We start from the raw sequence: 113401 nt of genomic DNA on the forward strand, positions 1-113401 counted from the left end.
GTTCGTGCGCAAGCTCGGCGAGATCACCCCGCCGCACCAGCTCTTCGACGCCGCGTTCTCGAACAAGGGCTGATCCGGTGATCGACGTCCTGATCCTCTCGGGGCACATGACCATCGAGCACGACAACGCCCACCGCAGCTTCCGCCAGCACAACCAGTGGATCACGACGCTGTTGGAGGACACCGGGCGCTTCAGGGTCCGCGTCGTCGAGGATCCGCGGGGACTGCCGGCATCCGTCATCGACAGGTACGACGTGCTCATCGTCATCTTCGAGGGCCGCGACGGCTACCACGACATGGCGACCGGGTTCGGGGCCGAGACGGATGCCGCGATCCTGCGCTTCGTGCACGACGAGGGCAAGGGCATCGTGTGGTTCCACGGCTCCGCGGCGCAAGAGGACCGCTGGGGCTACCCCGAGGAGTACAACGTCATGCGCGGAGCCAAGCTCAGCGCGTGGGAGACGGGCCTGCGCCCCCGCCCGTGGGGCGAGGCGCAGCTGCACACGGCCGAGCCGCGGCATCCGATCACCGAGGGCATCAACGCCACCTGGACCGTCACCGGCGACGACATCCTCGTCGGGGTGCAGATGTACGACGGCGCCCAGGTGCTGCTCACGACGTTCGACGACCTCGAGGCCTACGAGAAGGCGCCGGTCTGGCCGATGTCGCACTACCCGGTCGACATCCCGCCCGAGGGGATCGCGGCCCTGCCGGGGATCAACACCGAGCAGCCGCTCGCGTGGATCAACGAGTACGGCGCGGGACGGTCGTTCACGATCACGATCGGCCACGACATCGACACGTTCCGCCGCATCGAGTTCATCCGCATGTTCCCGCGCGGGGTGGAGTGGGCGGCGACGGGCGAGGTGACGCTCACTGGCCCCGACCGCCGCGGCGACCGCCGCATCAACCCGTGGCCGTATTACAACGGCGAGGGGTGACGCGCGCCGGCGGTCGGGCGGCGTAGCCGGGCGGCTCAGCCGGGCGAGCGGGCCGACCGTGCGCCGGGGAGGGCGAGTGGCGTGCCCGGGTGCGCGCCAGTGCGTAACCCCGCGATAAACGCTTTCCGGTGCGAGAAACGCGGTGCCGCGGCGTTCATGCGCACGAACAGCGTTTATCAGTGAGGGTGGGGCGGGCATGATCGGGATCGGGATACTCGGGGCGGGCGGGATCGCGGAGCGCGCGATGGTGGAGCCCGCGCGCGACGTCGACGGCGTCGAGGTCGTGGCGATCGGGGCGCGCGACCCCGAGCGGGCGCGGGCGTTCGCCGACCGCCTCGACCTGCCGGCGTGGGGCGACTACGACGCAGTGCTCTCCGACCCGCGGGTCGACCTCGTCTACCTCGCGCTCCCGCCGATCGTGCACGCCGAGTGGGCGCAGCGCGCGCTCGCCGCCGGCAAGCACGTGCTGTGTGAGAAGCCCCTGTCAGCGAACGGCACGACCGCGCAGAAGATCGCGGATGCCGCGGATGCCGCCGGGCGGCGCGCGTTCGTCGGATTCCACTTCCTCCTGCACGGCTTCATCCGCGACCTGCTCGACACGATCGGCTCCGGCGTGCTCGGCGAGGTGAAGCTGGTCGAGATCGACTTCAGCATCCCGCACTTCGTCGTGCAGCCGGGCAACATCCGTCTCGACGGTGACCTCGCGGGTGGGGCCGTGATGGACGTCGGATGCTACGCCGTCGATCTCCTCCGCGCGGCGTTCGGCGAAGTCGAGGTGATTACGGCCACGGCGCAGACGTACGACGCGGATCCCCGGATCGACCTGCAGACCGATGCCGAGCTGCGTCTGCCCGGCGGCATCCCGGCTCTCCTGCGGGCCTCGTTCCTCGGCGACGATCAGGGCGCGATGTGGGTGCGCGTCGACGGGAGTGACGCGTCGTTGCTCGCGACGAGCGTGATCGTTCCGCAGTGGGGAGCGACGCTCACCGTGACGTCGTCCGACGGCGAGGTGCTCCGCTCCGTCGCGGCGGAGCCGGGGGAGAACAGCTATGCGCGACAGCTCGAGCACCTGCGCGATGTGCTCGCCGACGGCTCGCCGAGCGTCCTCGACGCCCGTCGGGGCGCGGGGACGATGCGGGTGGTCGATGCGATCTACCGCGTGGCGGGACTTCAGCCGCGCTGAGTCGCGGCATCCGGTCTCCCCAGAACAGGGAATCGTGCGAGAACAGGACGGCGCGCCAGCGGCTCGTCCTGTCGCCGAACGATCGCCTGTCGTCGCGTGCGCCCGCAGGCGACGAAGGGGCGGCAGCCGCGCGGCCACCGCCCCTCGTCGCGTGCGTCAGGCCGAGACCCGCGCCCCCTCGATGATCGGGCGCAGCACCTTCTGCACGTACCAACCGGCGACCATCGTGCTCTCGGCGGGGTGCGGGCTCTGGTCGGACTCCACGACGATCCAGCCGCGGTAGCCGTGCTCGGCCAGGGCCTCGACGAAGCCCTCGAAGTCGACGAGCGCGCGCTCGTCGCTCGGCTCGAAGAACCAGCGCAGGATCTTGCGCGCCCCGCCCTCGGTGCGGATGAACTGCTCGGCGTGGGGCGTCGACGCCTCGGCGTCGTCGACCGTCTCGCGCGCGTCCTTCAACTGCACGTGCACGACGCGGTCGGCGTACCGTCGATACAGCTCGACGGGGTCGATCTCGGCGATCGCGAGCTCGGCAGTGTCGATCGCGAGTCCCACGGTGTCGGCATCCGTCGCCGCCAACAGACGATGGATGCCGTCGCCAAGACGCAGCGCGGAGAGGAAGTCGACGTGCAGGCCCAGGGCGATGCCTTCCTCGGCGATGGCGGAGCCGACGGCGTTCCACAGCGTCGCCAGCACCCCGATCTGCTCGTCGGAGAGCGCGCCGGTCTGCCACGCCGACGGCGCCGCGCGCACGACCAGCACGCTCCCGCCGAGGCGGCGCAGGGCATCGGCGAACCACCGCGCGGTGCGCACGATCTGCTCGACCGACGCGGGGTCGAGGGGATCCGGCCCGCGCCCCATCTCGACCTCGAAGCCGACGGAGGGGTCGTAGACGTAGCTGCTCACGGCGTCGATCGCGCACGAGGAGAGGAACTCCCCGAACGCCTCGACCGAGCCGTACAGGTCGGCGAGCTGCTGCGGAGTGCCGAGCGGCTCCCACGCGCCGAAGCTCTCGGCGGTCAGTTCGACCCCCGAGAAGCCGCTGATGGATGCCGTCTTGAACGCCCGCTCGTGCTCGCGCTTCCGCACGAACGAGTCGATGTTGGTGTCCCACTGGTTGATGGCGTAGGCCCAGCGCACGTCGCTCATCGCGCGACCTCCTCGTTGTAGATGCCGTCCAGCACGTTCTTGGCGTACCACCGCGAGATCGCGGTGCTCTCGGCGTAGTCGCCGCCGAGCTTGTCGGCCTTGTCGTGCTCGACGCTGATCCAGCCGGTGTAGCGGTGGTCGCGCACCGAGCGCATCATCGCCTCGAAGTCGACGAGGCCCTCGTCGGTGCCCATCTCGTAGAACCACTTCTCTGTCGTCTTCGCCGAGACCTCGGCATCCGGGAACATCCGGTAGTCGTCGTTGACGTCTTTGTGGCGGGTGTCCTTGAAGTGGAAGCCCGTCACGCGCTCGTGGTGCTTCTCGTAGACATCGACGGGGTCGACGTCGGCGATGCAGTGCTGCGCGGTGTCGACGAAGAACTTCACGTAGCGCGGGTCGGCGTACGAGTAGAAGCGGTCGATCTGGTCGCGCGTGCGGATGCCGGCGTAGAACTCGTGATGGCAGGTGAGGTTGACGCCGTACTGCTGCGTGAGTTCGCCGACCTTGCCCCAGATGTCGGCGGCGTGCTTGAGGCCGTCGTCGGGCACGCCGGCCTCGTCGAAGTAGCGCGATCCGGGCATGACGATGATGTTGTCGAGCTGGATGCCCGACCACATGTCGAGCGTGCGCTGGAAGTCCTCGAGGATCGTGCCGTGGGTCGCGGGGACCTCGGGCGCGTAGCGGTCGGGGGAGTAGTAGACGCCGTGGAACGTGTTGACGATGCGCTCGAGGCCCTGCTCCTGCACGAACTCCTGGTAGTTCGCGACCGAGCCGTACTGCTCGAAGATCTGCCAGATGCGGAAGTCGAAGGTGTCGATCGCGTCGAAGCCGACGGCGGCGACCTGCTGCAGGAAGCGCTTCATGGCCAGCTTGGACTGCCACTGGTCGTAGGGGCCGGCGGGGCCGTTGGCCCGCCAGTGGTCCATGTAGCTCCATTTGATGGGTCGGTCGGTCATCACGTGCTCCTTCTTTCGATGTGCGAGCGCGTGAGGTGCCAGTTCTTGTCGCTTCGAGCGTGCGCGAAGCGACACATTCTGGCGACTCACGCGGGAGGGGTCGAGCGGTCGGAGAGGGCGACGGCGGCCAACGACAGATGACGCGAGGTCATCTCCCACGGGTCGTCGTCGAGCCACTCCTGGCCGCCCCACTCGCTGCAGAGCGTGCCGGTGAAGCCCGTCGCGGCGAGGGCGGCGCCCACGTCGCGAAGGGGGTCGGAAAGTCGGTTGTCGGCGTCGTCGAGGTCCCAGAACTTCAGGTGCACCGCACCGAGGAGGGGGAGGACGGATGCCAGGTCGGCGACCTGCGCGCGCCCGAAGCGCACGAGCAGGTTCATGTACAGGGTGTGCACGGGTCCGGGGACGCCTCCGCTGTGCAGGAGATCGAGCACCGCGCCGTGGGTCGCCGGGTCGCGCCACTCGTCGCGCAGACGGCGCACGAGATCGGTCGGGATGCCGCCCCGCTCGAGCCGCTCGAGGTAGGTGACCGGGAGCGCCGGCATGAGCATGCTGATGTCGAGCAGCAGGCGCACGTGCGGGGTGTCGAGGGCCGCGATGCGCCCGTACGCGTCGGGGCGGAGGGCGGGCGTCTCGTGTCCCTGGGCCTCCTCGAACAGCACGAGGTCGAGCTCCTCGAGCAGGGGGACGAGATCGTCGAGCAGGCCCCCGGCCTGGCCGATGGGCAGGCGCACGCCCGCGGCGCCGACGGCGGCGGCCGCGCGCAGTTGCGGTTCGAGGAAGGCCCGGCGCTCGGCATCCGTCCGGCATCGGGCGCGATCGAACTCGTCGATGCTGACGCCGACGATGCTCACACGTCCCCCGGCCGCGGCGAGCCGATCGCGGAAGGCCTCGGCGTCGGCGCGGTCGGGGGCGGGGAAGCCGCGCCACATCTGCCCCAGCTCGATCTCGATCGCCCGCGCGATGCCGCTCTCGACGAGCGTGAGGGCGAGGTCGGGGGCGGTGCGCTCGGCGCGGATGACCTCGGGGGTGAGGTTGAAGGCGCTGGCTGAGAGGGTCCAGGTGGCGGGGAGGGTCATGCGGCGCTCCCCACGTCGATCGAGACGCTCGCGACGGCGGCATCCGCGACCAGGTCACGGGTGAACGAGAACGGCAGGCGCAGCGGTTCCGCGGGTCCGCCGGGCAGATAGGGGATCTCGAGGCGGAACGACACCGACACCTCGTGGATGCCGGGGGTGACGGCATCCGGGATCTCCAGCACCACGCGATCCTGGAGGTACCACCACGCGTCCTCGGCGGACAGCTGGGCCGGGGAGATCCGGCGGGCGCCCAGCGCGACCGCGGGGTCGCACTTCGCGCCGTCGATGCGGAGGGCGACGTCGAGCAGGCTCGCCAGCGGCAGCGAGCGGATCCACGGCAGCGACACCCGCACCTCGGTGCGCTCGGCGCGCACCCGGAGGGCGTCGTCGCGCAGGGCGGAAAGGGTCATGGCGGGCACGTCCTCGTGTCACGCACGCCGACGGCGTGCTTCCGCGCATAATCTAACGACTAAAGTCGAAAAAAGCCAGAAGTCAGCCGTGGGCTCCGTGCACGGCCGCCACCGTGGGGCGACCCTCCGCGAACCACCGGGGCAGGCTCAGCTCGAACAGCTGCTCCTTCGCGAGGTCCACGCCCCCGCGGAGCGGCTCGCGGGAGTCGTTCTCGCTCGTCTTGATCGCGAGGTCGCGCGTCGCGAGCGGGAGCGACAGCTCGTAGACGCGCTGCCGTACCTCGGCGAGGAAGAGTTCACCCGTCGACGCGACGGCCCCGCCCACCACGATCACCCCGGGGTTGAACATGTTCACCAGAGCGGCCACGGCCTCGCCGACCTGACGGGCCGAGGCCTGCACGAGAGAAATGGCCAGGGCGTCGCCGCGACCCGCCGCGAGCGTGATCTTCTCCAGCGTGAGGGTCTCGCCGGATGCCACGGCCTCGGCGAGCGGACCCGTGGCGCCGTCCGCGATCGCGGCGCCGGCGTCGCGCACGAGGGCCCACCCGCCGGCGACGGCTTCGAGGCACCCGACCTTGCCGCAGCGGCACACCTGCTCGGCGCCCGGGACGCGGACGTGGCCCATGTCGCCCGCCGCGCCGTTCGCGCCGCGGTGCAGGCGCCCGTGCGAGACCAAGCCCGCGCCGATGCCGGTCCCGACCTTGCAGTAGATGAGGTCGACGGCCTCGTCGCGGCGGCGCGAGCGCTCGGCGGCGGCGAGGAGATTGACGTCGTTGTCGACCCAGACGGGGGCGTCGTAGCGCTGCTCGAAGACCGTGCGCACGTCGTAATCGTTCCAGCCGGGCATGATCGGCGGTGCGACGGGCCGGCCGGTCTCGAAGTCGACGGGGCCGGGCAGGCCGACCACCAGGCCCCACACCGGGGTGCCGTCGCCCCGCGCGAGCAGATCGTCGACCATCGACGTCGCCGTGCGGAGGGTCTCGTCGGGTCCGCGGGAGATGTCCCACGCCTGGTGCGCCTCGTCGAGGATCGCGCCGTCGAGGTCGGTCACGCCGACGTGGATGTGCAGGCCCCCGAGGGCGCACACGACGATGCGGCCGCGCTCGGCGCGGAAGCGCAGCGTGCGCGGCGCCCGCCCTCCCGAGGAGGGGGCGTACTCGGCATCCTCGAGGAAGCCCATCTCGACGGCGCGGTCGACGCGCTGGGCGACGACGCCGCGTCCGAGGCCGGTGATGCGGCCGATCTCGGGGCGCGTGACGGCGTCGCCGACGCGGACCATGTTGACGATGCGCAGCAGGCTCGTGACCTCGTCGGTCTGCGCGCCGAAGCGGAGGGTGGACACGTTCGCCATGCGTTGATCCTCACACAGGACGGGCCCGACCCTGCCGGATTTCGCGCATCTATGGTTCATTAGTCTCCGACTTCAGTATTTTTCAGGCTGAAGTGGCGAAGGGGCCGGCATGACGTGGGGTGTGGGGATCATCGGGTCGGGTCCGGGCGTCGCGGCGCTGCACGCGCCGACTCTCGCCCGTGTGAGCGAGGACTTCCGGCTCGTGCACGTCAGCGACGCGGGGAGCGGCCGCGCGGCCGTCATCGCCGATCGGTTCGGGGTGCGCGCGTCGACGGGGGTGGACGTGCTGCTCGCCGACCCCGAGGTCGACGTCGTGGCGATCTGCAGCCCGCCCGCGCGGCACGCGGAGCACGTGCGCGCCGCCCTGGCCGCGGACCGCCGCGCGATCTTCGTCGAGAAGCCCCTGGCCGACACCGCCGACGACGCCGACCGTCTGGTCGAGGAGTGCGCCGCGGTGGGGGCGCTGCTCGTCGTCGGGACGAACCACCTCTTCGATCCGGCCTGGGCCAAGGCGACCCACCACCTGCACGCCATCGACGGGCGCATCTCGTCGGTGACGGTGACGCTCTGCCTCTCGCCGAACGACCGCTATCACGCCCTCACGATGGGAGAGCCCCTGCCGGCCGGGCCCGCGGCGCCGCGCCCGCCGCTCGACCTCGACGATCCCGAGCGCAGCGCCGCGATCGTGCGTCAGCTCATCGCGGGCTTGGGCGTGCACGACCTGCCCCTCGTCCGCGATCTCGTGCCCGCGACGCCCGAGCTGGTGTGGGCGCGGCCCGTGGCGCCGATCGGCTTCGACCTCGCCCTCCGCGCCGACGGGGCCCTCGTGCGGTTCACGGCCGTGATGCTGCCGGAGGGCGCCGACTCGCTGTGGACGGTGAGCGTGGCCACCGCGGGAGCCCGCGTCGACGTGGAGTTCCCCCCGCCGTTCGTTCACGTCGGGGGAGCGCGCACCACCGTGCGCGACGCGCAGGGCGTGCAGACGGTGTACCCGGTGGACCGGCGGGACGGATACGAGGTGGAGTGGCGCGCGCTCGCCGCTCTGCTGCGGGGGGAGGCGGCCATGGAGTACGACGAGCTGCGCGCCGACGCGGCGTTCGTGATGGCGATCGCCGACCAGGCGGCCGTGGCGGTGCGGGCGGGAGGCACGCGGTGAGCGCCGTGCGCACCGACCTCGCCGCCTATCGCGCGGCGGTGGCCGAGCTCGCCCCGCGCGTGCGGCCGGGTGGCGGGGCTGCAGCGATCCGGGTGGTCGAGGGGCGGGGCGCCTGGTGGGAGCGGCTCGAGGGGGCGGCGGCGTTCATCGTCGACGAGCCCGATCCCGCTCCCGCGGAGGTGCATGAGCGTCTCGCCGCGCTCCGGGTTCCGGTCGTGGTCGTGCGCCGGCGCCTGCGCCCCGACGTCGTCGCCGACGCGATCGGCGCCGTCGAGACGACGCGGCACGTGGTCGTGGACGCGTGGAGCGGACGGACGGACGCCGCGACGGTGCTGCGTGACGCGGTCGGCTGGGCGCGCGTGCTCGCCGGCGGCCCCGTGCGCGCCCTCTCGAGAGCCGACACCGAACGCGCGACGACCCTCGCCGTGCGGAGCGAGGCCGGGGTGGGGGCGAGCATCACCCGCGCGATCGGGGGCGGCGTGGGTGGGGCCCTCACCGCGACCGCGCTCGGACCGCGGCGCGTCGAGGTGCGCGTCGACAGCGCCTCTCCGCCGCACGAGGTCGCGTTCGACGACGCGGAGGGCCGCCGCACGGCCCGCGTCCGTCGCGAGTCCCCCGAGCGTCTCGCCCTGCGCCGCATCCTGGACGCCGGGGAGGGGGCGGTACTCAGCGACCTGTTCGATCTCGCCGCGGATGACGCCGCCGCCGCTCTCTCCTGACGTCGCCCGGGCTATGCAATGTCCCACTTTTGGTGGGTTGGATGCCGCCCAGGTGACCACTTCTGGGACATGCACCGCCAGAAAGGGGACGAGGTCCCTCGCCGAGCCGGGCACAGCGCCGCGGTATCGATCACGCCGATGCGCGGCATCCACGGGATCGGCTTCCCTGATACGTACTTCGGTCGGATAGTGGAAGAAGAGCCGGAACGACCCGTCTCACCCGAAAGGATCGAAGATGATCAAGCTTCTCTCTCATCTGTCGTTCGTCGCGATCACGACTCCGGATGTCGAGGCGTCGGTGGACTTCTACGTCAACCAGGTCGGTCTGACCGAGGTCGCCCGCGAGGACGGCCGCGTCTACCTCCGCTGCTGGGGCGACTACTACGCCTACTCCGTCGTCGTCGCGCACGGCGACGAGCCCTCGCTCGAGACCATGGCCTGGCGCACCTCGTCGGCCGAGGCGCTGGAGGAAGCCGCGAAGCGCGTGCAGGCCGCCGGCATCGAGGGCGAGTGGTTCGAGGGCCGCGGCATCGGCCGGGCGTTCCGCTTCACCGGCCCGTTCGGCCACAACATGACCCTGCACTGGGACGTCGAGCGCCACCGCGCCGAGCCGCACACCGCGTCGATCTTCCCCGACCGTCCCGAGAAGCGCAGCCCCGTCGCGGGCGCCCCGCGCCAGCTCGACCACGTCACGGTCGCCACGCAGGACGTCGACGCGTTCGTGCAGTGGTACGTCGACACGCTCGGCTTCCGCTTCATGGCGCGCACCGTGCTCGACGAGGCGCCGATCTCGGTGTTCTCCGTGCTCACCACGAACGAGAAGTCGCACGACCTCGGCGTCGTGCTCGACGGCTCGAGCCGCGCCGGCCGCATCAACCACTACGCCTTCTGGGTCGACACCCGCGAAGAGCTCCTCATCGCCGCCGACACCCTCATGGAGAACGGCGTCCCGATCGAGTACGGCCCCAACATCCACGGCATCGGCGAGCAGACGTTCCTCTACTACCGCGAGCCCTCGACGCTGCGCATCGAGCTCAACACCGGCGGGTACCGCAACTACGTGCCCGACTGGGAGGCCAACACCTGGAAGCCCTCGCAGGGATCGAACAACTTCTACCGCAACGGCCGCATGCCGATGTCGATGACCGAGTCGTTCCCGCCCGCCGACGGCCCCAGCGCCACCGAAGAGGGCGTGCCCGACGAGATCAAGGACGCCCTGCTGAACCCCTACGCCGTCGAGGGCCGGGGCTGAGCGAAGATCCCGGTCGGGGAAAGTGAGCACCACCATGACGACTGCACCCTTCGCGCTCGCGCGCTTCCGTGAGGCGGATGCCGTGCGCATCGGTCTCGTCACCGGAGACCGCATCCGCGCGCTCACCGCCGACGAACTGGGTGGGGGTCTGAACGCCTTCCTCGCCGACCCCGACTGGGATCGCCTCGAAGCCCTCGCCTCCGGGCGAGAAGAGGCGTCGGGGGAGTGGCATCCGCTCTCGGATGTCACCCTCACGGCGCCCGTCGAGCCCCGCCAGGTGCTGCAGACCGGCGCCAACTACCGCGAGCACGTCATCCAGCTCGTGGCGGCGGGACTGACGCAGAACACCGATCGCACGCCCGAGGAGGCGCACGCCTTCGCCGCCGAGATGATGGACGAGCGCGCGCGCAGCGGTGAGCCGTACTTCTTCATCGGGCTCGCCGCGTGCGTCGTCGGCGACGACGTGCCGCTCGTGCTCCCCGCCTCCAGCGAAGTGCACGACTGGGAGCTCGAGCTCGCCGTCGTGATCGGCAAGGAGGCCTTCCGGGTCTCGCGCGAAGACGCCCTCGACCACGTCGCCGGATACACGATCGTCAACGACATCACGACGCGCGACCTCGTCTTCCGCAAGGACATGAAGGAGATCGGCACCGACTGGTACCGGGCGAAGAACGCCCCCGGGTTCCTGCCGACCGGACCCCTCCTCGTCCCCGCGCGCTTCGTCGACCCCGCCGACACCGCGGTGCGTCTCGAGCTGAACGGGCAGGTGATGCAGGATGCCAACACCTCCGACCTCCTCTTCGACGTTCCCGCCCTCGTCTCGGCGGCGTCGCAGACCCACCCCCTGCTGCCCGGCGACCTGCTGCTGACCGGCAGCCCCGCCGGCAACGGGCAGCACTGGAAGAGGTTCCTGCGCGACGGCGACGTCATGACCGGGACCATCGGGGCGCTCGGCACGCAGGTCGTGCGGTGCGTGGGGGAGGCGGGGTCGTGACCCTTCGACAGGCTCAGGGGCCCGACGCTGCGGCTCAGGGGCTCGACGCTCCGGCGCAGCTCCCGTCGGAGAACCCGGCCGACCTCGACCGGCAGAACCCCGAGGCCGAGATCGCGCTGCGCGCCGAGGCCTACCGCAATTGGGGGCGGTGGGGCGACGACGACGTGCTCGGCACGCTCAACTTCATCGACGACGACATCCGCCGGGCGGCCGCGGCCCTCGTGCGCGAGGGGCGCTCGATCTCGCTGTCGCAGCCGTTCGACACCGACGGCCCGCAGAAGGGCTGGCGCCGCCGCACCAACCCCGTGCACACGATGACCGACACGGGCACCGACGCCGAGCGCGGCAACCAGGGCTTCCCGCACGGCATCGGCGGGGCCGACGACGTCATCGCGATGCCCCTGCAGTGCTCGACGCAGTGGGACGGTCTCGGCCACATCTTCGACCACGGCTTCGCGTGGAACGGCCGCCGGGCGGGCGACGTCGTCACCAGCGACGGCGATCTGGTCACGGGCATCGAGCACGCGGCATCCGTCATCGTCTCGCGCGGGGTGCTCCTCGACGTGGGACGGCACCTGTCGCCCGAGACGGGGGAGCTCGCCGACGGCCACGCGATCACCGTCGCCGACCTCGAGGCGTGCGCCACCGCCGAGGGCGTCGAGGTGCGCCGCGGCGACATCGTGCTCGTGCGCACCGGCCACTACACCCGAGCCCGCCGCGAGGGGTGGGGCGACTACGCCGGAGGCCCCGCGCCCGGCCTCTCGCTCACCACCGCCGGGTGGCTGCACCGCACCGAGATCGCGGCGATCGCCACCGACACGTGGGGGTTCGAGGTGCGGCCGAACGAGTTCGACGTGCCGGCGTTCCAGCCCCTGCACCAGGTCGTCATCCCGAACCTGGGACTGACGATCGGCGAGATGTGGAACCTCGACGAGCTCGCGTCGGCGTGCACCGAGGCGTCACGCTGGGAATTCCTGCTGGCGGCTCCCCCGCTGCCGATCACCGGGGCCGTCGGGTCGCCGGTGAACCCGCTGGCCCTCCTCTAACACCCCCGTCCCAGAACAGAGAGGTTCTGACATGACCGCCGTTCAGAAAGTCGCGATCGCCGGAGCCGGCGTCGCGGGCCTGGCCACCGCCATCTTCCTCGCGAAGGCCGGTGTCGAGGTCGACCTCTACGACGCCCAGCCCGCGCTGTCCACGCGCGGATCGGGCATCACCCTGCAGGGCAACGCCCTGCGCGTCTTCGACGAGCTCGGCGTCTGGGACGAGGTCTCGGCCGCGGGCAACGCCTTCGAGGGACTCAACCTGCGCGCCCCCGGACCCGGCGCACCCGTGGTCGCGGCCCTTCCCGACCTGAAGACCGGCGGCCCCGACTACCCCTCCACGATGGGGATGTCGCGCCCCGACCTGGCCCGCATCCTCCTCGCCGCCGCCGAGCGCCACGGGGCGCGCGTGCACTTCGGCACGCGCGTCACCGGCGTCTCGCAGACCGACGACGCGGTCGCCGTGGAGGTCGACGGCGAACCCGCGGGTGCGTTCGACCTGCTGGTCGGCGCCGACGGCCTGCACTCCGCGGTGCGCGAGCTGATCGGCATCCACGTCTCCCCCGAGCAGACGGGCATGGGCATCTGGCGCACCTTCGTGTCGCTGCCGCCCGACGTCGACCGCAGCGAGCTCTACTACGGCGGCCCGATGTACATCGCCGGCTACACGCCCACCGGAGACGACACGATGTACGCCTTCCTCGTCGAGGCCGCGCAGGACCGCTCGCAGGCCACGCCCGAGGAGGCGCGGCGCATCATGGTGGAGCAGTCCCGCGCGTACGACGGGCCGTGGAACCACGTCCGCGCCGACATCGAGGCCGGGGCTGACGCCAACTACACGTGGTTCACCCGCCACCTCGTCGACGCGCCGTGGAACCGCGGGCGCGTCGTGATCATCGGCGACGCCGCCCACAGCTGCCCGCCGACGATCGCGCAGGGCGCGGCCCAGGGGCTGGAGGACGCCGCCGTGCTCAGCGAGCTCCTCGTGCAGCGGGATGCCGTCGACCAGGCGCTCTGGGACGCCTTCCACGAGCGCCGCGTGGCGCGGGCGAAGGCGATCGTCGAGGCCTCGGTGCAGCTCGGCCAATGGCAGCTCGACGGCGTCCGCGACGCCGACATGGGCGGTCTGCTGTTCGGTGTCGCGCAGCTGACGGCGGCCCGCGCATGAGCGCGGTCGAGGGGCGGGGCGTCACCGACGTCCACGCGCACCTGCTCATGCCGGGGCTGCACGCCGAGGTCGAACGCCGCGTGCCCGACGAGGTGCAGGCCGCGGCCGACCTCGAACTGCGCCGCAACGGCCTGTCGAGCATCCAGGCCTCGGGGCGCATGATCGGCGAGCGCTTCCCGCGCCTGACCTCGGTCGACGCGCGCCTGGCCGCGATGGACGCGCAGGGGGTCGAGCGGCAGTGGGTGAGCCCCTCGCCGAACCACTTCTACCCGTGGGCGAACGAGGGGCTGGCGACCTGGACGACCGGCGAGGCCAACCGCCTCATCGCCGAGCACGTCGCGCAGGCGCCCGACCGGCTCGTGGGCCTGGGCACCGTGCCGCTGCAGCACCCGCACCTCGTCGTCGACGCCCTCGACGACGCCGTGCTCGGTCGCGGGCTCGCGGGCGTGGAGATCTCGTCGTTCGCGGGAGACGTCGAGCTCAGCGACGACCGCCTCGAGGCGTTCTGGGCGCGCGCCGCCGAGCTGCGCGCGGTCGTCTTCCTCCACCCCTTCGGATGCTCGCTCGACGAGCGCCTCGACCGCTTCTACCTCTCGAACACGGTCGGCCAGCCCACCGAGAACGCCGTGGCGCTGTCGCACCTCATCTTCGCGGGCGTGCTGGATCGGCATCCGGGACTCCGTCTCGTCGCCGCGCACGGCGGGGGATACCTCCCCACCGCGATCGGTCGCTCCGACCGCGCGTGGAAGGTGCGCCCCGAGGCGCACGGCTGCGCGCACGCCCCCTCGACGTACCTGTCGAAGCTGTGGTTCGACACCGTCGTGCACGACGAGCGGGCGCTGCGCTGGCTCGTCGAGGCGGCCGGGGCCGACCGGGTGCTGCTGGGCAGCGACTTCCCGTTCGACATGGGGCTCGACGATCCCGTCGGCTTCGTGCGGGGCGCGGGATTGGCCGCGGCGGAGGTCGACGGCATCCTGGGCCGCAACGCCGACGAGCTGCTGCGCACGCGGGTGCACGCATGAGGATAGCGCGGTGGGCCGATGGCGCCGACGTCGGTGAGGGCTTCGTCGACGGTGACGCGGTCGTGCCGTTCCCCGACGGGCTGCGGGTGGCCGAGGTGCTCGCGCAGGGTCTCGAGGCGGCGCTCGCGCTGTTCGCGCGTCGTGACAGCGCGCTCGCGCGGCCCCTCACCGAGGTGCGTCTGCTCGCGCCGCTCGTGCCCGCGTCGATCCGCGACTTCGTCGCCTTCGAGGAGCACGTCGAGGGCGTGAGCGCCTCGGTCGACGGCAAGAGCGAGGTCGTGCCCGAGTGGTACGAGGCGCCGACGTTCTACTTCACCAACCCGCACACCGTGCGGGCGACGGGCGAGGTCGTCGCGATCCCCGAGACGCAGCGCCTCGACGTCGAGCTCGAGCTCGCGGCGGTCATCGGCGCCGCGCCCGGCTCGGACGGGGAGAACGTGGATGCCGCGACCGCGGCGCGGCACATCTTCGGCTACACCGTGATGAACGACTGGTCGGCCCGCGACCTGCAGTCGCGCGAGATGAAGGTGCGGCTGGGTCCGGCCAAGGGCAAGGACTTCGCGATGACCCTCGGCCCGTGGATCGTCACGGCCGACGAGCTCGAGCCGTTTCTCGACGCGGAGGGATTCCTCGCGGTGCGGGCCGAGCTGTTCGTCAACGGCGAGCTGATCGGCCACGACCTCGTGTCGAACATGGGCTGGCCGTTCGCCGAGCTGGTGATGTACGCCGCGCGGAACTCCGTCGTCGTGCCCGGCGACGTGCTCGGCTCGGGCACGGTCGGAAACGGCGGCTGCCTCGGCGAGCTGTGGGGCCGCCGGGGCGGTCTCGACCCGCGCCCGCTCGAACCCGGCGACGAGGTGCGCCTGGTCATCGAGGGCGTCGGCGAGATCGTCAACGTGGTCGGCGAGCGGGTGCCGGCGCCGCCCGTGCCGCGCGCGCGGTCGCGGTCGCGGGCGCGCGAGCGGGCCGAAGCGACGGGCGTCACGGCCGGGCGATGAGCGCGCCGGGCCTGCCGGGCCTCGCGAGGCAGCTGTTCGTCGTGACCGGCGCCGCCGGGGGACAGGGCGCCGAGGAGGCGCTCACCCTCGCCCGCGCGGGCGCGGAGGTGATCGCGGTCGACGTGGCCGACGAGGCCCCCGAACTCGCCGCCGCCGGCGTCACGTACCACCGCGTCGACGTATCGAGCGAGGACGACTGGGCCGCGCTCGCCGCATCCCTCGGCGGTCGGCGGGTGCGGGGCCTGGTCAACAACGCCGGCATCACCGACCGCGCGCGCATCGGCGACCTCGCGCGAGAGGACTGGGATCGCGTGTTCGCCGTCAACGTCACGGGGGCGATGCTCGGCATCCAGGCTCTGCTGCCGCTGATGGATGCCGGGTCGTCGATCGTCAACATCGGTTCGGTCGCGGGGCTCACGGGGCACTACACGGCGGCGTACACCGCGAGCAAGTGGGCGCTGCGCGGGCTCACGCACGCGAGCGTCACCGAGCTCGGGCCCCGCGGCATCCGGGTCAACCTCGTGCACCCGGGGTTCATCCGCACGCCGATGACGGCGTCGGCGCCGGACGCGTTCGCGCGGGCGAACACCGGGATCATCCCGCTGCACCGCGTGGGCGAGGTCGACGAGGTCGCGGGCATCGTGGCTTTTCTGCTGTCGGATGCCGCGGCCTTCATCACCGGCGCCGAGATCGCTGTCGACGGCGGACAGGCGCTGTCGGGCGCGGCGACCGTCCTCGCGGATGCGCTCCGCTAATGTTGAAAATCGACATAAGTCGGGTATGCTGGACGTGACGTCGGGGCCCCAGGGGTCCGTTCGCCCGGTGAGGGAGCCGGAGCGGCACACACGGTCGCGTCGATCGCCCGGTCGTACGGGCGCCCCACGCATGACTCTCTCCCCCGCGCGCCTGCGCGTGCTCGTCGCCGCCCTGCTGGCGGTCTCGTTCCTCGGCGCCCTCGACCACACGATCGTCTCGACCTCGCTCGCCACGATCGCCGGCGACCTCGGTGCCCTCGCCCACATGAGCTGGATCATGGTCGGCTACACCCTCGCCGCCACCGTGATGCTGCCCGTCCTCGGCAAGCTCGGCGACGTCGTCGGTCCCCGCCGGGTGTTCCTCGTCTCGCTCGTGCTTTTCCTCGCCGCCTCGCTCGCGTGCGGATTCGCGCCCGACCTCGGATGGCTCATCGCCGCCCGCGTCGTGCAGGGGCTCGGCTCGGCCGGACTCCAGCTGATGTCGCAGACGATCATCGCCCGCGTGACCAGCCCGCGTCAGCGCCCGCGCTACATGGCGGTCATCGGCGCGGCCTTCCCCGTCGCGATCGTCGTCGGGCCGGTCGTCGGCGGCGTCATCACCGACTACGCGAGCTGGCCCTGGGTGTTCTGGATCAACCTGCCGGTGGGCCTCGTCGCCCTCGTGCTCGTCGTCGCGGCGGTGCCGAAGCTCCCCGGCGGAGCGCACCCGCGGTTCGACGTGCCGGGCTCGCTCGTCTTCACCGGCTCGCTGCTGGCGCTCATCCTCGCGGTCACGTGGGCGGGCGACGACGCGCTGCGCCCCGCGGCGATCGCGTGCGCCGCGACGGCGGTCGTCGGCATCCTGGCCCTCGTCGCGATCGAACGTCGCGCGGCCGCCCCGATCCTTCCCCCGCGGATCCTACGTGACCGCACGATCCTCGTCTGCCTCGGGCTCTCGCTCGTCGTGGGAGCGGGACTGTTCTCGGTGGTCGCCTACGTTCCGACCTACGTGCAGATGGCGTACCGCACCACCGCGACGGTCTCGGGCCTCGTGCCGATCGCGACCGTGCTCGGCATGCTCGTCAGCAGCCTGCTGACCGGGTGGCTCGTCAGCCGCTCGGGTCGCTACCGCCTGTACCCCGTGGCGGGCACCGCGCTCGCCGCCCTGGGGCTGACCGCGATGGGCCTGCTGCCGGCGGGGATGCCGCTGTGGGTGCCGATGATCGTGATGGCCGCGGTCGGCATCGGCACGGGGGCCTTCACGAACCTCATCTTCGCGGTCGTGCAGAGCGCCGCCTCGCGCGACGACCTCGGGGCGGTTACCGCGACGACCAACCTCGTCCGGCAGATCGGGGCCGCCGTCGGCACCGCGGTGGTCGGCGGGATCATCGGCGTCGCGGTGGCCGCGGGTCTTCCCGCGGGAGTGGATGCCGCGACCCTCACGCCCGGCGCGGCCCGAGCGGCGGCGCCGGCCGTGCAGGAGCAGATCGGCACGGTCTACCACGACGCCTTCGCGCCCGTCTTCCTCGGCCTCGCCGTCGTGTACGCCTGTGGCGTCGCGATCGCGCTGCTGCTGCCCGCCGCGCGTCTCTCCGACGAGACGCCCGCGCCCGCGGCATCCGTCCCCGCTCGCCAGAGCGCCTGAACGCCCCTCGAAGGAGAGACCATGACCGTCGCCCCCACCATCGCCGTCGTCGGCAGCGGACCCATCGGCTCGACCTACGCTCGGCTGCTGCTCGAGGCGCTGCCCGAGGCCCGCGTGATCATGTTCGAGGCCGGCCCCCAGGTGACCCCGCGTCCGGGCGAGAGCGTGCGCAATCTCACCGACCCCGACGAGAAGGCGCGCGCCCGCGAGATGTCGCAGGGGCCCCAGGCCGGGCAGTACCGCGACTCCCTCGGCATCCTGGCCGGGGCGGTCGTCGAGGGCATGTTCACCGCGCGCGGGGGCACGCACCTGCTCGACTTCGGCGGCGAGGGCTCCGCGCACGCGGCGGACTTCCCCGCCGCCGCGGCCGCGACGAACGTCGGCGGGCAGGGAGCGCACTGGACCTGCGCGATCCCCCGACCGGCGTTCAGCGAGAAGCTCGACTTCATCGGCGACGACGAGTGGGAAGACCTCGTCTCGACCGCCGAGGGCCTGCTGCACAAGCAGAGCGCGGCGTTCTCGGACTCGCCCGTCGGGGCGGCCATCCGCACCCTGCTCGACCGGGAGTTCGCCGATGAACTGCCTGAGGGCTACGGCGTGAGCACGCTGCCGGTGGCGGGTGACCCGCAGCCCGACGGCACCATGCGCTGGGCCGGGGCCGACACCGTGCTCGGACCCCTCATCGAGCCGGGCACGGACACCGCCGCGCGCTTCGAGCTGCGCGATCTCACCCTCGTCCGCCGCATCGAGCACGACGGCGCGCGCGTGCGGGGCGTGGTCGTCGAAGACCTGCGCACCCGCGAGGAGGCGTTCGTCGAGGCGGATGCCGTCGTGGTCGCCGCCGACGCCTTCCGTTCTCCGCAGCTGCTCTGGGCCTCCGGCATCCGTCCCGCTCCCCTCGGTCGGTACCTGACCGAGCATCACGTCGTCATCAGCACGGTCGCGCTGGATGCCGATCGCATGAGCGCGCTCGTCTCGGAGGACGAGCTCGAGGCCGAGCTCGCCCGCCGCGCCACGAACCCGGCCGACCCGGTCGCCGCGGTCAACCGCATCCCGTTCTCCGAGCCCGACCACCCGTACTCGGCGCAGATCATGTACGCCGAGACGCCGCCGTTCCCCCTCCCGGTCGATCACCCCGCTTCCGACAACCGGTGGGGGTACGTGAACATGGGCTTCGGAACGCGCAAGTTCCCCCGCGTCGAGGACGGCGCCGTCTTCAGCGACGACGAGCTCGACTACCGCGGCATGCCGAACTTCACGATCGAGTACGCCCTCACCGAGCGCGAGAACGCCGAGATCGCCGAGGCCACCGCGCGTCTGCGCCGCGCCGGCCAGGCCCTCGGCACCTTCATCGCCGAGCCCCGGCTTCTGCCCAACGGCTCGAGCCTGCACTTCATGGGGACGATGCGCGCGGGCACCGACCCCGCGACGTCGGTCGCCGATCCCTTCTCGCGCGTGTGGGGGTTTGACAACCTCGTGGTGGGCGGGAACGCGCTCATCCCCACTGCCAACACGATGAACCCGACGCTCACGAGCGTCGCGATCGCGGTGCGCGGCGCGCGGCGGCTGGCCGACGATCTCCGCACCGGCGTCGCCGACGCGTGACTCGCCGGTTCTCGTCGCCTTCCGGCCCGCCGGAGCGACAAGAACCGGCGAGTCACGCACAGTGCCGGAGTCGCACGCGCTGGCGATAATGGACCGATGGAGCCGTGGGAGATGCGGGAGTGGTTCGCCGACTTCCTCGAGGCGCTCAACCGTCACGACGTCGAGAGGGTGCGCGGCTTCCTGCACCCGGCCGTGCGGCGGGCGCACCTGCCCGCGGGCGCGGAGGCCTGGATCGCCGACTACGCCGAGCTGCTGCACGGCTTCCCCGACTGGCAGGTCAAGCGCATCCAGATCCTCGTCGAAGACGACCGTCTCGCCGTCCACCTGCGTGCCGGCGGGGCGCACACCGGCCCCTTCGCCCACGTCGCGCCCACCCGGCGACGCGTCAACATCGCGTCGTTCGCGATGTACCGCGTCGAGCGCGGCCTCATCACGGAGGCGGTCGGAACCGACGACGCCGCGCAGATCCGCGCCGCGATCGCCTGATCTCCCGCTCGCGCCGACGGGATGCGGGATGCCGGGAGAAAGCCCCGGCAGGCCTCCGAATCGGGCAGATCGCTGCGTACACATGGGTCTGCGTGCGCGATCTGTCAAGGGCGGCCCGGTGTCGGACCCCGCGGGTACGGTCACTCGTGCCCGTGTTCCATCCGGGTGAAAGGAACGGTGAGCATGATGTCTCCCGACCGGCCCGGCGCCGGAGTCGTATGGGCCCGCGTCGAAGAGGGCTTCCACGTCGGCAGCCGCAAGGGCGTCTTCCTCGGCTACATCGACCGGCAGCCCGACGGCGGCTACGTCGCATTCGACGGGACCTCGCGCGTCGTGGGGAGTTTCCGCACCCTCACCGCGGCCATGGCGGCCGTGACCAACGGTCAGCCCCCGCACGACGAGGTCATCACGCTCGAGCAGGTGCGGGTGCCGGCGCCGCGCCGCATCGATGGAGGTGCCGCATGAGCGAGCCGCTCACCGCCGTCTCGTACGTCAGCCGCGCGGTCGAACCCTTCGACGACGAACGCCTCGCCGCGCTCCTCGCGCAGAGCCGCCGCGCGAACCACGAGCACGATCTGTCGGGAATGCTGCTGTACCGTCGCGGCCGCTTCTTCCAGGTGCTCGAGGGGCCGGCCGATGCCGTGGACGCGCTCATGGCGAAGATCCGCCGCGACCCGCGGCACGACGAGGTGCGCGTGCTGCTGCGCGAGCAGATCGATGAGCGCCGCTTCGAGGAGTGGACGATGGGCTACGAACCCATCGGCGTGCCCGCGACACCGGCGCCCGAGGGGTTCCGCGACACGTTCGACGACCTCGAGTCCGACGACGACGACGCGAGCATCCGCGCCGTACGCGAGCTGACCGTGTGGTTCCGCGCGCGCACGGCGACCCCCGCCTGACCTTCGGTGGGAGCCGCCCCGGGACGCTGATTCGGGGCGTCTTCCGGCCTGCGGCGCGGGTGACCCTGGCCGTGGCGCCTTCTTGCCCCCGGTGCGGGTGCGCGGGGCCGACGACGTCGGATCGAGGCGCATCCCGGCGCGCGGGGCGTGGCTCTCGCGCCCCGACCTCCGCGGCTCAGAGCGGCGGGTCGAGGGCGCGGAGCGCGGCATCCATCCGCTCCGCCATGTACGCGTAGCCGGTGTCGTTCGGGTGCAGCCCGTCGGCCGCCATCCAGCTGTCGGGGGAGTCAGCGTAATGCCCGTCGAGCCAGTGGCTCGCGCCCTCGATGTGGTCGGCGCCGATGCGCTCCGCGGCGTCCTCGACCCATCCGGCGATGACGTCGACCGAGGCGGGACGCTCGTCGGTGTACCAGAACGGTTCGACGACCACGATCCGCGCCTCCGGCAGGCCCGCGCGCAGGCGGTCGAGGTCGCTGTCGATCGTGCGGTGGATCGCATCGGCGCGGTCGTCGTAGCTGAAGTTGTCGTTCAAGCCCATCGTGACGAACACGATGTCTGGATCGTCGGCGATCACGAGGGCGGGGATGTCGTCGAGGCCGTCGCGCATGCTCGCGCGCCGATTGACGAAGCCGAGGCCGTCGGCGCTGCGGTTGAACTCGTTCCACCCGCGCTCGACCGAGATGATCGTCGACCACCGTGCGTCGATCGAACTCGCACCCGTGCCGCGCGTGTACGAGTCGCCGTAGAACGACACGACCGGGCGGTCGTCGGTCGCACCCGCACCGGCGCTCCCGGGGGAGGGGGATGCCGGGGCGGCGGGCGCGCAGCCGGCGAGGGCGGTGACGGATGCCGCGACGACGGCGGCCAGGATCGTCCGGGGGCGCATCCGCCCATTGTCGCCCGGCGCGGAGGGCCCCGGGGTCGTCGTCATCGGGGCGGGCCGCTGCTGTCTTCTCCTGCCAGTCGCGCGACGTGGCGGGCGATCCGCGCCGCCCGCGCGGCGGGGGTGCTCGCCGTGACCACCGGGTGCAGCACGGAGTAGCGGTCGGTCTTCGACAGCGCGGCGAACGCGCGGGCCGCCGCCGGAGCGGCATCCAACGCCTCCTGCAGGTCGGGCGGGACGTCGATCGTGGCCGACCCCGCGTAGGCCCGGTCCCACCGGCCGTCGGCCTGCGCCCGAGCGATCTCGTCCGCGCCGCGAGGACGCATGCGGCCCTCCGCCGTCAGGCGCGCGACGATGTCGACGTTGCGGGCCGACCACATCGACCTCGCCCGACGCGGGGTGAAGTGCTGGCGGAAGGTCGCGGCATCCCTCGACTGCTTCCTGCCGTCGATCCATCCGCTGCAGAGCGCCTCGTCGAGGGCTTCGGCGTATGTGAGCGTGGTGGGAGCCGTCGTGCCCTTCTTCGCCAGCACCAGCCAGACCCCGTCGCTGCCGTCTTCGTGGGCGTCGAGCCAGGCGCGCCACGCGGCGACGTCGGCGACGGTCAGTTCGGGTGCCTCGGCCATGCGTCGACGCTAGCGCCGACCGCCGACATCGCACAGGCGACGCCCTATCCGATCGGGAGGCCTCGGGGCAAGCGGGCCCTCCGCGACCGCGCCTCCCTCCACGATGAGGGAATGCGATGTGTGACGTACGCCGGCGAGACCGTGACCACGACCGATGACGTGGCGGAGGCGCTCGTCCAGCTCACCGCGTCGATCGCCGCCGACGGCCAGGCCGAGGCGGTCAGCATCCCCATCGTCACCGCGTCCGGGAGCACCGACGAGGCCGAACTGGTGATCGGCGTCGGCAACGACGTGCTCAGCGCACCCGCGCACGACTGGACCGGCGATGAGCCCGACTTCTCGTGGGCGGCCGAGGAGCTGCGGCAGCACAAGCGCTTCCCGCAGGCCCCCGCGATCGCGCACGAGCAGACGATCGACACCGACAACCCCGACGCGTTCTGGGACCCCGACCTCGACGGTTTCACCCGCGCCTGAGCATCGGCATCCTTCCGCGTGCGGACCCCCCCGCACTCGCGGGGGGAGCTCGTCAAGCCCACCTCGGCCCACCCGCGCGGTCGTAGCGTGGGCCCTCCACACCGGATGCGACCGGTCATCGTCCCGGTGTGCGAGCCCCGGACAGTCCGGGCGACACCGCCGTTTCGCGCGTGGCGCCCGGACGCTCGGCATCCTCCAGGATGGAAGGCATGCTGCACTCCCTCGTGACCGGAGCCTCCCGCGGAATCGGCCGGGCCATCGCCGTGGCCCTCAGCGAGCGGGGCGACCGCGTCGCCGTGCACTACGGATCCGATCAGGATGCCGCCGCGCACACCCTCTCCCTCCTGCACGGTGAGGGGCACGTCCTCGTCGGCGGCGACCTGTCCGACCCGGCGGTCGCGGAGCGCGTCGTCGGCGACGTGCTGGAGGAGTTCGGGCGGATCGACGTGCTCGTGAACAACGCCGCGATCGCCCCGAACCCCGAGACCTCGCATCCCGTCGCCACCGTGGACTACGACACCTGGCAGCGCATCTGGGAGCGCATGGTCGACGTCGACCTGCGCGCTCCCGCGAACATGACCTTCCTCGTCGCGCGTTCGCTGATCGATCGCGGTCTGCCCGGGGCGATCGTGAACGTGGGCTCGCGCGGCGCGTTCCGCGGCGAGCCGGAGTTCCCCGCCTACGGCGCGGCGAAGGCGGGACTGCACGCGATGGGGCAATCCCTCGCGGTCGCCCTCGCCCCGCACGGGATCGCCGTCGCGAGTGTCGCGCCGGGCTTCGTGGGCACCGACCGGCAGCAGCAGAAGCTGTCGGGAGCGGAGGGCGATGGCATCCGCGACCAGAGTCCGTTCGGTCGCGTCGCGACCGTCGAAGAGGTGGCGGATGCCGTGGTGTACCTCAGCTCGCCGCGCTCGCAGTGGGCGTCGGGCGCCATCCTCGATCTGAACGGGGCGTCGCACCTGCGCAGCTGAGCGTCCCCGCGATCCGCGTCACGCGATCGGAGCAACCCCTCGCCGCCCCCGCCGCCGCGGGGCGATACTCGGGTCATGCCTCCCGTGCTCGTGATCATCGACATCCAACGCGACTACTTCCCCGGCGGCCGCCATCCGCTGGTGGGCCCGGATGCCGCGGCCGACGCCGCCGCGCGCGTGCTGGCGCGCCAGCGGGAGCAGGGGGCTCCCGTCATCCACGTGCGGCACGAGAGCCCGGCCGGCGGCGGCTTCCTCGAGGTCGACACGGACGGCGCCGAGATCGACGCGCGCGTCGCCCCCGAGGCGGGGGAGAGCGTGATCGTGAAGCACGCTCCTAACGCGTTCGTCGGCACCGACCTGCACGAGCGTCTCCGCGCCCTCGGCGCCGAGAACCTGCTGGTGGTCGGCATGATGACGAGCATGTGCGTGGATGCCACCGTCCGCGCCGCCCTCGATCTCGGCTATGCCGTGACGGTGGTCGACGACGCCTGCGCCGCTCCCGACCTCTCCCACGGCGGCGTCGAGGTGGCCGGCGAGGCCGTGCACGCCGCGTTCCTCGCCGCGCTGGGCGGGGCGGGCGCGGAGGTCGTGACGAGCGCCGAGGTGACGGGCGCCTCGTGACGCGGGGCGCGGGCCGCCCTCAGGACCGATCCCGCAGCTCGTAGAGACGCACGCTCTCCGACAGCTGACGCGTGTCGAACCGGCTGGGGAGGATGTCGTTCATCTTCGCCGAGGACGGTTCGCCGATCACGACCCACGTGTTCGGATCCACCTGCGCGGTGACGTCGAACGCGCCGCACTGGGCCGTCGCGGCGTCGGCCACGCTCGAGAACACGACGGCGAGGCAGACCTCGTCGGGGACGTTGCGCTGGCGTCCCACGTAGATGAGGCCGTTGTCGGTGCTGGCGATGAAGCGCACCGACGCGGGATCGAGCAGGCCGGCGTCGTCGGGGAACGGCAGCCTGTCCTCGCCCGTCGCCGCATACGACAGCTCGGGGATGTCGCCGCCCGCGGTCGGAGGGGTGAAGGTCGCCCCGAGGAGCGCCCCGCCGACCAAGCCCACGACCGCGGCGATGACCGGGAGAACGGCGGTGCGGCGGGGACCGTCGAGCGCGAGCCGGCGACGCCACGTCGGTCTCGCGTCGGGGTCGTCGTCCGGCGGGCCGTCGATCTCCTGTCCGCCGCTCCCTCCGTTCGGGACCGGGGTCGCCGCGGGCGGAGCAGAGCCGGCTTCCGGCTCCGGCGATCGCCCCGCCTTCGGCTCCGGCTCGGGTCGCGCCGGGGGCGTCCGCGCTCGCTCCTCGAGCTCGCGCAGCCGCCGCACGAGGGCGTCGTCGGGGAGGGCGCCCGGGCCGTAGACGCGCCCGTACAGGAGCGTCCGTTCCTCCTGCTCGGCGTCGGTCAGCATGGTCCCACCCTGCCGCATCAGGGGCGGGGCACGGTGGCCGGCTCCGTGGGGCCGGGGTTCTCACGGCGGCGAGTCGGGGCTCCGAGACGAGCGATGCCGAAGGTCATCCGAGCAGAACGCACGAGCACAATCTGCGTCCGCAGGTCGAGCCGCGTGGAACGTGGCGAACCGGCTGAGCCCGGCGCCCTACCCATCGAAAGTCGACGGCTTCATGTAGACCGCCCCCGATGGCATCCGGTCCGTCAGGGGAGCGGGGCAGGGGACGTTACGATCTCGCCCGACGCTGGGCGCGCCGGACGAGGGGAACGACACCTCCACGTCGTAGCACGTGAAGAATGCCTCCGGCTCCCCGGGCCAGCGGAACCCTTCTCCGGATGGGGCCACCCGGGTACCCGACGAAATGAAGACGCGGAAAGAGACGGTTTCCGGGGTTTCCTCGACGTCGTGAACGACCAGCGTCGGATGTGACAGGTCGATGGCATCAGCGCCGTCGGGAGTCCCATCCCATCGCACTCCGTTCAGCGCATCGACGTAGGCCGGGATGCTCGGGGCGTCGGTCCGGTAGAGGGAAGCATCCAATGGATCCTCCACCGATGCCACCTGACGCCAGAGCACGCCGTCCACCTCCGGATACGGGTTCTGATACTGGTGTCGAGCCCACAGGTACACGCCGCCGATCAGGACGGGAAGCAGGACGAGGATGCCGCAGGTCAGCGCGATCGTCGCCGCGCGCGACGGTGTGCTCACCCTCGCCACGTCGTCCACGTCCGCGGGCCCGGCACTCGCCGCGTGGCGCACACGCCGGGCTGACCCGCTGCGATCCCCATGGTCCTCACCGTAGCGGCAGCCGGCCGAGGCCCGTCGGGCAGCTGCTGCGCAGCGCGCGGAGCCTCCAGCGGCGAGGGCTTCGCTTCACGGCAACACGAATGCCCTCCCGCGCGGCCTGCGGCCGCCCGTGAGGGCATTGGAGGGGCTGACGGGAATCGAACCCGCGCTGTCTGCTTGGGAAGCAGAAGTTCTGCCATTGAACTACAGCCCCGTGCGCCTCGCGGCGACCCGGCCAGCATAACAGCGTCTTCGGTGGCATCCGCTCGGGTCGGGACGTGTGCGATCGCCGAGGACGTATCTGTCCGCGAGGTATCGCCTGCGTCGTGTGGAAAACCGAGCGGGCTCGATGCCGTCGGGCACTCCGCCGACGGCCCGGCCGCGGCGACGCCCACGCTCTAGGCTGATCCCGTGCTGCTCTCCGATCGCGACATCCGGGCCCACCTCGACGACGGCCGCCTCGGCCTCGATCCCTACGACCCCGCGATGGTGCAGCCCTCGAGCGTCGACGTGCGTCTCGACCGGTACTTCCGTCTGTTCGACAATCACAAGTACCCGTTCATCGATCCCGCCGAGGATCAGCCCGAGCTCACGCGCCTCATCGAGGTCGAGCCCGACGAGCCGTTCATTCTCCACCCGGGCGAATTCGCGCTCGGATCGACGTTCGAGCGCGTCACCCTCCCCGACGACGTCGCCGCGCGTCTCGAGGGCAAGTCGTCGCTGGGGCGCCTCGGTCTGCTGACCCACTCCACCGCGGGGTTCATCGACCCCGGTTTCTCGGGCCACGTGACCCTCGAGCTCTCGAACGTCGCCACCCTGCCGATCAAACTGTGGCCGGGCATGAAGATCGGACAGGTCTGCTACTTCCGCCTGACCTCGCCCGCCGAGAGCCCCTACGGCTCCGGTCCCTACGGCAACCGCTACCAGGGCCAGCGCGGCCCGACCGCGTCCCGCTCGGCGCTCAACTTCCACCGCACCGACGTCGGCACGACCGACGCCGGCTCGGCCGGTCGCTGACGCGAACAGCCCCGTCGAGAGGACCTCGGCGGGGCTGTTCGTTCGTCGGCTCGGAGGGTGCCTGCGGCGTCGAGTGCGCCGAGGAACGCGATCCCTGCTCGGAAACGCGGTGAGCACGCGTTCCTCGACACAGGGAGCGTTTCTCGATGATCACTCGGTGGCAGACGCCTCGCCGGCTGCGGGCGTCTCAGCGGATGCCGCTGACGCGCGCCCGCGACTGAAACCGGCGTCGAAGCCGCGTTCGTAGGCGCGCTGCGCCGCGTGGCGGTCGCCGGGGCGGTGTCCGCGGTGGTGGCCGCGCTCTTGTCCGGCGCCGTCCTGGGCCGGGGCGCACCCGCGGCCCGCGCGATCGCGAGGGTCGTGGGCCGGAGCATCTCCGCGCCCCGCCTCGCCGCGCGCGAAGCCGCGCTCGTGGCCGACGCCGTGGCCGTGCTCGCCGCCCCGCTCGCCCGGTCCGAACGCGTGCGCCTCGGCGCCGAAGCGAGGACCGAAGCCGCGCCTGCCCGGTCCGAAGCCGCGTCCGAAGGGCCCGAAGCCGTGACCGGCGCCGCGTGCCGCGGGGCCGAAGGCGCCACGGGGATCGCCGTCGGTCTCGTCGAGGCCGAGCGCCGCCGAGACGGCGTCCAGCGCGGCGGTCAGACGTTCGAGCTCCTCGGCCGGAACGTCCGCGAGGAGCGCCGCGCGGGCGGCATCCGCTCGATCGAGGACCGCGCGGCCCTCGTCGGTGAGCGTCCAGCCGTCGTCGGTGGAGGTGATCCATCCGCGGTCGGCCAGGGCGGAGACCCGCTTCCCGCCGCGGGCGAGGCGCGCGGCGACCCAAGGGGCGTCGACGCGGCCGTCGATGGCGCGCAGCAGGAAGACGGTCTTGGGGTGCAGGTCGCCGTCGCGCAGCTGCGCGAACAGGCGGTGGTGCAGCGCGTGGCCGACCGTCGTGAGGCGTTGGGCGAGGCTGCGGGGGTCCAGAGGTGTGGAGGTGTTCATTGCGAAGTCCTTTCGTCGGCGGACGTTCCGCCATTACATGTCATGTGACAACGGATGTACTGTGACATGTATTCCGAATGCTTGTCAAGAGACATGTAAAGTCGGGGCATGGCCTCCGACCCCGCCGACGAGATCGCCGCGGCCCTCGCACGGATCCGGGGTCGTCGCCCGCGACCGCCGTTCCCGCCCGACGCGCACCACCACCCGCACGGACGCGGCGGAGGACCCTGGGGGCGCGGCGCTCCGCCGTGGGCCGATCCCGGGCAGGGGCGCTTCGGAGGTCCCGCGCGCCTGCGTCTGCTCGATGCTCTGGTCGCTGCATCCGGCCCGATGTCGGTCAGCGAGATCGCCGAGGCCGTCGGCGTGGATCAGCCCCGCGCCTCGCGCCTGGTGCAGCAGGCCGAGCAGATGGGACTCGTCGCGCGCGAGACCGATCCCGACGACGCCCGCCGCACGCGCGTGCGCTTGACGCCCGCGGGGGAGGGGCTCGTCTCGGGATTCCGGGGGCGCCGACGGGATGCCGTGCGCTCCGCCCTCGAGGGATTCACCGACGCCGAGCGCGCCGAGTTCTCCCGCCTGCTGGCGAAGTTCGCCGACGCCTGGCCGAGCGACTGATCCGACGCAGCGCCGACGGCAGCGCCCCGGCGACTCAGTGGATCACGGCCGCCTTCGTCTTGACCGGCAGCATGAGCAGCAGGCCCGCGGCCAGGATCAGCACGATCCCGAGGATCCCCAGGCGCGTGTCGCCCGTCACCCCGACGAACAGGGCGAACAGCCCCGGCGCGAGGAACGACACCGCACGACCGGTCGTCGCATAGAGGCCGAAGATCTCGCCCTCGCGTCCCTCCGGCGCCACGCGCGCGAGGAACGAGCGGCTCGCCGACTGCACGGGCCCGACGAAGGCGCAGAGCCCGAGGCCCACGATCCAGAAGCCCGTCTGCGAGGTGCCGATGAACAGCATCGCCGTGCCGAGGACGATCAGGCAGATGAGGGATGCCAGGATCACGCGCTTCGGGCCGAACAGATCGTCGAAGCGCCCGGCGACGAACGTGCTGATGCCGGCGACGACGTTCGCCGCGACCGCGAAGTAGAGCACGGCGGTCGCGCTGAACCCGAACACCTGAGCCGCGATGATCGCCCCGAACGTGAACACGCCGGTGAGGCCGTCGCGGAAGACGGCGCTCGCGACGAGGAACAGCAGCACCTGCCGGCTGTCGCGCCAGAGCGCGCGGAGCGTCCCCCACAGCACCACGTACGAGCGGAAGAACCCCACCCGCACCTGACGCCGCTGCGCCGGGATCTCGGGCACGCGCACCAGCACCGGGATCGCGAACACCGCGTACCAGAGGGCGGATGCCAGGATCGCGAGCCGGATGTTCAGACCGCCGTCCTTGCTCACGGCGAGCAGGCCCCCGGCATCCGGATCCGAGAAGCTCTGGATGAAGAGCACCAGCAGGAGCATCAGCAGCACGATCCCGCCGACGTACCCCATGCCCCAGCCGAAGCCCGAGACGCGGCCGATGTTCTCGCGCGTGGAGACCTGCGTGAGCATCGCGTAGTAGTTGACGCTCGCGAACTCGAAGAACACGTTGCCGACGGCCAGGAGTGTCGCCCCCAGGATCAGGTAGGCCGGGGTCCCCTCGACGAAGAACATCGCGGCCATGGCGAGCACCACGACCCCGGTGTTGATGCCCAGCCAGAGTTTGCGGCGACCGGTTCCGTCGGAACGCTGGCCGAGCACGGGGGCCACGAGCGCCACGACGATGCCCGCGACCATGAGCGCGACGCCCACGAGGCTCGCGTTGTCGGCGAGCGCGCGGACGAGCGCGGGATTCTTGTCGTCCCCTCCCGCGGCGGCGACGATCGCGGGGTCGACGAACAGCGAGCTCGCCAGGTAGGTGCTGAAGACGAAGGTCGTGACGACGGCGTTGAAGGCCGCCGAGCCCCAGTCCCAGAGCGCCCACGCCAGCACGGGACGTCGGCCGACGGCGGGGGCGGGAGCGGTGCCGGGGGCGGACATGTCGGTCACGGTAGGGCCTCTCGGTGAACGCCGGGTGCCCCGGCACGACGCGGCGACGGCGACGTCGCGCGGGTTCAGGCTAGACCCCGGCCCACGGCGGAGCGCGCAGGAGACTACCGTGGAGTCATGGCATCCGAAACCCCCGTCGACTCCGCTGAGGCTGAGACCACCCCCGAAAAGCTCACCTTCGCCGACCTGGGACTGGATGCCGCCGTGCTCAAGGCCCTGAAGGACGTGGGCTACGAGACTCCGTCCGCCATCCAGGCGGCCACCATCCCCGTGCTGCTGCAGGGGCGCGACGTCGTGGGCCTGGCCCAGACCGGAACCGGCAAGACCGCCGCGTTCGCGCTGCCCGTGCTGTCGCAGATGGAGACCGGCCACAAGAACCCGCAGGCGCTCGTGCTCGCCCCCACCCGCGAGCTCGCGCTGCAGGTGTGCGAGGCGTTCGAGAAGTACGCCGCCCACATCAAGGGCGTCTCGGTGCTGCCCGTCTACGGCGGCCAGGGCTACGGCCAGCAGCTGTCGGCCCTGCGCCGCGGCGTCGACGTGATCGTCGGCACGCCCGGTCGCATCATGGACCACCTCGACAAGGGCACCCTCGACCTCAGCGAGCTGAAGTTCCTCGTGCTCGACGAAGCCGACGAGATGCTCAAGATGGGCTTCGCCGAAGACGTCGAGACCATCCTCGCCGACACGCCCTCGACCAAGCAGGTCGCCCTGTTCTCGGCCACCATGCCCGCGCAGATCCGTCGCATCTCGGCGCAATACCTCAACGATCCCGAAGAGATCACGGTCAAGACGAAGACCACGACCTCCGCGAACATCACTCAGCGCTACCTCGTGGTGTCGTACCAGCAGAAGATCGACGCGCTCACGCGCATCCTCGAGGTCGAGAACTTCGAGGGCATGATCGTCTTCACCCGCACGAAGAACGAGACCGAGACCGTCGCCGAGAAGCTGCGCGCCCGCGGCTACACCGCCGCCGCGATCAACGGCGACATCGCCCAGGTGCAGCGCGAGCGCACGGTCAACCAGCTCAAGTCGGGAAAGCTCGACATCCTCGTCGCGACTGACGTCGCGGCGCGCGGTCTCGACGTCGAGCGCATCAGCCACGTCGTCAACTACGACCTTCCGATCGACACCGAGTCGTACGTGCACCGCATCGGTCGCACCGGCCGCGCCGGCCGGACGGGAGACGCGATCAGCTTCGTGACCCCGCGGGAGCGCCGCATGCTCACCGCGATCGAGAAGGCCACGCGCCAGCCGCTCACCGAGATGTCGCTGCCGAGCGTCGACGACGTCAATGCCACGCGCCTCACCCGCTTCGACGACGCGATCACCACCGCCCTCGAGGACACCGCCGCGATCGCGACGTTCCGCGACGTCGTCGCCCACTACGTCGCGCACCACGACGTGCCCGAGGCCGACGTGGCCGCGGCGCTCGCCGTGGTGGCCCAGGGCGACACGCCGCTGCTGCTCGAGGAGGAGACGATCCGGCAGCCGCGCTTCGACCGCGATCGCGACCGCGACGGCTCCGCGCGCGAACCGCGCGAGGGTGGCGACCGCGGCGATCGTCGCAACAGCGGGGGCCGCTTCGCCACGTACCGCATCGCGGTGGGTCGCCGGCAGCGCGTCGAGCCGCGACAGATCGTCGGTGCGCTCGCGAACGAGGGCGGTCTGCGCCGCAACGACTTCGGCGCGATCCAGATCCGCCAGGACTTCTCGCTCGTCGAGCTGCCCGCCGACCTCTCGCGCGACACGATCGACCGCCTCGCCGACACCCGCATCTCGGGCCAGCTCATCGACCTGCGCCTCGACCAGGGCGGGCGTTCGGCCAAGCGCAGCGAGCGTCCGCAGCGCCGCTCCTTCGACCGCGACCGCGACCGCGACTGAGCCGTCACCCGGCCGTCGCGCCGGGTCCGCGGCATCCGTTCGACTCCCCCGTGCCCCGTTGAGGGTGCGGGGGCGTCGTCGTGTGCGGCGGGGATGCGGGGATGCCGGGTGCTGCAGCTCCGGAACGGGGCGGGCTGCGTGCACCGGGGTGTTCGGCGGCCGCCCCGGTGCATGCGCGGCGCCCCGGTGCGGGCGCCGTGGCGGGGCGGTGGGTCTCGTCGGCGGCGGCGCCCCGGTGCGATCGCGTCACGGGATGCACCCGCGGCGGCGTCGGGTGCAGAAGTTGAGCCAATTCATATCAAGTCGCCTTGACCTCCCGACGGGGGTTCGATAACCTTGAGTCATCGCGGCTCAACCCGCGCAGAGACTTTCATCAGAACCCCGAGCGCGGCAAGGGCCGCGCTCACAAGCAAGGAGACACATATGCCCCGTGCAGTGGGAATCGACCTCGGTACGACCAACTCCGTCGTGAGCGTGCTCGAGGGTGGCGAGCCCAAGGTCATCGCCAACGCCGAGGGTTTCCGCACGACCCCCTCGGTCGTCGCCTACACGAAGGACGGCGAGGTGCTCGTCGGCGAGACCGCCAAGCGCCAGGCCGTCACCAACGTCGACCGCACCATCTCGAGCGTCAAGCGCCACATGGGCACCACGTGGAGCTTCGACGTCGACGGCAAGAAGTGGACGCCGCAGGAGATCTCGGCCCGCATCCTGCAGAAGCTCAAGCGCGACGCCGAGGAGTACCTGGGCGACAGCGTGACCGACGCGGTCATCACGGTCCCCGCCTACTTCAACGACGCCGAGCGTCAGGCCACCAAGGAGGCCGGTGAGATCGCGGGCCTCAACGTGCTCCGCATCATCAACGAGCCCACCGCCGCCGCTCTCGCGTACGGCCTCGACAAGGGCAAGGAAGACGAGCTCATCCTGGTCTTCGACCTCGGTGGCGGAACCTTCGACGTCTCGCTGCTCGAGGTGGGCAAGGACGACGACTTCTCGACCATCCAGGTGCGCGCCACCTCCGGTGACAACCGCCTCGGTGGAGACGACTGGGACCAGCGCGTCGTCGACTACCTCATCAAGCAGTTCAAGGACACGACCGGTGTCGACGTCTCGGGCGACAAGATCGCCCTGCAGCGTCTGAAGGAAGCGGCCGAGCAGGCCAAGAAGGAGCTGTCGAGCTCGACCTCGACCTCCGTCAACCTGCCCTACCTTTCGCTCACCGACTCGGGCCCCGTCTCGCTCAGCGAGACCCTCACCCGCGCCAAGTTCGAGGACCTCACCAAGGACCTCCTCGACCGCACCCGCAAGCCCTTCTCCGACGTCATCCGCGAGGCCGGCGTCAAGGTCGACGACATCGCGCACGTGGTGCTCGTCGGCGGCTCGACCCGCATGCCCGCGGTCGCCGAGCTGGTCAAGAAGGAGACCGGTAAGGACGCCAACAAGGGCGTGAACCCCGACGAGGTCGTGGCCGTGGGCGCAGCCCTCCAGGCCGGTGTCCTCAAGGGCGAGCGCAAGGACGTCCTGCTCATCGACGTCACCCCCCTGAGCCTCGGTATCGAGACCAAGGGCGGCATCATGACCAAGCTCATCGAGCGCAACACGGCCATCCCGACCAAGCGCAGCGAGACCTTCACCACCGCCGACGACAACCAGCCGTCGGTCGCGATCCAGGTCTTCCAGGGCGAGCGCGAGTTCACCCGCGACAACAAGCCGCTCGGCACCTTCGAGCTCACCGGCATCGCCCCGGCCCCCCGTGGCATCCCGCAGGTCGAGGTCACCTTCGACATCGACGCCAACGGCATCGTGCACGTGTCCGCCAAGGACAAGGGCACCGGCAAGGAGCAGTCGATGACCATCACAGGCGGCTCGTCGCTGCCCAAGGAAGACATCGAGCGCATGGTGCGCGAGGCCGAGGAGAATGCGGCCGAAGACAAGAAGCGCCGCGAGTCCGCCGAGACCCGCAACCAGGCCGAGACCCTGTCGTACTCGATCGAGAAGCTGATCAAGGAGAACGACGACAAGCTGCCCGAGGACGTCAAGACCGAGGTGCAGGGCGACGTCGACGCGCTCAAGACGGCTCTCGCCGGCGACGACGACGACGCGGTCAAGACGGCGTTCGACAAGCTGAACGCCAGCCAGGGCAAGCTCGGTGAGGCGATCTACGCCTCGTCGCAGGCTGCGGGCGAGCCCGCCGACCCGAACGTGGGTCAGCCGGGCAACGGCGAGACGCCGAACCCCGAGGAAGACGTCATCGACGCCGAGGTCGTCGACGACGAGAACCCCGACGAGAAGAAGTAAGCAGAGAACATGGCACACAAGGACGACGAACAGCCCACGGGCTCGGGCGCCGGTCCTGACGAGACGGGGCCGGAGGAGAACACCTCCGGCCCCGCGCCGTCGGGAGAGCAGGCCCCGGATGCCGATGGCCTGACCATCGACGACATCCTCGGCGCGGAGCAGACGCCCGAGGCCGCAGCCGAAGACGCCGGCTCCGACCGCGAAGCCTCGCTGCTGATCGACCTCAAGCGTCTGCAGGCCGAGTACGCCAACTACCGTCGGCGCACCGAGGAGCAGCGCGAGCGCGAGATCGAGCGGGCGAAGGGCGAGGCCGTGAAGGGCCTGCTCCCCGTCATGGACGACCTCGACCGCGCGGCCAAGCACGGCGACCTCGTCGAGGGCAGCCCCCTCGCCGCGATCGGCGACAAGGTGCGGGCCGTGGCCGAGCGTCTCGGCGTGGTGTCGTACGGCGCCGTCGGCGACGCGTTCGACCCGCAGCAGCACGAGGCGATCTTCCAGGCCCCGACCCCGGGCGTGACCGAGACGACGATCCTCGAGGTCGTCGAGGTCGGCTACCGCCTCGGATCGGTCGAGCTGCGACCGGCCAAGGTCGTCGTGGCCGTGCCGGCCGAATAGGAGGACGCATGGCGAGTCAGGACTGGTTCGACAAGGACTTCTACAAGGTCCTCGGTGTCGACAAGAGCGTCAGCGCTGCCGATCTGAAGAAGACGTACCGCAAGCTCGCGCGCCAGTACCACCCCGACTCGAACCCGGGCGACGCGAAGGCCGAAGCGAAGTTCAAAGAGATCAGCGAGGCCTACTCGGTCCTCAACGATCCGGAGCAGCGCGAGGAGTACGACCAGATCCGGGCCATGGGCTCGGGGGCGCGCTTCTCCGCGCCGGGAGCGGGAGGCGGCGGCGGTTTCGACGACGTCTTCAGTCGCTTCGGTCAGGGTCGCGGCCAGCCGCAGGGCGGCTTCGACGACTTCTTCTCGATGTTCGATCAGCAGGGCGGAGGGGGCTTCGGCTCCGGCCGCTTCGGTCAGACGACGGGCGGATTCCGCGGCTTCGGCGGCCCCCAGCGCGGGGCCGACGTCACCGCGCGCACGACGATCGACTTCGTCACCGCGGCCAAGGGCGAGACCATCACCCTGCAGGGGGAGGACAACGTCCCCTTCAAGGTGAAGATCCCCGCCGGCGTCTCGGACGGGCAGAAGATCCGTCTGCGGGGTCGGGGACGCAAGTCCCCCGACGGCGGCGAGAGCGGCGACATCGTCGTGACGGTCGCCGTGCGTCCCCACCCGGTGTTCAGCCGCGACGGACTCAACCTGCGGGTCACGGTCCCCGTGACCTTCACCGAGGCCGCCCTCGGCGCCACGATCGAGGTGCCCACGCTGGGCGGTGAGTCGGTGCGACTGCGCGTCGCTCCCGGCACGCCGTCGGGTCGCGTGCTGCGCGTCAAGGGTCGCGGGATCTCGACCGCCAAGGGCACCGGCGATCTGCTCGCCGAGGTGCAGGTGGCCGTTCCCGCCCACCTCGACGACGCCGCTCGCGAAGCCCTCGAGCGCTTCCAGGCGCTCGAACCGAAAGAGAACCCCCGCGCCGACCTCATGGCCAAAGCGCGCTAAAGACACGCGCGTCGCCGCGGTTCTCGGCATCCGATGAGACAGGATGCCGAGAACCCGGCGCCGCACGACCGGCACGACGGAAGAGGTGAAGACGTGTCCGAGAGAGAGATCGACGAAGACGCCCCGATCTTCGCCATCGCCGCCGCGGCGGAACTGTCGAACATGCACCCGCAGACGCTGCGGCAGTACGACCGTCTCGGTCTCGTGGTCCCCGCGCGCACGCAGGGCGGATCGCGACGCTACTCGAGTCGGCACGTGCAGCAACTGCGCGAGGTGGCGCGCCTGTCGGGCGAGGGCATGAGCCTGCCCGCGATCGCGCGCCTGCTCGCTCTCGAGGAGCGCGTGCACGAGCTCGCCCGCCGGGTCAACGACCTCGAGCGTCAGCTCTCGGCCGAGCGGCAATCGCGTCCCGGTGCGCGCGTCTTCGCGGCCGGCGCGACCGGTTCGGTCGTGACGCTGCGCCACGGCGCGCGCGTGCGCCGGGCCACCGACGTCGTCCTGTGGCGTCCGCTCGGTCCGTTCGAGCACGACGACTGAGACGGGCGCTCGCCCGCGCATCGCCGCGATTCCTGGGGCCTGTCGGAGGGATCGGATGCCGCGCAGCGCTCGTATCGTCGAGGTCCCCGAGCTCGTCGGCGGACCGGATGCCGCGCGGCGCCCGTGTCGCCGAGGTCCCTGAGCCCGTCGAAGGGACCGGATGCCGCGGACGCTCGGTGGCTTCGACGGGCTCAGCCACCTCTGACGTGGGCCGGTGCGCGATCAGGCCGGATCGATCCGCAGCACGGTCGGCGACTCGCCCACCTGCAGGTCGTCGACCACGCGGAGCGTGCGAGCGACGTCGTCCACCGCGCCGATCACCGTTCCGAAGCGCTCGCGATCCGAGCACACGGCGGTCACCGTGACGAAGTGCGAGCCGGTGTCCCAGGTGTAGGTGGCGAACGGCGGGGTCTTGGCGTCGCTCGGCAGCGGCATCGCCAGCTTCTCGCCCACGCCGAGGTGGGGGTTCCGGAACGACTCGGTGTCGTCGTACTCCATCGGCATCATGGCGCGGGCGGTGCGCGCCTGCGGAGTCGCCTCCTGCAGCTGCGCCATCACGACGAGCAGCTCGGGGTCGCTCTTCCACACCCACACGAGCACGCGTCCGGCGGCCCGCCTCATCAGCAGCGGGGCCGCCTGGCTGAGGATCCACGCGAACGCGCCGCCACCGGGGCGCGGGGCGGCTCCGGTCGCCTGATTCGCCTGGCTCAGCAGCATGCCGATCGCCGCCTTGCGGTGGCGTCGGCCGCGGAATCCGAGGGAGCCGGTCACCGGCACCCAGAGGTCGGCGGGGGCGTCGGCCTGCAGTCGGGACATGCCCCACAGCCTACGAGCCGCGTTCGTCATCAGGATGCCGCCCGCCCGCGTTCGCGAGCAGAGAACGCTCCCACGCGCGAAAGGGTCGCCGATGTCGGAGGTCGGTGCCAGGCTGAGATCTGCGGTCATCGCGACCGCGCTCGAACCTCCGGAGGGTCCCGTGCTCGGCAAACTCCTCATCCGCTACCTGTCGAGGTATCGCTGGCTGCTGGTCGCCATCCTGGTGTTCCAGGCCGCCTCGGCCATGGCGACGCTGTACCTCCCGCGTCTGAACGCCGACATCATCAACCTCGGCGTCGCGCGGGGCGACACCGGGTTCATCTGGTCGCGCGGCGGGTTCATGCTCGCGATCTCGCTCGGGCAGATCGTGGCATCCGTGATCGCCACCTACTTCGCCGCGCGCGCCGCGATGGCCGCCGGCCGCGACATCCGCCGTGACGTCTTCGAACGCGTGAGCGGCTTCTCCGAGCGCGAGCTGTCGCAGTTCGGGGCCGGCTCCCTCATCACCCGCAACACCAACGACGTGCAGCAGGTGCAGATGCTCGCGATGATGGGCGCCACCATGCTGGTGAGCGCTCCGCTGCTCGCGATCGGCGGCGTCATCATGGCGCTGCAGCAAGACGTCGGGCTCAGCTGGCTGATCGCCGTCGCGGTGCCGGTGCTGCTGATCGCCGCCGGTCTCATCATCGCCCGGATGGTGCCGCTCTTCCGCAGCTACCAGTCGAAGCTCGACGGCGTGAACCGGGTCATGCGCGAGCAGCTGACGGGAGTCCGCGTGGTGCGGGCGTTCGTGCGCGAGCGCATCGAAGAGAAGCGCTTCCGTCGCGCGAACACCGACATCCTCGTCGTCGGTCGCAAGGTCGGCTCGCTCTTCGTGCTCCTCTTCCCGCTCGCCATGCTCGTGCTGAACGTCACGGTCGTGGGCGTCATCTGGTTCGGCGGCATCCAGGTCGACGCCGGCGGGGTCGAGATCGGCACCCTCTTCGCCTTCATCCAGTACGTCGCGCAGATCCTCGGCGGGGTGCTCATGGCGAGCTTCATGACGGTGATGATCCCGCGCGCCGCGGTCTCCGCCGAGCGCATCGGCGAGGTGCTCGACAGCCGCTCGACGCTCACGCGCCCCGACGCTCCCGTCCGCTCGTTCCCCGAGCCCGGCGCCGTGGAGTTCGACGACGTGTCGTTCGCGTACCCGGGGGCCGAGTCCCCGGTGGTCGCGGGCGTCTCCTTCCGCGCGGAGCCCGGCGAGACGGTCGCGATCGTCGGCTCCACCGGTTCGGGCAAGACGACCCTCGTCTCCCTCCTCCCGCGTCTGTTCGACGTGACCGGCGGCGCGGTACGCGTGGGCGGGGTCGACGTGCGCGAGGCCGATCTCGACGAACTGTGGAAGGGCATCGGACTCGTTCCGCAGCGGCCGTTCCTGTTCAGCGGCACCGTGGCCTCCAACCTCCGGTTCGGGCGCGAAGACGCCACCGACGACGAACTGTGGCGCGCGCTTGAGATCGCGCAGGGGCGCGACTTCGTCGAGGCCATGGACGGCAAGCTCGAGGGGCGCATCGCGCAGGGCGGAACGAACGTCTCGGGCGGGCAGCGTCAGCGTCTCGCGATCGCCCGGGCCATCGTGCACCGGCCGCGCGTTCTCGTCTTCGACGACTCCTTCTCGGCCCTCGACCTGACCACCGACGCGCGACTGCGGGCGGCGCTGTGGGAGGAGCTGCCGGAGGTGACGAAGATCGTGGTCGCGCAGCGCGTCTCGACCATCACGGGGGCCGACCGCATCGTCGTGCTCGAAGACGGGCGGATGGCCGGACTCGGCACGCACGACGAGTTGTTGCGCACGAGTCCCACCTACAGAGAGATCGTCGAATCGCAGCTGGGAGTGGAAGCATGAGCGCGCCCGACGCCCTCACCGACGAAGACCGCGCCGAGCTCGAGCTCGCCGAGCAGGCGCGGCAGAACTCGGGCGACTGGAACAGCGTCGCCCCGGGCAAAGCGGCGGCGTTCGGGCCGAGCTTCCGGCGCATGATCGGCCTGCTGCGGCCCTACGCCTGGGCCTTCGCCCTGGTGTCCGCCCTCGGCGCGCTCGGCGTCGTGCTCGCCGTGCTCGCGCCCCGCGTGCTGGGCGATGCGACCAACATCATCTTCGAGGGCGTGGTGTCGCGCGGGCTGGGCGAGGCCTTCCCCGCCGGCACCTCGAAAGAGACCGTCGTCGAGGCGCTGCGCGCCTCGGGGCAGACCGACATCGCCAACATCGTCTCGGCGATGAACACCTTCCAGGTCGGCGCCGGCGTCGACTTCGACGCGCTGCGCGTCGTGATCGTCACCGTGCTGGCGATCTACGTCGGATCGTCGCTGCTCTCGTGGATCCAGGGCTACGTCATCAACGTCATCATGGTGCGCACGATGTGGCGGCTGCGCGAAGACGTCGAGGCGAAGATCAACCGTCTGCCCCTGTCGTACTTCGACAAGGTGCAGCGCGGAGAGCTGATCTCGCGCGTGACGAACGACATCGACAACATCACGCAGACCATGCAGCAGTCGCTCTCGAGCGCCCTGACCTCGGTGCTGACGGTCGTCGGCGTGCTCATCATGATGTTCACGATCTCGTGGCAGCTCGCGCTCGTCGCGCTGGTGTCGCTCCCGCTCATGGCCGTGATCTTCGGCGTCATCGGCCCGAAGTCGCAGAAGGCGTTCGGCGAGCAGTGGAAGAAGGTCGGCCGTCTCAACGCCCGCGTCGAGGAGTCGTTCTCGGGGCACGCGCTGGTCAAGGTCTACGGGCGCGAGAAGGACGCGCGCGAGAAGTTCGAGATCGAGAACGAGGAGCTCTACCAGGCGAGCTTCACGGCCCAGTTCCTCTCCGGCATGATCATGCCGGGCATGATGTTCGTCGGGAACCTCACCTACGTCGGCATCGCCGTCCTCGGCGGACTGATGGTGGCGGGCGGACAGATCCGTCTCGGTGACGTGCAGGCCTTCATCCAGTACTCCCAGCAGTTCACGCAGCCGCTGTCGCAGCTGGGCGGCATGGCCGCCGTCGTGCAGTCGGGCACCGCCTCGGCGGAGCGCGTCTTCGCCCTCCTCGACGCCGACGAGCAGGAGGCGGACGCGGCCGACGCACCCGCCGCGCCCGAGGGTCGCGGCGTCATCGAGTTCGAGAACGTGCGCTTCTCGTACACGCCGGAGCGACCCCTCATCACCGACCTGTCGTTCCGGGTCGAACCCGGGCAGACCGTCGCGATCGTCGGACCCACCGGGGCCGGCAAGACGACCCTCGTCAACCTCATCATGCGGTTCTACGAACTCGACGGCGGGCGCATCCTGCTCGACGGCCAAGACATCGCCGAACTGCGGCGCGACGATGTGCGCTCACGCACGGGCATGGTGCTGCAGGATCCGTGGCTGTTCGCGGGATCCATCCGCGACAACATCCGCTACGGCCGCGAGAGCGCCACCGACGACGAGATCGTCGAGGCCGCGGTGGCCACCCGCGTCGACCAGTTCGTGCACTCCCTGCCGGAGGGCTACGACACCGTCCTCGACGAAGACGCCGCGAACGTCTCGGCGGGAGAGAAGCAGCTCATCACGATCGCCCGGGCCTTCGTCGCCCGGCCGTCGGTGCTGATCCTCGACGAGGCGACGTCGTCCGTCGACACGCGCACCGAGCTCCTCCTGCAGCAGGCCATGGCCGCGCTGCGCGAGGGCCGCACGTCCTTCGTCATCGCCCACCGGCTCTCCACGATTCGCGACGCCGACCTCATCCTCGTGATGGAGCACGGCGACATCGTCGAGAAGGGCACGCACGACGAGCTCATCGCCGCGCAGGGCGCGTACTACCGGCTCTACCGGTCGCAGTTCGAGCAGGCTGCGGCCGACCTCGACGCGGCCGAGTCGACAGCGCAGCACCCCGACGAGCGGCGCGCGCCCGTCAGCGGCGACAGTGAAGCGGTCTCGGCGATGGCGGCGGCGGCATCCGAGGTGGTCGTCCCCGCGGGGGTCGACGGTCCACCGCGTCCGGCGAACGGTTCCCCGTCGACGGAGGGGCGCTGACGGGGCCGGGTTGCGCTGTCGAGTCGGGGTCGCGCCCGCGGCGCGGCCACGCTCCCGAGTCGGGGTCGCGCCCGCAGCGCGGCGCCGCTCGCCCGAGCCGCTGCCCGCTCGCCCGAGCCGCTGCCCGCTCGATGAGGGGGCGGACACGGTTCACCTCCCCGCGCCTGTGAGCGGCTCTCGGGAGGGCAAAACCCGCCCGGGTACAGTGGACGGACGCATGCACCGCATCATGCGAACCGCCCGCCGCACAGAATAGGCCTCACCACTCGTGACCACTCCTGCGACGCCCGCCGACGATCCCGCGCCCTCCGCCGCGTCCCCCGCCTCCGACGCGACCGCCTCCTCCGGCGCGACCGCCGACCGTCCGCTCAAGATCCTCATCGGCGCCGACACGTTCCTGCCCCACGTCAACGGCGCCGCGCGCTTCGCCGAGCGCCTCGCGGCGGGCCTCGTCGCCCGGGGACATGACGTCCACGTCGCCGCGCCGAGCGTCGGTCACCGCAACGCCGGCACCGCGATCGAGACGATCGAGGGGCAGCCGATGATGATGCACCGGCTGCCGGCGTTCCGCTTCCTGCCGCACGACTGGATCACCTACGTGCTGCCGTGGCGCTCCAAGCACTACGCCCGCATCGTCCTCGACGAGATCAAGCCCGACGTCGTGCACATCCAGTCGCACATCGTGATCGGGCGCGGTCTCGCCCGCGAGGCGCGCAAGCGCGGCATCCCGGTCGTCGCCACCAACCACGTCATGGCCGAGAACATCCTCGACTTCACGACGCTGCCCGACTGGCTCGACCGCATCTTCGTCAAGCTCGCGTGGGCCGACGCCGAGCGCACCTTCAAGATGACGCGCGCCGTGACCACGCCGACGCGTAAAGCGGCCGACTTCCTCGAGTCGACCATCGACATCGACGGGGTCATCCCGATCTCGTGCGGCATCGACCGCTCGAACTACCGGCCCGACCTCACGCCGCGCGACGCGAACCGCATCCTCTTCGTCGGCCGACTCACCACCGAGAAACACATCGACGTGGTGCTGGCCGCCCTCGCGAAGCTCGACCCCGCGCTCGACGTCACCTTCGACATCGTCGGCGGCGGCGACCAGCGCGCCAAGCTCGAGGCCCTCGCGCAGCAGCTCGGCGTCGCCGCCCGCGTGACCTTCCACGGACACGCCTCCGACGACGACCTCCGCGACCTGTACTCGCGCGCGAGCGTCTTCGCAATCGCCTCGATCGCGGAGCTGCAGTCGATCGCGACGATGGAGGCCATGGCATCCGGTCTGCCGATCGTGGCCGCGAACGCCGTCGCCCTGCCGCACCTCGTGCACGAGAGCGAGAACGGCTACCTCTTCACCCCGGGCGATGCCGACGAGCTCGCCGCGCGCCTGACCGACGTGCTCACCGCGGCCCCCGAGGAGCGCCGTCGCATGCAGCAGGCGTCGCTCGACGCCGTCGCCGTGCACGACATCACCCGCACCCTCGACACGTTCGAAGCGCTGTATCGCGGTCGCCCGCTGCCGGAGTGACCGCGTGCACGTGGTGATGTTCGCCGACCAGCACCTCGAGTCGCTCGGCGGTGCGCAGGTGTCGATGCGCCTGCAGAAGCGGTTCCTCGAACGCGCCGGGCACGTGGTCACCGTCGTCGCTCCGCGCCTGCACCGCCCGGCATCCGACGATCCGGCCTACCTCGACCTCCCCTCGATCGCCATCACCCCCGACCGCGAGTACGCGCTCACGTGGCCGGGCGCGCGCACGGATCGCTTCCTGGATGCCGAGATGGGGGCGCGCCTCCCGGTCGACGTCGTGCACGTGCAGGCGGACTTCTGGGGCGCGTTCATCGGCCACCGGTACGCGGCCCGGCACGGGCTGCCCGTGGTGCACACGATGCACAACCGCGTCGACGTCGGGATCGAGGCGACCGCGCCGTTCCCCGGCCTGGTGCTCCGCGCGCTCAACGCGTGGGCCCGCCGCGCACTGCCCGCCGCGGGATCGCGGTCCGGGGCTCAGCCATCGGCCCGCCGTGATCCCGGTTCCGCGCCGGCGCGCGGTGAGGACGGGGCTGATCCGCGCGATCCCGCGAGCTCACCGTCGGCCGCTCCGTCGTCGCGCGTCGACGGGTGGGCCTTCCTGCATCGGCTGGCCCGTCTCTCGCGCGCGGTCACGGCGCCGTCCGGGCATTTCGCGCGCCGCCTGGAACAGCACGGGGTGGCCTCGGCGGTCGACGTCATCTGGAACGGCATCGACGACGACGTGCTCGACGCCGCCCTCGCCTTCGGTCCCTCCGCGCGCCGCTCCGGCCGTCCGCGCTTCGTCTGGCTCGGGCGCATGAGCCCCGAGAAGCGCCTGCTGCCCTTCCTCGAGGCCGTCGCGGCATCCGGGATCGATGCCGAGATCGAGGTCATCGGCGGGGGCGCGCAGCTCGCCGCCGCGCGGCGGTTCGTCGGGCGGGCCCAGCCGACGGCGGCGGTCACCTTCGCCGGACGACTGCCCTACGCCGAGACCCTCGCGCGCCTCGCCGACGCCGACGCGGTGGTGCAGACGTCGATCGGCTTCGAGACGCAGGGCATGACGGTCTTCGAGGCGGCGTCGCTCGGGACCCCCGCCGTCGTGAGCGATCCCGACATCGCGGCCGAGCTCGGCGGCGGGGTCTGGGCCGTGACGGATGCCACGGTGCCGGCGCTCGCGGAGGCCCTGCGTCGCGCCGCCGCCGACATCGCCGCGGGATCGCCCGTGCGACCGCATCCCTCGATCGCGGAGCGGTTCCGCCAGTCGTCCCGCACCGCGGCGATGGTCGGGGTGTACGAGCGGGCCGTCCGCGCCGGTCGCTGAGACCCGAATCCCGCCCGCCCGGAGCAGCGCACTCGTCGGACGGGAGGCGTGGCCACCGCGTCTTCGGGGCGGAGCTAGTGTGCTCCGGCCGGACGCGCGGGTCGAGCCGCGCGAGAGGTCTCGGCCGCGGGGGAGGGGAGCGGTTTCGCCTCGTCGCGGCTCGCGGTCGACGCGGATGCCGCGCTCTCGCGGCGTGCGGCGGCGGGGATCCGGGTCGGATCGGTGGGGATGCGGCCGTACCCATCGGTGCGCATCAGCCACACCGTGCCGATGATTCCGGCGAGGGACAGGAGGCCGAGAGCGATGAAATATGCCATGGCAGAAAAGCTACGGGTAGAGGAATCATGCCGACGAGTGGCATGATGGACGCACTTCGAAAGATTCCTGCCACACCGGAGGTGCGCATGCGCTCGGTCGCCGTCGTCGTCCAGCCGGGATTCGCCCCGTTCGAATTCGGGCTCGCGTGCGAGGCCTTCGGTCTCGATCGCAGCGACGACGGCATCCCGAACTTCGACTTCCGCATCGTCGCCCCCGACCCGGGCGTCGTCCCCGCGAACATCGGCTTCTCGCTGAACGTCGAGCACGGTCTGGAGGCCGCGCGCGACGTCGACATCCTCGTGCTCGCACCGATCCCCCGCGCGCAATGGGATCACGTCGACGAGCGCGTCGTCGAGGTCGTCCGGGCCGCGCACGCCCGCGGCGCGTGGCTGCTCAGCGTGTGCAGCGGGGCGTTCGTGATCGCGGCAGCCGGGGTGCTCGACGGCAAGCGCGCGACCACCCACTGGCGCTACGCCGACACGATGGCGCGCATGTATCCGCGGATCGACGTCGATCCCGACGTGCTCTACGTGCAGTCCGACAACATCATCACCAGCGCCGGCACGGCCGCGGGACTGGACGCCTGCCTGCACCTGCTCCGCCAGGAGCTCGGTTCCGAGCTCGCCAATCGCATCGCCCGGCGGATGGTCGTCGCCCCGCAGCGCGACGGCGGTCAGGCGCAGTTCATCGCCTCGCCGATACCGATCGACACCTCGCTCTCCTTGGCCCCGGTCACCGAGTGGATGCTGCAGAACCTGGGCGCGGAGCTGTCGGTCGATCGTCTCGCCGCTCGCGCCCACATGTCGCCGCGCACCTTCGCGCGTCGCTTCAAGGCCGATCTCGGCGCGACGCCCGCGGCGTGGCTGGCGCGCCAGCGCCTGCTGCACGCGCAACGACTGCTGGAGGAGACCGACCTCGGTCTCGACCGCATCGCCGCGGAGTGCGGATTCGGATCGGCCGCTGTGCTGCGGCAGAACTTCGCGCGCACGATGGGGCTGACGCCGACGGCGTACCGGGCGAGGTTCTCGTGCGCCGCGGACGCGGCATCCGGTTCCGTCCCCGCCGTCGGGGAGGCGATCCCGGCCTGAGCGTCGACCGCGCGCAACGGCCCCGCCCGGAGAAGGGGCGGGGCCGTTGCGGGATGCGTCAGGACGCGGGGGTGAAGAACGGATTCGACGGTGCGGTGCGCGCGGCGAGAACGTCCTCGGTCGCGGGCAGCGAACGGGCGCCGTTGCGGATCGCCTCACGCGCCGCCTGGCGGTTGTTGCGGTAGATCTGCTCCGCATCGGTGGCGGCCGGGTTGACCCACACCGCCGCGATCACCGCGTGGGTGTCGGCCCACTCGGCGGGGATCTCTCCGTCGGCGACGGCATCGGCGATCCCGGATGCCACCCCGGCTTGCGCCGGCCCCCAGATCAGCAGCCCGTGGGCGTCGCTTTCGGGCGCCGACTTGGTGACGAAGAGGGTCAGCGGCTTGACGGGCAGGGACGGACGCAGCACCGCCACGAAGGGGACGTGCCCCGCGCTCGGCGTCGCGAGAGCCGTGGCCCAGGCGGTGCCGGCGGGGCCGTCGCGATGCCCGAGCACCGTGTTGATGTGCGCGGCGTGCGCCCCTTCGCCGACGAAGCTCTCGCCGATCTGCACGTCGAGGCTCATCCGACGAGTCCCTGCTCCTTGAGCCAGTCGGTGGCGACGTCCTCGGGGTCTTCGCCGTCGACGTCGACGAGGGCGTTGAGCTTCTGCATCTCCTCGGTGGTCAGCAGCGGCGAGATCTCGGCGATCACGTCGGCGATCGCCGGGTACTGCTCGAGCGTCGACTGCTTGAGGGTGAAGGCGCCCTGGTAGACGGGGAAGAACTCCTTGTCGTCCTGCAGCACGACGAGATCGAGCGCGGGGATGCGACCGTCGGTCTGGAAGACCTCGCCGAAGTTGCAGTCGTCGCCCTTCTGCGTCGCGGTGTAGATCACGCCGGTGTCGAGCAGCGCGACGTTGGAGTCGGGCACGTTCAAGCCGTACGCGGTCTTCAGGCCCGGCCAGCCGTCGTCACGGGTGGAGAACTCGCTCTCGATGCAGAAGGTCTGCTCGTTCGCGGGGAGCTTCGCGACGTCGGAGAGGGTCTTCACGCCCAACTCCTCGGCCTTGTCGGCGCGGATCGCGAAGGCGTAGGTGTTGTTGAGCGGAGCCGGGTCGAGCCACGCGATGCCCTTCGCCGCGTCGGCTTCCTTGGTGGCGGTGAACTGCGCCTCGGCCCCGGGCACGGGCGCGGTGTTGCCGTTGTAGGTGATCCACGAGGTGCCGGTGTACTCCCAGTACCCGAGGAACTCGTCGTTCTCGAGAGCCTGACGGACGTTGGCCGAGCCGACGAGCTTGGTGTTGGCCTCGACATCGGCCCCGCGGGCGTTGAGCAGCTGCGTGGTGATGTGGGCCAGGATGTACTGCTCGGAGAAGTCCTTCGAGCCGATCTGCCCGGTGAGCCCGGCGAGTTCGTCGCTGCCGCCGGCGGCGGAGCCGGAGCCGGACGAGCCGCCCGAACAGGCGGTGAGGGCCAAGACGCCGAGGGCCGCGACGGCGGTCAGCGAGAGAAGCGGACGACGCTTCATTGTGTCTCCTAAGGGTGGTGAGTGCGGTGGGTGATGCAGGGACGGTGGGGGCTCAGATGCCCTTGGGGGTCAGCAGGTTTTCGGCGACGCCGGCGATCCAGTCGATGAGCAGAGCGATGCAGGCCACGAGCACGGCGCCGGTGACGAGCACGGGGTAGCGCTGGAGCTTGAGACCGTTGACGATCATGTCGCCGAGCCCGCCGGCGTTGATGAAGGTGGCGATGGTGGCCACGCCGACGCAGAACACCAGCGCGGTGCGAAGCCCCGCCAGGATCACGGGCACGGCGAGGGGGAGTTCGATCCGGGCGAGCACTTGCACGGGGGTCATCCCCATGCCCCGCGCCGACTCGCGGATCGCGCCGTCGACCTGCTCGATGCCGATCATGGTGTTGCGCAGCACGGGCAGGAACGCGTAGATCACGAGGGCGACGAGGGCGGTGGTGTACCCGGTCTGCCAGATGATCGCGAGCAGGATCACGACACCGACTGCCGGTGTCGCCTGGCCGATGTTCGCCAGCGCGAGCACGATCGCCTTGATCGTGCGGGACGGGGTCTTCGCGAGCAGGATGCCGACCGGGATGGCGAGCACCGCCACCAGGGCCGACGCCGCCACGGTGAGGCTGAGGTGCTCGCCGATGCGCAGGAACAGGTAGTCGGCGTTGAGGGTGCGCTGTTCGATCGAGTCGAGCGGCAGCGACGACACCCACAGGTACAGCGCGAGGAGCAGGACCACGACCACCGCGGGGGTGACGAAGCGCTTCCAGAGGCGGCGTCCGCCGCGCTGACGGCGCGAGGCCGCCAGGCGTGCGGCGCCGATGCTCTGGGTCTCGGTGGTGACGGTGGTCATCGCACGCCGCCCGGGCGGGAGATGTCGGCGACCTCGACGCCGAGGGCGGCCGAGATGCGCTCCATCGTCAGGGAGCCCACGGCCCGACCCTCGCGGTCGACGACGGCGACCGATGGGGAACCGGTGATCACGAGCAGGTCCAGGGCGTCGCGCAAATTGTCGGCGACCGAGACGCGGGCGGTTCCGGCATCCGTCACCGGACCCAGGGGGGCCTCGCCGACGGGGATGAGTGCGAGGCGCTTGAGGGCCGCGCCGTGCCCGATGAACGAGCGTACGTAGTCGTTGGCCGGAGCGGCCAGGATCGCGGCGGGGGTGTCGAACTGCTCGATGCGGCTGCGTTCGGACAGCACGGCGATGCGGTCGCCCAGGCGGATGGCCTCGTCGAAGTCGTGGGTGACGAAGATGATCGTCTTGCCGATCGACTCCTGCAGGCGAAGGAACTCGGCCTGCAGCCGCTCGCGGGTGATGGGGTCGGTCGCGCCGAAGGGCTCGTCCATCAGCATGACGGGCGGATCGGCGGCGAGGGCGCGCGCGACGCCGACGCGCTGCTGCTGGCCTCCCGAGAGCTGCCGCGGGTAGCGCTGGGCGAAGTCGCCGCTGAGCTGAACGGTCTCGAGCAGCTCTTCGACGCGGTCGGCGGTGCGCTTCTTCGACCAGCCGAGGAGCTTCGGGACGACGGCGATGTTCTCGCCGATCGTCATGTGCGGGAAGAGGCCGATCTGCTGGATGACGTAGCCGATGTGCCGACGCAGCTCGTTCGGATCGAGCGAGAGCACGTCGCGGCCGTCGATCGAGATGGTGCCCGAGGTGGGCTCGATGATGCGGTTGATCATCTTCATGGTCGTCGTCTTGCCGCAGCCCGAGGGCCCGACGAACATGATGAGCTCGCCCGGCTCGACGGTCATCGAGAACGCGTCGACCGCGGGGGTGGGCTGACCGGGGTAGACCTTGGTCACGCTGTCGAGGCGGATGCCGACCCCCGAGGAGTCGCTCGCGGCGGCCGGTCGGGAAGTGGTGGTGGTGTCAGACACGGAGCCCCCTTGAGGTGGTGACGCGGGTGATGAAGACGAAGGCGGCATCCAGGAGCAGCGCCAGGACGATGACGCCGAGCGTTCCGGTGAGCGCGAAGTTGAGGGCGTTGCGCGAACCGAGCGACGACAGGCCCATGAAGATGAACTGGCCCAGGCCCGGCCCGGCCACGTAGGCCGCAATGGCGGCGATGCCGACGGTCAGCTGCGCGGCGACGCGGACGCCGGTGAGGATGATGGGCCAGGCGATCGGCAGCTGAACCGAGAGCAGGATCCGCGCGGGCGACATGCCCATGCCCTTGGCGGATTCCATGATCGCGGGCGGGACCTCGCGCAGCCCCACGACGGTGTTCCGCACGATCGGCAGCAGCGAGTAGAACACGAGCGAGAACACCGTGGGCGTCCACCCGAGTCCGAGCACCGGGGTCAGCAGGGCCAGCAGTGCCAGCGACGGAATGGTCAGGGCGACGCCGGCGGCGGCGATCGTGACCGAGCGCGAGACCGGGCGGTTCCACACGGCGATGCCGATCGCGATGCCGATGACGGCGGCGATGGCGATGCTCAGCACGACGACGGCGACGTGCTGGAGCACGAGTTCGGCGATGTCGTCGCTGCGGCGGCCCCAGAAGGTGAAGAGTCCGCCGAGGTCGAAGTCGGACATGCGTCGCACTCCTCTCCTCATCGAGATGGGCCGCGGTTCACGGCTGCGGCTGACTGTACGGCTGGGGGGTTCTTATCCTCAACCGGTGTTGCGCATATGGCAATTAGCGCGATCCGGAGGTGATCGCGTCGAAGCCCACTGCCCGCGAGAGGTCCTTCGCGCTGGATGCCACGAACCGGGCGAGAGCGTCGAGACGGTCGCCGATGCGGGTCTTGGGGGCGCTGACGTTCAGGGCGGCGACGATGCGCCCCGTGAAATCGCGCACGGGGGCGCTCGCGCCGACGACGCCGAGCTCGAGCTCCTCGTCGAGCAGGGCGTACCCGTTCGCCCGGATGCGGGCGAGCTCGGCGCGGAGGCTCTCGAGGTCGGAGACCACCTGCCGGTCGGCGGGTGGGCTCGGCAGCACCGAGAACCCCGCCGCGTGCGGGGGCACCGGCCCGACGATCGCCTGGTCCTGGCCGTGCTCGGCGTACCAGCGGGTGAGGGAGTCGTCGTCCCAGTCGCTCAGCAGGACGCGCCCCGAGGGCGTGCGCCAGGCGGCGGTCGTGATTCCCTCCCATCCGGTCGTGCGGAACTCGTGCGGGCTCAGCTCGCTGGCGATGGTGAGCACGTTGCCGCCGCGCAGCACGCACAGGTGCGTCGTCTCGCGGGCGCGCTGAGCGACCCGGCGCAGGATCGGCTGCGACTCGCGGGTGAGGGTGCTCTCGACCGTGAGGGCGGCGAGGGCGTACAGGCGCGCCCCCAGTCGGTACGCGAGGGTGTTGTCGTCGCGGTCGACGAGACCCGCGTCGCCGAGGGTCGCGAGCGTGCGGGAGACGACGGCCTTGTCGCGACCCGTGATCTGCGCGACCCTCGACACACCGAGCCCGCCGGCGGCGACCGCTTCGGCGGATCCGAGGATCTCGAGGATCTCGACGTCGCGGGCCAGGCCCGAGGAATTGCGACGCGGGGTCGCCGTGGCATCTGTCATGGACCGGAACCCTAGCCCGTTGCCATATTCACATCAAGGGATGCTCACAAGGCATCCTGCCTCTATCGTGGCCCTGCGGTCGCCACTGGCGGGCTCGAAGACGAGAGCCGCAGGAGCGCACCGCCCCCGATCCACGATCTCAAGGACTGGTCCCGTGACGAAGCGCACACTCACCGTCGGATTCATCGGCCTGGGCAGCATGGGCAGCGGGATGACCCGCAACCTCCAGGCATCCGGCTTCCCCCTCGTCGTCACCGACGTCCGCCCCGAAGCGGCGGCCGACGCCGTCGCGCGCGGCGCCGTCTGGGTCGACACCGCCGCCGAGGTGGCATCCCGCTCCGACCTGGTCATCACGATGCTGCCCACCCCGCGGCACGTCGACCAGGTGCTGCGCGGGCCCGACGGACTGCTCGGCGCTCTCCCGCAGGGCGGCACCTGGGTCGACATGTCGACCTCGGTGCCCGAGGTGGCCGAGCGCGCCCGCGCTGACCGCCCCGACCTCCACGTGCTCGACGCCCCCGTCAGCGGGATGTCGGTCGGCGCGGCCAACGGCACCCTGCAGATCTTCATTGGCGGCGAGGCCGACGACGTCGAGCGCCTGCGCGAGGTGTTCGAGGCGATGGGCGAGCCCGAGCGCATCCTGCACGTCGGCGGCCACGGCGCCGGCTACGCGGTCAAGCTCATGATCAACCAGCTGTGGTTCTCGCACCTGATCGCCACCGCCGAGGTGCTCTCGGTCGGCGTCAAGGCCGGGGTCGACCTCGAGGTGCTGCGCCGCGCCCTGGTCGCCAGTCCCGCCAACAGCAACTTCGTCGAGCACGACGTGCTGTCGATCCTCGACCACGGCGACTACGACGAGGGCTTCGCCCTGGCCCTCGCCTGCAAGGACCTCGGGCTGTCGAGCGACCTGGCCCGCTCGGTCGGGATGCCGTACGAGCTCTCGGGCCTCGTCGACCAGCAGTTCCGCCGCGCCAAGGCCATGTACGGCGAGCGCGCGGGCGAGATGGCGCCCTTCCGCCTGTACGAGGACCTGCTCGGCGAGCCCCTGCGCCGCGCCCAGGCGACCGCGGGGGTCGCACGATGACCGACGAGCGCGCCTTCGTCGCCGGGCTTCCCACCGACCTCTTCATCGACGGCGCCTGGCGACCGGCATCCACCGGGGACCGCTTCGACGTCATCGACCCGTCCACGGGCGACGTGCTCGCCACGGTCGCCGACGCGAGCGTCGCCGACGGCGACGCCGCCCTGGCCGCCGCCCACCGCGCGCAGGAGTCGTGGGGGCGTACCGCCCCGCGCGAGCGCGCCGAGATCCTGCGCCGGGCGTTCGACCTCGTCACCGCCCGCGCCGAAGATTTCGCTCTCGCCATGACCCTCGAGATGGGAAAGCCCCTCGCCGAGGCGCGGGGCGAGGTCGCCTACGGTGCGGAGTTCCTGCGCTGGTTCAGCGAAGAGGCCCCGCGCATCTCGGGTCGGTACTCCGTCGCCCCCGACGGTCGCAACCGTCTTCTCGTGGTGCAACGCCCCGTGGGGCCGTGCCTGTTCATCACGCCGTGGAACTTCCCCCTCGCGATGGCCACGCGCAAGATCGCCCCCGCGATCGCGGCGGGCTGCACGATGGTGCTCAAGCCCGCCGCCCTCACCCCCCTCACGGCGCTGCTGCTCACCGAGGTGCTGCGCGAGGCGGGGCTGCCGGACGGAGTGCTCAACGTCATCCCCACCACGCATGCCGGAGCCGTCACCGGCCCGCTCGTGCAGGACCCCCGCTTGCGCAAGCTCTCGTTCACCGGCTCGACCGGTGTCGGCCAGCGCCTCATCGCCGACTCGGCCGCCCAGGTGCTGCGCGTGTCGATGGAGCTCGGCGGGAACGCGCCCTTCCTCGTCTTCGAGGACGCGGACCTGGATGCCGCGGTCGACGGCGCCGTGCTGGCGAAGATGCGCAACGGCGGCGAGGCGTGCGTCGCCGCGAATCGCTTCCTCGTGCACGAGTCCGTGGCCGAGGAGTTCACCGAGCGCTTCGCGGCCCGCATCGGCGCATTCGTTCCCGCGCGCGGCACCGATCCCTCCTCGACGGTGGGGCCGCTCGTCGACGCCGCCACGCGCGACAAAGTCGCCTCACTCGTCGAGGGAGCGGTCGCGCAGGGCGCGCGCGTTGCCGTCGGCGGGAGCGCGATCCCCGGGCCCGGCTACTTCTACCAGCCGACCGTCCTGATCGACGTGCCCGCCGACGCCGACATCCTGCGCGAGGAGATCTTCGGACCCGTCGCCCCGATCCTCACGTTCCGCGACGAGGACGAGGCGGTCCGCCTCGCCAACGACACGGAGTTCGGCCTGGTCTGCTTCGCCTACACGCGCGACCTCGATCGGGGCCTGCGCCTGGCGGAGCGCCTCGAGACGGGGATGCTCGGTCTGAACGCCGGCGTCGTGTCGAACCCCGCCGCGCCCTTCGGTGGCGTCAAGCAGTCGGGCCTCGGCCGCGAGGGCGGAGCCGAGGGCATCCACGAATACCTCGAGACCGTCTACGTCGGCATCGCCGACCCCTTCGCCTCCCGGAGCGCCTGATCGCATGGACATCACCGATTTCTCCACCGACTTCTTCTCGCTCGCCGGTCGCACCGCGATCGTCACGGGCGGCAACGGGGGCCTCGGGCGCGCGTTCTCGGTCGCGCTCGCCGCGGCCGGAGCGAACGTCTTCGTCCCCTCGCTCGTCGACGACGACGGCGAGACGGCGAGGCTCATCGAGGCGCACGGGCGCGAGTACGCGTTCGTGCAGTCCGACATCACGGCCGCCGGCGAGCCCGAGCGGGTCGTGAAGGCCTGCGTCGACCGCTTCGGCGGGGTCGACGTGCTCGTCAACTCGGCCGGCATCAACCTCCTCAGCGAAGACGTCGTCGCCTTCGACCGCGCCAAGTGGGACCCGATGATCGCCGTCAACCTCACGGCGGCCTTCGACTTCGCCCGCGCCTCGGCCGAGGTCATGATCCCGAATCGCCGCGGCAAGATCATCAACATCGCCTCCCTCTTCTCGTTCCTCGGCGGGCGTCAGTCGCCCGCGTACGCGGCATCCAAGGCCGGCATCGTCGGGTTCACGAAGGCCTACGCCGACGAGCTGGGCGGTTTCGGCATCCAGGTCAACGCGGTCGCTCCGGGATACTTCGCGACCGCCCTCACCGAGAAGACCCGATCGGATGCCGCGGCCAACGCCCGCATCGTCGACCACGTCCCCGCGGGCCGGTGGGGTGACCCCGCCGATCTGATGGGCGCGGTCGTGTTCCTCGCCAGCCGCGCCAGCGACTACGTCACCGGGCACACGCTCGTCGTCGACGGCGGCTACCTGCTGCGCTGACCCGATACCCCTCGATCAAGGAAGACCGACATGGCCGATTCCCGTTCCCCGCTGACCCGTTCCGACATCGCCGCGCGTCTCACGGACCTGCTCGGCGCCGAGGCCGTCGACACCCGTGAGGCCGAGCTGCGCGAAGCCAGCGTCGACCGCTTCAAGAAGTACTCCGCCGTCCACGGCATCTTCGACGGGCCGTTCCCCGCCGCGATCGTGTATCCGCGTTCGACCGAGGATGTCGCCTCCGTGCTGCGCTTCGCGGACGAGAATCGGATCGCGATCGTCCCGCGCACCGGTCGCACGGCGACCGAGGGAGGACTCGAGACGGTGATCGCCGACACGATCGTGCTCGACGGATCGCGGATGGACGGCATCCTGAACATCGACACCGTCGACATGATGGTCACCGTCCAGTGCGGCGCCGGGCTGCAGCGCGTCGAGGACGAGCTGCGCGCACAGGGGTACACGACCGGCCACTCGCCGCAGTCCAAGCCCCTCGCGCAGTACGGCGGTCTGGTCGCGACGCGCTCGATCGGGCAGTTCTCGACGCTCTACGGAGGGATCGAGGACATGGTCGTGGGGCTCGAGGCCGTGCTGGCCGACGGCACGGTCACGCGCATCAAGAACGTGCCGCGTCGCGCGGCGGGTCCCGACATCCGCCACCTCATCATCGGCAACGAGGGCGCGATGGCGTTCGTGACCGAGGTGACGGTCAAGATCTGGCCCTACACGCCCGAGAACAACCGGTTCTTCGGCTTCCTCACCGAGGACTTCGGCGCGGGCATCGAGCTGCTGCGCGAACTCGTCACGCAGGGCTACCGCCCGTCGGTCGCGCGCGTGTACTCGCCCGAGGACGCCCGCCAGCACTTCGCCCACTTCCACGAGGGCAAGAGCGTCGTCGTGCTGGTCGCCGAGGGGCCGCGCCGTCTCGCCGACGCGACCGCTGAGGCCATCGCCGAGGCGGCCGAGGGCAAGCCCCTCGCGCGCGTCGACGACGCCCTGATCGCGTCGTGGTTCGACAACCTGAACTGGGGCCAGGACAAGATCGACCGCGAGAAGCGCGAGATGCTCGAGAAGGCCCACCTCGGGTACACGACCGAGGTGTCGGTCGACTGGTCGCGCGTGGTCGAGCTGTACGAATCCGTCATGCAGCGCGTGCGCCGCGAGTTCCCCCGCGCCGCCGATCTGACCATGCTCGGCGCGCACTCCTCGCACAGCTACCAGACCGGCACGAACCTCTACTTCGTGTACGACTACGACATCCACTGCGACCCGCGCGACGAGATCACCGAGTACCACGAGCCCCTCAACGCGATCGTCGTCGAAGAGGCGCTGCGCCTGGGCGGGTCGATGGTGCACCACCACGGCATCGGCAAGTACCGCACCGCCTGGACCGACGAGGAGCACGGCAGCGCCGTGGTGCTGCTCGAGCGCATGAAGGCCGCTCTCGACCCGAACGGCATCATGAACCCCGGCACGATCTTCGCCCTGGGGCGCTGATGCCCGTCGTCGTCGCGATCGACAACGGCTCGCAGTCGACGAAGGTGCTCGTCGTCGACGAGACGGGACGCGTGCGGGCGCAGGCGCGCGTGGGGCTCCGACCCTACGCGACGCCCGCGCCCGGGCGCAGCGTCCATCCCAACGACGACGTGTGGGACTCGATCGTGCGCGCCTGCCGCCTGGCGATGGACCGCTTCGACGGCGACCCCGCCGAGGTGGTCGGCATCGGTCTGTGCACGATCCGTTTCTGCCGCGCGCTGATGCGCCCCGACGGCTCGCTCGCCGAACCGCTGTTGAGCTGGATGGACGAGCGCGTCTCGCGTCCGCACGTCGCCGCGCCCGACGTGGCGCGCGTGACGACCTCGTCGGGATACATCGCGCACCGCCTCACGGGCGCATTCCGCGACGCCGCCGGCAACTATCAGGGGGTGTGGCCGATCGACCAGCGCTCGTGGCGGTGGTCGTCGGACCCGGATGCCGTGACGCAGACCGGCATGGACCCCTCGCTGCTCAGCGAGCTCGTGGATCCCGGTGCCGAACTCGGCCGCGTCAGCGCCGAGGCGTCGGCGGCGACCGGCCTGCCCGCGGGCGTGCCGGTGTTCGCGACGTCGAACGACAAGGCCGTCGAGGCGCTCGGTGCGGGCCTGGCCTCGTCCGACGACGTGCTGCTGTCGTTCGGCACCTACATCGCGGCGATGACCGTGGCCGATGCCCCCGGTGGGGGAGCGGCGCACTGGGTGAACTTCGGCTCCCGCCCGGGCCAGTACCTCGCGGAGTCCACCGGCATCCGTCGCGGCATGTGGACCGTGAGCTGGTTGCGCGACCTGCTGCACCCCGTCGCCCCCGACGACGACATCTACGCGTTCGACCGCAGCCTCGGCGCTGAGGCGGAAGCGGTCGCTCCCGGATGCGACGGGGTCGCCGCCGTGCTGGACTGGCTCGCGCCCGGCGACGAACCGAATCGGCGCGGCGCCTTCGTCGGGTTCTCGGGCGCGCAGGGGCGCGGTCATCTCTACCGCGCCGTGCTGGAGGCCATCGCGTTCACGATGGCGGACCACATCGACGACATGGAGCGTGAACGCGGGGCCGTCGCGAGCGGCGTCATCGTGACCGGTGGCGGGGCGCAGTCGTCCCTGCTCGTGCAGATCGTCGCCGACGTGCTCGGGCGTCCCGTGCGCCGCGCGCTCGTCGACGACGCCGCGGGTATCGGCGCCGCGATCTGCGCCGCCGTCGGCGCGGGTCTTCATCCGGACTGGGATGCCGCGGTCGCGGCGATGTCCGGTACCGGCGAGCCGGTGCGACCAGGGGTGCACGCCGACGCCTATCGGGCTCTCCGCCCCTGGCACCGCGGCATCCGTTCGCGTGTCGCCGACCTGTCGGACTGGATGGTCACGGCGCGCGCCTGACGCGTCGTCCGGACAACGGCCGCGGCTCTGCCGCGGCCGTTCGTCGTGCGCCCGGAGAACGCCCCGCCCCGGCATCCATTGCCCCCGCCGACGTCCGCTGCTAAACTTGAGTCAATGCAACTCAAGTTTGCGACAGACTTCCAGGAGAACACATGAACGCCACTCAACAGCCGGGGCAGGAGGACGCGCGCAGCGCCCTCGAGCAATTCGGCATCAACCTCACCGACCGGGCCCGCCAGGGCAAGCTCGACCCCGTGATCGGCCGCGACGGCGAGATCCGCCGCGTCAGCCAGGTGCTCACCCGGCGCACCAAGAACAACCCCGTGCTCATCGGCGAACCCGGCGTCGGCAAGACCGCCGTCGTCGAGGGACTCGCCCAGCGCATCGTCGCGGGCGACGTCGCCGAGAGCCTGAAGAACAAAGAGCTCGTCTCGCTCGACATCTCGGCCCTGGTCGCCGGGGCGATGTATCGCGGCCAGTTCGAGGAACGCCTGAAGAGCGTCCTCAAGGAGATCACCGAGTCCGACGGACGCATCATCACGTTCATCGACGAGCTGCACGTGCTCATGGGTGCCGGCGGCGGTGAGGGGTCGGTCGCGGCGTCCAACATGCTCAAGCCGATGCTCGCGCGCGGCGAGCTGCGCCTGATCGGCGCGACCACGCTCGACGAGTACCGCGAGTTCATCGAGAAGGACGCCGCCCTCGAGCGCCGCTTCCAGCAGGTCTACGTCGGCGAGCCCACGGTCGAAGACACCGTGGCGATCCTCCGCGGCCTGAAGGAGCGCTACGAGGCGCACCACAAGGTCGCGATCGCGGATGCCGCGCTGGTCGCCGCCGCGGCCCTGTCGAACCGCTACATCCCCTCGCGTCAGCTGCCCGACAAGGCGATCGACCTGATCGACGAGGCCGCGTCGCGCCTGCGCATGGAGATCGACTCGGCCCCGCTCGAGATCGACGAGCTGCGCCGGCACGTCGACCGGCTGAAGCTCGAAGAGCTCGCGCTGAAGAAGGAGAAGGACGCCGCCTCGAAGGAGCGCCTCGCGACGCTGCGCGACACCCTGGCCGGCGAGCAGGCCAAGCTCGACGAGCTGCAGGCCCGGTGGGAGCGCGAGCGCGCCTCGCTCAACCGCGTCGGCGACCTCAAGACCCGCCTCGACGCGGCCCGCGTGGATGCCGAGCGCGCCCAGCGCGAGGGAAACCTCGAGCGCGCGTCGCGCCTGCTGTACGCCGAGATCCCGGCCCTCGAGCGCGAGCTCATGGTGGCCGAGCGCGAAGAGCCCGCGGGCGACCGCATGGTCAACGACCAGGTCACCGACGAAGACATCGCCGCGGTCATCGCCGCGTGGACCGGCATCCCCGTCGGCCGTCTGCTGCAGGGCGAGACCGAGAAGCTGCTGCACCTCGAGCGCGAACTCGGCAAGCGACTGATCGGACAGAAGGATGCCGTCAAGGCCGTCTCCGACGCGGTTCGTCGTTCGCGCGCCGGGATCAGCGACCCGAACCGCCCCGTCGGCTCGTTCCTGTTCCTCGGCCCCACGGGTGTCGGGAAGACCGAGCTGGCGAAGTCGCTCGCCGACTTCCTTTTCGACGACGAGCACGCCATGGTGCGCATCGACATGTCGGAGTACGGCGAGAAGCACTCCGTCTCGCGCCTGGTCGGTGCCCCTCCGGGCTACATCGGGTACGAGGCCGGTGGTCAGCTCACCGAGGCCGTCCGCCGTCGGCCGTACTCGGTGGTGCTGCTCGACGAGGTCGAGAAGGCGCACCCCGAGGTGTTCGACATCCTGCTGCAGGTGATGGACGACGGCCGGCTGACCGACGGTCAGGGCCGCACGGTCGACTTCACCAATGTCATCCTGATCCTGACGTCGAACCTCGGGTCACCGATCCTCATCGATCCGACGATGTCGATGGATGCCAAGAGGGAGCAGGTGCAGGCGCTGGTGCGCCAGGCCTTCAAGCCCGAGTTCGTGAACCGTCTCGACGACATCGTGATCTTCCAGGCCCTCAGCCAGGACGATCTCGCGCAGATCGTCGAGCTCGCCGTGGACGCGCTCCACAAGCGCCTGCGGGAGCGTCGGCTGACCCTCGCGGTCACCCCCGACGCGCGGTCGTGGCTCGCCGAGCGCGGCTACGACCCGGTGTACGGAGCCCGGCCTCTGCGCCGGCTCATCCAGTCGGAGATCCAGGACCGCCTCGCGATGGCGATCCTCGCCGGCACCGTGCACGACGGCGACGTGGTCCGCGTCGACGTGGCCAGCGACGGCGACGCGCTCCTGCTCGAGAGCACGGGGCCGGCGGCCGAGGAGTCCGGCGACGACCCCGACGACGACGTCATCGAGGCGGAGATCGTCGACTGAGGAAGCCGACATGGAGGGGAGGCCATGCTCCGGGGGAGTGGCCTCCCCTTCGCGCGTCCGTCACGTCGAGGCGGGAGCGCTCACGGACACGGTGTGATCCAGGCCTTCACGAACGCCGCGGTCTGGTACGCGTACTGGAACGCCCAGTCGGCGGGCGTCATGGGCGTGTCGACCCCGACGACCGTCACGTCCCCCGGGTAGCACTTCGCGAAGATGTACCGCGTACGGGCGACGTGCGGCGTGTAGGTGATGACCACCGTCTCGGCTGCCGGCTGCCGCGCGATGTACGCCGTCAGCAGCCGCGCTTCCCCGGCCGTCGTGAAAGGCTCCGGGGTCGTGCAGGTCGCCCCCGCCTGGCGGCACTCGTCGACGGCGTCGGCGTCGAACGACGAATCCCCCCGGCCGGCGCGGGAGTCGGAGACGGAGATCAGCAGGGGGACGTGCCCGTCGGTGTCGCGGATCGCGGCCGCCAGCTCGAGGCGTTGGGGCTGCGGCGGGCCGATGACGTAGACGAGGTCGGCTCCCGTCGGGTCGCCCTGGGGCGGGAAGACGTACACCGGCAGTCCCGCGATGACGATCGCCACCACTGCGATGACGAGCGCGAGGAGCGTCCTCCGGATGGCCCGACCGAGGCGCACGAGCCGCCGGTGCGTCGGCAGGGCGCCGGTTGCGGGAGAAGTCGTCACCTCCGTGAGCGTAGGGGCCTCGCGTGAACGCCGTGTTGCGTCGCAGCGGCGCGAGGGCATCGGCGGGCCGGGTGAGAACGGCCGCCGCAGCGGCATCCGCGGGCACTCCCTACCCGCGTCGCGACGACGTCCGCCCCCGTCCCGCGAGGGCGGTGACGGGGGCGGACGGATGCCGGTGACCCGGCGGGAGATCAGGCGTCGAGCAGCAGCGACTCGGCGAGGGGACGACGCTCGCGCGGTGCCGACTCGCGCGCACGCACGGCCTCGTCGGCGGCATCCAGGTCGCCGAAGGCGCCGACCGCGATGACGGTCACGGGCGTGAAGCGCTCATCGATAGAGAACGCGGTGCGCAGGTCGTCGGGGGAGAAGCCGCCCATGGTGTGGGTGGCCAGGCCGCGGGCGTGCGCCTCGACGGTGAAGAAGGCCGCCGCCTGACCCGCGTCGTAGGTCGCCCACGGGCGGGCGTTGCCCTCGTCGTCGACGGTCTCGGCCAGCACCACCAGGAGCGCGCCGGCGGCCGGCGCCCACCCCTGGTTGAAGCCGATGAGCGAGGCGACGATCTTCTCGTGGGCCTCGGTGCCGCGACGGGCGAGGACGAAGCGCCAGGGCTGGGTGTTGCTGGCGGACGGCGACCAGCGCGCGGCCTCCAGCGCGGCGCGCAGCGCCTCCTCGTCGATGGGGGTCTCCGCGTCGAAGACGCGGGTGCTCCAGCGCTCGGCGAGGACGTCGAGGATCGGGACGTCGGTCTGCGCGGTGCGGTCGAGAACGTGAGACATGGAAATACTCCTGAGGGTGAGGACGAAGCCGGGACGCCGTTGACCCGCATCCATCCAACGCCGTGATGCCGTGTCGTGTTCCCGCGTGACCTTATGCGTCCGTGACGAGATGCGTCCGCGCTGAGCTGGGCCCGCCGCGGTTGCGCGGACGCGCGGACGCGCGGGGGCGATCAGGCGTTCCAGGTGGCCGGTCCGGCCGTTCCCGCCGGGTACTCGTCGAGCGGCACCTTGTTCTCGCGCCACGCGTCGATCACCGGCTGAACGATGCGCCAGCACTGCTCGGCGGCGTCGCCGCGCACGGCGAGCATCGCGTCTCCGTCGAGGATGCCGGAGAGCACTTCGCCGTAGGCCTTGAGCGCACCGTCGCCGAGGTCGGCGGCGAGCGTCACCCGCTCGAGCTCGAGGGGGTCGTCGGCGCCGTTGACGTTGAGCCCGAGGCTCATCGTGTCGGGGCCGAGCGAGAACACCAGCACCGACGGCTCGCTGTCGCCCACGAAGCCGCCGGGGAGGTGGCGCACGGGCTTGAACGTCACGGTCACCGCGGGGTCGCCCGCGCCGAGCGCCTTGCCCGAGCGCAGCAGGATCGGCACGCCCTGCCAGCGGGAGGTGCGCACCTCGACCGTCATCTCGGCGAGCGTCTCGGTGCCGCGCTCCGCGTCGACGCCCGGCTCGTCGACGTACGACGAGAAGTGGCGCTCGCCGACGTCGCCGGCCGTGTAGCGGGCGCGACGCGAGTTCGCGACGGGATCGTCGTCGAGCACGTGCGTCGCGCGCAGCACCGCAGAGGTCGCGTCACGCAGGTCGAGCTGGTCGAGCGACGCGGGCGGCTCCATGGTGACGAAGGCCATGACCTGCAGCAGGTGGCTCTGGATCATGTCGACGAGGGCGCCGGCGCGGTCGTAGTAGCCCGCCCGCCCCTCGAGCCCGAGGGCCTCGGGGAAGTCGATGCGGATCGACGCGATGTCGTCGGCCGACCACACGCTCTCGATGAGCCGGTTCGCGAACCGGACGCCGAGGAGGTTGAGCACGGTCGAGCGGCCGAGGAAGTGGTCGATGCGGAAGACCTGGTCTTCGGGCACGAGCGTGGCCAGCTGCTGGTTGAGCGTGTGCGCGCTGGCCTCGTCGGTGCCGAAGGGCTTCTCGAGCGCGAGGATCGTGCCCTTGGGAAGGGTGACGTCGCTCAGGGCGAGGCACGCCTTCTCGGTCACCGCGGGCGGGACGGCGAAGTACAGCGCGGGGCGCCCCTCGGCGTCGTCGAGGAGCTTCTGCAGATCGGCGGCCTTCGTGATGTCGGCCTGCGAGTACGTCGTCTCCGCGACCGCGGCGAAGGCGGTCTCGGCATCCGTCGTCTGGAAGGACTTCTTCACCACCTCGCGCCAGTGCTCGTCGGTCCAGTCGTCCATCCCCGCGCCGTGAAGGCGCACCGAGCGCCCGGGCTCGCGCGTGAGCAGCTGGCCGAGGGCCGGCAGGAGCAGTCGAGAGGTGAGGTCGCCCGAGGCGCCCAGGATGATCAGGGTGGTGTCCGCGGCCATGCGGCCACCGTAGCGCTCCCCATCGACACGCCGTCGGTGCTTGCAGCCGACGCAGGGGAGCCACTAGCGGGATGCTCTGCCGCGATGTCGGCCGCACCTGTCATGATCCGAGGGTGACGACTCCGATCGAGGATTACGCCGTCCTCAGCAATTGCCGCTCCGCCGCCCTCGTCTCCGCCGCCGGGAGCGTCGACTGGTTGTGTCTGCCGCGCTACGACAGCGCCTCGATGTTCGGCGCCCTGCTGGGCGACGAGTCGCACGGATCGTGGTCATTGCGACCCGCCGACCCCGAGGCGCGCGCCACGCGCCGCTACGACGGAGACACCTTCGTGCTCGTCACCCGGTGGGAGACCTCCACGGGCATCGCCGACGTCTACGACGCCATGCCCGTCGACGAGGGGGTCGACGCCGTCATCCGCCGGGTCGTGGGGGTGTCGGGCGCCGTCGATTTCGTCAGCGAGGTGCGCTTGCGCTTCGACTACGCCCGTGCGGTGCCGTGGGTGCGGCAGGTGGGCACCGGCGGCGCGCACGCCATCCTCGCCGTGGCGGGCCCGGATGCCGTCATCCTGCGCGGTCCGCACCTGATCGCCGTCGACACCGCCCACCGGGGGCTGTGGACCACGGCCGCGGGGCGGAGCGTCGACTCGGTGCTGGCCTGGGGGCCGTCGTGGCAGGATCCTCCGGAGCCGTTCGACGTCGAGGCCGCGCTCGAGCGCACCCGCGAGTGGTGGGCGGCGTGGGCCGATCGCGTGCAGGCCGTCGGCGAGCACGCGGCGCTCGTCACGCGATCGCTCATGGTGCTGCGCGCGCTCACGCACTCCGAGACGGGCGGCATCGTGGCGGCGGCGACCACCTCGCTCCCCGAGGCTTTCGGGGGCTCGCGCAACTGGGACTACCGCTACGTCTGGTTGCGCGACGCCGCCCTCACCCTCAGCGCGTACATCGAGCACGGCTACCTCGACGCCGCCCACCGCTGGCGCAACTGGCTGCTCCGGGCAATCGCGGGGGACCCCGCCGACGTGCAGATCATGTACGGCATCGCGGGCGAGCGCGACCTGCCCGAGCGCGAGATCACGAGCCTGCCCGGATACGGCGGAGCCTCGCCCGTGCGCCTCGGCAACGGCGCGGTCGATCAGTACCAGGCCGACGTGATCGGCGAGGTCATGGTCGCTCTCGAGGCCGCGCGCGACGCCGGCGTCGAAGAGACCACGTTCTCGTGGTCCCTGCAGCGCGCGCTGCTCGATCAGCTCGTGCACTGGGTCGATCGGCCCGACCTCGGCATCTGGGAGATGCGGGGCGATCCGCACTTCTTCACCCACTCGCGTGCGATGGTCTGGGCGGCGTTCGATCGCGGCATCCGGGCTGTCGAAGAGGGCGGGCGCGAGGGCGAGGTCGACACGTGGAGGCGGCTGCGCGACGGGGTGCGGGCCGAGATCGACGCGCGCGGGGTGCACGCGGGCGGATGGTTCACCCAGCACTTCGAGACCGACGAGGTCGACGCCTCGCTGCTCGTGCTGCCGCAGGTCGGGTTCTGCGCCTACGACGACCCGCGCATGCTCGCCACCGTGGCCCGCATGGAGCAGACGCTCATGCCCGACGGCTGGCTGCTGCGGTACCGCACGACCGGCGTCGACGGGCTGAGCGGAGACGAGCACCCGTTCCTCGCGTGCTCGTTCTGGCTGGTCGGACAGTACGCCCACAGCGGGCGCCGCGACGACGCCGTCGCCCTGATGCGCCGCCTCAGCGCTGTCGCCAACGACCTCGGCCTGCTCTCGGAGGAGTACGACCCGACCTCGGGCCGTCAGGCCGGCAACACCCCGCAGGCGCTGTCGCACCTCGCCCTCGTGGGCGCGGCCGATGCCCTCGAGAAGACGCGGCCGCATCCGGCGGGCTGACCGACCCGGGGGCCCTGACGCGGTCATAGAGTCGTCGCATGGACGACGACGTCGAGCTGCGGGCGCTGCGCGAGCGCGTCTACGGCGTCGACGGCGCGTCGGCGACGCCCGAGATGCTCGCGCGCCTCGCGCAGCTCGAGGACCGGCACCGCGGAGAGCCGTCAACGGCCCCCGAGCGCGCCGTCGACGGAACGGATGCCGAGCCCGCGGCCGATCCGCACCCGGCAGCGCACGAGCCGGAGACCGTCGACCCCGCACCGACGTCCGTGCGACGGCGACCCGCGCTGTGGGCCGCGCTCGCCGCGGTCGGTGCGGTGGTGTGCCTCGGCCTCGGCGCCGCTATCGGGGCCGGCGTCGTCGCGCCCGCCGCCGGCGGCCCGGTCGACCCCCAGGCCGCGGCCGCGGCCTACCCGGAGCTGACCTTCCCGCAGACCGTCGAGGACGTCATCTCGGCCGACATCCTCCGCGACAGCGGGATCGATCCGTCCAGCACGCGGTACATCGCGACCGTCAGCGACTTCCGCATCTACCTCGCCCAGCCCGACGACGGCGACGGCATCTGCATCGCGACGTTCACGTCATCCGACAATCGCCCGTGGTCGGTGGGCTGCGCCTCCGGGGGCTCCGGCCCCTCCGCGGCTTTCGGCGTCGACGCCGATCTCACGGTCGCGGTCGGCGACCCCGATCCGTCGGCCCTCGACGGCATCCCCATCCGCCTGTCCGACAGCGTCACGGCGTTCGTGGCGCGCTGAACCGAGGAGACCCCCATGTTCCACACCGACGGCGCCTTCAGCGGCTTCGCGGTCGACGACCTCGACGCCGCCCGACGCTTCTACGGCGACACGCTCGGCCTCGAGGTCGAGGTGCTCGACGACTCCGGGTTCCTGGCCCTGCACCTCGCCTCCGGCGGGCGCGTGCTCGTCTACGGAAAGCCGCACCACGAGCCGGCGTCGTTCACGGTGCTCAATTTCCCCGTCGACGACGTCGAGGCCGCCGTCGACGACCTGCGCGCGCGGGGTGTGGAGACGAAGATCTACGACGACGCCGACTTCCCCACCGATTCGCGCGGAATCATGCGCGAGGGGGGTCCGCTCATCGCGTGGTTCCGTGACCCGGCCGGCAACGTGCTCGCCGTGCTGGAGGGATGATCGCGCCCCTGCGGAGGTCGCGAACGTCGCCGTTCAGCCCGCTGGATCGAGTCGGACGCCCTGCGCCGACAGGCGGAAGAAGGCGTCGCGGTAGTCGTCGCTCAGGCTGAACGTCATCTCGGGCGGACCGACGGCGCGGATGAAGGTCTCGCTCTGCACGTCGGTGTCGGTCGACCGCACGACGCGCGCGACGGCGTCGCCCACCGGCAGGCCGCTCTCGTCCGCCGCGGAGCGCATCGCGGGCCACAGCCGCTCGAGCGAGACGTCGTCCCACGAGAACTGCTCCGCCGCGAGCTCCGGCTGCGGACGCGCGGGACCGTCGTGGTCCACGCGGCCGCCGCGGTAGGTCCACTCGTCGGTCTCCACCGCGCCGACGCTGATCGGGGCGTCGACGACGACGGCATCCGGCAGCACGGTGATCGCCACCACGCGGTCGTGTCCGATCGCCTCGCGGAGCGCCCGCCCGGCCGTCTCGATCTCGTCGGGCTGACGCAGGTCGACGCTCGCCCGGCCGTCGGCCCACGCCTCGAGGGTGGGCACGACCGCCGCGCGGAAGGGCAGGACGACGACGGATGCCGCCCCCACCGCGACGAGAGCGAACAGGGTGAGGCGCAGAGGCCGTCCGCGGCGGCCGACGCCGATCAGCGGACCACGCCGGCGTCCCCCGCCGATCCGCGTCCCGGGTGGGACCGGCCGCAGCGGCACGTCGGAGCGCGGCGGCACCACGAGGCGCTCGATCTCGGCCGGCGAGAGCTCGCCGTCGGCGAAGGCGATCTCCGGCCCGCCGTCGATCAGGATCGCGACGTCGCGCTCGCACCCGGTTCGGTACGCCGGCAGCTCGGTCAGGGGCACGATCCTGCGCACGGTCGTCGCCCACGCCTCGCCCGTGAGGGCGACGACGGTGACGTCGATGTCGCACACGGGCTGTTCGTTCAGAAAGGTGCCGGTCTGCCGCACCGCGTCGACGCGCGCGCGTCCGAGACGTCGGCCGTCGCGGGCTTCCCGCACCGCGGCGGGGGAGGGCGTCGCGACCGCGAGCCCCCCGGCCAGGCGGATCACGGTGGTCGTGGCGAGGAAGACGCCGAGGGCGATGCCGAGGATGAGCATTCCGGGGTCGGGGCGACCGAGCAGAGAGACGATCAGCCCCCCGATCGCCGCCCCCAGCGCGGCGGAGGCGAGCAGACGGAGCACCGCAAAAGCCTAGGGGAGGGATGCCGAAGCCCTGGCATCCCTCCCCCTGCTCCCGCCCCACCCGGGGTCGCGGGGCGCCGCCTCAGCCCTTCAGCGCCTCCGCGAGCTTGACCCGCGCCCCCATCCGCAGCAGCGAGTTCTGGTAGATGCGCGAGGCGAGGCCGATCGCCGCGACGCACGACGCGAGCAGGACGAGCAGCGACAGCACCGGCTCCCACCACTGGGCGTCGCCGAGGTACATGCGCAGCGGCATGCCGACCGGAGCCGAGAACGGCACGTACGACATCACCGTGAGCACGACGGGGTTGTCGTTGAAGAAGATCACGAGGAAGTACGGCGCCATGATCAGCATCGTGATCGGTGTCGTGGTCGCCCCGATGTCCTCCTGACGGGACACCATCGCGGCCGCCGCGGCGAAGAGCGAGGCCAGCAGCACGAAGCCGAAGAGGAAGAAGATCGCGAACCAGGCGATGGGGGCGCCCAGGGCGGTGAGGACTCCGGCCTGATCGGTCACGGCGAGCCCGATGACCGCGACCGCCGCGAGCAGCACGATCTGCGCCATGGCGAGGATCGTGTTGCCCAGCACCTTGCCCGCCAGCAGAGCCCGCACGGGGATCGCCGAGATGAGGATCTCGACCACGCGCGTCTGCTTCTCCTCGACGACGCTCTGGGCGATCGTCCCGCCGAAGGTCGTCGCGGCGATGAGGAACACGATGCCGAACGCCAGCGCGATGAAGTAGCGCAGCACGTCGGCCGCGTTCGACCCGGGATCGATCCGGTCGACCGGCGGCGTCTCGCTCAGCATCTGCAGGAGCGTCGAGGGGACGCTGTCCTTCACCACGACGGTGAAGTCGAACGACGAGTCCGACGAGCCGGCCACCAGGGCGGCATCCACCGTCCCGTCGGCGACGAGGGCGCGCGCGGCGTCGTCACTGTCGGCGACGGTCACCTCGAGGCCGTCGAGACCCGAGACGTCGCTCTGGGTCTGCGCGGTGACGGCGACGGGGATGCCGCTGGACGCGGCGGTTCCCGCGGTGAACCCGCCCCACAGCACCGAGGCGAGGGCCGCGACGATGAGCACGGCGGTCGAGATGACGAAGGCCTTGCTGCGCAGCTTCGAGCCGATCTCGCGCTCGGCGACGAGCCAGATGCTGTGCAGTTCGCCCGGGCGGGACGGGACGGCGGTCGAGGTGCTCACTGGATGACCTCCTTGAAGATCTCGGCGAGGGTCGGGCGGAGAGGAGCGAAGCTGGCGACGTCGCCGCGCGCCACGGCTCCCTGCAGCACGCGCTGCGCGGTGGCGTCGTCGGCCGCGTCGAAGAGCGCGTACCCGCCGTCGAAGTCGAGCACGTTCACCCCGGGCTCCTCGCGCAGCCAACCGGCGTCGCCGCGCGAGACCAGTTCGTACCGGTGCGTGGCGTGCTGGGCCCGCAGCTCGTCGCGGGTGCCCGCGGCGCGGATGGTGCCGCTCGCGATGATCACGAGGTCGTCGCACAGCCGCTCGACCACGTCGAGCTGGTGCGACGAGAAGAGCACCGCCGTACCAGCCGCGGCCTTCTCCTGCAGGACCCCCGCGACGACGTCGACGGCGAGCGGGTCGAGCCCCGAGAAGGGCTCGTCGAGGATGAGCACCTCGGGCTCGTGCACGAGCGACGCCGCGATCTGCGCCCGCTGCTGATTGCCGAGCGACAGCGTCTCGACGAGGTCGCCGAGGCGCTCGCCGAGTCCGAGCCGTTCCAGCAGCGCGGTGGCCTTGCGGGTGGCATCCGCCTTCGAGAACCCGTGCAGCCGCGCGAGGTAGGCGATGTGCTCGGCGGCCTTCATCTTGGGGTACAGGCCGCGCTCCTCGGGCATGTACCCGAAGCGGCGGCGATCGGCCGTCGTCACGGGGGAGCCGTTCAGCGCGACGGAGCCGGCGTCCTTCCCGAGCACGCCGAGGGCGATGCGCATGGTGGTGGTCTTGCCGGCGCCGTTCCCGCCGACGAAGCCCGTCAGGCGGCCGGGGGCGACGGTGAAGCCCACGTCGTCGAGCACGCGGCGACCGCCGTAGCTCTTGGTGATGCCGTCCAGTTCGAGCACGGTGCATCCCTTCTTCTCGTTGATGACCACGCTAGGCAGGCGGATGCCGCGGCACCTCCGCCCGCGGTGGGGTTGTCGCCCTCCACCCTGAGGGGGAGACCCCGAGGTTCCTGAGCCTGTCTGAGGGACCGGTCGCGTGGTTCCGGCGGCTTCGACGGGCTCAGCCGCCTCGAGTGGAGGTTCCTGAGCCTGTCGAAGGGACCGGTCGCGCCGTCAGGCGAGCCCGTGGCGGTGCGCGAGCACGACGGCCTGCACGCGGTCGCGCGCGCCGAGCTTCTGCAGCACGTTCGACACGTGCGTCTTGACCGTCGCCTCGCCGATGTACAGGCGCGCGGCGATCTCGGCGTTGCTGAGGGCCTCGGCCACGAGGGCGAGCACCTCGCTCTCGCGGTCGGTCAACGGCTCGGTCAGCACCAGCGGTTCGACCGCGCGAGCGCGCGCGGGGGTGATGGCGGTGGCGTCGGGCGTCGTCGGGACCCCGGATGCCGCGCCCCCGGCCGCCTGCGCGGTGAAGCGCTCGATGACGCGGCGCGTGACCTCAGGGGCGAGCAGCGCGTCGCCCGCGCCCACGATCCGCACCGCGGAGACGAGTTCTTCGGGCCCGGCGTTCTTCAGCAGGAAACCGCTCGCTCCCGCCGACAGCGCCGCGAAGAGGTAGTCGTCGCGGTCGAAGGTCGTGACGATGAGGATCGCCGCCTCCGAACGGGGGTCGGCGGTGAGCAGGCGCGTCGCCTCGAGGCCGTCCATGTCGGGCATCTGCACGTCCATGCAGATCACGTCGGGGCGCAGCCGTTCCGCGGCGGTCACCGCCTCGGCTCCGGTCGCGGCTTCGCCCACCACGGTGATGTCGGGCTCGAGCGACAGGATTGTGCGGAATCCGGCACGCATCATGGCGTGGTCGTCGACGAGGAGGACGCGCAGCTCAGACATGCGACACCTGCGCCGGGGTCAGGGGCACGCGCACGCGCACGAGCCATCCGCCGCGTGAACGGGGACCGATCTCGATCGTGCCGCCCGACACGGCCGCGCGTTCGCGCATGCCCCGCTGGCCGAGGCCGGGCGTCGACGAACCGGACCGTCCCGTGTTCGACACCTCGAGTTCGACGGCCTCCGCGGAGAAGCGCAGGCGCACGTCGGCCGTCGCCCCGGGCCCGGCGTGCCGGCGGGCGTTGGTGAGGGCCTCTTGGGCGATGCGGTACAGGTTGACCTGCACGAGCGCGGGCGGATCGCTCTCGGGCTCGCCGACGACGGTGAAGGTGGTCGGCAGGCCCGCGGCATCCGCCTCGTCGACGAGGGCGCGGATGGAGGTCAGCCCGTGCGTGGTGGGAGCCGTGTCGGGGGAGGAGTCCGCATCGGGGGAGCGCAGGGTCTCGAGCAGTTGGCGCAGCTCGTGCAGGGACTCCCGCGCCGAGCCCTCGATGCTCGCGAGCGTGTCGCGGGCGGCATCCGGATCGCGCGAGAGGAGGGAGCGGGCCACGCCCGCCTGCACGCCCATGAGCGAGACGTGGTGGGCGACGACGTCGTGCAGCTCGCGGGCGATGCGCACGCGATCGAGGGCCACGGCCTGCGCCGCGGTGACCTCGCGCTCGGACTCGAGCTCGGCGGTGCGCTCCTCGAGGGCGGCGCGCTCGCGCATCTGCTGGCGGGAGCGGTCGCCGAAGTAGTACGCCCCGCCGAAGAACAGCGCGTTCACGCCGATCATGAGCAGCTGGTAAGCCACGAAGGGCGAGAAGGCGCCGGCGCGCGAGAAGGCGCCCTCGACGGACGGGTCGACGGGCTGCGTCGCATCTTGGAACATCACGATGAACAACCACGCGAACATGCCGACGATGATCGCGACGCGGACGATCGTGGCGCGTCGGCGGCTCGGCTCCCACGCGCCGACGGTGTAGAGGGCGATGAACATCGCGATGTTGCCCGCGTAGAGCTCGGGGATGCGGAAGGTGACCGCGAAGAAGTACGCGGTCGACACGACCACCGCGGTGACCGACGGCCAGCGGCGCCGCACCGCGATCGGGATCGCCAGCACGGCGACGTAGACCACCGCGATCGCGAGGGATCCCTGCTCGTCTCCGTAGAGGCCCGAGACCGACGACAGCACGGCACTCAGCAGGCCGCCGAGGAACAGCACGGTCGCGAGGACGAGGTCGCCGCGCTGCTGGGTGCGGGTGAGCCGTGGCATCCCTCCACGCTAGGGGGGACCTCCGACACCCGCATCCCCCGTGCGGCGGAGTCAAGCCCGCGGGGAATAGCGACGACGCCGTCATGCTTTCGTTTGAATGCATTCGGGCGCGCCGCGCCCCCGTCTTCCCCGAGAGGATCATCGTGACCGAGTACACGATCGGCTACATCGTCGGCAGCATCTCCAGCACCTCCATCAACCGGCGCCTCGCCAAGGCGCTCGAGAAGGTCGCGCCCGAGGGTGTGACGCTGAAGGAGATCCCCATCGCGGATCTCCCCTTCTACTCGCCCGACTACGACGGCGACTTCCCCGCGGTCGCCACGGACTTCAAGAAGGCCATCGAGGATGCCGACGGCATGATCGTCGTGACCCCCGAGTACAGCCGTTCGATCCCGGGCGTCCTCAAGAACGCGCTCGACTGGTCGGCGCGCCCGTACGGTGAGGCGTCGTTCAACGACAAGCCCACCGCGGTCGTCGGCACCTCGCAGGGCGGCATCGCCACCGCGGCCGGTCAGCAGCACCTGCGCGCCGTGCTCCTGCACTACAACGCCCTGGTCCTGGGACAGCCCGAGGGCTATATCCAGTCGACGCCCGGCCTCTTCGAAGACGACGGCACGGTGACCGACGAGGGCACCGCCGCGTTCCTGCGCTCGATCATCGAGGCGCTCGTGACGCTGGTGAAGCGGACCGCGCCCGCCGAGGTCCCCTCGGTCTGACGGTTCGGCGCGGCGGGGTCGGGGCGCGCTGCGCTGCTCCTCGGCCCCGCGGTCGTTCCTCCCCGTGAGCGGAGCCGCCTGCGTCGCTCGCGGAGGGTCGTGCCCTCACCCACCGCACCCGGCATAGGGTGCGGTCATGGCATCCACCGACGACCTCGCCCGGGCGCTCGTCGCCCGCGCGCGGGACCGCGGCCAGGCGGTCGTGCGGTGCGACGCGACGATCCCCGTCGACGAGGTGCGGGCGAGGGTGCGGTCGCTGGCGAGGGATGCCGGGATGCCGGTGCGCACGGCGATGATCGATGACGTGCTGGCCGTGGCCCGCGTCGACGCCGAGCTGTGGTCGGACGACACGCCCACGATGCGCGCGAAGCTGGCGGCGCCCGGGGCGGTCGGCGAGGTGGGCTAGAGCGGCAGTGCGTCGGCCTTCCTCCGCAACAGTGCTGCTTCGCGTTCGTTGCGGGTGAGCCCCGCCGCCGCGCGCAGCTCGGATCGGGCCTCGTCGTGGCGCCCCAGCCGCGACAGCAGCTCGCCGCGCACCGAGGGGATCAGGTGCGAGCTCCGCAGCGCCCCGGCGGCGGCGAGGGCGTCGACGATCACGAGCCCCTCCCGGGGTCCGGATGCCATCGACACGGCGACCGCGCGATTGAGCTCCACCACGGGGCTCGGCGCCACGCGGCCGAGCACCTCGTAGAGAAGCGCGATGCGGTCCCAGTCGGTCGTGTCGACCCCTGCCGCCTCCGCGTGACAGAGCGCGATCGCCGCCTGCAGCTGGTACGGCCCGCGGCCTCTGCCGCGCGCGTCGGCGCGGTCGAGCAGCGCCCGCCCGCGCGAGATCGCCGAGCGATCCCAGCGCCGCCGGTCCTGGTCGGCGAGGAGCACGGCATCCCCGTTCGCATCCACCCGGGACGCGAAGCGCGACGCCTGCAGCTCCACGAGGGCGCCGAGGCCCAGCACCTCGGGTTCGCGGGGGAGGAGCCGTGCCAGAACGCGCCCCAGCCTGATCGCCTCATGGGCGAGCTCCGTCCTCAGCACGGCATCGCCGGACGTGGCCGCGTAGCCCTCCGTGAAGACGAGGTAGATCACGCTCAGCACGGCACCGAGCCGCGCCGGCCACTCCGCCGGATCCGGCGCCTCGAAGGGGACCCGAGCCGCGCTCAACGCCTTCTTCGCCCGCACGATCCGCTGCTGCATCGTCGGCACCGGCACGAGGAAGAGCCGGGCGATCGCCGCGGCGTCGAGGCCGCCGACGACCTTCAGCGTCAGGGCCACCTGCGCCTCGCGCGCGAGCACCGGATGGCACGCCGCGAACACCAGGCGCAGCACGTCGTCGTCGATCGGCTGCCACGCGGCATCCGTCACCTCGTCGAGATCCGCCCCGATGAGCCCGTACTTCTCGTCTCTCACCCGCTCCCTGCGCCACCCGTCGATCGCGCGTCTCTTCGCGACCGCGGTCAGCCAGGCGCCGGGGTTCGCCGGCACGCCGTCGCGCGGCCACTGCGCGAGGGCCTCGGCGACGGCATCCTGGGCCAGATCCTCCGCGGTGGGGAGGTCGCCGACCACGCGCGCGAGCGTCGCGACGATGCGGGCGCCCTCGATGCGCCAGATCGCCGCGACGCGCCGCGCGATGTCAGTGCCGGTATCGGTGCCGGTGTCGCCGGCGGGAGCGGGGCTCACCGCGAGGACTGCTCCTCGCGCCAGCCCTCCTCCTTCTGGATGTACTCGTTGTCGGCGAACGCCGCGAAGTCGGTCACGCGGCGCACCTCGAGCGTGTTGCCCGCGATGAGCGGCGCCCGGCGCGCCCACTCGACGGCCTCCTCCTTGGTCGAGACCTCGATGATCCAGAACCCGTTGAACAGCTCGTGCGTCTCGCCGTAGGGGCCGTCGGTGACGACGGGCTCCTCGCCGCCGAAGGTCACGAGGAAGTTCTGGCTCATGTCCTCGGCCAGGCCGTCGCCCGCGACCAGCACTCCCGCGCTCATCATCGACTCGTTGTAGGCGCCCATCTCGTTGATGATCTGCTCGAACGGGATCTGCTTGTACGCCGCGTACGCCTCGTCGGTGCCGCGCATGATCAGCATGAACTTCATCGTTGACTCTTCTCGTCGGTGCTCTCTCGAGCGATCTGAGGGGAGCGAATGCCTCCCCCTACTATCGCGTCGAACGGCGACGAGCGGAATCGACAGGGCGCGCGAGATTCTCGTCGATCCGGGCCGTGGCGGGGCGCAGCGCGGTTCATGAACGCCCCGGCGCGGCATCCGGATGCCGTGCCCCCGGCGCTCAGCCGAAGATCATCGGCAGGTCGTCCTCGTCGTCGGCATCCGACAGGTCGAGGTCGGCGACGACGGGCACGTGGTCGCTGGGGACCTCGCCCTTGCGCTCGTCGCGGTGGATCTCGGCAGCGTGCACGGCGTCCGCGAACGCCCGCGAGCCGAGGATGAAGTCGATGCGCAGGCCCTCGTTACGGGGGAAGCGCAGCTGCTTGTAGTCCCAGTACGTGTATCCGGTGGGGATGAGGGGGCGGACGACGTCGGTCAGCCCCGCCGCCTCGAACGCGCGGAACGCCTCGCGCTCGGGAGGGGAGACGTGGGTGGTCGCGCCCTCGACGACGGTGGGGTCGCCGTTGTCGTCGTCGGTGGGGGCGATGTTGAAGTCGCCCGTGAGGGCGAGCGGCAGGTCGGGGTGCGCGGCCAGCGTGTCGGAGGTGTACTGGCGCAGCTTGTCGAGCCAGTCGAGCTTGTAGACGTAGTGCGGGTCGTCGAGGCCGCGACCGTTGGGGACGTAGAGGCTCCAGACGCGGACGCCGTTCACGGTCGCGCCGATCGCGCGCGCCTCCTGCGGCTGGTCGGGGCCTTCTTTGCCCTTCTCGAAGCCGGGCATGCCGGGGAAGCCGATCTCGACGTCGTCGAGGGGCTCACGGCTCGCGATCGCGACACCGTTCCACTGGTTCAGGCCGTGCGCGGCGACGTGGTACCCGGCCTCCTCGAAGGCGGCGTACGGGAACTGCTCCGTCTTGCACTTGATCTCCTGCATCGCCAGCACGTCGATGTGCTCGCGCACGCAGAACTCGACGGTGCGGGTGACGCGGGCGCGGATGGAGTTGACGTTCCAGGTGGCCAGGCGCATGGCATCCAGCCTACTTTCGGCCGACGACATCGACGGTCAGGGTGACCCCGGCGTGATCCGTGTGGACCACTAAACTCGACGCCGTGACCGCCGCCTCCACGCCCGAGCTCGAAGCCGACCGCCAGGCCCTCATCGGCCTCATCAACGCGGAGGCGGTGTTCCACGGCGACTTCACCCTCTCGAGCGGCAAGAAGGCGACGTACTACGTCGACATGCGCAAGCTCACGCTCGACCACCGGGCCGCTCCCGCGATCGGCCGTCTCGTGCTCGACCTCGTGAAAGACCTCGACGGCGTCGTCGCCGTGGGCGGTCTGACCCTCGGGGCCGACCCGATCGCCAACGCCGTCATGCACGAGTCGGTGCACGCCGGTCGCCCCCTCGACGCGTTCGTCGTCCGCAAGGAGCCCAAGGACCACGGCCGCGGACGCCAGATCGAGGGCGCGGACGTGAAGGGCAAGCGCGTCGTCGTCGTCGAAGACACCTCCACCACCGGTCAGTCGGCGCTCAAGGCCGTCGAGGCCCTGCGCCGCGAGGGCGCCGAGGTCGTCGCCGTCGCCGTCATCGTCGACCGCAAGACCGGCGCGGAGGCCGCGATCGAGGCCGAGGGTCTGCAGTGGCTGGCCTCCATCGACCTCGACGACCTGGGGCTCGCGCCGCAGTAATCGGGACACGTGCGGCTCGGCGCCTGCTCGGCGCGACGCCCGCTCAGGGCTGTTTCCGCTCAGCGCCGGGCCTGCAGAGCACGGCCCGCTCGCTTGCCGTCCGTCATCGCCCGCGCGGGTCCACGCGCGTCAGCGGTTCCGATCGGTGCGCTCAGCGCCCCTCGTCGTCGGGACCGGGACCGGGACCGTCGAACGGATCGCGCCGCCCGCCCCCGCGGCGCGAACGCCGCCACTGCACGAGGAAGGCCACGAGCGTTCCCGCGGTGATGAAGAAGGCCGTGATCAGCCAGAGCGTGCGATCGTCCATGCCGAATGCCTCTCGCGGGTCAGAGCCCGGCGTCGAGTCCGTCTTCGCCGTCGGCCAGCTCGGACTCGAGCGGTTCGTCGCGCACGAGCTCGGCGACGGAGCCGAGGATCTCGTCGGGGCGGAACGGATACCGCTCGATCTCGCGCTGATCGCTGATGCCGGTCATCACGAGCACGGTGTGCAGGCCGGCTTCGATGCCCGCGACGATGTCGGTGTCCATGCGGTCGCCGATCATGCCGGTGTTCTCGCTGTGCGCGCCGATGCGGTTGAGAGCCGAGCGGAACATCATCGGGTTCGGCTTGCCCACGATGTAGGGCTCCTTGCCGGTGGCCTTCGTGATGAGGGCCGCGATCGCGCCCGTCGCGGGCAGCACGCCCTCGGTCGAGGGGCCCGTGGCATCCGGATTGGTCGCGATGAAGCGCGCGCCCCCGCGGATGAAGCGGATGGCCTTCGTGATGGCCTCGAACGAGTAGTTGCGGGTCTCGCCGACCACGACGTAGTCGGGAGTGGTCTCGGTCATGATGAACCCCGCCTCGTGCAGCGCGGTGGTCAGACCCGCCTCGCCGATGACGAAGGCGGAGCCCCCGGGCATCTGCGACTTGAGGAAGTCGGCGGTCGCCAGCGCCGAGGTCCAGATCGACGACTCGGGCACGACGAGGCCGGACGCCCGCAGCCGTGCGCTGAGGTCGCGCGGGGTGAAGATCGAGTTGTTCGTCAACACGAGGAACGGCGTGCCCTCGGACCGCCACTGGGCGAGCAGCTCGGAGGCGCCCGCGATGGGGGTGTTCTCATGGACGAGGACGCCGTCCATGTCGGTCAGCCAGCACTCGATGTCGCCACGGGTCCGCATGCGGCCAGCCTAGACCCGACCTCCGACACGCCCCCGGAAACCGGCGAGGGCGGGCCCGATCCGAAGACCGCGACCCGCCCGTCGGCGCGAGGACTGCTTACTTGAAGGTGTCCTTCACGTTCTCGCCCGCCTTCTTGGCATCCGCCTTCACCTGGTCGGCCTTGCCCTCGGCGGCGAGCTTGTCGTTGTCGGTCGCGTTGCCGATCGCTTCCTTCGCCTTGCCCACGATGTCCTGAGCGGCGTTCTTGATCTTGTCGTCCAGACCCATGATCTGACTCCTTCTCGTTTCGACGACGTCGGCGGCGGGGTGTCTCGTCGCGACGGAGCGGGTGCTCACAGGGGAGACGTGTCCCGCGCGCGATTCGTCACGCACATCTGTGGAAAAAGTTTCCGGATGCCGGTATGCCCCGAACGGAATGGACCCGTGACGCGGGAGCTCGATCTCGTTAGGGTCGAAGGGTGACGCGCGCCGAGTGGGACCCCGAGAACCTCCCCGACCTCTCCGGGCGCTCATACCTGGTCACCGGCGCGACCCGTGGACTCGGGTACTTCGCGTGCGAACAGCTCGCCGCCGCGGGCGCCCACGTGCTGCTGACGGGGCGCAACCCGCACAGCCTCTCCGCGGCCAAGGCGGCCGTGAAGCGGTCGACTCCGGATGCCGCGATCGAGACCCTGCTGCTCGACACCAGCAACATGGGCTCGGTGCGTGCCGCCGCGGCGACCGCGCGCGCCCGCGGTCGCCTCGACGGACTGCTGCTGAACGCCGGGGTCGTGCACCCGCCGAAGCAGCGGGAGACCGTGGGCGGTCACGAGCTCGTGTTCGCGACCAACGTGCTCGGGCACTTCGCCCTCGCCGGAGAGCTGCTCAAGCCGCTCGCGGCGGCGCGCGGCCGCATGGTGTGGGTGGGCAGCATGTCGACCTCGCTCTGGCGGCACCTGCCGACCGACCCCGAGCTGCGCGAGGGCTACACGCCCTGGAAGGCCTACGTGCAGTCGAAGGCGGCGACCACCGCGCTCGCCCTCGAGGCCGACAAGATGCTGCGCGCGCACGGGGTGCCCGTCGAGAGCCTCGTCGCGCACCCGGGCTACTCCACGAGCGGTCGCACGCGGGGCGTGCGGGGCGTCAACGAACCCAGCCGTCTCACGCGCTTCCTCGACAACCTCCAGGCCCCCATCACGCAGTCGAAGGAGCAGGGCGCGTGGGCGCTCGTGCGCGCGCTCGTCGACCCGTACGCCGAGGGCGGCTCGATGTACGGACCCGCCCTCGTCGCGCGCGGTGCGCCGCGGCGGGCCACGCCGGCGCGCGGTACGCGATCGGGCGACCTCGGCACCGAGCTGTGGCGCGCGTGCGAGACCGCGACGCACGTGAAGTGGCCCTTCGAGAGGGCCCGGCGCGCGGCATCTTGAACCCGCCCCCGCGATGTCGGCGGGGGGCTCTACAGTGAGCGCATGGAGCAGAGCTGGTGAGCGGCGACCCCGGCGCAGACCTCGACATCGCCGGTCTGAGCGCGGCCGACGTCGCCGAACGGGTGGCGTCGGGGCAGACCAACGCCTTCACCGCCGACACCAGCCGCAGCGCGTGGAACATCGTGCGCGCCAACGTCTTCACGCTCTTCAACGGCATCGTCGGGGCCTGCTTCGTCGTGCTGCTGCTCCTGGGCCGCTGGCAAGACGCCCTGTTCGGGGTCGCCGCGCTCTCGAACGCGGTGATCGGGTGCGTGCAGGAGTTCCGCGCCAAGGCCGCACTCGACCGCCTCGCCCTGCTGAACGCGCCGCGCGCCCGGGTTCGGCGCGACGGAGCGGATGCCGAGATCGCTCCGCCGGAGGTGGTGCGCGACGACGTCCTCGTCCTGCGCGCGGGCGACCAGATCGCGGCCGATGCGGTGGTCGTCGCGACCCGCGCCCTGCAGGTCGACGAATCGATGCTCACCGGCGAATCGGATGCCGTCGACAAACGCGTCGACGACGAGGTGCTGTCGGGGTCGATCGTGGTGGCCGGAGAGGGCGCCGCGCGCGTCGTGCGGGTGGGCGCCGAGTCGTACGCGAACACCTTCGCGGCCGAGGCGAAGCGCTTCCAGCTCGTCTCGAGCGAACTGCGCACCTCGATCGACCGCGTGCTGCGATGGGTCGGCTGGGGCATCGGGCCGATCGGCCTGCTGGTGCTCAACGCGCAGATGATGGTCGCGGGCGGCTGGGTGCAGGCCTGGCAGCAGGGGACGTGGTCGCAGGCCGTGGTGAACACGATCGCCGCGCTGACGGCGATGATCCCGCTCGGTCTCGTGCTCATGACCTCGATCGCCTTCGCGGTCGGCGCGGCGCGACTCGCGGGGCAGAAGGTGCTCGTCAACGAACTGCCCGCGGTCGAGGGACTCGCGCGCGTCGACGTCATCTGCCTCGACAAGACGGGCACGCTCACCGCGGGCGAGATCCGCTTCGACGACGCCCTCGCCCTCGCCGAGGCGCCCGGCTGGACCGACGTGCTCGCCTGGTACGGCGCGGCCCCCGACGCCAACGCGACGGCGCAGTGCCTGCGCGAGCCGTTCCCCGTGGGCGTCGTCCTCTCGGTCGCCCGCCGCATCCCGTTCTCGTCGGCGCGCAAGTGGAGCGCGGTGTCGTTCGCCGACGGCGCTGCCGGCACGTGGGTGCTCGGTGCACCCGAGATGGTGTTCGGCGACGCCGCGACCGACCCGGGCGGTGAGCTGGGCGCCGCGGTCACGCGGCTGGCATCGTCCGGCCGACGCACCCTCGTGCTCGGCCACGCCGATGCGCCGCTCACCGACGCCGACGTCGACGCGGAGCGGTTGCCGGAGGGGGTCGTGGCCACCGCCGTGCTGACCTTCGTCGAGGCGGTGCGTCCGGATGCCGCCGAGGCGCTCGCCTACTTTCGCGATCAGGGCGTCGGGGTGCGCGTCATCTCGGGCGACAACCCCCGCACCGTCGCGGCGATCGCCCGCGAGGTCGGCCTCGACGTCGACGAGGGATACGACGCTCGACGTCTGCCCGACGACGACACCGAGCTGGGTGCGGTGCTCGAGGAGCACACGGTGTTCGGCCGCGTCACGCCCGACCAGAAGAAGCGCATGGTCACCGCGCTGCAGGCGCGCGGGCACGTCGTGGCGATGACCGGCGACGGGGTCAACGACGCCCTCGCCATCAAGACCGCCGACATCGGGATCGCGATGAACTCCGGCGCCGCGGCGACGAAAGCCGTGGCCCGTCTCGTGCTTCTCGACGGTCGATTCTCCCACCTGCCCTCGGTGGTGGCCGAGGGCCGCCGGGTGATCGCCAACATCGAGCGGGTCTCGATGCTGTTCCTCACCAAGACCGTCTACGCGACGGGACTGGCGGTGCTGTTCGGCGCCCTCGTGATGGAATTCCCGTTCCTTCCGCGTCAGCTCTCGATCACCGACGGGCTGACCATCGGCATCCCGGCGTTCTTCCTCGCCCTGCTGCCGAACGCGCAGCGCTACGTACCGGGGTTCCTGCGACGGTCGCTGAGTTTCGCGATCCCCGCCGGGCTGGTGATCGCCGTCTCGCTGACCCTGTACACGCGCTCCGCGATGAACCTCGGGCTGTCGACCGAGCAGCTGCGCACGGGAGCGACGATCATCCTCGCGATCGTCGCGATCTGGGTGCTCACCGTGCTGTCGCGTCCGGTCACCCGCGTGAAGGTCCTGGTCATCGGGGCGATGTTCATCGCCCTCACCGGCATCTTCACCCTCCCTCCGCTGGGACAGTTCTTCCAGCTGCAAGATCCGGGTGACGACGGCGCCGTGCTGGTGACCGTCGTCGTCATCCTGGCCGTCGGGGCGATCGAGGTGGTGCGGTTCGGGCATCGTCGGTTCGTGCGGCGTTCCCTCGCCGTCGTCTCCGGCGACGAGCGCGGCGTCGCCGGGCGGCCGCGCCGACGGCCCACCGTCGTCACCGCGGCCATCGTGCTCGTCTACCTCGGCGGGCTGCTGAACACCGCCCTCGGCATCGTCGTCCTGCTGGCGCGCTACGCGGTGACGCCCGATCTGGTGCTCCCGGTGTCGCTCGTCGGCGCGGCGACCGTGCTGCTCGGCCTGCTCACGGTCGCCGGCGGATCGGCGCTGTCGCGCGGCAGCTCCCTCGCGCGCACCCTGCTGACGGTCTACCTCTCGGTGCTCGTCGTCCTGCAGGCGACCGCGATGATCTTGACCGAGCTCGACCCGGTCCTCGCCGTAGCCCTGGTCGCCGCTCTCGCGGTCATCGCGGCGATGTGGATCCCCGGGCGCGCCCGTCGATGGTTCCACGCCGATGCGACCCCGTCCGCGGTGGCGCGATCGGACGCCGACCCGGTCGACGCGACCGCAACCCGCGAGGGGGATGCCGAAGCCGCCCCCGCCTACCCGCCCCTCACGCGGACAGCGCGCGCCGGCGAGGCCCGGGACGACCGGTCTCCGACCGCGTAGCGATCGCGCGAGCCCACCTCAGCGCGTGAGCCAGACCGACCCGCCCGCGCCGGCCGGCAGCGACATCTCCACGCCGTCCGCGCGGACGACCTCGTCGGAGACGACCTCGAGTTCGTGCCCCACGTCGATCCCCCTCTCGACGAGCGCACGCAGCAGCTCGGGATCGCGGTCGCTCACCCGCAGCACGCGGCCCGAGTGACCGACCGGCGCCTCGGCGAGCAGCACGAAAGGCTCGCGGTGCACCGCACCCTCGGCATCCGGGATCGCATCCCCGTGCGGGTCGAAGCGCGGACGTCCCAGCCGCGCGTCGATCCCCTCGAGCAGGCGGTCGCTGAGAGCGTGCTCGAGCACCTCGGCCTCGTCGTGCACCTCGTCCCACGCGTAGGCGAACTCCCGCACGAGCCACGTCTCGATGAGCCGGTGCCGGCGGATCACCGCGGCGGCGCGACGGTGTCCCGCCGTGGTCAGCGACACCGGACCGTACGGGCGGTGCGTCACCAAGCCCTGCGCGGCGAGCTTTTTGACCATCTCGGTCACGCTCGACGGAGCGAGCCCCAGCACGCCCGCGAGCTGCGACGGCGTGATCGGGGAGTCCTGCCACTCGGTGTGGTGGTAGATCGCCTTGAGATAGTCGTCGGACACGGGCGATTCCACGCCGTCAGCCTATCCGCCGGTGACCACCAGCCACACGAGCACGACGTTCAAGGTGATGAGGAAGACGGATGCCGCCACCCCGGCCGCCGTGGTCGCGCGGCGGTTGCGGTAGCGGCCGAGCACCTCCCCGCGCGCGGTCAACGCGACGAGCGGCACCAGGGCGAAGGGGATGCCGAACGACAGCACCACCTGGCTCAGCACGAGGGCGAGCGTCGGGTCGACGCCGAGTCCGAGGATCACCAGGGCCGGGACGAGAGTGACCAACCGCCGGGTGAGGAGGGGCACCCGCGCCCGCAGCAGGCCGTGCATGATCTCGGCGCCCGCGTACGCGCCGACCGAGGTCGAGGCGAGACCGCTCGCGAGCAGGCCGACGGCGAAGAGCGTGGCGACCAGCGGCCCGAGACCGTCGCGGAGGGCCGCGTAGGCGCCCTCGAGGCTGTCGGTCCCGTCGACCCCGGCGAGGTTCGCGGCGGCGAGGAGCAGGATCGCGAGGTTGACGGTTCCGGCGACGGCGAGGGCGATCGTCACGTCCCAGCGGGTGGCTCTCAGCAGCCGGGGTGTGGAGATGCCGCGCGCCTGCTCGAGCGCCGCGCGCGCCGCGGAGGCGGTGGCGCCGATGTCGGAGCGGGTGGCGGTGGCGGATGCCGCGGGACCGGCGTCCGACCCGGGCGCACTCCGCGCGGCTGAGGCGGTCGCCCGTCCGTCCGTCGCCGACCCCGCGCCGCCGGGCGCGAAGCGGTCGCGGGCGAGCGCCGAGTGCGCGTAGATCGCGTGCGGCATGATCGTCGCCCCGAGGATCGACGCGGCCAGCAGCACCGAGTTCGTCCCCTCGAAGCGCGGCAGCAGTCCTCCCACGACACCCGCGGGGTCGGGCGGGGCGAACAGCACTCCCGCGGAGAAACCGATCGCGATGATGACGAGCAGGCCGATCAGCACGGTCTCGAACGCCCGCGCCCCCCTCCGCGTCTGCAGGAGCAGCAGGCCCATCGACACCACTCCCGTGACGGCTCCGCCCCACACCAGGGGGATGCCGAACAGCAGGTGCAGCGCCACCGCACCGCCGATCACCTCGGCGACGTCGGTGGCCATCGCGACCGCCTCGGCCTGGAGCCAGTAGAGGCGTCGCGCCCACGGGTGGCGGATGCGGCGACCGAGGATCTGCGGCAGGCTCTCGCCGGTCACGATGCCGAGCTTCGCCGAGAGGTACTGGATCAGCCAGGCCATGACGTTGCCGAGCACCACGACCCACACCAGCAGATACCCGAACGCCGCGCCCGCGGTCATGTTGCTCGCGACGTTGCCGGGGTCGAGGTATGCCACGCCCGCGACCATCGCCGGCCCCAGCAGCCAGAGCGCGCGCCCGGGCGCGTGGCGGCGGTCCACGGCATCCTGAGTTTTCGGCATGCCGAAACCTTAGCTATTTTTCGGTCGACCGAAAAGTTGTTGAGCGCACCGAGGACACACGTTCGGCGCGAGATCACACGTCGGCGGGTGTGATCTCGCGCCGAACGTGTGATCTCGTGCGGGACGGGGGCGCGGCGGGCGCACGCGCGGCGGGGGTGCGGCGGGCGCACGCGCGGCGGGGGCAGGGCGGGCGCGCGGATAGCCTGGGACGGTGACGGATGCCGAGGACCCGACGGGGGCACCGACCGGGCGGGGCCCGGAGCCCGAGGCGCCGACGCACGGCGTCGGACCCTGGCCCGGCGGTCCGGACGAGTGGCCCGACGACCCGCGATACGACCCGGAGCTGCTCGCGGAGGGCGACCGGCGCAACGTCGTCGACGGCTACCGCTACTGGAGCATGGACGCGATCGTCGCCGATCTGGATGCCAAGCGGCATCCGTTCCACGTCGCGATCGAGAACTGGCAGCACGACCTCAACATCGGCACCATCGTGCGCAGCGCGAACGCGTTCCTCGCGGCCGAGGTGCACATCGTCGGCAAGCGTCGGTGGAACCGCCGCGGGGCGATGGTCACCGACCGCTACCAGCACGTGCGTCACCACGAGGACGTCGCGGCGTTCGCCGCCTGGGCGCGCGGAGCGGGCCTGCCCGTGATCGCCGTCGACAACATCGAGGGATCCGTGCCGATCGACCGCGCGGAACTGCCCCGTGACTGCGTGCTCCTCTTCGGTCAGGAGGGGCCGGGCCTCTCGCCCGAGGCGCTCGAGGCGGCGACCGGCGTGGTCGAGATCACGCAGTACGGGTCGACGCGGTCGATCAACGCCGCCTCCGCCGCCGCGGTGATCATGTACGAGTGGTGCCGCCGCTGGGCCTAGCGGCATGCCAGGGTGGACGGATGCCGAAGGCCGTGACCCTCATTCGCTCCGCGTCGCTGTCGAGCATCGCGGAGTACGCCTACGCCGCGACGGCCCCCGCCGAGGCCCGCCTCATCTTCCTCGCCGGTTCGTGCCCCCTGGATGCCGACGGGGTCACGGTCGGCGTCGGCGACGTCGCCGTGCAGGCGGCGCGCTGCGTCGAGAACCTCCGGACCGCGCTCGCCGACGCGGGAGCCGAGCTCACCGACGTGATCAGCACGCGCGTGCTCGTGGCATCCGATCGTCAGGCCGACCTCGTCTCGGCCTGGGAGGTCGTCCGAGATGCGTTCGGGGCGCACGACGTGCCGAGCACGCTGATGGGCGTGACGGTGCTCGGCTACGACGACCAGCTGGTCGAGCTCGAAGCCGTCGCCGCGGTGATCGACGACTGACGGGGCGAGGGCGCCCGGGTCCGAGCGGGGTGCACCCGGGGCCCGGGCGAGGATGCGCCGGCGTCGACGGGTCAGTCGCCCGCCGTCATCCACGCCCGCCCGCGCACGCGCAGGCCGAGGGTGATCGCGCGGGCGAGCATGTAGACGCCGAAGAACGCGGCGGCGAGCCACGCCAGTCCTCCTCCGCCTCCGCCCGCGAACAGGGCGACGAGCGCCAGGGCGGGCGCGTAGGGCACGAGGTTGAGCAGCCCCGCGAGGGCGAGGTAGCGGGCGTCGCCCGCGCCGATGAGTACGCCGTCGAGCACGAAGACGAGCCCCGCGAGAGGCTGCGCGACGGCGAGTACGAGCAGGGCCGGCTGGATGAGGGCCGCGATCTCGGCGTCACCGGTGAAGACGAGTCCGATCACGCCCGACGCCGCCGCGAGCACGGCGCCGACGGCGACGCCGAACCAGATGCCCCACGCGCTCGTGCGCGCCAGCACGCGCCGCACCGTGTCGGTCTCGCGCGCGCCGAGGGCGTGGCCGATGAGGGCTTGGGCCGCGATCGCGAGGGCGTCGAGCGCGAACGCCGCGGTGGAGAAGATCGTGAACGCGATCTGCCAACCGGCGAGCTCCGCGGAGCCGAGGCCCGTGGCGACGGCGACGGTGGCGAGGAACGCCGCGCGCAGGCTCAGGGTGCGCAGGAACAGCCAGCCGCCCGAGCGCGCGGTGCCTCCCCATCCCTCGCGCTGCGGTCGCAGTGACGCCGCGTGCCGCCGCGCCAGTCGCCGGACCACCACGACATACGCGCCCACCATTCCCCACTGGGCGGCGACCGTGCCCACCGCCGACCCCGCGATGCCCCAGCCGAATCCGTAGATGAAGAGCGCGTTCAGGGCCGCGTTCGCGGCGAACCCGATGCCCGCGATCCACAGCGGGGTGACGGTGTCCTGCAGGCCGCGCAGGAGGCCGGTCGCCGCGAACACCACGAGCATCGCCGGCAGGCCCCACATCGAGATCGACAGGTAGACGCGGGCGCTCTCGGCGACGTCGGGCGCGGCGCCGAACACGTCGATCACGAGGGGCGTGAACAGCGAGCCCACCGCCGCGAGCACGGCGCCGAGGGCCAGGGCGAGCCACATTCCGTCGATGCCGACCGACACCGCGCGCCCCGGTTCGCCCGCGCCGAAGCGCCGCGCGACGGCGGGGGTGGTGGAGTAGGCGAGGAAGACCATGAGCCCGACGATCGTCTGCAGCACCGCGCTCGCGATGCCGAGACCCGCCAGGGGAGCGACGCCGAGATGGCCCACCATCGCGGCATCCACGATGAGGAAGAGGGGCTCGGCGATCAGGGCGCCCAGAGCCGGCACCGCGAGCCGCAGGATCGAGCGGTTCAACGTCACGGGCGGGAGGGTGCTCACGCGTCGAGCCTAGGGTGGGCCCCCGACATCGCCGGGCGCGGGCCGCGTGCGGCGCGGGCCCGAAGCCGCGCACGCTCAGTGATTCGCGCAACCTCCGTCGGATGCGGGCGGATGCGGCTGAGGGTGTGCGGATCGCGGAGGGTGTGCGGATCGCGGAGGTTGTGTTCGGCGCGGGTGAGTGGTCGCGCACGTTCAGTGATTCGCGCAACCTCCGTGGGGTGGGGGCGGATGCCGCTGAGGGTGTGCGGAACGCGGAGGGTGTGCGGGATGCCGGCGGGTGGTCGCGCACGCTCAGCGATTCGCGCAACCTCGGTCGGGTGGGGGCGGATGCCGCTGAGGATGTGCGGATCGCGGAGGTCATGCAAGGCGCGGGGGCGGGGTCCGCCCGCCCACACGACGCCGCCGCGCACGACGCCGGGGCTGCGCGGAACGGGGAGGCGATGCGTTCCGCGTCCGGGCGTGGCGCGCCCGCGTTCCGAGCCCGCACGGATGTGGGGCACTTATCCTGTCTGCATGACCGACACCCCCCGCTCCGGTCTCGCGCTCGACGAGCTCAGCGACGAGATCCGCCCGCAGGACGACCTGTTCCGCTACGTGAACGGCCGCTGGCTGGAGCGCACCGAGATCCCCGACGACAAGGCCCGCTGGGGCTCGTTCCATCTCATCGCCGAGCAGGCGGAGGCGGACGTGCGCACCATCGTCCAGGAGTCGCAGGACGCCGAGCCGGGCAGTGAAGCCCGCAAGATCGGCGACCTGTTCGCGAGCTTCATGGACACCGACCGCATCGAGGCGCTCGGCGGGGAGCCCCTGGCCCCCCAGCTCACCGCCGTCGACACCGTCACCGACATCCCCTCCCTGCTCCGGCTCATCGGCGAGCTCGAGCGCGACGGCATCAGCGGCCTGCTGACGCTCTTCGTCGAGCCCGACCCGGGCGATCCCACGCGCTACGTGCCGGTGGTCTACCAGGGCGGCATCTCGCTGCCCGACGAGAGCTACTACCGGCTCGACAACTTCGACGAGACCCGCACGGCGTACCGCACGCACATCGCGCGCGTGCTCGAGCTCGCCGGTGTCGCCGAGGCCGCGGCATCCGCCGATCGGGTGTTCGCGCTCGAGACCGACCTCGCCGCGCACCACTGGTCGCGCGAAGACAGCCGCGACGCGGTGAAGACCTACAACCTGAAGACCTGGGACGACACGCTCGCCCTCGCCGGAGTCGACCTCGAGCCGTGGCGTGCGGGGGTCGCCCCGGGTCACGAGGACGCGCTCGCCGAGGTCGTCGTGTACCAGCCGAGCTTCATCGAGGCGCTCGGCGGCCTACTGGTGGCCGAGCGGCTCGAGGACTGGAAGGCGTGGCTGCGGTTCAAGATCGTGCACGCCGCGGCGGCCTTCCTGTCCGACGAGTTCGTGGCCGAGAACTTCGCCTTCTACGGAACGCAGCTCACCGGCGTTCCCGTCAACCGCGAGAGATGGAAGCGCGGCGTCAGCCTCGTCGAGGCCGCCCTGGGCGAGGCGGTCGGCAAGGTGTACGTCGAACGGCACTTCCCGCCGGCGGCGAAGGATGCGATGGACGGCCTCGTCGCCCACCTGATCGAGGCGTACCGCCGGTCCATCCGCACGCTCGACTGGATGACCGAGGAGACGCGCGAGCGGGCCCTGGCCAAGCTCGACGCCTTCACGCCCAAGATCGGTTACCCGGTGCGGTGGAAGGACTACTCCGACCTCGAGATCGAGGCCGGCGACTTGGTCGGCAACGTCCGTCGCGCCCACGTGTGGGAGCACGACCGCCAGCTCGCCAAGGTCGGCCAGCCGATCGACCGCGACGAGTGGTACATGACCCCGCAGACGGTCAACGCGTACTACAACCCGCTCATGAACGAGATCGTGTTCCCCGCGGCGATCCTGCAGTACCCGTTCTTCGACGCCGAGCGTGACGCGGCGGCGAACTACGGCGGCATCGGCGCGGTGATCGGTCACGAGATCGGCCACGGCTTCGACGACCAGGGATCCCGCTTCGACGGCGACGGGTCGCTGCGCGACTGGTGGACGGATGCCGACCGCGCGGCGTTCGAGGAGCGCACCAAGGCGCTCATCGCCCAGTACGAGGAGCTCGTGCCGCAGGGCCTGAGCGCGGAGCACCACGTCAACGGCGCCCTCACCATCGGCGAGAACATCGGCGACCTGGGCGGGCTCGGCATCGCGATCGCGGCCTACCGGCTCTTCCTCGAGGAGCAGGGCGACGCCGAGGGCGAGGGTCCTGTCGTCGACGGGTTCACCGGCATCCAGCGTCTGCTGCTCAGCTGGGCCCAGATCTGGCAGCAGAAGGGTCGGGATGCCGAGACCATCCGTCTGCTCACCATCGACCCGCACTCGCCGAACGAGTTCCGCTGCAATCAGATCGTGCGTAACATCGACGCGTTCTACGAGGCGTTCGAGGTCGGCGAGGGCGACGCCCTCTGGCTCGACGCCGACCAGCGCGTCACCATTTGGTGAGACGGCGTTTGTTGTCCTGCTGACCCGGAAGGAGCAACGCTCGTGGGCATGCCCCCGCTTCCCGAGCCCGCCCTGCCCGAACCCGCCGGAGGGCCGGTGGAGTCGTCGCGACGCGACGCCCCGGCCCTTCGCGGCGCGGGCCGCAAGGGACCGAAGCGACTGCCCCGGCGGGCGGCGGCCGGCCGCCGCTCCTTCACCGCGACGCTGCGTTCGCTCGACGAGCTCGCCGCCTCGGGCGCCAAGGTGTCGGTGCGCATCGACGACCTCGACGGCGGGACGGCGGTGCTCTCGGGCGACGACTTCCTGACCCTGCCCGTCGGCGGGCTGGGTGTCGTGCCGCTGCTCATCGAGACGGCCGCGGCGTTCGAGTCGGGGCGACTCGACGCGCTCGAGATCGTCGACCGGGCGAGTGTGGCGGGGGCGGCGCACGGGGGCACCTGGCAGCACCTCAAGGCTCCCGCTCTGCCGCTGACCGACTTGGCCCTGCTGGCGGCCTCGACGGGCGACGCCCTCGCGGCCAACGCGCTGCTGCACCGCGTCGGTCTGCAATCGGTGCGCGCCCGCCTCGAGCACCTCGGGCTGCGTCGTACGGCGCTGCTCGACCGGTTCCGCGACGACCGCGGCCCCGACGACGCCCCGCACGTCGCGCTGTCGACCGCGCGCGAGATGGCCCAGGTGTTCGCGGGCCTGGTCAACTCCACGATCGTCTCGCCCGGCGTCAGCGCGCAGGTCGCCGAGTGGCTGAGTCTGAACTACGACCTCTCGCTCGTGGCATCCGCGACGGGGCTCGACCCCTTCGCGCACGAGAACGACCAGCACGGTCTGCTCTTCGTGAACAAGACCGGTCGCGCCCCCGGCGTGCGCGCCGAGGCGGGAGTGCTCGGGGGCCCGCGGGCGGGCGTCTCCTACGCCCTGCTGGTCAACTTCGACGACCTGTCGATCGCGCATCGCCTGCGCGCGCACGACGCCTTCCGGGTGCTGGGCGTCGAGCTGATGGAGTACGTGTACTGACACTCAGGCGGCGCGGATGCTCCACACGCTCCGCGAGCACGACGCCGCCAGGGTCGCCACGACGATGACCGCGGCGCAGCCCAGCAGCACCGGGGGCACACCCACGGACTCGGCGATCGGACCGACGGCGACCTCTCCGAGGGGCACCGCGATGAACGAGCCGACCATGTCGTACGAGTACACGCGCGACAGGGCCGCCCGGGGGATATGCGTCTGCAGCGACTGATCCCACGCGATCGCGAAGAGCTCGATCGCGACACCGCCGATCGCGAAGGCGACGACGAGCACCGGAACGACCGGGGTCAATCCCAGCGCCGCCGCCGGCAGGGCCGCGAGCGCCATCGCCGCCACCCCGATGCCGAGCGCCCGTCGGGGGTGCCAGCGCAGCGCGATGACGGCGCCCAGGGCGAGCCCTGCCGTCTGCGCCGCGATGACCAGCCCCCAGGCCCCGCGGCCGAACCCCTCATCGGCGACCAGCGGGCCCAGCACGGTGCTCGCCCCGATGAATGCGGCGTTGAGGACGGCGAACTGCAGAACGACGATCCACACCCACCGGCGGCTCGCGAACTCACGCCAGCCTTCGCGCAGGTCGTCCCAGACGGAGAGATGCCCGCCCGGCGCGGCATCCGTCGGCGCCTTCACCGGCAGGCGCAGGCGCGAGAAGAGCACCGCGGCGACCGCGAAGGCGGCCGCGTCGATCGCGAGCCCCCACCCCGGACCGACGGCGGCGACCACGACGGCTCCGGCCGACGCGCCGACGATGCTGCCGCCGTTGAGGCCGAGCCGCAGCAGCGCGTTGGCGGGGCGGAGCAGGGACGCGGGCACGGTCTCGGGTACGAGGGCGGCGGCTGCGGGAAGGCTCACGGCCGCGACCGCGCCGTTGACGACGCCGAGGAGGACGAGGATCGGGATGCCGGCGGTCGAGGTCAGCACCAGGGCGGCGATCGCCCCCTGCGTCAGCGCGGCCGCGACGGAGGAGCCGACCAGCACCGCTCCGCGCGGCAGGCGGTCGGCGACCACGCCGCCGAAGAGCAGCATCGCGACATTGGCGATCGAACGGGCGGCGACGACCAGGCTCAGATCGGCCGCCGACCCCGTGAGGTCGAGCACGGCGAACGCCAAGGCCAGGGGAGCGACGGCGTTGCCCACGATGGCCGTCGTGCGGGCGGCGAGCAGCCACCGGAACGGGGCGAGGGAGAGAGGGCCCCTCACGCCGGGCCGCCCGGGCGCGGCGCCGGACGCGGCGGCGGGGTCCGCACGGGGAACAGCGCCGCGGTCATCGACACCGGGCGCGTCCCCGGGGTGCGCGGGGGTCGGGCGGCGGCGTGCAGCAGAGCCGAGGCCTCGCCGATGTGCTGCACGACACGTCGCCACACGGCGGGGTCGACCCATAGCTCGGCGTCGGTCGAGATCGACGGTCCGTCGACGCGCAGGGCGGTGCGTCGACGCAGCTCGTCGACGATGGCCTCGACGTACTCCGCCTCCCCCTCGCGCGAGCGCTCGCCGGGGCGCGCGTCGGGGTCGTACCGCCGCGACGAGGACTCGTGCCGGTAGCGCTTGGCATCCCCGCCGCGCAGGCGGACGACCTCGACGACCCGCACGAGTCCCGCGCGCTCGAGCACGCGCAGGTGGTAGCTCGCGGACGCCTGCGAGACGTCCAGCTCGCGCCCCGCCTCGGCCGCGCTCAGGGCCGCACCGGTGAGCAGCGACAGCAGGCGCAGTCGCAGGGGGTGGGCGGTGGCGCGGAGTTCGTTCAGTCGCGACATCACGCCATGCTCGCGTGCCCGACCTCGACCGTCAAATACTCCTTTGGGGGTGGGGGAAATGGTGCCCCAACACGCGCCCCAATGCAATCCCTCCTCGGGCGCCCGGGGCCGCTGGGACGCTTGTGGCCTCGAATTGAAAGGAAGGACCGAAGCCATGTCCGAGACTCCTGCCACCACCGACCCGTTCGCCGACTCCTCCGGGCCCCAGGGCCACTCGATCACCGACTGGACCGACCTCGGCCGCGAGATGTGGTCGTACCTCACCGGCCGCGGCGCCGCCGTGAACTACTCCTTCGTCGACATGACCGTCGAGGTGCCGCGCGACATCGGCCCCGACGCTCCCCGCGCGACGTGGAAGCTCAACGGCACCCTGCGCGTCACCACGAGCGACGACACCGCGGCCGGGTCCGACCCGTACCGCGGCAACTGAGGGGCGGCGCCGTCATGGTGCGCCTCGACATCGACCTCGCCTTCTCGGAGCACGAGGAGGGGCAGGATGCCGACGTCCCGCCGTTCGAGGGGACGATCACGGCCGCGGGTACCGAGGTGCGCATCGTCGTGAGCGATCCCTCGCGCCTGCCGGGGAACGGCCGGCGCACGCTCGCCGAGCTCTCCACGGTGGCCGAGGCCCTGGCATCCCGGGGCATCTCCGTGAAGCTCGAGGGGCCGGACGGGCCGATCCTGCAGCTCGGCGACGTCAAGAGCGGTGCGCTGCAGCGCGTCATCACGGGGTCTAAGCACATCCGGCTCGGCTCGGTCGCGGCCGTGGCCCCGCTGCTGGTGCGTCGCAACGGCGACCGGACGCTGACGTTCCCGGTCCCGCCCGAGACGCCGCTGCCGCTGGTGCCCACCATCAACCGCACCGTGCGTCGCCGGGTCACGACCACGCACTACACCCCGGGGTCGGGGCGCCCGCGCCTCATCTTCGCGGTGGGCGACTCGTCGTGGGACGGCTCGCGTCCGCGCGAGTTCGACCTGCTGCCCACCAAAACGGTGATCGGATCGGGCGACGAAGCCGATCTGCGCCTGCCGGGACTCGCCCCCGTCCACGCCGAGATCCGGCACGAGGGCGACGACGAGTACGTGCTGTACGGCTTCGACGTCGTCGGCGGCGGGGGTGCGCGCGATCAGGGTCCCGGACGCGACGGCGGGGGCCGCATCCTGCGCACCGGTGCCCGCATCGAGCTGGGCGACTGGCGGCTGGCGTACTTCCGTGCCGAGTTCGCCGACCACGGTCGTCCGTACGGCGGGCGGCAGGGCGGGGAACTCGCGCGTCAGCGCAAGCAGCCCCCGCGCGGGGGCTCGGGTCCCCTCAGCCGCGCGAGCGACCCCGACTAAGCCGCACGCGCCGCTCCCTCCGGCGCCGAGACTGCATCTCCTCGACGAGACGGTTGCGTCCCGCAGCCGACGTGTCGGCGAGATGCAGTCTCGCGGTGCCCGGCGGCGGGCCGGGCCGCGGCATCCGGGGGTTAGAAGACGATCGTGTGGTTGCCGTGGCGGATGATGCGGTCTTCGGCGTGCCAGAGGACCGCGCGCGAGAGCACTTGACGCTCGACGTCGGCGCCCCGGCGGGCGAGCTCCGCGGCGGAGTCGGCGTGCGTGACGCGCACCGTGTCCTGCTCGATGATCGGACCCTCGTCGAGGTCGCTCGTGACGTAGTGCGAGGTCGCCCCGATGAGCTTCACTCCGCGCTGCTTCGCCTTCTTGTACGGCTCGGCGCCGATGAAGGCGGGCAGGAACGAGTGGTGGATGTTGATCACCGGCACCCCGATCTTCTCGAGGAAGTCGGGGGAGAGGATCTGCATGTAGCGCGCGAGCACGACGAAGTCGACGTTTCCGACGAGCAGTTCGAGGATGCGGGCCTCGGATGCCGACTTGTCCGGCCCGGGCGTCGACGGGACGTGGAAGAAGGGAACGCCGAACGAGCGCACGTCCTCGGCGGCCGTGGTGTGGTTCGACACGACCATCGGGATGCTCACCGGAAGGTCTCCGCGACGGTGACGCCACAGCAGATCGAGCAGGCAGTGGTCCTGCTTCGAGGCGAGGATCGCCATGCGCTTGGGGGTGGAGAGGTCGGTGAGGGTCCACTCCAGGTCGAAGCCCTCGCCGAGGGTCGTGGCGATGTCGGCCTCGATCTCGGGCAGCGCGACCGCGAGGTTGGGGCGGTGGAACACCACGCGCTGGAAGTACGCGCCGCCGCGCGGGTCGTCGGAGTACTGGTCGAAGGCGACGATGTTGCCGCCCTGGCGCGCGATGAGGGCGGAGACCGCGGCGATGATGCCGGGGGTGTCGCTGCCGTGCACGATGAGGCAGGCGTGATCGGGCTGCAGGTGGGGGCTCGCGGAGACCATCGGACCATTCTGCCGTGCGCAGGTGGCTTCGGCTGACCACGTGCGGCGCGGTTTCGGGGCGTCGTTCGTGGCCCCGGGGTCATGTCGGCCGCGCCGCCGCGGCCCGACCTCGGCCGGACTCAGACGCGCACGACGATCTTCTGCGCCGAGACGCCCGCGCGCTGCCGGTCCAGGGCGCCCTGCAGAGCGTCGAGGCCGTCGCCGACGACGAGCGGGTCGGGCGCGGGGCGCAGGGAGCCCTCGGCGAGCAGGCGCGGAACGACCTCGCCCCACAGGCGCGGGCCCATCTCGTCGTCGCGCAGGCTGCTGCCCCAGACGAATGCGGCGCGGATGCCACGGCGTCGGGCGCGCAGCGTCGAGCGCAGCGTCGCGAGCCCGATGCGCGTGAAGACCGGCAGCATCGCCGGGAACAGTCGGCGGCGTCCGACAAGTGCGTCGAGAGAGAGGGGTGTACTCGCCATGGCCAGTCGACCCCCGCCGGTGCGGGCGAGGACGTCGATGCACGCGTCCGTCGAGCCGGCTCCGAGCGCCACGGCGCCGACCACGGGTCGCCCGCCGATGGCCGTGACGAGCTCCGCGACGGCGGAGGGCGAGCGGTGGTCGACGACGGCGTCCGCTCCGAGGTCGCGCACGATCGCCGCATTTCGAGCGGATGCCGTGGTCACGACGTCGTAACCGGCGGCGCGCGCCAGTTGGACGGCGTTCATGCCGACGCTGGTGGACCCGCCCCAGATCACGACGACACCGCGGTCGGGGGTGGGCGCCGGGTCGCCTGGCATCCGCAGTCCGAGGTGCTGCGGTTGGAACAGCGCGCACGCCGCGGTGGACAGTCCCAGCGGGAAGACGGCGGCCTGCTCGTCGGAGAGATCGTCGGGTGTGGGAGCGGTGAGGCGCTCGAGCAGGGTCGTGTACTCCTGGAACGCCCCCTCGCGCAGCGGGTTCCTGCCACGGTCGGTGCCGGTCGCGAGGCCGAACACGCGCTGACCCACGCGGAACCGCGTGACGTCCGACCCGATTGCGACGACCTCGCCCGACACGTCGGATCCCAGCACGGCGGGGGTCCGCAGCCAGCGGTAGGTGATGCGGCTGGTGCCCTGGATCACCCAGTCGACCGGATTGACAGCCACGGCGCGCACGCGCACGAGAACCTCGTCGGTGGCGGGTACGGGGGTGTCGACCGTGCCGCGGGTGAGTGCGGCTCGAGGCGCGGGGAGAAGGGCGGCGGCGTGCGCGGACATGACGGACCTTTCGCGTGATGACACGGAGTGTCTTCACTATAGACGCGATGACACGTGGTGTCGTCACCTAGGATCTCGACATGGCCAGATGGGCACCCGATACCAAGGAGCGCTTGCGCGAAGCCGCGATGCAGCTGTTCACCGAGCGCGGGTTCGAGGCGACGACCGTCCCCGACATCGTCGAGAGGGCCGGGGTCACGCGTCGCACGTTCTTCCGGCACTTCGCCGACAAGCGCGAGGTGTTCTTCTCCGGAGACGAGATCCCGCGGCTCGCTGCGCGCATGCTCGCGGACGCCCCGGCTGACATGTCGCCCTTCTCGATCGCCTGGACCGGACTGCAGGCCCTCGCCGCCGACCGGTTCGAGCCCCGACGCGACGAGATCGCGGCGGCGCGACGCGTCATCGACGCCGAGCCCGCTCTGCGCGAACGGGACCTGCAGAAGCAGGCCGACCTGCGAGCGGTGCTCGTCGAGGGCTACCTCGCGCGCGGCGTCGAGTCCCTGCACGCGCGCGTCGTCGCCGGGGTCGCGGTGGAGTTGTTGCAGACGGCCCTCGAGCGCTGGGCGGCCGATGGGTCAGGCACGCCCCTGCGGGAGCATCTCGAGAGGGTCCGCCGCGAGATGGCGGCTGTCCTGGGCTGACGGGCTGCCCGCCGTTCGCCCCGTACGCCGGTGCGCCGGCCCTGCGCCGCACACACCACAGCCCCACCCGCGCCACCCCGCCGCCGGTGTCGGCGGTCGGGGATAGCCTGGAACGCGTGACCAGCACCCTCCGCCTCGACCGGCCGGGCTGGCGCACCTGGACGCTGTGGATCGTCGGCGTCCTCGCGTACGTCGTGTCGATCGTCAACCGCACCTCGCTGTCCGCGGTGGGAGTGGATGCCGCCGTGCGCTTCGGCGCCGACGCGTCGGCGCTGTCGATGTTCGCCGTCATCCAGCTCTTCGTCTACGGCGCGATGCAGATCCCCGTCGGCCTCCTCCTCGACCGGTTCGGCGCGCGCCCGATGATCGCGATCGGCATGGTGCTGATGGCGGTGGGCCAGCTCGTGATGGCCTTCGCGGATGCTGTGGGGATCGGCATCCTGGCCCGCGTGCTCATCGGCGCGGGAGACGCCGCCATCTTCCCGAGCGTGCTGCGCGTGATCGCGACGTGGTTCCCGGCGCAGCGGGCGCCGCTGCTCGTTCAGCTCACGGGCATCATCGGCCAGATGGGCCAGATCGTCGCCGTGGTCCCCCTCGCGGCCCTCCTGCACGCGACGAGCTGGAGCGTCGCCTTCGGCAGCGTCGCCGGGCTCGGCGTGCTCTTCGCGGTGCTGACCTTCGCGATCATCCGCAACCGCCCGCCCGAACGCCGAGACGATCCGGTCGACACCTCCGTCGACACGCAGACGGGCGCCATCCGGGTGGTGCGTTCGGCGCCGGATCGGCGGCAGGGGTTCCGCGAGTCGTGGGCGCATCCCGGCACGCGGCTCGGATTCTGGTCGCACTTCGCCACCCCGTTCGCGGGGACCGCGTTCATGCTGCTGTGGGGCTTCCCGTTCCTCACCGCGGGCGAGGGACTCGAGCCGGCGGCCGCGTCGGGGATCATGACGCTGTTCGTGCTGTTCGGTATCGTCAGCGGCCCGGTGATCGGTGCGCTGTCGAGTCGGCATCCGCGTCGACGCTCGCGGTGGCTCGTGCTGCCGACCGTCGTCTTCCAGGCGCTCGTGTGGATCGTCGTCGCCGCCTGGCCGGGGCCCGCCCCGCTGTGGCTGCTCATCGTGCTGATGTTCGCCCTGGCCACCGGGGGCCCGGCGTCGATGATCGCGTTCGACCACGCGCGCACCTTCACGCCCAGCCACCGCCTGAGCACCGCGACCGGCATCGTCAACGGCGGGGGATTCCTCGCCGCCCTGCTGGCCATCCTCTTCATCGGCATCGCGATGGACGTGCAGGGGGCGGGCAGCCCCGAAACCTACTCGCTCGACGCCTTCCGTCTCGCCTTCCTCACGCAGGTGCCGCTGTGGCTGGTGGGCGGGATCGCGATCGCGGTGGAGCGCGGGCGCACCATCCGCCACGTCGGCGGGGTGCTGCCGCGCTGACGGCGTCGGCCCGCGGTGCGAGGATCGAGGGCATGAGCGACATCGACATCCGCCCCCTCGACACCGTCGACGCGATCCACGTGGCCGCGGGGGTGCTCGACCGGGTGTGGGGCGAGAAGGGCACCATGCCGGCGAACATCCTCCGCGCTCTCGAGCACGCCGGCAACTACGTCGTCGGCCTCTACGACGGCGAGGCGATGATCGGGGCATCGGCGGCGTTCTTCGGCCCTCCCGCCGCGCGGTCGATGCACTCGCACATCACCGGTGTCCTGCCCGGTCACCAGGGTCGCGGCCTCGGTCGGCAGCTCAAGAACCACCAGCGCGACTGGGCGCTCGAGCGCGGAGTCGGGCACATCACGTGGACCTTCGACCCGCTCATCCCGCGCAACGCGCACTTCAACCTCGCCGTGCTGGGCGCCCGCGTCACCGACTACCTCGTGAATCAGTACGGCGAGATGGACGACGACGTCAACCGCGGCGACGAGTCCGACCGGCTCCTGGTGTCGTGGGCGCTCGCCGAGCCGCCCGCACCCACCCCGACGGATGCCGCGATCTCGGCCGTCGTGGCCGTGCCCGACGACATCGAGAGTCTGCGCCGCACCGACCCGGCGGCCGCCGCCGACTGGCGCGTGCGCGTGCGGGAGGAGCTGCGGGGGCACCTGGCATCCGGTCGCCGGATCGGCGGGTTCGACCGACGCGGATACCTGATCGTGGAGTGAGCGCATCGCCGTGCGGGCCGCCGAGCCGGCACGACGACGCGACGACTCACTGCTCGGTGACCGGCTGGTCCTTCTCCGCAGCCGGGTCGCCCTGTCCCGGCCCCGGACGCACCGCCGCATCGTCGCGCACGTCGATGCGCGTGACGCCGTCGTGCTCGGTCACGTCGAAGCGCGGAGCCGCGTCCTCTTCGGTGGCCTTCGGCGCGCTCGTGAGCTGGTCGTGACGGTTCTCTTCGAAGCTGTTCTCGTCGCTCATGGCGCTGTACTCACTCCTCGCCGGCCGAGCGCCAGGCGTCGCTGTCCATGTGCGAGCCCGCCTGGGGGCCCATCTGCAGCATCCCGCCGTCGACGACCCAGCTCGCGCCGGTGACGTACGAGCCCGAGGGCGAGGCGAGGAAGCGGATGACGTCGGCGATCTCCTCCGGCTTGCCCGGGCGACCGAGGGGGATGCCGGGGCGGTGGATGCGATCGGCGTCCTCGGCCGACATGTCGTTGATGGGAGTCGCGATCTCCCCCGGGGCGACGGCGTTCGCGGTGATGCCGTACTGGCCGAGCTCGAGGGCCATCGTCTTGATGAGACCGCCGACGCCGTGCTTCGCGGCGACGTAGGGGGCCGAACCGACGCGGGGCTGGTGCTCGTGCACGCTCGAGACGACGATGAGGCGCCCGCCGTTGCCGGCCGCCACCATCCGCTTCGCCGCGGTGTGCAGAGCGAGAAAGGCTCCGTCGAGGTTGAGGGAGATGTCGGTGCGCCACGTGTCGAAGTCGAGGTCGAGGAACGAGCCCCCGATCCCGCCGCCGGCGTTGTTGACGAAGACGTCGAGGCCGCCGAGCTCGTCGGCCATGGCGTTCACGGCATCCGGGACCGCGTCGAAGTCGGTCGCGTCGAACTGCGCGACGATCGCGCGCACGCCGCGCTCGCGCACGGCGGCGGCGGTCTCCTCGGCGCCGTCCTGGTCGGAGTGGTAGGTGACCGCGACGTCCATTCCGGCGTCGGCGAGGGCGAGGGCGGTGGCCGCGCCGATGCCCGAGTCGGAGCCGGTGACGATCGCGTGGCGGGGGGTGAAGTCGTCGCTCATGCGGGTGACGCTACGCGCGCGGGGCGGCGGCCTCGGCGGCCTTGCCACGGCCGGGCGCGGGCGTTACGGTCGCGGGCCGGCCGGCTGCGGCGCGGGCCGGACCCGCCGGGCGCGGCCGGAGCCGCCGGGCGCGGGCGGGAGCCGCCGCGCGCGGGCCGGACCCGCCGGCCGACCGACTCCGGCTCGGCGGGTCGGGGCGGGGCGGGCCGGCGTGCACAACTCCTGCAATTTCCCGTGGCCGGGCGCGGGTCCTCCCGCTCCGCGCCCGTTCTGCAGGAGTTGTGCCGGGGCGCCGCGACACGACGCAGGAGATCCGTTCGGTCGCCCGGGCTGCGGGGCCGTGTGCCGGGGCCCGACGACCGCGTCTCCTGCGTGGTGTCCGCCGCTCCCGATACCCTCCCCCCATGCCTCTCCTGCAGCCCGCCCCTGTCGTGACCCTGGATGCCGTCGAACTGCGCGTGCTGCACCTGCCGCTCGTGTCGCCCTTCACCACGTCGTTCGGCACCGAGACCGTGCGCGAGGTCATCGTCGTCGCCGCCGAGACGAGCGACGGCCGCGGGTGGGGGGAGGTCGTGACCTCGGCCGAGCCCTTCTACTCCAGCGAGTACACGCAGGGAGCGTGGGACGTGCTCACGCGGTTCCTCGCCCCGGCCCTGCTCGAGCGCCGCACGCTCGCGCCCGAGGAGGTCGGCGGCATCCTGGGTCGCGTCGTCGGTCACCGCATGGCCAAGGCGGGGCTCGAGCTCGCGGTGCTCGACGCGGCCCTGCGATCCGAGGGGCGCAGTCTCGGTCAGTACCTCGGCGCCGCGACGGACCGTGTGCCGTCCGGGGTCTCGGTCGGCATCCAGCGCGACCCGGCGGCCCTCGTCGACGCCGTCGGCGCTTACCTCGGCGAGGGCTACGTGCGCATCAAGATCAAGATCAAGCCGGGGCGCGACATCGACGACACGGCCGCCGTCCGCGACGCCTTCGGAGCGATCCCGCTGCAGGTCGACGCGAATTCGGCCTACACGCTCCAGGATGCCGATACCCTGGCCGAACTGGACCGCTTCGACCTCCTGCTCATCGAGCAGCCGCTGCAGGAAGACGACCTCGTCGATCATGCGACGCTCGCGACGCGCCTTCGCACGCCGGTGTGCCTCGACGAGTCGATCGTCTCGGACAAGGCCGCCGCCGACGCGCTCGCCCTCGGCTCCGCGGCGATCATCAACATCAAGGCCGGCCGGGTCGGCGGCTACCTCGAGGCCGTCGCGATCCACGACCGCGCCGTCGCCGCGGGCGTCCCGGTGTGGTGCGGGGGCATGCTCGAGACCGGGATCGGTCGGGCCGCCAACGCAGCTCTCGCCGCGCTCCCCGGGTTCACGCTGCCGGGCGACATCTCGGCATCCGCACGCTTCTACACCCGCGACATCGTCACCGAGCCCGCCGTGATCGAGGACGGACACGTGCGCGTGCCCACCGGGCCCGGCCTCGGCGTCGAGATCGACGCGGCGGCGCTCGAGGATTTCACCGTGCGCCGCGAGCGGATCACGCGATGAGCGGCGGGCGTGCGGGGCTGTCCGAGACCGACGGCGACGACGTCCCCTGGGGGCGGCCGAGCGTCGACGGCATCCCGGTCCCCCCGTTCGCGGATGCCGCGGCGCACCGCACCTACCTGCGTACGCTGCAGACCTTCCTGCTGCTCCTCGACCGCGACGAGCCGTCGGCCGCGACGATCGCGCTGGCCGCCGCGCTCGAGGCGGAGCTCACCCAGGCTCCGCGCGAGGCGCCGACGCGCCTGTCGCCGCTGGCGCTGCGGGTCAGCCTGTCGACCTTCTTCCCGGCCCCGTGGACGCCCGAGGCGCTCGCTGCGGCGCTGAACGGCTTCGGCTACGGCACGCCCGTCCGCGGTCGGGGCGGGTGGTCCTGGGGCGGGGACCCCGACTACGCCGCGCGCCCCACCCGGCAGGGCTGGGAGATCGAGCGGCACGAGCGCGGCTCGTTCAGTCACGCGACGCTCGCGCACGAGGACGACCTCGTGCTGCTGTGGATGGACATGTTCCGCAACCGCTTCCCGTATCCGATCGCGCACGTCGCCGACCCCGCGGCGCCGGCCCCCGGCTCCCTCGCGGACGCCGCCCGCGCCACCCTGGCCGCCCACGCCACGAACGTCGCGATGCCGTATCTGCAGAACTGGATCCGCGAGCGCGATGAGGCGCGAGACGGAGAGCCGGGCGAGGCGGGGCCGCTTCGATAAACTGGATGCCGCGCCCTCGCGCTCGATCCCCACAGCTTTCCCGACCATTGGAGCCACCGTGGCCGAACAGTCCCGCCTCGACAAGGTCATCGCCCTCGCCCGCCATCGCGGTTTCGTGTTCCAGGCCGGTGAGATCTACGGCGGCTCGCGTTCCGCCTGGGACTACGGCCCCCTCGGCACCGAGCTGAAGGAGAACATCCGACGCCAGTGGTGGCAGACCTTCGTCCGCGGCCGCGGCGACATGGTCGGCCTCGACTCGAGCATCATCCTCCCCAAGCGCGTGTGGGAGGCCTCGGGTCACGTCGCCACCTTCACCGACCCGCTCGTGGAGTGCCTCAGCTGCCACAAGCGCTTCCGCGCCGACACCCTCATCGAGGACTTCGAGGCCCGCAAGAACCGCAAGGCCGAGAACGGTCTCGCCGACATCCCCTGCCCCAACTGCGGCACGAAGGGGCAGTACACCGAGCCGAAGTCGTTCTCGGGCTTGGTCAAGACCTACCTCGGCGTCGTCGACGACGAATCGGGCCTGTACTTCCTGCGTCCCGAGACCGCGCAGGGCATCTTCGTGAACTTCTCGAACGTGCTCACGGCATCCCGTCGCAAGCCCCCGTTCGGCGTCGGCCAGGTCGGCAAGGCGTTCCGCAACGAGATCACGCCCGGAAACTTCATCTTCCGCACGCGCGAGTTCGAGCAGATGGAGATCGAGTACTTCACCCCGCCGGCCGAGGCGAACGAGTGGTTCGAGCACTGGGTCGAGGCGTGCTGGAACTGGTTCATCGAGCTCGGCATCGACCCCGAGAACATGAAGCGCTTCGACGTCCCCGAAGACGACCGGGCGCACTACTCCGCCGGCACGATCGACGTCGAGTACCGCTTCGGGTTCCCGGGCAAGGAGTGGGGCGAGCTCATGGGCGTCGCCAACCGCACCGACTACGACCTCAAGAGCCACTCCGAGGCGTCGGGCCAGTCGCTCACGTTCTTCGACCAGGCGTCGGGCGAGAAGTACACGCCGTACGTGATCGAGCCGTCGTTCGGTCTGACCCGCGCGATGATGGCGTTCCTCGTCGACGCGTACCGCGAAGAAGAGGTGCCCAACGCCAAGGGCGGCACCGACACCCGCACGGTGCTCAAGCTCGACCCGCGCCTCGCGCCCGTCAAGGTCGCCGTGCTGCCGCTGTCGCGCAACGAGCGCCTCTCGCCGCTGGCCCGCGAGACCGCCGACACGCTGCGCGCCGCCGGCTGGAACATCGACTTCGACGACGCCGGCGCGATCGGTCGCCGTTACCGCCGGCAGGACGAGATCGGCACGCCGTTCTGCGTCACGGTCGACTTCGACTCGCTCGACGACAACGCCGTGACCGTGCGCGACCGCGACACCATGGGCCAGGAGCGCATCGGCCTCGACGCGCTCCACGGCTACCTCGCGGAGCGCCTGCGCGGCGCCTGATATCCGGTCTCCGTCATTCCCGGGCGTCGCCCGCCGTTCTCGGCGTCCCCGCCCCGTCGCGCTCCCCGTCTGTGCGCGAGACCGCATGCGGCTGACGAATCGGCGACATTCTGCAACCGACTCGTCAGCCGGATGCCGTCTCGCGGTCCGAAACGGCCCGGAGCGACCCCGGCGGCGACCCGCGGCAGCGCCGTGACAGCGCCGTGACAGCGCCCCACCCGGCGTGACAGCGCCGCGACAGGGCACGCGGCGCATCCTGGCGTCATGACCACCTCATCCACCCGCTCTCCCGCGGTCCGAGCCGAAGGGCTCGTCAAGACGTTCGGCTCCAACCGGGCCGTCGACGGCGTCGATCTCGTCGTCGAAGCCGGCACGGTCTACGGCGTGCTCGGCCCCAACGGCGCCGGCAAGACCACCACCATCAGCATGCTCACGACGCTCCTGCGTCCCGATGGCGGCAGGGCCGAGATCTTCGGCCACGACGTCGCCCGCGAGCCGCACGTCGTGCGCCAGCTCATCGGCCTGACCGGGCAGTTCGCCTCGGTCGACGAGAAGCTCTCGGCCACCGAGAACCTCCTCATCTTCGGTCGCCTGCTGGGCCTCTCGCGCGGCGACGCCCGCCGCAAGGCGACGGAGCTCCTCGAGGAGTTCGGCCTCACCGAGGCGGCATCCCGTCCCCTCGCGAAGTTCTCCGGCGGCATGCGGCGACGTCTCGACCTCGCGGCCTCCCTCATCGCGCAGCCGCCGCTCATCTTCCTCGACGAGCCGACCACGGGTCTGGACCCCCGCACCCGCGGACAGATGTGGGACACGATCCGCCGGCTCGTGGCATCCGGATCCACCGTCGTGCTCACCACGCAATACCTCGACGAGGCCGACCAGCTCGCCGACCGCATCGCCGTGATCGACCGCGGGCGCGTCGTCGCCGAGGGCACGGCGCTCGCGCTCAAGGCCTCGGTCGGTCAGGCCTCGCTCGTCCTCCGCCTACAGCCCGGCTCCGACCTCGACGTCGCCCGCGCCACGGTGGGACGGGTGCTGGATGCCGCGGCCATCGTGTCTCCGGAGGCGGCGCGCCTCACCGTGCCGATGTCCGACCCCGACCGGGTCACCGACCTGCTCGTGGCCTTCCGCGAGGCGGGCGTGCACCTGAGCGAGTTCAGCGTGCAGCAGCCCACCCTCGACGAGGTCTTCCTCACCCTCACCGGCTCGGGTGTCCCGAGCGACGACAGCACGAACGACACACCCGCGCAAGAGAGCGCCGGCGCCCTGGAAGGAGCCCGCTCATGAGCGCCCTCACCCTCGAGCGCGATCTGCCCCGCACCGCGGGCCTCGCGCAGACCCTGCAGAACACGATCACGATGGCCGGTCGCGGCCTGCTGAAGATCCGCCGCACGCCCGAGCAGCTGATCGACGTCACCGTGCAGCCGATCCTGTTCACCCTGATGTTCACGTACATCTTCGGCGGGGCGATCGCGGGAGACGTGCAGAGCTACCTGCCGATCATCATCCCGGGCATCCTCGTGCAGACCGTCATCACGACCTCGGTCGTCACCGGCACGCAGCTGCGCGAAGACATGGACAAGGGCGTGTTCGACCGCTTCCGGTCGCTGCCGATCGCGCGCATCGCCCCGCTCTCGGGCGCGCTGCTCGCCGATACGGTGCGCTACGCGATCGCGACGACGCTCACCTTCACGATGGGCTGGATCATGGGCTTCCGGCCCGAGGGCGGCCTCTGGGCCGTCGTCGCCGCGGGGCTGCTCGTCATCGCGTGCTCGTGGGCGATCAGCTGGATCTTCGCCTTCTTCGGCGTCATCGCCCGCAGCGCGTCGAGCGTGCAGGGGATCTCGATGATCGTCCTGTTCCCCCTGACGTTCCTCTCCAACGCTTTCGTCCCGGCGAACACGATGCCGTCGTGGCTGCAGTGGTTCGTCGACGTCAACCCGGTCTCGCACCTCGTCACCGCGGTGCGCGACCTCGTCAACTCCGGCACCCTCGGCTCCGACGCGGTCGTCTCGCTCATCGGGGCGGCGGTCATCGTGGCGGTCTTCGCCCCGCTCACGGTGCGCGCCTACATGCGCAAGGCCTAGTCGAGCAGAGCGAGCAGGGTCGCGGCATGCACGTCCGCAAGGGCGGAACGGATGCCGCGAGCGGGCGCCGGGGTCACCTCGGCGCCCGTTCGCGCCATGCGCGCGCGCACCCACACGGCGAACGGATCGCGCTCGTCGGCCGCCCCGCGCACCGCGTGAGCGCGGGAGAGCGCCTCGGCGGCGCGCTCGGACCGTCCCTCGGCGGCGTTCCATCCGGCCACGGTCACCAGGACGGTCGCGATGATCGGGTGGTCGCGCGACTCCACGGCGCGGGCGAGGCCGCGGCGCAGCGACGCTCGGGCGTCGTCGGGTCGGTCCTGCAGCAGCAGGGCCTGCGCGCGCAGGGCATCGACCCACGCGAGGAACTGATCCGGGATGCCGGGCTGCCCCTCGAGCCCCACCCGGTCGATCTCGCTCAGGGCGGCGGCTCCGTCGCCGTCGGCGATCTCGACGTGGGTCGCCGTCATACGCGCCTGCGCGAGCGCCCGCACGGAGCCGTCCGCCGCGGCGGCGCGGTCGATCGCGGCCGCGCGCTCCCGGGCCGCAGCCAGCCGGCCGAGTCGGAGCAGGATGCCGACGGCCTGCGCCTCCTGCTGCAGGAGGTCGGGCACCGAGGTCAGCCCGCGGATCGCCGCGCCGGAACGGTCGATCACCGCGAGGGCCTCGTCGAGCCGGTCGGCCAGCACGAGCCACTCCGAGCGCAGCTGGCTGGCGAAGCCGGTGCCCCACGCGTCGCCGAGACGCTCGAACATCTCCAGCGCCCGGGCGCTCTCGACGCCGAGCGCGTCCATGTCCCCCGCGTTCTGGGCGGCGCCGGCCCGCAGGGCGTGCAGGATCGCCCGGGTCCACGGGGGCGCCTCGGCGAGTTCCGCGTCGGTCACGTCGACGTGCCAGGTGCGCACGGCCTCGCCCTCGTCGCTGTGCAGGACCGTCTCCGCCAGGCGGAGCAGGGGAGCGACCAGGGCGGTGATCTCGGACGGATGCCGCGTGGCGGCGTCCTCGAGCCGGGCGCGCCGCGCAGCGAAGGATGCCGCGGGGAGGGTCGAGGTGCGCCCGGGCTCGGGGAACGCGGCGGCGAAGAGCGCCACCGCCTCGAGCACGACGCTCGGCTCGTCATCGAGGGGAGCGTCCGGGTCGGCGAACGTCGTGATCCCGCGGCGGAGGTCGTCGCTGCGCTCGCGCACGGCCCAGGGCCAGAAGAGGGTGCGGAGCAGGCGCACCCCGCCGGGGCGGTCGGCGGCATCCGCGCGCGTACGCAGGGCGGCGGCGAGGTTCTCGTCGTTCGCGTCGAACCACGCGAGGGCGTCGCGCAGGCCCGGGCCACGCGAGTGGGTCTCGCGCGCGGAGGCGAGATCGGTGAGCACGTCGGCCGCACGAGCGCGGAAGGCCTGCTCCGTCCCCTCGCCGCGGAGGCGGTCGAGACCGTACTCGCGCACCGTCTCGAGCATGCGGAAGCGCCCCTCGCGCCGGGTGAGGAGCGAGCGATCGACCAGGGCGTCGAAGGCGTCGGCATCCGCGTCGAACGCCGCCGCGACGGCCGGAGCGTCCGCGGTGCCGATGCCGTCGGGGAAGACCGCGGCGACCCTCAGGGCGATGCGCTCCCCCTCGGTGAGGGTGTCCCAGCTCCAGTCGATGAGCGCCCGCAGTGTGCGGTGCCGCTCGGAGCTGAGCCGCGGACCGTTCGACAGCAGGGCGAAGCGGTCGTCGAGCCCCGCATCGATCTCGGCGAGCGTCAGCGTGCGCGCTCGCGCGGCGGCGAGCTCGATCGCGAGCGGCAGCCCGTCGAGACGACGCACGATGCGCTCGGCTGTCGCGCGCTCGTCGTCGTCCGGAACGCGCCCGCGCGCGGAGCGCACCCGCGTGGCGAACAGCGTCTCGGCGTCAGTGGTGGGGAGCGGGCCGAGGTCGACGAAGGCTTCGCCCGAAATGCCGAGCGGCTCGCGACTCGTGGCGAGCACGCGCACTCCGGGGCTCATGCCGAGCAGGTGCAGGGCGGCCTCGGCGGCCTCGCGGATGACGTGCTCGCAGTTGTCGAGCACGATCACCACGCGCCGTCCCGTCACGGCCTCCGCGACGCGATCGGCGGCGGAGACGGTGGCCCCGCCGGTGTCGGGGAGGCGGATGCGCCGGCCCACGGCGCCCGCGATGGCCGTCCACACGTCCGCGGCGGCGGCCGGCGCCAGCTCGACCACGATGGAGTCGGCGACCGCGCGGGCGGTCTCGACCGCGAGGGTGGTCTTGCCCGCGCCGCCGGCGCCCAGCACGGTGACCAGGCGGTCGGTCTCGAGGCGCTCGCGGATCGCGTGGAGTTCGTCGGTGCGACCGATCAGCGCGCCGAGGGAGACGACGGGCGTCGGCGCGTTTGCTGCGGGGGCGGGCGGTGCGGGGGCGGGCGCGGTGGGGGCGGGCGTCGGCTCGGTGGGCATCGCGGCGAGTTTCTCCGCGTGACCTCGGTCTTCGAGCAGGTCGCGCACGAGCCAGTCGAAGCCGTCCGAGGGCGTCCAGACCTCGCCGGTCCACAGTGCGAGTGCCTCTCGGGCGAGCGCGGGATCGGCGGTTGAGCGCGCCCGCGCGACGAGGTCCTGGAAGCGGGTGATGTCGACGTCGTCGCGCGACAGCGCGAGCCGGTACCCGCCGGGATCGGATGCGACGACGCCGGGCGGGAGCGACCGGCGCAGGCGCGACACGAGGGACTGCAGCGCCGCACGGGGGTCGTCGGGCCCGTCGAGACCCCACACGTCCTCGGCGAGCGCGCGATAACCGACGGTGGTGCCTGCATCGACGGCGAGACGCAGGAGCAGCGCCTGCTGCCCGCGCCCGGGCACGACATGGACGTCACCGGCCCCACCGCCGGCACCGTCACCGCCCGACGACACGGCCAGGCCGCCGAAGAACCTCACCCGCACGGTGTCCACCCTAGGTCGCGGCGCGTTCGGGGGCCGCGCGTCGGGGGTGGGGGGGAGGGGTCTGTGGACATTCCGCGGCGCTGTCGGCGGGTTTCGCTAGCCTGGGGCGACGACCGACGCCGAGGGGGCACGATGACGGACGCGGCGAACGGGGCACTCCGAGCGGGGATGGCGTGGCCGGCGCAGCCGGGCATCCTGACCGACACCACCCGGTGCCCGTCGTGCTTCACGACGATCTCCGCCACGCCATGCACGGCGTGCGGCCTCGACCTCACCGACGTGCGCACCGCGCGCGTGCTGGAGCTGTCCCACCGCATCGTGGAACTGAGCGACCAGCGCGCCGACGTGCTGCTGCGCATCCATTCGGATGCCGCCCCTGCCCCTGCCCCTGCCCCTGCCCCTGCCCCTGCGCCCGCCGCCGGCCGCGCGCCTGCCGGCGATCCCGCGTTCACCGTCGATCCCGCGTCTGCCGCCGATTCCGCGTTCGCCGCGGATCCCGCGCCTGCCGCCGATCCCGTGTTCGCCGCGGATCCCGCGCCTGCCGCCGATCCCGTGTTCGCCGCCGACCCCGCGCCGGTGACGACACCCGGCTGGGCGCCGCCGAGCCCGTCGCTCGTCGCCGACGGTGGGGGAGTGCACCTCGCGGACGCACCCGTCGCGCAGAGCCCGGCGGGCGGCGTTGCTTCCGTCCCGGTCGCCCCGGTCGCCCCGGTCGTCCCGGGTGCTCCGGGTGCTCCGGACGAGGGGACGTCCGGGGGCGTTCCCCTGTCAGGGGCTGTCGCTGCGGAGCCCGCGGCGCCGGCCGGTGCGGTTCCCCCGTTCGGGGCCGGGGCGCCGGTCGGTCCGGGAGCGCCCGCTGCCGACGCGGCCGGTCCCGCCAAGCCGCGACGGTCGGGCGTGCAGGTGTTCCTGCTCTCGGCGGGCGTCGTGCTGCTCGCGGTGGCGGCGGCGTTCTTCCTGACCGTGGCGTGGGTGGCCGGAGGACTCGTTCTCCGTTCGGTCGTGGTCGCGGTGGCCACCGCGGGTGTCGTCGTCACGGCATCCGTTCTCCGTCGTCGCGGTCTCGCCGCCACGGCCGAGGGCATCGCCCTGCTCGGGATCGCGCTCATCGCGCTCGACGTCTGGGCCGTGCGCGCCAACGACCTCGCCGGGGCCGCCGGGGTGGGCGCGCGTGTCTACTGGGGCCTCGCGGCCCTCGTCGCCGGGCTCGCGTTCGTGGGATGGGCCCGACTCTCGCGACTGCGCTCGCCGCTGTCGGTCGGCGTGGTCGCGCTCGTGCTCGGTCCGGCGTCGGTGGCCGCCGGGATCGCCGGCGACGATGCCGCAGCCGCCTGGTGCGCCGCGGCGGTGACCACTCTCGCCGTGGCGCTCGCCGCGCCGCTCCTGCCCCGACTGGCCCGACCGGACGTGGGCTCCCTGCGCGTCGAGACGGCGGTCGTCCGCGGTCTCGCCGCGGTCGGCGCCGTCGTCGGGCTCACCGCCGCCCTCGTGCGCGACCCGGGCGCCGCCTGGGCGCCCGTCGCCGCCGCCCTTCCCCTCGCGATCCTCGTCGCCGCGCACGCCGCGATCGCCGCGCGCCGGGGCGAGAGCGCGACGGCGAGCGTGGCCGCCCCTCTCGCGGTCGTTCTGCTGGGAGCCGGGGTCGCGGCGACCGCGACACGAATGACGGATCCGACCGTCGCCGTCACGGTTCCGCTGCTCGTGGCGACCGTGGTCGCCCTGGGCCTCGACGTCGCCCGGTCCCGGGCGCGCGCGGGATCCGGGCGCACCGCGCTGTCCGCTGCCGCGCTCGCGGCGGGGGTCGCGGCGGCGCTCGCTGCTCTCCCTCCCCTCGGGTGGGCCCTGCTCGCCTGGGTCGCCCCATTCGGCGGCATCGGTCGCGTGTTCGGGAGATCGGCGTTCGCGGTCGACGTTCCGGATGCCACCAGCTCCGCATCCGTCCTGGCTCTCGCGGCCGCGGTCGTCCTCGCCGCGTTTGCCTGGCGGTGGGGCGGGCGATGGGTGGCACGTCGCCCCGCCCTGCTCTGGGCCGTCGCCGTCGCGGCCCTGCTGGCGGGGCCGCAGCTGCGCGTGATCGGCGCGGTCGTGCTGTGGAACCTGGCTCTCGCCGTCGCCGCCCTGTGGCTGCTCCGCCGCCGGCGTGGGCTCGTCGCCGTCGCCATCGCCACTGCCGGCGGCCTCGTCGCCGTGACGGTCGGCTGGGTGCTGTCGTTCAGTTCGCCGCTGACCTGGGCGGTGGCGACGGTGGTCGTCGCGGCGCTGCTGTGGGCTGCGGCACCCCTCGCCGCGGCGACCCGCGTCCCCGCCGTCGTGGCCTTCGCGCTCTTCCTGCCGCTCAGCGCCGTGCTCGTGCCCTCCGCGGTGCAGAGCGGTCTCGGGGTATGGCTTGACGACCCGCACCCCCTCACGGCGGGGGCGGCCGTGGCGACGGTGCTGCTCGCCGTCGCGGTGCTGCTCGCGCGCTCGACGACGCGCCTGATCCCCGCGCAGCGGGGGGCCATGGCGCTGACGGGGCTCCTCCTCGTCGTCTGCCTCGGCTTCCCCGCGCTCGTCTGGGCGCGCGGCGGCGTCGCGGCGACGGGCTGGCTCGTGGCCATCGGTGTCGTCACCGTCGTCTCGGCCGGGGCGATCGTGACCCGTCGGACGTCGGCCGATGCGGGGATCGTCCGCCCGGTCGCCGCGGTCCTCGTGCCGATCATCGTGGCCGCGACGGTGCTCACCGGGGTGCGCGAGCTCGACCCGACCCCCTTCACCCGCAGCGTGCTCCTGGCATCGGTCGGCGTGGTGTGCGCCGCCATCGCGCTGTGGCGGCTGCGCACCGACCGCCTCACACGCGGACTCTTCGACGCGGGAGCCGTCGCCGTCGGGGCGGCGGCGGTGGTCTCCGCCGTCTTCACCGCGGGCGTGGCCCTGCCGTTGCTCCTGCTCGCCGTCATCGTGCTCATCCAGGCGGTCGAGGCCGACGGGCTCTTCTCCTCGCGGGGTGCACGCCGCCACCTCGTCTGGCCGGCTCTCGCGGTCGCGGCGATCGCGCTGTGGACGCAGCTGACCACGCAGAGGGTCGAGACGGTCGAGGCCTTCACCGTCCCGGTCGCGGTGGCGCTGCTCGCGATCGCCGCCGCCGAAGAACGAGCGCGTCGCCGTCTCCCCGCGCGTCCGGCCGCGGCGCCCGCTGTCATCGCGTTCGCCGGGGTCGCGCTGGCGGTGATCCCCACGGCCACGGCCGCGGGCGATGACGCCGTGCGGGCCGTGGTGTCGATCGCCGTCGGCGCGACGCTCGCGGTCGTCGGCGCCTGGGTGAGGCCGCCTCGCACGCCCGATGCGCTGCCGCTCGCCGTCGCGGCGGCGGGGGCCGCGGGACTCGTCGTCGCGCTCGGGGCGTGTCTGATCGGGGCGTCCGTGCGCGGTGACGCCGCCGGAGGCGTGCTCGACGCGACCGTGGGGATCGTGACGGTGAGCCTGCTCGCCGCAGCGGCCGGTGTCTCCCGGCGGGAGCCGACGTGGTCGCGAGCGGTCGCCGGCGGCGTGGTCATCGCGGGCGTCGTGGTGTTCGCCCTCGGGGAGACGGTGCTCATCGGCCTCGGCGAGGGGCCCGTCGCGCGCGCCGTCGTAGCGATGCTGCTGCTCGGAGGGGCGGGCGCGGTGGCGCTTCGCAGCGAGGGACTCGCGCGCATCGTGCCGGGAGCCGAACCCGCCGTGACGGGATTCACAGCGTTGGGAGGCACGGCTCTGCTGGCCGTGGTCGGAGTCGGCGCGGGCGTGCGTCCGATCGAGGCGGTGACGCTGCCTCTCGCCCTCGCCCTCCTGGCGACCGGCGTGCCCGGCCGGGCCGACGCGGTGATCCTCCCGCACCGCGTCCTCGTCGCGGCGGGTCTGGCCGTCGGCCTGCTCCCCTCCGCACTGCTCGTCTCCGACGACCTCGGTCGCACGTTCGCCGTGCTGGTCGTCACCGGAGCGTTGACGATCGTCTCGGCGCTGCGGTCGCCGTCACGCCTCGCACCCCTCGTGACCCCGGTCTTCGCCGTCTCGGCCGCTGCACTCGTGCTGGCGGGCGTCCTCCGATCCTTCGCCGACCTCGACCGCCCGATCTTCGACCTGTGGGTGCCGCTGGTCATGCTGCCGCTGTCGGTGGCGGCGGTGCTGCGTCGCCAGGGCAGAACGGCACCGGTGTGGCTCGCCACCGTCGCGGCATCCGTCGCCCTCGCCGTCTTCGCGCTGACGACGGTCGCGCGCGTCATCGTGACGCCCGACGAGGGCACCATCCGGGCATCGATCACCGTGGCGGTGGTGGTGGGCGTCGGTGCCGCGTGGCGCGGGGTCGGTGAACGCTCCCTCGCGGCCGTGGGCCTCGGACTCGGCGCGATCGTCGCGCTGGGCGGAGCGGCCCTCGGCGTGGTCGACCCGATCGAGTCGGTCACGGTGCCGCTCGCGATCGGCGCGCTGATCGTCGGGTCGCGCGCGATGCGCGTCCGCGAGACGCTGGGCAGCTGGCTCGCACTGGGCGCGCCGCTCGTCCTCCTGCTCGTGCCCTCGCTGCTCTTCGACTTCGGCGGCGCCAACGCGCTGTGGCGGATCATCGCCCTCGGGGTCGTCGCCCTGGCCACCCTGCTGCTCGGCGTCCGCTTCCGCCTGCAGGCGCCGGTGCTCCTCGGCGGCGTCGTGCTGATCGTGCACGCGGTCGCGCAACTGTGGCCCTGGATCGCCTCGATCTACGAGAGCGTCTCGGGGCTGTGGTGGCTGTGGATCGGCGTCGCCGGTGCGCTCCTCGTCACGATCGCGGCGACCTATGAGCGCCGGCTGCGCGAACTGAAGGCCGTGGGGCTCGCAATCCGCGCCCTGCGGTGACCTCGTACGTGATGAGCCGCGACGGATGCCGGCGGTCACCGTCCCGCCGGGCCGGGCGCCGTCAGCGGGAACCCTTCGCGGGCAGCGACGCGACGCTCGGTCGGACTTCAGCTCCGAGACTCCTTCGCCGCAGCCTTCGCGGCGCGCTTGTGTTCGCGCACCTTCGCCAGCGACTCGGGGCTGACGATGTCGGCGACCGAGCGGAACGAGCCCTCCTCGCCGTACGGAGCGGAGGCCTCGCGCCACCCGGCTCCGTCGAAGCCGCACTGTTTGCCGAGCAGCGCGAGGAAGATCTTCGCCTTCTGCTCGCCGAACCCGGGCAGCGCCTTCAGGCGCGTGAGCACGGTCTTTCCGTCGGGGTCGTCGCTCGTCCACAGGCGCTCGGCCTCGCCGTCCCAATCCTTCTCGATCGCCGCGCAGAGCGCCTGCACGCGCCCCGCCATCGATCCCGGGTAGCGGTGCACGGCGGGCGACTGCGAGAACGCGGCGGCGAACTCCTCGGGGTCCGCGTGCGCGATCGCGGCGGCATCCATCGATCCGGTGCGCTCCCGGATCTTCAGCGGACCCGCGAAAGCCGTCTCCATCGCGACCTGCTGGTCGAGCAGCATGCCGATCAGCAGGGCGAGCGGGTTGCTCGACAGCAGCTCGTCGGCGGCGGGGTCGTCGGTGATGCGCAGGCTCATGCCCTCATTCTTCCGCGAACGCCGACGAGCGGGGCGAATGCCCGGGCATCGCCGCGCGGCCCCCGCCCCGACTCGCCCCGGCCCGCCTCGGCTGACCGAGACGGCATCTCACTGACAGATCGGCGGCGCCGCGCAGCGGGGATTGCCAGGGAGATGCAGTCTCGCGTTCCGCGAGGCCCGGCACCCCGCGAGCCCCACGCCCCGCGAGCCCCGACCCCCAAGGCCCGACGGCGCCGCAGCGCACCCGCCGTCAGGCGGGGTCGGCGATCCACTTGCGGGCGAAGGGCACGGCATCCATCTCACGCAGATCCTCGGTGGCCTCGCTGATCTGCACCTCGAAGTGGGCGACGCTTCCGGGCTTCAGCCTCTTCACGAGGGAGCCGTCGACGCGACGGATCACGGTCTGCGTCACCGAGGGAGCGTCGTCTTCGATGTGCAGCAGGCCCAACGCGAAGGTCGCCACCCAGCGCAGTGCATTGCCTTGGCGGGGTTCCCCCGCGACCACGTAGACCTCGGATGCCGGTGTGCTCACGGCCCCATCCTGCCCGAGCCGCGGCGCGCGCTCCGTCGTACGCGACGCGATCGCCCGCGGGGTCTCAGCCGGCGTCGGCGATGTCGCGACGCACGGCGGATGCCGCCGGGTCGGTGACCTCGATGCCGAAGAGCGCCGACAGGGCGTCGATGTACTCGTCGGCGCGGCCGGTCTCGGCCAGCTCGTGCGCCCGCGTGGTCGGGGTGTGCAGCAGCACGCCGACGAGGTGGCGCAGGGCCTGCTCGGTCTGACCGCCCTCGTCACCGCGGGCGCGCACGCGGGCGACCTCGGCGTCGAGCACGCCGAAGACGTGGGCGCGCAGGGCGACGACGGCGGGGGTGATGTTCTTGCGCTCGCCCACGGAGGCGAAGCGGCGGGCGGCGTCGCGCACGAGGTCGCGCGCCGCGTCGGTGGCCTGCAGCTCCTCGAGCGGGGCGTGCAGGCGGATGGTCTCGAGGTCGAGCAGGTCGACGCCCGGGACGGTCGCGACGTCGGGGTCGACGTTGCGGGGGAGGCCGAGGTCGATCACGAGGCGGCGGCCGGCGT

106 protein-coding genes and 1 tRNA gene (1 of these 107 cut by a window edge) are annotated in these 113401 nt (G+C 72.0%); 60 read left to right on the forward strand and 47 right to left on the reverse strand.

What is annotated here, in order from left to right; genetic code table 11:
* Window positions 1-77: 77 nt before the first annotated feature.
* Together FB047_RS14770 and FB047_RS14775 are read left to right on the forward strand one after the other, a co-directional pair.
* Window positions 78-941 carry a ThuA domain-containing protein gene (locus tag FB047_RS14770; RefSeq protein WP_240752838.1) on the forward strand — a complete coding sequence of 288 codons (864 nt, stop codon included), beginning with the start codon at window positions 78-80 and terminating at the stop codon, window positions 939-941.
* Between the two features lie 196 nt (window positions 942-1137).
* Window positions 1138-2124 (forward strand): Gfo/Idh/MocA family protein, encoded by a 987-nt coding sequence (locus FB047_RS14775; RefSeq protein WP_136587970.1) that lies wholly within the window; start codon window positions 1138-1140, stop codon window positions 2122-2124.
* A 156-nt stretch (window positions 2125-2280) separates the two neighbouring features.
* Here FB047_RS14775 and FB047_RS14780 read toward each other — a convergent pair whose 3' ends face one another.
* The 5 genes from FB047_RS14780 to FB047_RS14800 form a co-directional block, all read right to left on the reverse strand.
* Window positions 2281-3270, reverse strand: a complete 990-nt coding sequence (locus FB047_RS14780; RefSeq protein WP_136587971.1) for a sugar phosphate isomerase/epimerase family protein — start codon at window positions 3268-3270, stop codon at window positions 2281-2283.
* The gene (locus FB047_RS14785) at window positions 3267-4226 is read right to left on the reverse strand and encodes a sugar phosphate isomerase/epimerase family protein (protein ID WP_136587972.1); all 960 of its coding nucleotides are present in this window, start codon (window positions 4224-4226) and stop codon (window positions 3267-3269) included. Before FB047_RS14785 ends, FB047_RS14780 begins: the two co-directional genes overlap by 4 nt.
* Before the next feature lie 86 nt (window positions 4227-4312).
* Window positions 4313-5302, reverse strand: coding sequence for a restriction endonuclease subunit R (locus FB047_RS14790; RefSeq protein WP_136587973.1), 990 nt, complete (start codon window positions 5300-5302; stop codon window positions 4313-4315).
* A complete protein-coding gene (locus FB047_RS14795; protein WP_136587974.1) occupies window positions 5299-5712 on the reverse strand; it encodes a hypothetical protein in 414 nt (137 codons plus the stop codon). Before FB047_RS14795 ends, FB047_RS14790 begins: the two co-directional genes overlap by 4 nt.
* Window positions 5713-5794: 82 nt before the next feature.
* On the reverse strand, window positions 5795-7063 hold the full coding sequence (locus FB047_RS14800) for an ROK family protein (protein ID WP_136587975.1): 1269 nt from the start codon (window positions 7061-7063) through the stop codon (window positions 5795-5797).
* 109 nt (window positions 7064-7172) lie between these two features.
* Between FB047_RS14800 and FB047_RS14805 the strand changes: the two genes are divergently transcribed.
* From FB047_RS14805 to FB047_RS14870, 14 genes are all read left to right on the forward strand, one after another.
* Window positions 7173-8219 carry a Gfo/Idh/MocA family protein gene (locus FB047_RS14805; protein WP_136587976.1) on the forward strand — a complete coding sequence of 349 codons (1047 nt, stop codon included), beginning with the start codon at window positions 7173-7175 and terminating at the stop codon, window positions 8217-8219.
* Window positions 8216-8938, forward strand: coding sequence for a hypothetical protein (locus FB047_RS14810; protein ID WP_136587977.1), 723 nt, complete (start codon window positions 8216-8218; stop codon window positions 8936-8938). Before FB047_RS14805 ends, FB047_RS14810 begins: the two co-directional genes overlap by 4 nt.
* Before the next feature lie 235 nt (window positions 8939-9173).
* On the forward strand, window positions 9174-10190 hold the full coding sequence (locus FB047_RS14815) for a VOC family protein (protein ID WP_136587978.1): 1017 nt from the start codon (window positions 9174-9176) through the stop codon (window positions 10188-10190).
* 34 nt (window positions 10191-10224) lie between these two features.
* Complete coding sequence (locus tag FB047_RS14820; protein WP_136587979.1) at window positions 10225-11184, forward strand: fumarylacetoacetate hydrolase family protein; 960 nt, start codon at window positions 10225-10227, stop codon at window positions 11182-11184.
* 110 nt (window positions 11185-11294) lie between these two features.
* Window positions 11295-12230 carry a cyclase family protein gene (locus tag FB047_RS14825; protein ID WP_136588095.1) on the forward strand — a complete coding sequence of 312 codons (936 nt, stop codon included), beginning with the start codon at window positions 11295-11297 and terminating at the stop codon, window positions 12228-12230.
* A 31-nt stretch (window positions 12231-12261) separates the two neighbouring features.
* Window positions 12262-13395: an FAD-dependent monooxygenase gene (locus tag FB047_RS14830; RefSeq protein WP_136587980.1), complete on the forward strand. Its 1134-nt coding sequence runs from the start codon at window positions 12262-12264 to the stop codon at window positions 13393-13395.
* On the forward strand, window positions 13392-14417 hold the full coding sequence (locus FB047_RS14835) for an amidohydrolase family protein (protein ID WP_136587981.1): 1026 nt from the start codon (window positions 13392-13394) through the stop codon (window positions 14415-14417). Before FB047_RS14830 ends, FB047_RS14835 begins: the two co-directional genes overlap by 4 nt.
* Complete coding sequence (locus FB047_RS14840; RefSeq protein WP_136587982.1) at window positions 14414-15415, forward strand: fumarylacetoacetate hydrolase family protein; 1002 nt, start codon at window positions 14414-14416, stop codon at window positions 15413-15415. Before FB047_RS14835 ends, FB047_RS14840 begins: the two co-directional genes overlap by 4 nt.
* Window positions 15412-16170, forward strand: a complete 759-nt coding sequence (locus tag FB047_RS14845) for an SDR family NAD(P)-dependent oxidoreductase (protein ID WP_136587983.1) — start codon at window positions 15412-15414, stop codon at window positions 16168-16170. The genes FB047_RS14840 and FB047_RS14845 overlap by 4 nt, the downstream gene beginning before the upstream one ends.
* Before the next feature lie 130 nt (window positions 16171-16300).
* Window positions 16301-17794 (forward strand): MFS transporter, encoded by a 1494-nt coding sequence (locus FB047_RS14850; RefSeq protein ID WP_136587984.1) that lies wholly within the window; start codon window positions 16301-16303, stop codon window positions 17792-17794.
* Between the two features lie 21 nt (window positions 17795-17815).
* Complete coding sequence (locus tag FB047_RS14855; RefSeq protein WP_136587985.1) at window positions 17816-19399, forward strand: GMC oxidoreductase; 1584 nt, start codon at window positions 17816-17818, stop codon at window positions 19397-19399.
* Between the two features lie 96 nt (window positions 19400-19495).
* Window positions 19496-19885 carry an ester cyclase gene (locus FB047_RS14860; RefSeq protein ID WP_136587986.1) on the forward strand — a complete coding sequence of 130 codons (390 nt, stop codon included), beginning with the start codon at window positions 19496-19498 and terminating at the stop codon, window positions 19883-19885.
* A gap of 183 nt (window positions 19886-20068) precedes the next feature.
* Window positions 20069-20350: a hypothetical protein gene (locus FB047_RS14865; protein ID WP_205823065.1), complete on the forward strand. Its 282-nt coding sequence runs from the start codon at window positions 20069-20071 to the stop codon at window positions 20348-20350.
* Window positions 20347-20784, forward strand: a complete 438-nt coding sequence (locus FB047_RS14870) for a BLUF domain-containing protein (RefSeq protein WP_136587987.1) — start codon at window positions 20347-20349, stop codon at window positions 20782-20784. Before FB047_RS14865 ends, FB047_RS14870 begins: the two co-directional genes overlap by 4 nt.
* A 175-nt stretch (window positions 20785-20959) precedes the next feature.
* Here FB047_RS14870 and FB047_RS14875 read toward each other — a convergent pair whose 3' ends face one another.
* Both FB047_RS14875 and FB047_RS14880 read right to left on the reverse strand, forming a co-directional pair.
* Window positions 20960-21670, reverse strand: coding sequence for an SGNH/GDSL hydrolase family protein (locus FB047_RS14875; protein ID WP_136587988.1), 711 nt, complete (start codon window positions 21668-21670; stop codon window positions 20960-20962).
* A gap of 41 nt (window positions 21671-21711) precedes the next feature.
* Entirely contained in the window at window positions 21712-22293 is a 582-nt protein-coding gene (locus FB047_RS14880) for a YdeI/OmpD-associated family protein (protein WP_136587989.1), read from the reverse strand.
* A gap of 111 nt (window positions 22294-22404) precedes the next feature.
* On the opposite strand from FB047_RS14880, the gene FB047_RS14885 reads away from it, so the two are divergent.
* The 3 genes from FB047_RS14885 (at window position 22405) to FB047_RS14895 (ending at window position 24359) form a co-directional block, all read left to right on the forward strand.
* Window positions 22405-22767: a hypothetical protein gene (locus tag FB047_RS14885; protein WP_136587990.1), complete on the forward strand. Its 363-nt coding sequence runs from the start codon at window positions 22405-22407 to the stop codon at window positions 22765-22767.
* 209 nt (window positions 22768-22976) lie between these two features.
* Window positions 22977-23738: an SDR family NAD(P)-dependent oxidoreductase gene (locus tag FB047_RS14890; RefSeq protein WP_167494258.1), complete on the forward strand. Its 762-nt coding sequence runs from the start codon at window positions 22977-22979 to the stop codon at window positions 23736-23738.
* 75 nt (window positions 23739-23813) lie between these two features.
* On the forward strand, window positions 23814-24359 hold the full coding sequence (locus tag FB047_RS14895; RefSeq protein WP_136587991.1) for a cysteine hydrolase family protein: 546 nt from the start codon (window positions 23814-23816) through the stop codon (window positions 24357-24359).
* A gap of 19 nt (window positions 24360-24378) precedes the next feature.
* On the opposite strand, the gene FB047_RS14900 is transcribed toward FB047_RS14895, so the two are convergent.
* From FB047_RS14900 to FB047_RS14910, 3 genes are all read right to left on the reverse strand, one after another.
* Complete coding sequence (locus tag FB047_RS14900) at window positions 24379-25146, reverse strand: hypothetical protein (protein ID WP_136587992.1); 768 nt, start codon at window positions 25144-25146, stop codon at window positions 24379-24381.
* A 186-nt stretch (window positions 25147-25332) separates the two neighbouring features.
* Window positions 25333-25893: a hypothetical protein gene (locus FB047_RS14905; RefSeq protein ID WP_136587993.1), complete on the reverse strand. Its 561-nt coding sequence runs from the start codon at window positions 25891-25893 to the stop codon at window positions 25333-25335.
* A 218-nt stretch (window positions 25894-26111) separates the two neighbouring features.
* Window positions 26112-26185 (reverse strand) — tRNA-Gly (locus FB047_RS14910).
* A 197-nt stretch (window positions 26186-26382) separates the two neighbouring features.
* Here FB047_RS14910 and dcd point away from each other — a divergent pair.
* Window positions 26383-26988 (forward strand): dCTP deaminase, encoded by a 606-nt coding sequence (gene dcd / locus FB047_RS14915; RefSeq protein ID WP_136587994.1) that lies wholly within the window; start codon window positions 26383-26385, stop codon window positions 26986-26988.
* Window positions 26989-27138: 150 nt separating this feature from the next.
* Here dcd and FB047_RS14920 read toward each other — a convergent pair whose 3' ends face one another.
* A complete protein-coding gene (locus FB047_RS14920; protein WP_136587995.1) occupies window positions 27139-27969 on the reverse strand; it encodes a hypothetical protein in 831 nt (276 codons plus the stop codon).
* 108 nt (window positions 27970-28077) lie between these two features.
* On the opposite strand from FB047_RS14920, the gene FB047_RS17280 reads away from it, so the two are divergent.
* The gene (locus FB047_RS17280; RefSeq protein ID WP_136587996.1) at window positions 28078-28584 is read left to right on the forward strand and encodes a MarR family winged helix-turn-helix transcriptional regulator; all 507 of its coding nucleotides are present in this window, start codon (window positions 28078-28080) and stop codon (window positions 28582-28584) included.
* Window positions 28585-28618: 34 nt separating this feature from the next.
* Here FB047_RS17280 and FB047_RS14930 read toward each other — a convergent pair whose 3' ends face one another.
* Window positions 28619-29989 carry an MFS transporter gene (locus FB047_RS14930; protein ID WP_136588097.1) on the reverse strand — a complete coding sequence of 457 codons (1371 nt, stop codon included), beginning with the start codon at window positions 29987-29989 and terminating at the stop codon, window positions 28619-28621.
* A 126-nt stretch (window positions 29990-30115) separates the two neighbouring features.
* Between FB047_RS14930 and FB047_RS14935 the strand changes: the two genes are divergently transcribed.
* The 5 genes from FB047_RS14935 to FB047_RS14955 all read left to right on the forward strand — a co-directional run bounded on the left by FB047_RS14935 (window position 30116) and on the right by FB047_RS14955 (window position 36321).
* On the forward strand, window positions 30116-31882 hold the full coding sequence (locus tag FB047_RS14935) for a DEAD/DEAH box helicase (protein WP_136587997.1): 1767 nt from the start codon (window positions 30116-30118) through the stop codon (window positions 31880-31882).
* Window positions 31883-32305: 423 nt separating this feature from the next.
* On the forward strand, window positions 32306-34177 hold the full coding sequence (gene dnaK / locus FB047_RS14940) for a molecular chaperone DnaK (protein ID WP_136587998.1): 1872 nt from the start codon (window positions 32306-32308) through the stop codon (window positions 34175-34177).
* 9 nt (window positions 34178-34186) lie between these two features.
* Entirely contained in the window at window positions 34187-34792 is a 606-nt protein-coding gene (locus FB047_RS14945; RefSeq protein WP_136587999.1) for a nucleotide exchange factor GrpE, read from the forward strand.
* Between the two features lie 8 nt (window positions 34793-34800).
* Window positions 34801-35784, forward strand: a complete 984-nt coding sequence (locus FB047_RS14950; protein ID WP_136588000.1) for a DnaJ C-terminal domain-containing protein — start codon at window positions 34801-34803, stop codon at window positions 35782-35784.
* 93 nt (window positions 35785-35877) lie between these two features.
* Complete coding sequence (locus FB047_RS14955; RefSeq protein WP_136588001.1) at window positions 35878-36321, forward strand: heat shock protein transcriptional repressor HspR; 444 nt, start codon at window positions 35878-35880, stop codon at window positions 36319-36321.
* A gap of 222 nt (window positions 36322-36543) precedes the next feature.
* Here FB047_RS14955 and FB047_RS14960 read toward each other — a convergent pair whose 3' ends face one another.
* Window positions 36544-37137 (reverse strand): hypothetical protein, encoded by a 594-nt coding sequence (locus tag FB047_RS14960; RefSeq protein ID WP_136588002.1) that lies wholly within the window; start codon window positions 37135-37137, stop codon window positions 36544-36546.
* Window positions 37138-37297: 160 nt separating this feature from the next.
* Between FB047_RS14960 and FB047_RS14965 the strand changes: the two genes are divergently transcribed.
* From FB047_RS14965 to FB047_RS14980, 4 genes are all read left to right on the forward strand, one after another.
* Window positions 37298-39025, forward strand: coding sequence for an ABC transporter ATP-binding protein (locus tag FB047_RS14965; RefSeq protein ID WP_136588003.1), 1728 nt, complete (start codon window positions 37298-37300; stop codon window positions 39023-39025).
* Window positions 39022-41181, forward strand: a complete 2160-nt coding sequence (locus FB047_RS14970; RefSeq protein ID WP_136588004.1) for an ABC transporter ATP-binding protein — start codon at window positions 39022-39024, stop codon at window positions 41179-41181. The genes FB047_RS14965 and FB047_RS14970 overlap by 4 nt, the downstream gene beginning before the upstream one ends.
* Before the next feature lie 268 nt (window positions 41182-41449).
* Window positions 41450-42709 (forward strand): glycosyltransferase, encoded by a 1260-nt coding sequence (locus FB047_RS14975; protein WP_136588005.1) that lies wholly within the window; start codon window positions 41450-41452, stop codon window positions 42707-42709.
* Between the two features lie 4 nt (window positions 42710-42713).
* On the forward strand, window positions 42714-44012 hold the full coding sequence (locus tag FB047_RS14980) for a glycosyltransferase (RefSeq protein WP_136588006.1): 1299 nt from the start codon (window positions 42714-42716) through the stop codon (window positions 44010-44012).
* A 74-nt stretch (window positions 44013-44086) separates the two neighbouring features.
* On the opposite strand, the gene FB047_RS14985 is transcribed toward FB047_RS14980, so the two are convergent.
* The gene (locus tag FB047_RS14985) at window positions 44087-44329 is read right to left on the reverse strand and encodes a hypothetical protein (RefSeq protein WP_136588007.1); all 243 of its coding nucleotides are present in this window, start codon (window positions 44327-44329) and stop codon (window positions 44087-44089) included.
* Between the two features lie 87 nt (window positions 44330-44416).
* Between FB047_RS14985 and FB047_RS14990 the strand changes: the two genes are divergently transcribed.
* Window positions 44417-45418, forward strand: coding sequence for a GlxA family transcriptional regulator (locus tag FB047_RS14990; protein ID WP_136588008.1), 1002 nt, complete (start codon window positions 44417-44419; stop codon window positions 45416-45418).
* Window positions 45419-45476: 58 nt separating this feature from the next.
* On the opposite strand, the gene fae is transcribed toward FB047_RS14990, so the two are convergent.
* From fae to FB047_RS15020, 6 genes are all read right to left on the reverse strand, one after another.
* On the reverse strand, window positions 45477-45986 hold the full coding sequence (gene fae / locus FB047_RS14995; protein WP_136588009.1) for a formaldehyde-activating enzyme: 510 nt from the start codon (window positions 45984-45986) through the stop codon (window positions 45477-45479).
* Entirely contained in the window at window positions 45983-46930 is a 948-nt protein-coding gene (locus tag FB047_RS15000; RefSeq protein ID WP_136588010.1) for a glycine betaine ABC transporter substrate-binding protein, read from the reverse strand. The genes fae and FB047_RS15000 overlap by 4 nt, the downstream gene beginning before the upstream one ends.
* Window positions 46931-46982: 52 nt before the next feature.
* Complete coding sequence (locus FB047_RS15005; protein WP_136588011.1) at window positions 46983-47777, reverse strand: ABC transporter permease; 795 nt, start codon at window positions 47775-47777, stop codon at window positions 46983-46985.
* Window positions 47774-48808: an ABC transporter ATP-binding protein gene (locus FB047_RS15010; RefSeq protein WP_240752840.1), complete on the reverse strand. Its 1035-nt coding sequence runs from the start codon at window positions 48806-48808 to the stop codon at window positions 47774-47776. The genes FB047_RS15005 and FB047_RS15010 overlap by 4 nt, the downstream gene beginning before the upstream one ends.
* Window positions 48801-49466, reverse strand: coding sequence for an ABC transporter permease (locus FB047_RS15015; protein WP_136588013.1), 666 nt, complete (start codon window positions 49464-49466; stop codon window positions 48801-48803). The genes FB047_RS15010 and FB047_RS15015 overlap by 8 nt, the downstream gene beginning before the upstream one ends.
* A 103-nt stretch (window positions 49467-49569) precedes the next feature.
* Entirely contained in the window at window positions 49570-50436 is an 867-nt protein-coding gene (locus tag FB047_RS15020; protein ID WP_136588014.1) for an IclR family transcriptional regulator, read from the reverse strand.
* A gap of 154 nt (window positions 50437-50590) precedes the next feature.
* On the opposite strand from FB047_RS15020, the gene FB047_RS15025 reads away from it, so the two are divergent.
* The 6 genes from FB047_RS15025 (at window position 50591) to FB047_RS15050 (ending at window position 59039) form a co-directional block, all read left to right on the forward strand.
* The gene (locus FB047_RS15025; RefSeq protein WP_240752841.1) at window positions 50591-51520 is read left to right on the forward strand and encodes an NAD(P)-dependent oxidoreductase; all 930 of its coding nucleotides are present in this window, start codon (window positions 50591-50593) and stop codon (window positions 51518-51520) included.
* Entirely contained in the window at window positions 51517-52995 is a 1479-nt protein-coding gene (locus FB047_RS15030; RefSeq protein WP_136588016.1) for an NAD-dependent succinate-semialdehyde dehydrogenase, read from the forward strand. Before FB047_RS15025 ends, FB047_RS15030 begins: the two co-directional genes overlap by 4 nt.
* A gap of 4 nt (window positions 52996-52999) precedes the next feature.
* Entirely contained in the window at window positions 53000-53779 is a 780-nt protein-coding gene (locus FB047_RS15035) for an SDR family oxidoreductase (RefSeq protein ID WP_136588017.1), read from the forward strand.
* 30 nt (window positions 53780-53809) lie between these two features.
* A complete protein-coding gene (locus FB047_RS15040; RefSeq protein ID WP_136588018.1) occupies window positions 53810-55273 on the forward strand; it encodes an FAD-binding oxidoreductase in 1464 nt (487 codons plus the stop codon).
* Complete coding sequence (locus FB047_RS15045; RefSeq protein ID WP_136588019.1) at window positions 55273-56679, forward strand: FGGY-family carbohydrate kinase; 1407 nt, start codon at window positions 55273-55275, stop codon at window positions 56677-56679. The genes FB047_RS15040 and FB047_RS15045 overlap by 1 nt, the downstream gene beginning before the upstream one ends.
* Before the next feature lie 152 nt (window positions 56680-56831).
* On the forward strand, window positions 56832-59039 hold the full coding sequence (locus FB047_RS15050; RefSeq protein ID WP_136588020.1) for an ATP-dependent Clp protease ATP-binding subunit: 2208 nt from the start codon (window positions 56832-56834) through the stop codon (window positions 59037-59039).
* A gap of 80 nt (window positions 59040-59119) precedes the next feature.
* Here the strand turns inward: FB047_RS15050 and FB047_RS15055 are convergent, their stop codons facing one another.
* The 3 genes from FB047_RS15055 to FB047_RS15065 all read right to left on the reverse strand — a co-directional run bounded on the left by FB047_RS15055 (window position 59120) and on the right by FB047_RS15065 (window position 62033).
* Window positions 59120-59725 carry a YdcF family protein gene (locus FB047_RS15055; RefSeq protein WP_136588021.1) on the reverse strand — a complete coding sequence of 202 codons (606 nt, stop codon included), beginning with the start codon at window positions 59723-59725 and terminating at the stop codon, window positions 59120-59122.
* 191 nt (window positions 59726-59916) lie between these two features.
* Entirely contained in the window at window positions 59917-60501 is a 585-nt protein-coding gene (locus FB047_RS15060; RefSeq protein ID WP_136588022.1) for a nitroreductase family protein, read from the reverse strand.
* A gap of 170 nt (window positions 60502-60671) precedes the next feature.
* Window positions 60672-62033, reverse strand: a complete 1362-nt coding sequence (locus FB047_RS15065) for a glucose-6-phosphate dehydrogenase (RefSeq protein WP_136588023.1) — start codon at window positions 62031-62033, stop codon at window positions 60672-60674.
* Between the two features lie 113 nt (window positions 62034-62146).
* Here FB047_RS15065 and FB047_RS15070 point away from each other — a divergent pair, with 113 nt between their 5' ends.
* Genes FB047_RS15070 through FB047_RS15080 form a run of 3 tightly spaced genes read left to right on the forward strand, consistent with a single transcriptional unit; the run spans window position 62147 to window position 65076 of the window.
* Window positions 62147-63928, forward strand: a complete 1782-nt coding sequence (locus FB047_RS15070) for a glycoside hydrolase family 15 protein (RefSeq protein ID WP_240752842.1) — start codon at window positions 62147-62149, stop codon at window positions 63926-63928.
* A gap of 38 nt (window positions 63929-63966) precedes the next feature.
* Complete coding sequence (locus tag FB047_RS15075) at window positions 63967-64680, forward strand: hypothetical protein (protein WP_136588025.1); 714 nt, start codon at window positions 63967-63969, stop codon at window positions 64678-64680.
* Between the two features lie 15 nt (window positions 64681-64695).
* Window positions 64696-65076, forward strand: a complete 381-nt coding sequence (locus FB047_RS15080) for a VOC family protein (protein WP_136588026.1) — start codon at window positions 64696-64698, stop codon at window positions 65074-65076.
* Between the two features lie 33 nt (window positions 65077-65109).
* Here FB047_RS15080 and FB047_RS15085 read toward each other — a convergent pair whose 3' ends face one another.
* The 5 genes from FB047_RS15085 to FB047_RS15105 form a co-directional block, all read right to left on the reverse strand.
* Window positions 65110-66267: a hypothetical protein gene (locus FB047_RS15085; RefSeq protein ID WP_136588027.1), complete on the reverse strand. Its 1158-nt coding sequence runs from the start codon at window positions 66265-66267 to the stop codon at window positions 65110-65112.
* A gap of 82 nt (window positions 66268-66349) precedes the next feature.
* Entirely contained in the window at window positions 66350-67465 is a 1116-nt protein-coding gene (locus FB047_RS15090; RefSeq protein ID WP_205823069.1) for an ABC transporter permease, read from the reverse strand.
* Window positions 67462-68346, reverse strand: coding sequence for an ABC transporter ATP-binding protein (locus tag FB047_RS15095; RefSeq protein WP_136588028.1), 885 nt, complete (start codon window positions 68344-68346; stop codon window positions 67462-67464). The genes FB047_RS15090 and FB047_RS15095 overlap by 4 nt, the downstream gene beginning before the upstream one ends.
* 213 nt (window positions 68347-68559) lie before the next feature.
* Window positions 68560-69276: a response regulator gene (locus tag FB047_RS15100; protein WP_136588029.1), complete on the reverse strand. Its 717-nt coding sequence runs from the start codon at window positions 69274-69276 to the stop codon at window positions 68560-68562.
* On the reverse strand, window positions 69269-70528 hold the full coding sequence (locus FB047_RS15105; RefSeq protein ID WP_136588030.1) for a sensor histidine kinase: 1260 nt from the start codon (window positions 70526-70528) through the stop codon (window positions 69269-69271). The genes FB047_RS15100 and FB047_RS15105 overlap by 8 nt, the downstream gene beginning before the upstream one ends.
* Before the next feature lie 143 nt (window positions 70529-70671).
* On the opposite strand from FB047_RS15105, the gene FB047_RS15110 reads away from it, so the two are divergent.
* The gene (locus FB047_RS15110; RefSeq protein ID WP_136588031.1) at window positions 70672-71244 is read left to right on the forward strand and encodes an NADPH-dependent FMN reductase; all 573 of its coding nucleotides are present in this window, start codon (window positions 70672-70674) and stop codon (window positions 71242-71244) included.
* 136 nt (window positions 71245-71380) lie between these two features.
* The gene (locus tag FB047_RS15115; RefSeq protein ID WP_136588032.1) at window positions 71381-71650 is read left to right on the forward strand and encodes a hypothetical protein; all 270 of its coding nucleotides are present in this window, start codon (window positions 71381-71383) and stop codon (window positions 71648-71650) included.
* Here FB047_RS15115 and FB047_RS15120 read toward each other — a convergent pair.
* The 3 genes from FB047_RS15120 to FB047_RS15130 form a co-directional block, all read right to left on the reverse strand.
* Window positions 71647-72918, reverse strand: coding sequence for an RNA polymerase sigma factor (locus FB047_RS15120; protein ID WP_136588033.1), 1272 nt, complete (start codon window positions 72916-72918; stop codon window positions 71647-71649). The genes FB047_RS15115 and FB047_RS15120 overlap by 4 nt on opposite strands.
* Window positions 72915-73331 (reverse strand): YciI family protein, encoded by a 417-nt coding sequence (locus FB047_RS15125; protein ID WP_136588034.1) that lies wholly within the window; start codon window positions 73329-73331, stop codon window positions 72915-72917. Before FB047_RS15125 ends, FB047_RS15120 begins: the two co-directional genes overlap by 4 nt.
* Before the next feature lie 190 nt (window positions 73332-73521).
* Entirely contained in the window at window positions 73522-74367 is an 846-nt protein-coding gene (locus FB047_RS15130; RefSeq protein ID WP_136588035.1) for an exodeoxyribonuclease III, read from the reverse strand.
* An 83-nt stretch (window positions 74368-74450) separates the two neighbouring features.
* Here FB047_RS15130 and pyrE point away from each other — a divergent pair, with 83 nt between their 5' ends.
* Window positions 74451-75029, forward strand: a complete 579-nt coding sequence (pyrE, locus tag FB047_RS15135; RefSeq protein WP_136588036.1) for an orotate phosphoribosyltransferase — start codon at window positions 74451-74453, stop codon at window positions 75027-75029.
* 151 nt (window positions 75030-75180) lie between these two features.
* Here the strand turns inward: pyrE and FB047_RS17010 are convergent, their stop codons facing one another.
* The 3 genes from FB047_RS17010 to FB047_RS15145 all read right to left on the reverse strand — a co-directional run bounded on the left by FB047_RS17010 (window position 75181) and on the right by FB047_RS15145 (window position 76454).
* The gene (locus FB047_RS17010) at window positions 75181-75336 is read right to left on the reverse strand and encodes a hypothetical protein (protein WP_167494259.1); all 156 of its coding nucleotides are present in this window, start codon (window positions 75334-75336) and stop codon (window positions 75181-75183) included.
* A 19-nt stretch (window positions 75337-75355) separates the two neighbouring features.
* Complete coding sequence (locus FB047_RS15140; protein ID WP_136588037.1) at window positions 75356-76186, reverse strand: HAD-IIA family hydrolase; 831 nt, start codon at window positions 76184-76186, stop codon at window positions 75356-75358.
* A 97-nt stretch (window positions 76187-76283) separates the two neighbouring features.
* On the reverse strand, window positions 76284-76454 hold the full coding sequence (locus FB047_RS15145) for a CsbD family protein (protein ID WP_055832729.1): 171 nt from the start codon (window positions 76452-76454) through the stop codon (window positions 76284-76286).
* A 191-nt stretch (window positions 76455-76645) separates the two neighbouring features.
* Here FB047_RS15145 and FB047_RS15150 point away from each other — a divergent pair, with 191 nt between their 5' ends.
* Both FB047_RS15150 and FB047_RS15155 read left to right on the forward strand, forming a co-directional pair.
* The gene (locus FB047_RS15150; RefSeq protein WP_136588038.1) at window positions 76646-77593 is read left to right on the forward strand and encodes an SDR family NAD(P)-dependent oxidoreductase; all 948 of its coding nucleotides are present in this window, start codon (window positions 76646-76648) and stop codon (window positions 77591-77593) included.
* A 56-nt stretch (window positions 77594-77649) separates the two neighbouring features.
* On the forward strand, window positions 77650-80619 hold the full coding sequence (locus FB047_RS15155) for an HAD-IC family P-type ATPase (RefSeq protein WP_240752845.1): 2970 nt from the start codon (window positions 77650-77652) through the stop codon (window positions 80617-80619).
* An 18-nt stretch (window positions 80620-80637) separates the two neighbouring features.
* Here FB047_RS15155 and FB047_RS15160 read toward each other — a convergent pair whose 3' ends face one another.
* A complete protein-coding gene (locus FB047_RS15160; RefSeq protein ID WP_136588040.1) occupies window positions 80638-81273 on the reverse strand; it encodes a metal-dependent transcriptional regulator in 636 nt (211 codons plus the stop codon).
* 9 nt (window positions 81274-81282) lie between these two features.
* Window positions 81283-82677, reverse strand: coding sequence for an Nramp family divalent metal transporter (locus FB047_RS15165; protein WP_136588041.1), 1395 nt, complete (start codon window positions 82675-82677; stop codon window positions 81283-81285).
* A 211-nt stretch (window positions 82678-82888) separates the two neighbouring features.
* Here FB047_RS15165 and FB047_RS15170 point away from each other — a divergent pair, with 211 nt between their 5' ends.
* Both FB047_RS15170 and FB047_RS15175 read left to right on the forward strand, forming a co-directional pair.
* Window positions 82889-83551, forward strand: coding sequence for a TrmH family RNA methyltransferase (locus FB047_RS15170; protein WP_136588042.1), 663 nt, complete (start codon window positions 82889-82891; stop codon window positions 83549-83551).
* A gap of 20 nt (window positions 83552-83571) precedes the next feature.
* Window positions 83572-83982: a RidA family protein gene (locus FB047_RS15175; RefSeq protein WP_136588043.1), complete on the forward strand. Its 411-nt coding sequence runs from the start codon at window positions 83572-83574 to the stop codon at window positions 83980-83982.
* A gap of 71 nt (window positions 83983-84053) precedes the next feature.
* Here the strand turns inward: FB047_RS15175 and FB047_RS15180 are convergent, their stop codons facing one another.
* Entirely contained in the window at window positions 84054-85382 is a 1329-nt protein-coding gene (locus FB047_RS15180) for an MATE family efflux transporter (protein ID WP_136588044.1), read from the reverse strand.
* Window positions 85383-85895: 513 nt separating this feature from the next.
* Between FB047_RS15180 and FB047_RS15185 the strand changes: the two genes are divergently transcribed.
* Both FB047_RS15185 and FB047_RS15190 read left to right on the forward strand, forming a co-directional pair.
* Window positions 85896-87875 carry a M13 family metallopeptidase gene (locus tag FB047_RS15185; protein WP_136588045.1) on the forward strand — a complete coding sequence of 660 codons (1980 nt, stop codon included), beginning with the start codon at window positions 85896-85898 and terminating at the stop codon, window positions 87873-87875.
* Window positions 87876-87923: 48 nt separating this feature from the next.
* A complete protein-coding gene (locus FB047_RS15190; RefSeq protein ID WP_136588046.1) occupies window positions 87924-88886 on the forward strand; it encodes a serine hydrolase in 963 nt (320 codons plus the stop codon).
* 3 nt (window positions 88887-88889) lie between these two features.
* On the opposite strand, the gene FB047_RS15195 is transcribed toward FB047_RS15190, so the two are convergent.
* Both FB047_RS15195 and FB047_RS15200 read right to left on the reverse strand, forming a co-directional pair.
* The gene (locus FB047_RS15195; protein ID WP_136588047.1) at window positions 88890-90098 is read right to left on the reverse strand and encodes an MFS transporter; all 1209 of its coding nucleotides are present in this window, start codon (window positions 90096-90098) and stop codon (window positions 88890-88892) included.
* Window positions 90095-90652 carry a winged helix-turn-helix domain-containing protein gene (locus tag FB047_RS15200; RefSeq protein WP_136588048.1) on the reverse strand — a complete coding sequence of 186 codons (558 nt, stop codon included), beginning with the start codon at window positions 90650-90652 and terminating at the stop codon, window positions 90095-90097. Before FB047_RS15200 ends, FB047_RS15195 begins: the two co-directional genes overlap by 4 nt.
* Window positions 90653-90806: 154 nt before the next feature.
* Here FB047_RS15200 and FB047_RS15205 point away from each other — a divergent pair, with 154 nt between their 5' ends.
* Window positions 90807-91082, forward strand: coding sequence for a hypothetical protein (locus tag FB047_RS15205; protein ID WP_136588049.1), 276 nt, complete (start codon window positions 90807-90809; stop codon window positions 91080-91082).
* 14 nt (window positions 91083-91096) lie between these two features.
* Window positions 91097-91990, forward strand: coding sequence for an FHA domain-containing protein (locus FB047_RS15210; RefSeq protein WP_240752848.1), 894 nt, complete (start codon window positions 91097-91099; stop codon window positions 91988-91990).
* A gap of 131 nt (window positions 91991-92121) precedes the next feature.
* On the opposite strand, the gene purU is transcribed toward FB047_RS15210, so the two are convergent.
* On the reverse strand, window positions 92122-93003 hold the full coding sequence (gene purU, locus FB047_RS15215; RefSeq protein WP_136588050.1) for a formyltetrahydrofolate deformylase: 882 nt from the start codon (window positions 93001-93003) through the stop codon (window positions 92122-92124).
* A 119-nt stretch (window positions 93004-93122) separates the two neighbouring features.
* Window positions 93123-94241, reverse strand: coding sequence for a zinc-binding alcohol dehydrogenase family protein (locus FB047_RS15220; RefSeq protein WP_136588051.1), 1119 nt, complete (start codon window positions 94239-94241; stop codon window positions 93123-93125).
* Between the two features lie 80 nt (window positions 94242-94321).
* Between FB047_RS15220 and FB047_RS15225 the strand changes: the two genes are divergently transcribed.
* The 3 genes from FB047_RS15225 (at window position 94322) to FB047_RS15235 (ending at window position 97040) form a co-directional block, all read left to right on the forward strand.
* Window positions 94322-94882: a TetR family transcriptional regulator gene (locus FB047_RS15225; RefSeq protein ID WP_136588052.1), complete on the forward strand. Its 561-nt coding sequence runs from the start codon at window positions 94322-94324 to the stop codon at window positions 94880-94882.
* A gap of 116 nt (window positions 94883-94998) precedes the next feature.
* Window positions 94999-96321: an MFS transporter gene (locus FB047_RS15230; RefSeq protein WP_136588053.1), complete on the forward strand. Its 1323-nt coding sequence runs from the start codon at window positions 94999-95001 to the stop codon at window positions 96319-96321.
* Between the two features lie 32 nt (window positions 96322-96353).
* The gene (locus FB047_RS15235) at window positions 96354-97040 is read left to right on the forward strand and encodes a GNAT family N-acetyltransferase (RefSeq protein ID WP_136588054.1); all 687 of its coding nucleotides are present in this window, start codon (window positions 96354-96356) and stop codon (window positions 97038-97040) included.
* A gap of 46 nt (window positions 97041-97086) precedes the next feature.
* Here the strand turns inward: FB047_RS15235 and FB047_RS15240 are convergent, their stop codons facing one another.
* Both FB047_RS15240 and FB047_RS15245 read right to left on the reverse strand, forming a co-directional pair.
* A complete protein-coding gene (locus FB047_RS15240) occupies window positions 97087-97296 on the reverse strand; it encodes a multidrug transporter (RefSeq protein ID WP_136588055.1) in 210 nt (69 codons plus the stop codon).
* Window positions 97297-97306: 10 nt separating this feature from the next.
* Window positions 97307-98119: an SDR family oxidoreductase gene (locus FB047_RS15245; RefSeq protein WP_136588056.1), complete on the reverse strand. Its 813-nt coding sequence runs from the start codon at window positions 98117-98119 to the stop codon at window positions 97307-97309.
* A 404-nt stretch (window positions 98120-98523) separates the two neighbouring features.
* Between FB047_RS15245 and menC the strand changes: the two genes are divergently transcribed.
* The 5 genes from menC to FB047_RS15270 all read left to right on the forward strand — a co-directional run bounded on the left by menC (window position 98524) and on the right by FB047_RS15270 (window position 103889).
* Window positions 98524-99657, forward strand: a complete 1134-nt coding sequence (gene menC, locus FB047_RS15250; protein ID WP_136588057.1) for an o-succinylbenzoate synthase — start codon at window positions 98524-98526, stop codon at window positions 99655-99657.
* Window positions 99654-100355, forward strand: coding sequence for a hypothetical protein (locus FB047_RS15255; protein WP_136588058.1), 702 nt, complete (start codon window positions 99654-99656; stop codon window positions 100353-100355). Before menC ends, FB047_RS15255 begins: the two co-directional genes overlap by 4 nt.
* Window positions 100356-100413: 58 nt before the next feature.
* Window positions 100414-101802 (forward strand): glycine--tRNA ligase, encoded by a 1389-nt coding sequence (locus tag FB047_RS15260; RefSeq protein WP_076672936.1) that lies wholly within the window; start codon window positions 100414-100416, stop codon window positions 101800-101802.
* 264 nt (window positions 101803-102066) lie between these two features.
* A complete protein-coding gene (locus FB047_RS15265) occupies window positions 102067-103089 on the forward strand; it encodes an ATP-binding cassette domain-containing protein (protein WP_136588059.1) in 1023 nt (340 codons plus the stop codon).
* Window positions 103086-103889, forward strand: a complete 804-nt coding sequence (locus FB047_RS15270) for an ABC transporter permease (protein WP_136588060.1) — start codon at window positions 103086-103088, stop codon at window positions 103887-103889. Before FB047_RS15265 ends, FB047_RS15270 begins: the two co-directional genes overlap by 4 nt.
* Here FB047_RS15270 and FB047_RS15275 read toward each other — a convergent pair.
* Window positions 103886-106795 carry an ATP-binding protein gene (locus tag FB047_RS15275; RefSeq protein WP_136588061.1) on the reverse strand — a complete coding sequence of 970 codons (2910 nt, stop codon included), beginning with the start codon at window positions 106793-106795 and terminating at the stop codon, window positions 103886-103888. The two genes, FB047_RS15270 and FB047_RS15275, sit on opposite strands and share 4 nt — an antisense overlap.
* Window positions 106796-106927: 132 nt before the next feature.
* Between FB047_RS15275 and FB047_RS15285 the strand changes: the two genes are divergently transcribed.
* The gene (locus FB047_RS15285; RefSeq protein ID WP_167494260.1) at window positions 106928-111640 is read left to right on the forward strand and encodes an SCO7613 C-terminal domain-containing membrane protein; all 4713 of its coding nucleotides are present in this window, start codon (window positions 106928-106930) and stop codon (window positions 111638-111640) included.
* A gap of 107 nt (window positions 111641-111747) precedes the next feature.
* On the opposite strand, the gene FB047_RS15290 is transcribed toward FB047_RS15285, so the two are convergent.
* The 3 genes from FB047_RS15290 to FB047_RS15300 all read right to left on the reverse strand — a co-directional run.
* The gene (locus FB047_RS15290; protein ID WP_136588064.1) at window positions 111748-112323 is read right to left on the reverse strand and encodes an HhH-GPD-type base excision DNA repair protein; all 576 of its coding nucleotides are present in this window, start codon (window positions 112321-112323) and stop codon (window positions 111748-111750) included.
* A 250-nt stretch (window positions 112324-112573) separates the two neighbouring features.
* Complete coding sequence (locus FB047_RS15295) at window positions 112574-112855, reverse strand: hypothetical protein (protein ID WP_136588065.1); 282 nt, start codon at window positions 112853-112855, stop codon at window positions 112574-112576.
* 64 nt (window positions 112856-112919) lie between these two features.
* Window positions 112920-113401 carry the 3' portion of a glutamyl-tRNA reductase gene (locus FB047_RS15300; protein ID WP_136588066.1) on the reverse strand. The gene runs 841 nt beyond the window's last position, so 482 of the gene's 1323 nt are visible here — the last part of the coding sequence; the start codon falls outside the window, past its right edge; it ends in the stop codon at window positions 112920-112922.

The organism is Microbacterium hydrothermale (genome assembly GCF_004854025.1).
In the GTDB taxonomy this organism is placed as follows: domain Bacteria; phylum Actinomycetota; class Actinomycetes; order Actinomycetales; family Microbacteriaceae; genus Microbacterium; species Microbacterium hydrothermale.

Excerpts from the sequence above, each read along its gene's own strand:
- FB047_RS14775 (WP_136587970.1), top strand. The coding sequence starts at position 1,138 with ATGATCGGGATCGGGATACTCGGGGCGGGCGGGATCGCGGAGCGCGCG.
- FB047_RS14780 (WP_136587971.1), bottom strand. The coding sequence starts at position 3,270 with ATGAGCGACGTGCGCTGGGCCTACGCCATCAACCAGTGGGACACCAAC.
- FB047_RS14785 (WP_136587972.1), bottom strand. The coding sequence starts at position 4,226 with ATGACCGACCGACCCATCAAATGGAGCTACATGGACCACTGGCGGGCC.
- FB047_RS14790 (WP_136587973.1), bottom strand. The coding sequence starts at position 5,302 with ATGACCCTCCCCGCCACCTGGACCCTCTCAGCCAGCGCCTTCAACCTC.
- FB047_RS14795 (WP_136587974.1), bottom strand. The coding sequence starts at position 5,712 with ATGACCCTTTCCGCCCTGCGCGACGACGCCCTCCGGGTGCGCGCCGAG.
- FB047_RS14800 (WP_136587975.1), bottom strand. The coding sequence starts at position 7,063 with ATGGCGAACGTGTCCACCCTCCGCTTCGGCGCGCAGACCGACGAGGTC.
- FB047_RS14805 (WP_136587976.1), top strand. The coding sequence starts at position 7,173 with ATGACGTGGGGTGTGGGGATCATCGGGTCGGGTCCGGGCGTCGCGGCG.
- FB047_RS14815 (WP_136587978.1), top strand. The coding sequence starts at position 9,174 with ATGATCAAGCTTCTCTCTCATCTGTCGTTCGTCGCGATCACGACTCCG.
- FB047_RS14820 (WP_136587979.1), top strand. The coding sequence starts at position 10,225 with ATGACGACTGCACCCTTCGCGCTCGCGCGCTTCCGTGAGGCGGATGCC.
- FB047_RS14830 (WP_136587980.1), top strand. The coding sequence starts at position 12,262 with ATGACCGCCGTTCAGAAAGTCGCGATCGCCGGAGCCGGCGTCGCGGGC.
- FB047_RS14835 (WP_136587981.1), top strand. The coding sequence starts at position 13,392 with ATGAGCGCGGTCGAGGGGCGGGGCGTCACCGACGTCCACGCGCACCTG.
- FB047_RS14840 (WP_136587982.1), top strand. The coding sequence starts at position 14,414 with ATGAGGATAGCGCGGTGGGCCGATGGCGCCGACGTCGGTGAGGGCTTC.
- FB047_RS14845 (WP_136587983.1), top strand. The coding sequence starts at position 15,412 with ATGAGCGCGCCGGGCCTGCCGGGCCTCGCGAGGCAGCTGTTCGTCGTG.
- FB047_RS14850 (WP_136587984.1), top strand. The coding sequence starts at position 16,301 with ATGACTCTCTCCCCCGCGCGCCTGCGCGTGCTCGTCGCCGCCCTGCTG.
- FB047_RS14855 (WP_136587985.1), top strand. The coding sequence starts at position 17,816 with ATGACCGTCGCCCCCACCATCGCCGTCGTCGGCAGCGGACCCATCGGC.
- FB047_RS14860 (WP_136587986.1), top strand. The coding sequence starts at position 19,496 with ATGGAGCCGTGGGAGATGCGGGAGTGGTTCGCCGACTTCCTCGAGGCG.
- FB047_RS14865 (WP_205823065.1), top strand. The coding sequence starts at position 20,069 with ATGATGTCTCCCGACCGGCCCGGCGCCGGAGTCGTATGGGCCCGCGTC.
- FB047_RS14870 (WP_136587987.1), top strand. The coding sequence starts at position 20,347 with ATGAGCGAGCCGCTCACCGCCGTCTCGTACGTCAGCCGCGCGGTCGAA.
- FB047_RS14875 (WP_136587988.1), bottom strand. The coding sequence starts at position 21,670 with ATGCGCCCCCGGACGATCCTGGCCGCCGTCGTCGCGGCATCCGTCACC.
- FB047_RS14880 (WP_136587989.1), bottom strand. The coding sequence starts at position 22,293 with ATGGCCGAGGCACCCGAACTGACCGTCGCCGACGTCGCCGCGTGGCGC.
- FB047_RS14885 (WP_136587990.1), top strand. The coding sequence starts at position 22,405 with ATGCGATGTGTGACGTACGCCGGCGAGACCGTGACCACGACCGATGAC.
- FB047_RS14890 (WP_167494258.1), top strand. The coding sequence starts at position 22,977 with ATGCTGCACTCCCTCGTGACCGGAGCCTCCCGCGGAATCGGCCGGGCC.
- FB047_RS14895 (WP_136587991.1), top strand. The coding sequence starts at position 23,814 with ATGCCTCCCGTGCTCGTGATCATCGACATCCAACGCGACTACTTCCCC.
- FB047_RS14900 (WP_136587992.1), bottom strand. The coding sequence starts at position 25,146 with ATGCTGACCGACGCCGAGCAGGAGGAACGGACGCTCCTGTACGGGCGC.
- FB047_RS14920 (WP_136587995.1), bottom strand. The coding sequence starts at position 27,969 with ATGAACACCTCCACACCTCTGGACCCCCGCAGCCTCGCCCAACGCCTC.
- FB047_RS17280 (WP_136587996.1), top strand. The coding sequence starts at position 28,078 with ATGGCCTCCGACCCCGCCGACGAGATCGCCGCGGCCCTCGCACGGATC.
- FB047_RS14930 (WP_136588097.1), bottom strand. The coding sequence starts at position 29,989 with ATGTCCGCCCCCGGCACCGCTCCCGCCCCCGCCGTCGGCCGACGTCCC.
- FB047_RS14935 (WP_136587997.1), top strand. The coding sequence starts at position 30,116 with ATGGCATCCGAAACCCCCGTCGACTCCGCTGAGGCTGAGACCACCCCC.
- dnaK (WP_136587998.1), top strand. The coding sequence starts at position 32,306 with ATGCCCCGTGCAGTGGGAATCGACCTCGGTACGACCAACTCCGTCGTG.
- FB047_RS14945 (WP_136587999.1), top strand. The coding sequence starts at position 34,187 with ATGGCACACAAGGACGACGAACAGCCCACGGGCTCGGGCGCCGGTCCT.
- FB047_RS14950 (WP_136588000.1), top strand. The coding sequence starts at position 34,801 with ATGGCGAGTCAGGACTGGTTCGACAAGGACTTCTACAAGGTCCTCGGT.
- FB047_RS14960 (WP_136588002.1), bottom strand. The coding sequence starts at position 37,137 with ATGTCCCGACTGCAGGCCGACGCCCCCGCCGACCTCTGGGTGCCGGTG.
- FB047_RS14970 (WP_136588004.1), top strand. The coding sequence starts at position 39,022 with ATGAGCGCGCCCGACGCCCTCACCGACGAAGACCGCGCCGAGCTCGAG.
- FB047_RS14985 (WP_136588007.1), bottom strand. The coding sequence starts at position 44,329 with ATGGCATATTTCATCGCTCTCGGCCTCCTGTCCCTCGCCGGAATCATC.
- FB047_RS14990 (WP_136588008.1), top strand. The coding sequence starts at position 44,417 with ATGCGCTCGGTCGCCGTCGTCGTCCAGCCGGGATTCGCCCCGTTCGAA.
- fae (WP_136588009.1), bottom strand. The coding sequence starts at position 45,986 with ATGAGCCTCGACGTGCAGATCGGCGAGAGCTTCGTCGGCGAAGGGGCG.
- FB047_RS15000 (WP_136588010.1), bottom strand. The coding sequence starts at position 46,930 with ATGAAGCGTCGTCCGCTTCTCTCGCTGACCGCCGTCGCGGCCCTCGGC.
- FB047_RS15005 (WP_136588011.1), bottom strand. The coding sequence starts at position 47,777 with ATGACCACCGTCACCACCGAGACCCAGAGCATCGGCGCCGCACGCCTG.
- FB047_RS15015 (WP_136588013.1), bottom strand. The coding sequence starts at position 49,466 with ATGTCCGACTTCGACCTCGGCGGACTCTTCACCTTCTGGGGCCGCCGC.
- FB047_RS15020 (WP_136588014.1), bottom strand. The coding sequence starts at position 50,436 with ATGACAGATGCCACGGCGACCCCGCGTCGCAATTCCTCGGGCCTGGCC.
- FB047_RS15030 (WP_136588016.1), top strand. The coding sequence starts at position 51,517 with ATGACCGACGAGCGCGCCTTCGTCGCCGGGCTTCCCACCGACCTCTTC.
- FB047_RS15035 (WP_136588017.1), top strand. The coding sequence starts at position 53,000 with ATGGACATCACCGATTTCTCCACCGACTTCTTCTCGCTCGCCGGTCGC.
- FB047_RS15040 (WP_136588018.1), top strand. The coding sequence starts at position 53,810 with ATGGCCGATTCCCGTTCCCCGCTGACCCGTTCCGACATCGCCGCGCGT.
- FB047_RS15045 (WP_136588019.1), top strand. The coding sequence starts at position 55,273 with ATGCCCGTCGTCGTCGCGATCGACAACGGCTCGCAGTCGACGAAGGTG.
- FB047_RS15050 (WP_136588020.1), top strand. The coding sequence starts at position 56,832 with ATGAACGCCACTCAACAGCCGGGGCAGGAGGACGCGCGCAGCGCCCTC.
- FB047_RS15060 (WP_136588022.1), bottom strand. The coding sequence starts at position 60,501 with ATGTCTCACGTTCTCGACCGCACCGCGCAGACCGACGTCCCGATCCTC.
- FB047_RS15065 (WP_136588023.1), bottom strand. The coding sequence starts at position 62,033 with ATGGCCGCGGACACCACCCTGATCATCCTGGGCGCCTCGGGCGACCTC.
- FB047_RS15075 (WP_136588025.1), top strand. The coding sequence starts at position 63,967 with ATGGACGACGACGTCGAGCTGCGGGCGCTGCGCGAGCGCGTCTACGGC.
- FB047_RS15080 (WP_136588026.1), top strand. The coding sequence starts at position 64,696 with ATGTTCCACACCGACGGCGCCTTCAGCGGCTTCGCGGTCGACGACCTC.
- FB047_RS15100 (WP_136588029.1), bottom strand. The coding sequence starts at position 69,276 with ATGTCTGAGCTGCGCGTCCTCCTCGTCGACGACCACGCCATGATGCGT.
- FB047_RS15105 (WP_136588030.1), bottom strand. The coding sequence starts at position 70,528 with ATGCCACGGCTCACCCGCACCCAGCAGCGCGGCGACCTCGTCCTCGCG.
- FB047_RS15115 (WP_136588032.1), top strand. The coding sequence starts at position 71,381 with ATGGCATCCACCGACGACCTCGCCCGGGCGCTCGTCGCCCGCGCGCGG.
- FB047_RS15125 (WP_136588034.1), bottom strand. The coding sequence starts at position 73,331 with ATGAAGTTCATGCTGATCATGCGCGGCACCGACGAGGCGTACGCGGCG.
- FB047_RS15130 (WP_136588035.1), bottom strand. The coding sequence starts at position 74,367 with ATGCGCCTGGCCACCTGGAACGTCAACTCCATCCGCGCCCGCGTCACC.
- FB047_RS17010 (WP_167494259.1), bottom strand. The coding sequence starts at position 75,336 with ATGGACGATCGCACGCTCTGGCTGATCACGGCCTTCTTCATCACCGCG.
- FB047_RS15140 (WP_136588037.1), bottom strand. The coding sequence starts at position 76,186 with ATGCGGACCCGTGGCGACATCGAGTGCTGGCTGACCGACATGGACGGC.
- FB047_RS15145 (WP_055832729.1), bottom strand. The coding sequence starts at position 76,454 with ATGGGTCTGGACGACAAGATCAAGAACGCCGCTCAGGACATCGTGGGC.
- FB047_RS15165 (WP_136588041.1), bottom strand. The coding sequence starts at position 82,677 with ATGCCGAAAACTCAGGATGCCGTGGACCGCCGCCACGCGCCCGGGCGC.
- FB047_RS15175 (WP_136588043.1), top strand. The coding sequence starts at position 83,572 with ATGCCGAAGGCCGTGACCCTCATTCGCTCCGCGTCGCTGTCGAGCATC.
- FB047_RS15185 (WP_136588045.1), top strand. The coding sequence starts at position 85,896 with ATGACCGACACCCCCCGCTCCGGTCTCGCGCTCGACGAGCTCAGCGAC.
- FB047_RS15190 (WP_136588046.1), top strand. The coding sequence starts at position 87,924 with ATGCCCCCGCTTCCCGAGCCCGCCCTGCCCGAACCCGCCGGAGGGCCG.
- FB047_RS15200 (WP_136588048.1), bottom strand. The coding sequence starts at position 90,652 with ATGTCGCGACTGAACGAACTCCGCGCCACCGCCCACCCCCTGCGACTG.
- FB047_RS15205 (WP_136588049.1), top strand. The coding sequence starts at position 90,807 with ATGTCCGAGACTCCTGCCACCACCGACCCGTTCGCCGACTCCTCCGGG.
- FB047_RS15210 (WP_240752848.1), top strand. The coding sequence starts at position 91,097 with ATGGTGCGCCTCGACATCGACCTCGCCTTCTCGGAGCACGAGGAGGGG.
- purU (WP_136588050.1), bottom strand. The coding sequence starts at position 93,003 with ATGGTCTCCGCGAGCCCCCACCTGCAGCCCGATCACGCCTGCCTCATC.
- FB047_RS15220 (WP_136588051.1), bottom strand. The coding sequence starts at position 94,241 with ATGTCCGCGCACGCCGCCGCCCTTCTCCCCGCGCCTCGAGCCGCACTC.
- FB047_RS15225 (WP_136588052.1), top strand. The coding sequence starts at position 94,322 with ATGGCCAGATGGGCACCCGATACCAAGGAGCGCTTGCGCGAAGCCGCG.
- FB047_RS15235 (WP_136588054.1), top strand. The coding sequence starts at position 96,354 with ATGAGCGACATCGACATCCGCCCCCTCGACACCGTCGACGCGATCCAC.
- FB047_RS15240 (WP_136588055.1), bottom strand. The coding sequence starts at position 97,296 with ATGAGCGACGAGAACAGCTTCGAAGAGAACCGTCACGACCAGCTCACG.
- FB047_RS15245 (WP_136588056.1), bottom strand. The coding sequence starts at position 98,119 with ATGAGCGACGACTTCACCCCCCGCCACGCGATCGTCACCGGCTCCGAC.
- menC (WP_136588057.1), top strand. The coding sequence starts at position 98,524 with ATGCCTCTCCTGCAGCCCGCCCCTGTCGTGACCCTGGATGCCGTCGAA.
- FB047_RS15255 (WP_136588058.1), top strand. The coding sequence starts at position 99,654 with ATGAGCGGCGGGCGTGCGGGGCTGTCCGAGACCGACGGCGACGACGTC.
- FB047_RS15265 (WP_136588059.1), top strand. The coding sequence starts at position 102,067 with ATGACCACCTCATCCACCCGCTCTCCCGCGGTCCGAGCCGAAGGGCTC.
- FB047_RS15270 (WP_136588060.1), top strand. The coding sequence starts at position 103,086 with ATGAGCGCCCTCACCCTCGAGCGCGATCTGCCCCGCACCGCGGGCCTC.
- FB047_RS15285 (WP_167494260.1), top strand. The coding sequence starts at position 106,928 with ATGACGGACGCGGCGAACGGGGCACTCCGAGCGGGGATGGCGTGGCCG.
- FB047_RS15290 (WP_136588064.1), bottom strand. The coding sequence starts at position 112,323 with ATGAGCCTGCGCATCACCGACGACCCCGCCGCCGACGAGCTGCTGTCG.